We start from the raw sequence: 113103 nt of genomic DNA, 5'->3' as shown, positions 1-113103 counted from the left end.
CGGCGGACGCGGCCGGCGAATGAAACAGACTGCTGACGAATGATTTCAGCTCGGCAAGGCCGCTGGCCATGGGTCACCTCGTGTCTTGCCTGCTTGGACCCGCGAGATGAAAACCGGGGCAAGCTCAGGTCGTCGCCCCCATCGCTCTGGCCAGGGCCCTGCTCTCCGGAAGCCCCTCTCGCTGCCGCTGGGTGTCAGAGGATTCGTACAGCGCGTCGCAACCGCAGCGCGCCTTCCTGTACTGGAGGACGGCCTACTCGTTGCGGAATCGAATCCTCTGACACCTTCGAGAGAGAGTCTGTTCGAGACCCCGGGTCGAGCGACGTTGAGTTCATCACCAAGCCGGGCCGGATGTAGCGCCGAAGGCTAACAAGCCCGATGGCTACCTTCTCGGCTCATACCGCATGGCCACCGCCCCCGAGGCGAACTCCAGCCGGCTCACGAGCTTCAAGTCGATAAGCTTCGATAGCCCCGCGAATAACGTCGGCCCGTGGCCCACTAGCCTGGGATGCACCACGAACTCATACTCGTCGATCAATCCGAGCTCCGCCAACGCCAGCGGGAGCTTCACGCCTCCCACGAACAGTCCCTTCCCCGACTCCCTCTTGAGCTGTTGAACAGCCTTCCCCAGCTCCCCGCGCACGAGCTCCGCGTTCCAATCGACCCGGTCCAGGGTGCTCGACACGACGTACTTCTTTGCCGCGTCGATCGTCCGGGCGAAGGGTTCCGTCCAATCAGGCCTCGCTCCCGTCCGTGCCGGCGGCCGAAACGCTGCCTCCATCATTTCGTAAGTCACCCGGCCAAAGAGGAGGGCATCGGCCCGCTCGAGGTTCTCGACCGCGTGACGATGCAAGTCTTCGTCCGCGGGAATTGCACGATGATCGCAGCACCCGTCCAATGTGACGTTGATGGAATACCGAAGGGGTCGCATGACGTGAGAGTACCGCCGGTCGACCAGGAATGGTGTCAGACGATTCGTAAGAGGCGAGGTGTCGAATCGAATCCTTTGACACCTATCCCGGGGTGTGAGGTCGTTCGGCCGCGAGGGCGCAGTGATGCTCAGTACGCCCAGGACCCGAGCGCGTAACGGCGGGTGACCATCTGGTTGAGGGCCACCAGGACCACCACCACCAGGCCGCGGGTCCAGCGCGGGAGCCGCTCCAGCCGGTCCCCCGCGAAGAAGGCGAGCGGGAAGAGGACTCCGCCGAACCTGAACGCGTTGACGAACTCCCCCTGCAGCAGCATCACCAGCAGGGACAGGAGTGCGTAGAGTCCGAGGGGCCTTCGGACGCGCCAGATCGCGAGCGCCAGGAACAGCAGGACGAAGAAGAAGCCGTGGCGGAGGAGTGAGCCGAAGCCGGTGTTCTGCCACGGGTTGCCGAACCAGAGCGTCCTCACCGCGGACCAGACCGAGGTGGCATGCGACCAGCCCGACTGTGCGTGCATGGAAGCCAGCGGGTCTCCCGTCATGGCGGCCTGGAAGCCGAGCAGCCCCAGGAATCCACAGAAGGAGAGGCTCCCGACGAGGAGGAAGCGCTTGGCGCGGTCTGCGGTGCTCTCCGCCATTTCCATCACCAGCAGCGCCGACGCGAGAGCCACGAAGACGCCCTGATTGCGGGTCCACACGCAGAGCGCCGCCAGCAGTCCGGCGCTCCAGGCCCGCCCGTTCGCCGCCGCGAGGAGCGCGGCGGCGGAGAGCAGCAGGAAGACACTCTCGGTGTGCTCGGTGTGCAGGGTGTAGCTGGCGGGGGCGTAGAGCAGGAGGAACCAGCCCCAGTGGTTCCGGGGAACGAGGAGCTCCGTGCGTCCTCGCCAGCCCTGGGCCCACACCACCAGGGCGATGAACAGGAGCAGCGCCACCGTGGACAGGATGGCCCCCGCCACCTGGGGAGGAACTCCGCTCGGGCAGAGCGCGAGCGTGCTCCGCACCAGGGCCGGATAGAGGGGGAGGAACGCCCACAGGCCCCCCCCGTGTCCGGACGTCGCGATGGTGCTGTAGTGGGCCGAGTCCCACTGGTTGAGCATGTCCACGAGGGGAATCCCCTTGCGCGCGGACAGATACAACCAGATGGCGAGGTGGTGGCACAGCAGCACCAACAGCAGGCCCGCCGGGATGGAGAAGCGAGCCCAGAAGGAGCGCGCGCCCGGCGCCGCTCCGGCGGCGACACGGTCCGCAGGTTCCTTCTGGTGCGCGGAGAGGGGAGCGGAGTCACTTGAGCCGAGCATTCGTCACCGGGAGCAGGGAGGCGCGGGAAGATAGGTCCCAGGAATGGTGTCAGACGATTCGTAAGAGGCGAGGTGTCGAATCGAATCCTTTGACACCTATCCCGACACCTATCCCGGGTTCCAAGAACAGGAGAGGATTACACCTTGGCCCACCATCCCTCTCCCCTCGGGAGAGGGGCGGGGTGAGGGTATCTCGGGCTCCGGGTTGAGTCCGTGCGAGTGCGCCTCACGCGTCCCCACCATCCCCATCATGCCGCGTGAGGCGGTAGGCCATCCCATTTTGCACGGTGTCGATATACCAGCCCGCGCAGACGGGACACGGAGCATCGGGCGCGCGGCTGCCGCGGAGGAAATGGAGTCCGTGGGTAGCGCAATACGCGTTGCAGCCAGCGGGCGAGTAACCCAGCTCATACTCCGTGACAGCGGCCGACCCTGGCTCGACGAAATCCGGTAGCGACTTCACGAGCGCGGGCACATCCAGCCAGCCGCACCGCTCATGGAGCAACACCCACCCGGTCTTCTTGCTGTCGTTCACCCGGCTCATGGCCTCCGCGAGGGACAGCTTCCACTTCTCGCGAGTCCACTGAACGGCCCTGGCCAGGGAGCCCTCCTTGGGCCGGGCCCACACGTTGAACTCCGTTGGCTGTTCCGACATCTCGCCCTCCCCGCTACTCTCCAGGCGGCCAGTCTAACCGCCCCGCCCATCGTGCGATGCCACCCCTTTACGGCGGATGCACCTTGAGGCGGAGCCTGCTGCAAGAGGAGTCTTACCGATGCCGGTTGTACGCACAGCCTCGCTGCTCGCCCTGTTGATGAGTGGCACTTTGACCTCCATGGCCCAGGCCCAGCCCCGGGTCCCATCGCCGCCTGTTCCCTCGCCCGCGCCGCAGGTGAGTCCCCTGGATCGGACCATCCGAGTGGAGGGCACGGGTGAGGTGAAGGTCGCGCCGGACGAGGCCTTCATCGACCTGGCGGTGGAGACGCAGGCGCCCACCGCGAAGGCGGCGGCGGAGGAGAACGCGAAGAAGATGGACAAGGTCGTCGCCGCGCTGGTGCAGGCGGGGATTCCGCGCAAGGAAATCGAGACGCGCAACTTCGCGGTGTACCCCGAGTACCAGCCGCCGGTGAGGCCGGACGACGCGCCGAAGCTGAAGGGCTACCGGGTGAGCAACCAGGTAGAGGTGCACGTGCGCGAGCTGTCGCGAGTGGGGACGCTGCTGGACACGGCGTTGGGGGCGGGGGCGAACCGGGTGGACTCGCTGCGCTTCGGGCTGAGCAAGCCGGAGACGGTGCAGGGCGAGGCGCTGCGCAACGCGGTGGAGCGGGCGAGGCAATCGGCGCAGGTGCTGGCCTCGGCGCTGGGCGTGAAGCTGGGGCCGGTGCTGGATGCGAGCACGGTGACGGAGCCGCAGCGTCCCATGCCGTTCGCGGCGCGCTTCGAGATGGCCCGCGCGAGCTCGGCGGACGTGACGACCCCCATCCAGCCGGAGGAGCAGACGGTGTCGGCGCGGGTGACGCTCGTCTACGCCATCGAGTCCGGGCAGGGCCGGTAGGAACAGCGAGGGGAGAGCCCCGGGGAGCGAGCAGCCCTCCGGGGTCTCCAGTTCAAGCCCTAGCGAGGCAGATCTGCGTCGCGGCGGGCGGCGTTGAAGGTGCCGGCGATGTTGGGTGGCATCTCCGCGACGAGCTTCTCCGCCAGCCGCTCGGTGATCTGCGAGTGGATGGAGCCGAAGACGACATGGAGCACGAGGCGGACGTTCTCGGGCTCGATCTGCAGTCGCTCGGCGATGTCCAGGTAGAAGTCGTCCTTCTCGAACTTCTGCGCGGGGGCGCTCCGCTCCTTCCAGTTGCGCTCGAAGAGCCTGCGCAGGCTCTCGGGGAACTGTTCCCGCATCTCCTGCACCAACCCACCGGGGAGTCTTTCGCAGAGCGCGCTCATCACCGCGTCCGCCACCTCGGTCGGGGAGTACTCGGGGACCTCGCGGTTGATACGCGCGAGGAAGGACTCCATGCTCGTTCCTACTCCCTCACCAGACCAGGACTCCGTCTCCAGATTTTGCATCATGGCCATGGGTGTGTCCGCCTCCTTTCCCTGTCAGGTTGGAGACGTACAACCCGGCCGGCAGCAGGCAGGGGAAGGAGGCCCTGCCCGCCGGGGTCTCGGCTCCCGAACCGGAGGGGCCCGACTCAGGGAGCAGGCTTGGGGGCCGCCTTGCCGCTCCGAGGGCCCGCGTACAGGTCGATGACCTCGGTGAGGGCGCGCTGGCACACGGAGCAGAAGGGCGCTCGGTCCCGCGTGAACATCACGCAGTCCGCCTGGGGCCGGTAGTAGCCGCGGGCCTCGTACATGGCGCCCTCGAAGGCGCCCACCTTGCCGGCGTACTGCTGCTGGCCGAGGAACTTCTCCTCCCAGTCCCGCTGCGAGGTGAAGAGCGCATCCATCTCCGACTCGGGGCGGCGCTCGGCGCGGATGCGGCGGCGCTGCTTCTGCACCTCGCTCGCGTGCTTCTCGTACTCCTCCTTCTGCCACGGCGTGGGCAGCGGCGTGCTGGGGGCCACCAGGTCCTTCCACTTGAGCCGAGCCGGGTCATTCAGCGCGGTGACGTTCTTCTCCCACGGCTCCACGCGCTCCTCGGCGGGGGCGTAGGCCGTCTCCGAGGTGTAGTACTCGTCGGCGAGGCCGGCGAAGTGGTGGCCGAACTCGTGGACGAAGACGTAGGGGGACCAGAGGCTGTCGGCGGCCACGGTGCTGTAGAGACCGAAGATGCCGCCGCCGCCGTAGGTGTTGCCGTTGACGAGGATTTCGACGAACTCGTAGGGCGCGAAGGCGGCGATGTCGCGGAAGCGGCGGTTCTCGAAGGTGAGGACATAGCGCTCGCTGCCGAAGGCGTCATAGGTGGCGCCCACGGGCGAGTCGCGGTGGATGCCGGTGGAGGGGCGGGAGATGCCGGACTCGCGAGCGGCGGGCATCAACCCCCACACGTTGAAGTCCTGCTTGCGCTCCTTGAAGGGCGAGAAGCTGAAGAGGATGTCCACCAGCCGCCGCGCGTCCTTCTCGAACTTGGCGCGCTCCTTCTCCGTGTAGCCATCCCCGAGGATGAGGAAGTCCACCTTGTCCGCGGACGGGCCGCTCTCCACCAACTTCAGCAGCGGGCCGGGCGAGGCGGGGGCGGACGGGTCCACGAACATGTCCTTCGGGTCCACCGTGAAGCTCCACACCTCGCGCAGGGAGTTGTCCTTCGCGCGCTTCTTGAGCATCACCTGCACGGGCTTCTCCGGGGTGGGGAAGCGCAGGGACTCGTGGAAGGTGCGGTTCATCTCACGCGCCTCGGGAGTCGTCTCCCACTCGCCGTAGATGGAGGCGAAGCCGCGCGAGTACACGAGGCGGTTGGTGTCCCGGTCGCGCACCTCGAAGAGGTACTTGCCGAGGTTGGTCTCATCGACGCCGCGAGTGGGGCTGCCGGGCCAGGGCAGCGGCTCCACCACGAGCCGGTCGAGGCTGAAGCGCTCCTCGGTGGCGTTGCCGGTGTGGAAGTAGTCGACGCGGAAGGTGCGGGGGGCCGGAGCACTGGTGGTGCTCGCGGCCAGCAGCAGGGCCAGGAGTACGTTCATGCGCGGGAACGTACCAGAGGCGGTGTGCGCGAGAGCGGCTACGCGTCGTGAGGTGCGCGGGCGGAGTGCAGGGGCAGCTCCAGCGTGAAGGTGGCCCCGTGCCCTGCTCCCTCGCTTTGGACTGTCAGCGAGCCGCCCAGCTCCTGGGCCGCCAGCGCGCTGGAGTGCAGGCCAAAGCCGTGGCCACTCTGGCGCGTGGTGAAGCCGTACTGGAAGATGCGCGTGAGCAGCTCCGGTGCGATTCCCATCCCGCTGTCTCGCACCTCGAGGCGGATGCGGTCCGCGGCGGAGTGCTCCAACTTCACGGCCAGCCGCCGCTCCTCCGTCGGCACCCCATCCATGGCGTATTTGGCGTTGCTGAACAGGTTGACGAGGATCATCAGCACCTTGTGCTTGTCGGTGAGGATGGGGGGCAGCGGGGCCAGTTGTCGGTCCACCTTCACCTGATGGCGGGTGAGCCCGGCCGCGTTGATGCGCAGGGCGTCCTCCACCAACTCCGCCAGGCTGACCGGCTCTTGGAGCCGCGGCAGCCGGGCGTGGTTCTGTTGCACCTTGACGATGTCGCCGATGTGCTCGGTGTACCGGCCGATGTCACCGAGCAGCTCGAGGATTTCCCCGCGCTCGTCCAACAGGTTCTGCCCCAACCTGTCCAGGAAGGGCAGGACGTTCCGCCCGCGCTCGTCCTGGGTGACGAAGGTCGCGAGCTCACCCCGGTGCTCCTGGAGCATGTGGGCCACCCGGCCACGTGCTCGAGCCTCATTCCCCTCATGCGCTCCCGGGCGAGCTGGGCCGCGGTGTAGACGCTGTTGAGGACATTGCCCACGTTGTGCAGCACGTTGGTGGCGATCTCCGCCATGCCTGCTTGCCGTGCCGTATGCATGAGCTGCTGGTGGACATCCTTCAACTCCCGGGTGCGCTCATCGACACGTTGCTCCAGGCCCTCGTTGGACTGCCGCAGGGCCTCCTCGCGCTGCCGCACCTCCCGGACCATCTGGTCGAAGGACTGGGCCAACTGCCCCAGCTCGTCCTTGCGTGAGGTCTCCAGGGAGACTCCGAAGTCGCCGGCAGCCACCTGTCCCGTGGCCCGCGTGAAGGCCTGGAGCGGGCGGGAGATCTGATCCCTGAGCACCCAGAACATGATGAGCAGCTCCACCAGCAGCGACACGACGCCGAACACCAGCACATAGCGCGCGGCCTCGATGGCTTTCGAGGTCACCACGCTCTCGGGCAGCACCGTGACGAAGTTCCAGCCCGGGCCCTGCAGCCGCGCCACGGCGATGTACTCATCGTACTCGGGCAGCTCCACCACGGTTTGCCCGGGCTCGAGGCGCTTCACCGCCTCGAAGATGCTCCGCAGATGGGCCCGCTGCTCCGCGCTGGGTTGCCCGGGTTGCGAGCCCTCCGGCTGCCCGGTGGCCAGGATGTCGTAGCCGCCCGTTGCGCTGTCCAGCTTGATGTCCGGGTGGGCGACGAGCTGGCCATCATCGCGGAAGATGAGGTTGTGCGCGCCGGGCAGGTGGTCGATGAGGGTGCGCGACAGGAGATCGTCGACGAGCACGTCGTTGCCGAGCGTCGCGACATGCCGGCCGTCCTGGTCCAGCGGGGTGACGGCCGAGACCAGCCATTTCCCGGAGGTGTCGTCCTTGTAGCTGCTGGTCCAGGCCATCCTCCGCTGGGGATTCCCCTCGGGCTTGGAGATGGTGTGGTACTCGAAGGAGAGCAGCGGGTAGTCGGGTTCGACGTCCAGGGTCCAGTTGGGGACCTTCGGCCAGTAGAGCACGTTCACCCCCTCTGTCAGGTAGATGAAGGTGCTGGTGAGGCGGGTGCGGTAGGCCGGTCCGTATTGAGCGATGGCGTCATACGCGGCCAGGAGCCGGCGTTGGAAAGGGGTATCGACCTTCACGCCCGGGGCGATCCAGACGCCCGGCACCCGCGTTCCATCGAAGCCTTGGGGCCGCGTGCGAATCGTCCCATCGGGCCGATGCTCGAGCATGCTGTCGAAGCGAGTGGAGGGATCCTCCTGGCTTCCGGCCCGGAGCCGTTCATCGAAGGCCTGCTTGATGATGGAGTGGGTCTCCTCCGTGAGGACGAAGATGGCCTGCTCTCGCTCGCCGCGCTCTTCGACATGCCGCGCCAGGTGGTCCAGGCTCTCGGCGCGCATGGTGCGGAGGATGTGGAGGTAGCTGACGAGGGTGGTCAGGGCGATGACTACCCCGATGCGCCCCGCCATCTGGATGAGGGTCCGGCGCGCGAGGGTGGAACCGGAATGAGATGGAGTCGACATGAGGGGGATGCCAGGCGAAGAGCCTGCTCCTGACATCCACCAGCATCCCTCAAAGGACGGGTGTGCATTCAAGAGCGCCGAGCCGTGGAACGCCGGGAGGCGAGCCAGGTCGAGCGCCCTTCGAGTCGGCGTGGAGGCTTGCGCTCAGCAGGTCCAGGTGCAGGTGGTCCCGCCGTTGACCGCGTTGCAGCGGTCGGCGGAGATCGCATACGGGTTGCAGTAGTTCCAGGGTACGGTGCTGCCGCTCTTGGGCTGGCAGCACGTCACCGGGCAGTTGGCGTTGTTCCACTGGCACGCCCCGCCGCCCCACACCTGGTTGCAGCGCCCCGGAGAGTACGCCACCGAGTCGCAGAACGCCTCCGTGTACCCGGAGTTCGGGACGGCGGAACAACACTCGGGGTACATGGTCAGCGCGGCCGTGTCCGTCCCCACCGACTCCGTACCGGTGTCCGCCGGCTCGCCATCGACAGGGCCACAGCCCACCAGCACCAGCGTCAGCACTCCCGCCATCAGCGTCAGCTTCGTCATCTTGTCTCTCCGTGTGAGTCGATTTACCCGGAGAGCGTGGAATAGCCGGTGGGATGGGTCAAGCAGGAACTTCACTCCAGGTGTGGGTGGCCCGGGGACATCTCAGAACGTGCCCGAGAGCGTGGCGCCCGCGCCGTCCGGGCCCGCCATGACGCCCACCGACACCGGCGGAGGCGCCTCGTTGGGGGAGAGGAAGAAGAGCACGGTGCCCGTGGCGATCGCCGCGCCCGAGCCGATGAGCAGGCTCACCATGGTGTTCTGCTTCTTCGCCACGCTGCGCAGCAACTGTATGCCCCGGGCATCGGTGGCCTGGAGCTTCCCTCCGGTCAGGTGCCCGTTCTTCGGATTCGTCAGCTCCTCCCACTCCGGCTGCAGGGAGAGCCGCATGTATCCCGCGCCCGCAAGGGCCGCCACACCCGCGCCCAGCGTCACGTAGGAGACCACGCGCAGCGGCCGCACCGTGCCAGACTGCGCCGTCATTTCCGGAGTGAGCGCCGCCTGCTCCACGGAGGGCTGCTCCCAGGGCGGCTGATTGTCAGGCGTCGCGACCACGAGGCTGGGCTGCCCCTTGCCCGTGGTGACGAAGTCGACCAGCGCGGCGAGGGACTCGGCCGGGGCGTCGAGCCCTTGCGTCTTGAAGCCTCCCTCGCGCAGCTTCTGGCCGCCTTCCACGTTGAGCACCGTGGCGGCGAGCCACTTCGGTCCGCTGCTCGCCCCCTCGAGCTTCACCACGATGACCTCTTCCACGCCCAGGGTGCCTCCCAGGCGGACGGCGTGGGACAGCTCCGTCTCGTTCTCTCCATCCGACGCGAGGCACGGGAAGGGACTGGCCGAGATGGCGCCCTCGTAGGCCAGGTCCACCAGCACCGGCGTCTCCTGGCCCTGCACCTGCAACTGGCGCGGGAAGCTGAGCGCCTCGCCCTTCTTCACGGTCAAATCGTACGTGCCCGCGGGCACCTCCAGCACCAGCGGCGTCTGCCCCACGCTCCGGCCCTCGAGGAAGACCTCCGAGGGGGACTGGTTGGACTTCACCGAGAGCTTCACCTTCTTCGCTCGGGCCAGCTCGCGGCGCAGCTTGTCGAAGGCCTGGCGCGTGGAGGGCGTGTAGTAGTCCGGGTCCAGCGCGTACGTCGGCTCCAGCCGCAGCACGTTGCGGAAGGCGTCGTCGCTCTCCTTCACCTTGCCCAGCGAGCGCTGATTCATCGCCTGCAGCAGCTGCGTGTCCACGTACAGCTTCCAGCGGGCCTCGCCCGGCGGCAGCCGCCCCACCTGCCGCAGCACCTCGTCGATGGCCTGCGCCGCCTTGGCGTAGCGCGCCTCGTAGAACTGGCCTTGCGCGGCCTCGAGCTGACGCTTGATGTCCTCGAAGCTGCCGGAGGGTTGGGGAAACAGCCGCTCGGCGAAGTCAGGCGCGCTGAGGACGTTCTCCCCCGGGCGGGCCACCAGCTTGTCGTAGAGCGCTTTGGTCTGACCGCTGAGCTCCGCGTTCTTGCAGTCGCCGCTGGCGACCACCACACGGCGTGGGGCCGCCTCCACCGCGCCACCCAGCGCGAGCGCGAGCACCACCACCATCGAGGACGAGTTCTTGAAGAAGGTCATGATCGGGACGGGATTGCAGGGCCCGTTCCGCCGACTGTCGGGCATCCGACCTCGGAGATACCAGCCGCCACGCCATGCCCACAACACACCTGCCGTGCTTCAGAACGCAGTCATTCCGCACCCTTGGGCGGGCCTCCGGCTCCCTACCCATCACGGTGTCCCCCGGCCCCGCTCGACAGCCGCCTCCCCCCGGGTCTGCCCGAAGAGTCCCGATCATGGACGGTCCGTCCCCAGGCCTGGAGTTTTCCGGAGCCCTCGGCGAGCCAGCCACCCCGCCTGCCCACCAGGGGACCTGAACAGGCCCCCCGTGCGCCGCTATGCGTCATCTCCATCTTGGCAACGGGGATGTGACGGCTGGGACAAACGGAGGGTCAGAGTGAAACCCCGCACGTGTCCACCACTCGAAGGTGACAGCCGGTCATAGCCGCCATGACGAAACCATGACATGGCTCGGGGAGAGTGACGCCGCCATGAACATCGCCGTGATGGTCAATCTGCGCGCACGCCGGGGCTCCGAGAGGGTCGGCGGCATGGTGCAGCGCTTCTTCCCCCGGGCCCGGTTGGCCCTTACCCGCTCGCTGGAGGAAGCCCGGGCGTGGATCTCCGAGCAGCTCCGGCCCAACCCGCCCACGCTGCTGCTGGCCGGAGGCGGTGACGGCACCATCACCGGGCTGCTCAACGAGCTGCGCGAGCAGGGCCTGGCCCTGCCGGCCATCGGGGTACTGCCGCTGGGCACGGGCAATGCGTGGGCGCGCGTCACCGGGGCGCCGAAGCCCTCGGTGGCCCTGCGCCAGCTCGCCGCGTGTGGCGAGCGCCTGCCTCCCCTGCGCCCCTTCTCGCTGGTTCGGCTGGAGAACCGGGTGGCGCCCTTCGCGGGTACGGGCTGGGACTCGGAGACGCTGCAGGACTTCAAGGACCATCTCTCCACGTTCCCGGCCGGGCCCCTGCGCGAGGCGAACGCCGGCCTGCGCGGGTACATGTCTGCCTTGTTCACCCGCACCATCCCGCGGCAGCTGTTCGGCAAGGGCCAGCTGCGGGTGAAGGTGTACAACCTGGGTGCCCCGGCTCTCACCGTGGATGCACGCGGCACCGTGGTGCCCCTGCCTCACGGGGAGACGGGCGCGCTGCTCTACGACGGTCCCGCCGGAGTTGCTGGGGCGGCCACCACGACGGAGTGGGGCTTCGGCTTCAAGGCCTTCCCCTTTGCCCAGGCAGTGCCGCACCGCTTGTCCGTGCGCGTCTATGGCGCCGGCGTGGCGGAGGCGACGCGCAACATGTTCAAGCTGTGGCGCGGCCAGCACCCCATGCCCAAGATGCACGACTTCTTCGTCGAGCGCTTGCGCATGGACTTCGATCGCGATGTGCCCTTCCAGATGGGCGGCGACATCATGGGCATGCGCCGCTCGCTGGAGTTCGACCTCGCCGAGGAGTCCGTGCAGCTCGTGGACTGGCGGCAGCTCCAGCGCCTCGTGGCGTGAGGCGCTGAGCATGGAGGCAGAGCCATCCGGCGGAATCTGGGGCTTCCTCGACGCGGTGGACCAGGTGCTCAACAGCAACACCCTGCTGCTGCGCGTCCCGCTCGAGGTCGGTCCCGGGCCCATGGGTCTGGTGGAGGGTCTCGAGCGCTACTTCCGAAGCCCCTCGTTGCTCCTGACGAACGGAAGTCCGTAGAGGCGGGCCCTCGTCGAACTTCGTGGACACTCCACTACCTGCCCGACGCGGGCAGCCCGAGCACATAGGTGACGGTGGGTTTGCCGCGCCGCTTTATCTCGCCCACCTCCCAGGTGTAGCCCTCGCGGGCCATGGAGGCCGTCATGGCGCGTAGCTCTTCGGGGCGGTGCGCTCGGATGGCAGACACCAGCCCGTCCCAGAGGCTGGCGAGCGGCGCCACCGGCAGCACATAGGTGAGCAGCAGGCGCAGCGGCGTCAGCGGGCGGATGAGCGGAGTGAAGAGCCACACCATCAGCGGCACCGGCAGCATGCCGAGGATGCCGGCCGGCGTGCGACGCATGATTTCAAAGGCGGCGAAGGGGACGTTGCGCTCCTGCGCATCCGCGAGCACCTGCCGGGCCTGCTCGGGCCGGAAGTGGTGCAGGGCGTTGAAGAGGGTGCGCATGCCGCGCAGCTCCGGAGGCACCCGCGTGGCGTCCACGGGCCGCTCCAGGTAGTCGACGCCATGGGCGCGTGCCCGCTCGGCCGCGTTGGCGGTGGGGAACAGGTCGCTGAGCACCACGCGGGGCTTCAGCCCGTGCTCCGACTCCAGCAGCCGGCACAGCCGGGGGAGGGGGCCGCTGCCTCCCGAGCCCAGGTCCAGCAGCTCCTGGCTTCCCGAGGCGCGCAGACCCCGGGCGAGCACGTCCGTTGCGGCATCGAAAGCGCCCGTCTTCTCACTGACGGTGTGGAGGTAGTCCGTGCCCAGGTCTCTCAAGGTGCGCGGGTACCAGTCCTGATCGAGCAACTCGAAGAGGTGCAGGCGCGGGATGAGGGCGGTGGTGGAAGGCTCGTTCATGGGTCCAAGGTGCCACCCGGTCCGCCGTTCTGCACTGACCGCTGGCGCCAGAACGGCTTGCAGCGGGCGCCAGCCTCTCGCTAGCGTCCTGGCTGTCGATGGCGTCCTCCTCTTCTCCTGCCGCCCTCTCTTCCCGGCTGGTCCGGCAGGCGCTGAACATCGCGGCCGAGCACGGCGTACCTGTCGAGGCGCTCTGCCGCGAGGTGGGGCTGCACCCGGAGGAGCTCGACGACCCCGAGCTGCGCATTCCCTACACCGTGCTGGACACCGTCCTGGAGCGGGCGGTGGAGGTGACGGGGGACGACAACCTGGGCCTGCACATGGCGGGCAGGAGCGAGGTGGACCCGGATGACGCGGCCGGGCTCGTCATCCTCACGAGCGCGACGCTGAAGGACTCCATGGTGCGCGGGTGTCGTTACCAGCGCGTCTGGGGGGACGGGGAGCGCTTCAAGGTAGAGGACACGGAGCGCGGGGTGCGCATGCGCTTCACTCCCGTGGGACCGTGGCGGCCGGCGCATCGGCACATGGCCGAGGTCGCGCTCGTCCAGCTCGCCCTGGGAATGCGCGCCTTCACTGGGGTGGACGTGCGGCCGCTCCAGGTGCGCTTCGCCCATGCGGCGCCCGCGGACATCCGCGAGCACGAGGCCCTCTTCGCCTGCCCGCTCACCTTCGGAGCGCCCCACAACGACATCGAGTTCTCCCACGCGGACGCGGAGCTGCCCTTCGTCCACGCGGATGAGCTGCTGAACGCCATGTTCGAGAAGCAGGCGCAGCGGCTGATCTCGCGATTGCCCGTAACGGCGAGCCTCACCGAGCGGGTGCGGGAGCAGGTGAGGCGCACGCTGTCAGGAGGAGACTTCACCTTCGAGGCGGTGGCGAGGACGCTGCACCTGCCTCCGCGCACGCTGCAGCGGAAGCTGGCGGAGGAGGGGCAGAGCTACGCGGGCATTCTGGAGTCCGTACGGCGGGAGCTCTCGGAGAACTACCTGCGGCGGCGGATGTCCATCGCGGAGGTGTCATTCCTGCTGGGCTACGGAGAACCGGCCACCTTCCACCGCGCCTTCAAGCGCTGGTGGGGAATGAGCCCCGAGGCCTTCCGCCGTGCCAACTCCCCCTCGCCCTCCGGGAGAGGGTCGGGGTGAGGGTACCCGTCCCCGTTCTCCTCCCCTGTGCCTCCACTCGGGTGCCCGCTGCTTGACGGGGTGTCCATCCAACACTATGGGGTGAGGGGAACGGAACGAAAGGAATCCCCTGTGAGCTACACCTACGAGTACCCGCGCCCGGCGTTGACGGTGGACTGCGTGGTGTTCGGCCTGGATGAAGAGGACCTGAAGGTGTTGCTCATCAAACGGGGCGTGGAGCCCTTCCAGGGCCGGTGGGCGCTGCCCGGTGGCTTCGTCCGCATGGAGGAGTCGCTCGAGGACGCCGCGCGCCGCGAGCTCCAGGAGGAGGCCGGCATTCGCCCCAACCTGATGGAGCAGCTCTACACCTTCGGTGCTCCAGAGCGGGACCCGCGTGGCCGGGTGGTGAGCGTGGCGTACTTCGCCCTGGTGAAGCTGACGGACCACCGGGTGCAAGCCGCCACCGATGCCCGAGAGGCCGCCTGGTTCTCCGTCTATGACGTGCCCAAGCTGGCGTTCGACCACGCGGACATCCTCGCCACGGCCCACCAGCGGCTGAAGGGCAAGGTGCGCTACCAGCCCATTGGCTTCGAGCTGCTGCCGCCCAAGTTCACCCTCACCCAGCTCCAGCGCATGTACGAGAAAATCCTGGAGCGCGAGCTCGACAAGCGCAACTTCCGCAAGAAGCTGCTCGCCATGGACTTGCTCGAGGAGCTCGACGAGGTGGAGCAGGACGTCTCCCACCGCGCCGCGCGCCTCTACCGCTTCGATCACAAGAAGTACAAGCAGCTGGAGAAGGCCGGCTTCAACTTCGAGCTGTAGGCATCCTCCTCACCGGGGCGTGACTTGACTTCGTGTTTAGTGGACACTAACTTTGTGTCCGTAGAACACGTCGTCTGCCAGGCCACCTGGGAGAGGAGAGCCATGTTCTCGTTGCCCTTCGAGCTCGCCGCCGCCACCGTGCAGGGCCGGGAGCACGCCCGAGCCGGACGCAACAACCAGGACTCCTTCTGGGCGCGGGCGAGCGAGCACGGCCTGGCCGCCGTGGTCACGGATGGGTGTGGCAGTGGCGCCCAGAGTGAGCTGGGCGCGCAGCTTGGTGCCCGCCGGGTCGTGGAGGGAGCGCTCTCGCTGCTGGGCCTGCAGGTGCCCGTCGAATCGCCCGACTTCCTCCAGCGGCTGGGCGCGGACGTGCTTTGTTTCCTCCAGGCCATCTCCGGGGAGCTGGGCGAGCGGGCCATCGGTGAGGCCCTCCTCTTCACGGTCGTGGGCGCCGTCGTCACCCCGGAGCACACGCTCGTCTTCTCCGCGGGTGACGGGCTCTGGGCGCTCAATGGCGATGTGCATCGGCTCGGACCCTTTCCCAACAACGCGCCGCCCTACCTGGCCTACGGGCTGCTGAAGCCGGGCGCTGTCTCGCTCAAGGCCAACACGCTGCGGCCCACCGCCGAGGTGGACTCGCTGCTGCTCGGCACGGATGGAGTCTCGGACCTGGCGGGCCTCGCCGAGGCTCGGGTGCCCGAGCGCGAGGAGCCCGTGGGACCGCTCTCCCAGTTCTGGAGTGACGGCCGGTACTTCGCCAACCCGGATGCGCTGCGCCGCCGCCTCGCGCTCCTCAACCGCGAGTCCGTCCGTGCCGACTTCCCTGCTCGCCGCCTCGAGCGAGTGCCCGGACTGCTCTCCGATGACACCACCCTCGTCGTCCTGCGCCGCCGGCAGGGGAGGGCCTGAAGCCATGGACGTCTACCTCGAGGGAAAGAAGCTCCGGTTGAACCCGACGAAGGCGCTGGGCAAGGGCGGCGAGGCGGATGTCTTCGACCTGGGCGATGGGCGAGTCCTCAAGCTCTTCAAGCCTCCCGAGCACCCCGACTACGACAACCTCCCCCACGAGCAGACGGCTGCCCGCGCTCGCATCGCCGAGCACCAGCAGAAGCTTCCCGCCTTCCCGCGGCCGCTGCCCACGCGGGTGGTGTCGCCCGAGACGCTCGCCACGGACAGGAAGGGCAAGACGCTGCTCGGCTACGCCATGCGCAAGCTCGAGGGCGCCGAGCCCCTGCGTCGCTTCGGAGACCCGGCCTTCCGCCGCGCCGGTGTGCCGTCCTCCCGCGTCGCCGAACTCTTCCAAGGCCTGCACCGCACGCTCTCCGCGCTCCACGGCAGCGGCGTGGTGGTGGGCGACTTCAACGATCTCAACATCCTCGTCACCGGCAACGACGCCTGGCTCATCGACGCGGACAGCTTCCAGTTCGGGCCCTACCTCTCCACCGTCTTCACCGAGCGCTTCCTGGACCCGCTGCGACTGGGGGGCTCGACGCAGGGGTTGATGCCCTCGCGACCGGCGTCCCCGGACAGCGATTGGTATGCCTTCGCTGTTGCGTTGATGCAGAGCCTGCTGTGCGTGGGGCCTCATGGTGGCATCCACCGCCCGAAGCCTCCCGCGCCCAAGGCCACGCCCACCGCCCGCGTCCTCCAGCGGATTACGGTCTTCCACCCGGACGTGCAGTACCCCAAGCCCGCCACGCCCTTCGGCGTCCTCCCGGATGACCTGCTGCACTGTCTGCACCGGGTGTTCGTCGAGGACAGGCGGGGACCGTTTCCGCTGCCGCTGCTGGACTCGCTGCGCTTCACCGTCTGCGCCTCGTGCGGCGTGGAGCATGCGCGGGCCTCGTGTCCCACGTGTCGTCCGAGCGCGTCCCTGAACACCACGCCCGTCACCACGGCGCGAGGACAGGTGGTGGCCACGCGTCTCTTCACCACCGAGGGCGTCATCCTCCACGCCTGTGTCGAGGACGGGACGCTTCGCTGGCTCTTCCATGCGGACGGGGCGTACCGCCGTGAGGAGGGCTCGGCCGTGCTTCAGGGTGGGTTGGAACCCTCGCTGCACTGGGCGCTCCAGGGCGGCGTCACGCTGGTGGGAAAGGGCGGGGAGTACGTGGTGCTCGCTCCGGGCCAGCGACCCGAGCGGCTTGGCGTGGATGCGCCCGAGCAGCGCCCGGCCTTCGCGGCCAATGCGCGTCACCGCTACTGGGCACATGCGGGGGCGCTGTGGCGCGATGGGGATTTCGGTCCCGAGCGGCTGGGCGAGGTGCTCGATGGGCAGACACGCTTGTTCGTGGGGCCGCGCTTCGGGCTCGGTTTCCATCGCGCGGGGTCGCTGCGTGGCGCGTTCGTCTTCGACGCCGAGCGCCCGGGACTCCGGGATGGGCTGACGCTGCCATGGCCCTCGGGCCGGCTGGTGGACGCGGAGGCCGTGTTCGAAGGCGCGAATTGCTGGCTCTTTCTCGCCGAGGAGACGGGCGGCCGGACGGTGAACCACTGCGTGGTGGTGGGCGCGGATGGCACCGTGAAGGCCAGCGCGAAGGGCGAGGCGGGGGATGGCTCGTGGCTCGGCTCGGTGAGGGGCAGGTGTGCCTCGGGCGAGGCCCTGTTCGCTCCCACCGACGCGGGGCTCGTCCGCGTGGAGCTGCGTCAGGGACGGCTCGAGATGGTTCGCGAGTTCCCCGACACCGAGCCCTTCGTCGATGCCGACAGCCGCCTCTTCCTCACGAGGAATGGGCTCACCGTCGTCCGCCGCCAGGACATCACCGCGCTGCGGATGACCTGAGTCTCAGTCGCTGAATCCCGAGGCCCCGCGTGTGTCCCCTCTCCCTCTGGGAGAGGGCTAGGGTGAGGGTTGTCCCTTCCTGCGCACCGTGTGGACGACCCTCACCCCCCGCCCTCTCCCAGAGGGAGAGGGAGCATGCGTAACCCTGACACCTTGGCATACCCGGGGCCCACCCCGATTCGGGCCACCTCGCCTTGACATAGTGTTGTTCGGACACTATGTTTGTGTTGTTGGAACACGAAGGGGGATGCACATGAAGACCCAGTCGAAGCTGAAGGAGTTGCCGCTTCCGTCGTTCTACAAGCCCGCGAATGCCGCCGCTTTCGCCTACGGCCCCAACGCCATGGCCCTCCAGGCCGAGGCCCAGACCTGGCGCGGCGCCCACGGCCTCTCCGCTTCCGCCACTGACTCCTTCAACCTCCACCTGCTCCTCATCGACGTGCAGAAGGACTTCTGCTTCCCCGAGGGCTCGCTCTACGTCGCCGGCCGCTCCGGTCGCGGCGCCATCGATGACAGCCGCCGCATCTCCGAGTTCATCTACAAGAACCTCGGCGCCCTCACGAACGTCACCACCACGCTCGATACCCACTTCGCCTACCAGATCTTCTTCCCGTCCTTCTGGGTCGACCAGAATGACCAGCCTCTCACCGCCTACCGCGAAATCACTCGCGAGCAGATTGAACGCGGCCAGGTCCGCCCCAATCCCGCCATGGCCAGGTGGCTCTGCGGCGGCAACTACCCCTGGCTCCTCAAGCAGGTGAAGTACTACTGCGAGGAGCTGGAGCGCGCCGGGAAGTACACCCTCTACCTCTGGCCCCCTCACTGCCTCCTCGGTGGTGATGGTCACGCGATCGCCGGTGTCGTTCAGGAGGCCCGCCTGTTCCACTCCTTCGCTCGCGGCGCCCAGTCCTGGGCCGAGGTCAAGGGCGGTAATCCGCTGACGGAGAACTACTCCGTCCTTCGGCCCGAGGTCCTCTCCCGCCACGACGGCCAGCCGCTCGCCCAGCGCAATACCCAGTTCTTGAAGACGCTCCTCACCGCCGATGCTGTTGTCATCGCTGGCCAGGCCGCCAGCCACTGCGTCAAGAGCTCCATTGATGACCTGCTCGGGGAGATCCTCGCTCAGGATGCCGCGCTCGCTCGCAAGGTGTATCTGCTCACGGATTGTATGTCCTCTGTGACTGTCCCCGATGGCAAGGGTGGGTTCGCCGCGGACTTCACTCCCCAGGCCGATGCCGCACTCCAGCGCTTCGCGAATGCCGGCATGCACCTGGTGAAGTCCACGGACCCGCTCGCTTCGTGGCCGGACCTGCGGATCTCCTAGTCAGCACACGGTTCCTCGATACCCTCACCCCGACCCTCTCCCGATGGGAGAGGGAGTTGGGCTCTTATTCCCTCACCCCGACCCTCTCCCAGAGGGAGAGGGGACTTCTACGGAGGTTCAGATGAGCTCCCAGTCCAGCAATGGCAACAGCTCCAGCGCCAATGTCTCTCAGCTCTTTCAGGCCGCTCATGCCGAAGGTGTCCTCAGCCCCCAGGCCCTTCAGGCCCTCACCGTCGTAGACCTCGGGGCGCAGATCCAGGCCGGCCTCGGCATCAGCGTCGATGACGTCCAGGCCTCCGAGGTCGTCCTCGTCACCGTCATGCCCGATGACTCCGGCTCCATTCAGCACTCCGGTCATGCCCGCACCGTTTGTGACGGCCACAACCTCGTCCTCGATTCCCTCCTCTCCTCCCAGCAAAAGGACGGCATCCTCTTCCACACCCGCTACCTCAATGGCTTCGTCCTCAATCCCTACCGGCCCCTCGAGGACGTCGTCCGCATGCACTCCAAGAACTACGACCCCGACAAGGGCACTCCCCTCTATGACCAGGCCGTCGTTCTGCTCGGCACCGTGCTCGCCAAGGCCCAGGAGTTCACCCGCAATGGCGTCTCCGCCCGCACCGTCACCCTCCTCATCACCGATGGTGGCGACTGCCACTCGCAGTCCTCCCGCGCTCGCGACGTCGCCGCGCTCGTGAGTGACTTGCGTCGCGCCGAGAACCACATCGTCGCCGCCATGGGCATCGACGACGGCAGCACTGACTTCCGCAAGGTCTTCCGCGAGATGGGCATCGAGGACAAGTGGATCCTCACCCCAGGCCAGAGCGCTCAGGACATCCGCAAGGCCTTCCAGGTCTTCAGCCAGTCCGCCGTCCGCGTCAGCCAGGGCGCCGCCAGCTTCAGTCGCACCGCCCTCGGCGGCTTCGGCGCCTGACGCCCGGCCTGGCGCCCGTTCCTCCTGACGCTCGCGCTCCGACGGCTGCCCTCCGGGCGGGCATGGCGAACCGGCTTCTTCCGGACACATCTTCGTGTTGCTGAGAAGGGAGGGCGCGGGAGGACCGGCCCCTCTGTCTCTCCGGGAGGAATCGCGTGGACCTTCGCAGCCCTCGCCACGTCCCGCAGCGCGGCTGCCGCCCGGAGGCGTCATGAGCCTCAAGCGCATCATGACCGCGGCCATCGCGATGCTCGCGGCCCTCGCCCTGGCCGGCGCCGCCTCGCTCATCATCCTGACGACCTTCCTCCACCGCACCACCGAGAGCATGGGGAGCGCCGTGGAGGGCGTCCGTCTGGCCGAGGCGCTCCAGGTGGATCTGCTCATGCTGTACCGGATGTCGGACACTCTCCTGCGCATCCCCTCCGACTCGCCCCGCTCGGCCGAGACCATCGAGGCTTCCCTCCGCTCCCACCTTGCCGAGGCCCGGCGCAATGCCTGGTCGCCCCAGGAGCAGGCGCTCATCACCGAGGCCGAGCGCACCATCTCCGGCTATCTCCTCGCCCGGGAGCGCGTCGCGAACCAGCCTCCCGAGCAGGCGAGCCGGGAGCTCATCCCCCGCCTGGAGAGCGCGCTCGCCGCGTTGGATCAGCTCGTCGCGTTCAACGTCAACGAGGCCCGTGTCACCCAGGCCCGCGCGGACCGGTGGGATCAGCTCGCCAACATTGGCGGTGTCAGCGTGGCCGCGCTCATGGTGTTGGGCGGGGGCGCGCTGCTGTGGTGGATGCGCCGCTTCGTCTTCCGCCCTCTGCTCGACATGAGCCACGCCATGCGCCGCTTTGGTGCCGGCCGCAAGCGCACCCGCGCCCCTGAGTCCGGCCCCGCCGAGCTGCGCGACATGGCCCACACCTTCAACGAGATGGCCAACTCCCTGGCGCGCCAGCAGGAGGAGCAGCTCACCTTCCTCGCCGGGGTGGCGCATGATCTACGCAACCCCCTCTCCGCGCTGAAGATGTCCGCCGCCCTCGTCACCTCCGGTCGGCCCATCCCCGAGGAGCGCCTGCAGAAGACGATGGCCCTCGTGCGCCGTCAGGTGGCTCGCCTGGACAGGATGGTGGGAGATCTGCTCGACGCCACCCGCATCGAGGCCGGCCGCTTCGAGCTGAGCCTGGAGGAGCGCGACGCTCGCGAGCTGGCCGCCGCCGTGGTGGAGCTGTACCAGGCCGGAGGCTCCTCCCATGACTTGCGGCTCCATCTCCCCGAGGAGCCCGTCCTCTTGAGCGCCGACGCCACGCGCGTGGAGCAGGTGCTCCACAACCTGGTGAGCAATGCGCTGAAGTACTCGCAGACGGGAAGCCGCGTGGACGTCATCGTCGGCCGCGAGGGGAACGAGGCGGTGTTGAGCGTGGTGGACCGGGGCATTGGCATCTCCAACGAGGAGCTGCGCACCCTCTTCACGCCCTTCCGGCGCACGGGACGGGCCCGAGAGAAGGCACCGGGCGTGGGGCTCGGTCTGTCGGTGGCCCGGCGCATCGTGGAGGCGCACGGGGGCCGCATCGAGGTGGAGAGCCGCCCTGGAGTGGGCTCCACGTTCCGTGTCCGGCTGCCCCGCGCCCACCCCGCGGCGCATCCGGCCAGGCCCGAGGATGCCACCCCGAGCCCGGCCGACACCGTGCACTGATTAATGCGGGTGGTGGAAGGCGGCCTTCTTCACGCTCCACAGCACCCGGCCGTGCTCGCCCTCGTCGGCGACGAAGAAGAGCCGCGAGCCGGAGACCGTCAGGTTCGACGGGCGAGTAGGGCTCGCTGAAGGCGTCCGTGGAGGCGAGGACGAGCCACCGGCCGTCGGGGAGTTGGGCCGCTCCTTGCCGCGCATCGAGGCTCAAGCTGGGGCTCGCGAGTTGGATGGTGCTCTCGGGAGTGCCGCTACTCCGGTAGAGCGCGTGGCCCACCGAGAAGAGGAGGGTGTCACCCAGGGACACGAGCGCGGGAGGTGGGCCGACCAAGGGGAGCTCGGCGAGCATCTGGGTTCCCGCCGCGGTGCCGTCGCTCGTCCAGATTCCTCCAGAAAAGGGGTTGATGACGAACGTGTGCGAGCCCGCGGCGAAGATGTATGGCGTGCCATCCAGGGGCACCGGACTGACATTTTTCGTCCGGCCCGGTGCCGTACTTCGTCAACCGCGCGCGACGCGGCGCACCAGTTTTGTCATTTCCAATAGCGTGACAGGCAGGAGGCCCAGGGCGAAGGCCAGTCCCAGTTCGCGCGGATGCAGCGCTCCCAGTCCGAACAGCCCCCGCGCCGCCGGCAGCTCGTAGAGCACCACCTGAAGCCCTACCGAGAAGATGACGATGCCTAGCAGCAGCCGATTGGTGAGCGGCCCCACCTCCCAGAAGATTCGCGTGGCGCTGCGCGCGGCGAACGCTCTCAACAGCTCCGCGAACACCAGCGTGGAGAAGGCCAGCGCCCTCGCCCGGTCCACGTCATGGGCAGGGTCTGCCCAGATGAAGACTCCCAGCACCAGCAGCGCCTCCAATGTCCCCACCATCAGAATGTAGCGCCACTGCGCTGGGCCCAGCATCGGCTCGTCGGGACGCCGGGGCGGGCGCGCCAGCAGCTCCGAGCGCGCCGGGTCCATCACCAGCGCCAGCGCCGGCAGGCTGTCTGTCACCAGGTTGATCCACAAGAGCTGTAGCGGCACCAAGGGCATTGGCAGGCCCACCAGCGAGGCCGCCAGCATCAGCGTCAGCTCGCCCACGTTGCCCACCAGCAGGTACACCAGCGTCTTGCGGATGTTCTCGTAGATGGCACGGCCTTCGTGGATGGCCGTGATGATGGTGGCGAAGTTGTCATCGGTGAGCACCAGGTCCGCCGCCTCGCGCGTCACCTCCGTGCCCGTGCGCCCCATGGCGATACCGATATGCGCCTCACGCAGCGCTGGCGCGTCGTTCACCCCATCCCCTGTCATCGCCACCACCTCGCCCCGCTCCTTCCAGCTCCGGACGATGCGCAGCTTGTCCTCCGCCGTCACTCGCGCGTGGATGCGCTCCGCTGCGTCCTCCCCCGGCTGGAGGATTCCCAGCTCGCGTCCGATGGCTTGGGCCGTCTCCAGGCTGTCGCCGGTGATCATCACCGTGCGCACCCCCGCTGCGCGCGCCGCCGCCACCGCTTCCACCGCCTCGGGTCTGGGCGGGTCCGCCATGCCCACCAGTCCCAGCAGCTCCAGGTTCTCCTCCTCGGGCCCGTTGCCCTGTGCCACCGCGAGCACCCGCAGGCCCCGGCCCGCGAGCTCTCGCGCCGCTCGAGAGGCGCTCACCGTGTTCGTGTCCGCACGGCACCGCGGCAGCAACACCTCCAGCGCTCCCTTCACGTAGAGCGCTCCGTCCGCGCGCAGCACGGACATGCGCTTCGTCTCCGAGTCGAAGGGCCGCACCATCACGCGCGGGCGCTCGCGTTCAATCTCCTCGCGGCGGATGCCCCGGGCCAGTGCCGCGCGCAGCAGGGCCAGCTCCGTGGGGTCTCCCGTGCCCTCCTTCCCATCCGGCCCCAGCGAGGCCTCACAGCACGCCGCCGAGGCGAAGAGGATGGCATGGGAGTGGGTGCCCCAGACCTCGCGCACCTCCATGGTGCCCGTGGTGAGTGTGCCCGTCTTGTCCGTGCACACCACTGTCGTCGAGCCCAGCGTCTCCACCGCCTGCAGCCGGCGCACCAGCGCGTGTCTCGCCGCCATGCGTCGCACGCCCAGCGCCAGGGCGATGGTCACCACCGCGGGCAGGCCCTCGGGCACCGCCGCCACCGCCAGCGAGATGGCGGAGAGCAGCACCGTCATCCACCCCTGGCCGCGCCACAGGCCCAGTGCCGCCACCAGCACCACGACGGCCAGGCAGGCCAGGAGCAGCGTCCGCGTCACCTTCGCCAGCCGTTGCTCCAGCGGCGTCTCCGTGTCGCTCGTCGAGGCCAGCAGGTGGGCGATCTTCCCCAGCTCCGTGCGCATGCCGGTGGCCCTCACCTCGGCCAGTCCCGTGCCGCGCGTCACCGCCGTGCCCAGGAACACCGTGTCCGAGCGCTGTGCCAGCGGCGCGTCCGCGGCCACTGCTCGCGCGGCCTTGTCCACCGGCGCGCTCTCGCCCGTCAGCGCCGCCTCGTTGGTGGCCAGGGCGTGTGCCTCCAGCAGGTGCGCGTCCGCGGCCACGACATCGCCCGCTTCCAGCAGCAGCACGTCCCCAGGCACCACCTCCGCCGAGGGCAGTTGCACCGCGTAGCCGTCCCGCATCACCCGCGCCCGGGGCGCCGTCATCGAGCGCAGCGCCACCAAGGCCTGCTCGGCCTTGAACTCCTGTAGAAAGCCGATGAGCGCGTTGACCACCACGATGGCGCCGATGGCCAGCGCGTCCGCGTACTCCCCCAGCAGCGCCGACACCCCGCCCGCTCCCAGCAGCAGGGCAATCATCGGCGAGCGGAACTGCTCCAGTAGCACCGCCCACGGTGAGCGCGTCTGCTCGCGCTGAATCTCGTTTCGTCCGTGCTCGGCCAGACGCCGCGTGGCCTCGGCCTGGCTCAAGCCCAGGACGGTGTTGACGGGCCGTGGCGTGGAGGGGGGCGTGGGGCGGGACTGCTCCTGGGACACCGGGGTCTGCGGACCGTTCATCCCGGGGCGCCCCCCTGCTTCGTGGAGGCGAGTGCACGGACGAGCTCCGCCTCCGGGTCCTCGCGGGTGCGCACCTTCCGGGACACCTCGGGCACCACCATCACCGGCTTGGGGCAGGAGCGCAGCAGCTCGTCCGCCACGCTCCCCATCAGCGTGCGCGCGAGCGCTCCGCGTGCCCGAGTGCCTACGATGACCAGGTCCACGTCCTCGGCCCTGGCCGCCTTCGAGATGGCCTCTGCTGGCGCTCCGTGCAGCACCTCGACGCTGGTAGGTGGACCACTGCGGCCGGTGTGCTGGCGCAGCTCCTCCAGCAGCCCGCGCGCGTAGTCCTCACACGCCCGCTCGAAGGCAGCGAAGTCCTCCGTCTCGCCTTCGGCCACCGAGGGCGGCAACACGTGCACCATCTTCACCTGCGCACCCACGCGCCCGGCCAGGTCCAGCGCCACGCGCGTGGCCTCGCGCGCCACCTCGGTGCTGTCCACCGCCACCAGTATCCGCCGCATCTCACGTCCTCCGGGCTTGCTCATCTCACCACCACCACGGGCTTCGTGGCCGTGTGCACCACATGGCTGGCCACGCTGCCGAGCAGCAGCTGCGCCACCGCTCTCTGTCCCCGACTCCCCATCACCACCATCTGGATGTCCGGCGCCTCCGACCGGTCGTAGATGGTGAGCGCTGCCTCTCCCATTCCCACTTCCGTCTCTACCTCCACGCCGTATGCACGGGCCTTGTTCGCCAGGGACGCCAGCAACCGGCTGCTCTCGACTTGGAGTGTGCGCTGCAACTCGGCGAGCGCGCCCGGACCCCCCCCACCCACCGGGAGCACCACCCGTGGCATCGCATGCAGCAGGACGACTCCCTCCCCTAGCTTCGCTGCCAGAGAGGCGCCGAACTCCAGGGCGCGCAGGGACGGAGCAGAGCCATCGACTGCGATGAGAATGCGAGCCATACCCCGCTCCCTTCCATGTCCCGTGCCAGCCCTCTTCCGAGGGACGGGCCCGGCGCTCCGCGGGTAGGCGCGCAAGGACTGCGTGAGATGGCGCAAGCGTTGCGCGTTGCCCGCACCTTCCTCTCTTAAGGTGCACACCCGGCACTCGGACCGCTGGCGCTTGGAGGCTCGGGCCGAGGTGCTGGGCACCTGGCGCACAGGCAGGCGCCTGGTGCCTCGGAAGCAGCTGGAGGACCGATTCTCCTCTTGGAAACTGGGAATCGCCGGGTATCCATAGACCCGTTTTCGCCAGGGGTCTCCTCTGAGAGAGTGGGCGGTTCACCCCCCACAGGAGCAGAGAGAGAAATGAAGCACGAAGGTATGCCGCGTCTGCGTTGGCTTCCGTCCGCCGTGGCCCTGATGTCGCTGGTTGCGTGTGGTCCGGAGGCGGAGCTCTGTACCCAGGAGTCCTACGATGCGGCCGTTGGCGACGCCATCGAGGCCACCCAGGAGGAGGTGGTCACCAACCTCTGGGCGATCACCCCGTCCAACACTCGCCTGTCGTGGAACGCGGATCAGAGCGCGGTGCGCATGGTCGCGTGGACCACGTACACGGGCTACGCGCAGGGCGACAACACGCTGTCGCGGGAGATCTGGGTCACCGCAGTGCCGCAGCTCAAGGAGCTGTGCAAGACGGTGACGGATGACGCGGCCCGCATCGCGCGCGTCAACCAGTTCCTCGGCCTGCCTCCGGCCAACGAGTGGGACAACGGCCGGCAGTTCGTCGAGATGTGGGTGAAGCCGGGCGACATGTTCCGCCCCTGTCCGGATCCGGAGATCGATGACAGCTCGTGTGGCCTGGCATTCCCCGAGGGCGTGTCCAGCGAGCACAAGACGTGGATCTCCAACAACTACGCCTCGAGCTACGGCTTCTGGCAGAGCGCGCACTACCCGTGGACGGGCCTGGGCTACACCTATGACTGGTGCAGCCAGGACACCAAGCACGTGGGCGCCAGCGAGTTCGTCGTGCGTCCCGGCTCGATCGTCAACGTGACGGCCATCATCGACCGCAACACCTACTGCGCGCAGTAGGCCTGGCTCCTCCCCCGGGCATGCCAGCGAGGGTTGCTGGTATGTCCGCGGCGGAGGCGAGGGGTGACTGAACAGGTCACCTCTTTGTTGATTACTATAGAAGTAGGGGAGGGCCCATGCTACCTGTTGAGCAATGGAGCCCTTCATCTCCCATGAGGATGCTTCCCCTCGCTGGCGGGGGCGTGGTCTTCTGCCGCCGGAACCCATGACGGTCACGGTCAAGAAACCCGCGACGTACCAGGACCTCTGCGCCCTGCCGGAGACGGTGGTGGGGGAACTTGTCGATGGCGAGCTCGTTGCCTCGCCCCGGCCCGCCAGCCGCCATACGCTCGTGACCTCGGCACTGGGGGTCGAGATCGCCGGGCCCTTCCAACGCGGCCGAGGGGGCCCGGGGGACTGGTGGATCCTCGATGAGCCGGAGCTGCACTTCGGCGGCGATGTGCTCGTTCCGGATCTGGCCGGCTGGAAGCGCGCTCGGATGCCAGTGTATCCAGACGAGCCCTTCTTCACCCTTCCGCCAGATTGGGTCTGTGAAGTGCTCTCTCCGTCGACCTCGAGCTTCGACCGGATAAAGAAGATGCCGGTCTACATGCGCGAGCAGGTGGGCCACGTCTGGCTCATCGAGCCGGTGACCCGGGCGCTCGAGGTCTTCCGGCGCGAGGGGGACCGATGGGTGCTCGCGGGCAACTACGGCGGGGACCAGCGCATCCGCGCGGAGCCCTTCGAGGCCGTGGAGCTGGAGCTCGAAGCGCTCTGGCTTCCTTCCAGGTGATCGCCCGGTCTACTGGCCGCGCTTGCGCTCCTTATTGCTCCCTCCTGGAGCCGTGCTCGCCGGTGGCTCACTCAGCTTTCGGATGCGCGCGGCGTGCTCGAGCTGGAGATCCCGGCTGCGCCGCAGCATGTCCCGGATGAGCTCGAGCTCCTCCACGCTGTAGCGCTGCAGCATCGCGCGCCCTGCCTGGGCGATGGGTCCCCAGAGCTCCTCCACCTGCTCGCGCGCCTCTGGCGTCACCTCCACGAGCACCCGCCGCCGGTCCACCGTGTCGCGCACCCGGCGCACCTTGCTCGCCCGCTCCAGTCGATCCAACACCGTCGTCACGGCACTCGGCGACAGCCCCACCGCCTCCGCCAGCTCCCCCGCCGTCATCGGCCCTCGGAACAGCAGCAGCCCCATCCCCCGCAAATCGCTCCGGTTGACTCCCAGCCGCTCGGCCGCCGCCTCGTCCACCGCGTCCCTCGCGTCCTGCTCCTCCGTCACCGTCCGGCCTACCTCCTCGATCAGCGCCTTCTTTTCTTGGTTTGACATTCGAATCTTTCGAACTTAGAAATAAATGAACTTCGAAACACACGATACTCCAAGGACCTACGATGAGGACGAATCCAAGGGAAGCGTTGATCATCGGTTGTGGGATCGCCGGCCCGGTGGTCGCCATGGCACTGCAGCGAGCGGGGCTCTCCGCGACCCTCTACGAGGCGCGTGCGGAGCCGGCCCCCCACGTCGGGGCCTTCTTGAACCTGGCCCCGAATGGTCTCAACGCGCTGGGGGCGCTGGGCCTGGATGCCCAGGTGAAGGCGGCGGGGTTCGCCTGCACGGGCATGGTCTTCCGCAACAGCCGCGGCAAGCGCATCGGAGAGATGGACGGCGGCTCCGACGCGCAGCGCTATGGCACGGCAGGCATCATCATCAAGCGCGGGTTGCTGCATCAGGTGCTGCTCGAGGAGGCCGTCCGCCGGGGCATCCGGGTGGAGTTCGGCAAGAAGCTCGAGGGCCTCCAGGTGGATGCTGGGCGCTCGGTGACCGCCCGCTTCGAGGATGGCACCCAGGCCCGTGGGGAGCTGCTGCTCGGCTGCGATGGGCTTCACTCGCGCACCCGCCGGCTGCTGCTGCCCGACGCCCCCGCCCCCACGTACACGAAGATGGTGGGCTGCGGCGGCTTCCTCCCCAACACGCTCGGGCTGCCTCCTTCCAGCACGATGCACATGACCTTCGGCAAGCGGGCCTTCTTCGGCTACTTCGTGCCCACGGCCGGGGAGATCTTCTGGTTCAACAACCTCCCTCAGCCCGAGGAGCCCTCCCGAGGGGCGCTCTCCTCCCTGTCGGCTGAGGAGTGGCGGCGGAGGCTGCTCGAGGTGCACGCCGAGGATCCATCCCCCATTCCGGACATCCTCCGGGCGATGACGGGGGAGATCGGCCAGTACCCCATCCACGACATCCCTTTCCTGCCCACCTGGCACCAGGGCCCCGTCTGCCTGGTGGGGGATGCCGCGCACGCCACCTCACCCCATGCCGGACAGGGCGCGTCGCTGGCCATCGAGGATGCGCTGGTGCTCGCCCGCTGCCTGCGCGACGTGCCGGACGTCGCCCGCGCCTTCGCGGCGTACGAGGGGCTGCGCAAGGAACGGGTGGAGAAGCTGGTCCGGCAGGGCCGGCGCAACGGGGACATGAAGCCGGGTGCCAGCCCGCTGGCGGACTGGGTGAGAGACCTGTTGATGCCCTTCTTCCTCAAGCTCGGCACCCGCACCACGGATGGGACGTACTCCTACCGGATAGATTGGGAACAAAAGGTCGTGTTTTGATGGGAATTCTCGTTTTTCTGAGAAGGTGGGAGGGCGCCAGCGAGCGGTGTTTCCAGAGCCAGGAACATCCCGTGGCAAGGGCGGTGTAGACTTCCTCGGGCATTGAAGCCCCGCTCTGGCCCCATGCAGAAGAAGATCTCCGACGACCTCTCGACGACCGCCGTGCATACGCGCGGCCGGCAAGCGCTGGCGCCTGTCATCGTGCCAGCCCTGACCATCGTCTCCCACCCGCAGCCCCAGCGAATCGGCGAGCGGCGGCTGCTGAGCGAGATGGTCGCCGCCGCGGGCAGAACGGCCTCGCTCTCGCGCAATGCGCCAGACTTCTCCCGTCCCGGCGGCCTCCTGGCCCTGCCCCTGGGGGACCCCTTCATCAGCCGCAAGCCCGTGCAGTTCGAGCCCGGGGCCCGCGGCGGGGTGCGGCTGCTCGTGCCGGAGGATGGGACACAGGTGAAGGTGGCCGGGCAGTCCGTCGTGGGCTGCCGGGAGTTCTCCCCCGAGGAGCTGACCGCGGGCGTGCCGCTGGAGCTCTCCGAGCGCGTGGTGCTGCTGCTGCACCATGCGTCCTCCACGGAGCGCGGCCCGGGGGACCTGGGCATGGTGGGGCAGGGCGAGGGCGTGTGCCGGGTTCGCGAGGATGTCGCCCGCGTGGCGGACCTGAACGTGCCGGTGCTGATTCGCGGCGAGACGGGCTCGGGCAAGGAGCTGGTGGCCCGCGCCATCCACCAGCACAGCACGCGCCGGGACGGGCCCTTCGTCAGCGTCAACCTGGGCGCCCTCTCCAAGGAGCTGGTCTCCGCCGAGCTCTTCGGTGCTCGCAAGGGCGCGTATACGGGAGCCACCGGAGATCGCGACGGCTTCTTCCGCGCCGCGCATGGCGGCACGCTCTTCTTGGATGAGGTGGGCGAGGCCCCGCCCGAGGTGCAGGTGGCGCTGTTGCGCGTGCTCGAGACGGGCGAGGTGTTCCCGGTCGGTGGGAGCGCTCCGGTGCGCGTGGATGTGCGGCTCATCACCGCCACGGACGCCAACCTGGAGGATCGCATCCGCCAGGGACTCTTCAAGGCGCCGCTGCTGCACCGGCTGGCGGGCTTCGAGATTCAAGTGCCGCCGCTGCGCGAGCGCCGCGAGGACATCGGCCCGCTCTTCATGCACTTCGCTCGTCAGGAGCTGGAGACCACGGGCGAGGCCCAGCGGCTGACGTCCTCGGACCCCCGCGCCGAGCCGTGGCTGACCACGTCGCTGGCCGTTCGGCTGGTGCGCTACGCGTGGCCCGGCAACATCCGCCAGCTGCGCAATGTGGCTCGGCAGCTCGTCATCGGCAGCCGGGGCCTGTCTGGCCTGCGCGTCGATGCGCGGCTCGAGCAGGAGCTGGACTCCGCCGCCGCCCCTGTCCCCGGGCAGACCGTGTCCACCCGGGCCCCGGCCGACACCGCCACCGAGGAGCCGGATGGCGCCGACGACAAGGTCGCCCGCCGCAAGCCCTCGGACGTGGGCGAGCAGGAGCTGCTGGAGGCCCTGCGCGCCAGCTCGTGGGACCTCAAAGCGGCCGCGGACCGGCTGGGCATTCCCCGTTCCTCCGTCTACGTGCTCATCGACAAGAGCACCCTCATCCGCACCGCCAGGGACCTGAGCCCGGAGGAGATCTCTCGCTGCTTCCAGGAGTGTCAGGGCGACCTGGACCAGATGGTGCGGCGGCTCGAGGTCTCCAAGCGCGCCCTCCAGCGTCGCGTGCGCGAGCTGGGCCTCGGCGGTGACTGACGTGTCAGCGCCGGAGTTGACGTGTTCGTGACACGTCGGCCGGAGCTCTGGCGCGGCCGCGAGCTCTGTGCTCCCGAGGGAGCGGGTATGTCAGGCTCGCTGGTACGGGGCCTGCAATCTCCCGATGGCAACGCTCATCCAACGTCCCCATGTGGGATCCAAGGAGTCCAGTCGCATGGCCACTATCCACGTCATCATCACTGAAACCGACCTTCGCTACCCGGACGGCCAGACGATCCACCCGGGAGACACGGTGAAGTTCCAGGTGGATGGCACCATCGGCGATGTCACGGTGCAGCCCGACACGCCCTGCTGCTTCACCTCGTCGGCTTCCTTCACGCTCAACACGGACACCCTCGCGACGTCCGCGCATCAGGAGACCGTCGCGAACGTCCTCCCCGCCAAGTACCATTTCACGGCGGACGTCCCCGAGGAGGTCCGCAGGAAGTTCCCCAACTGGGAGGTGAAGCGGGGCGAGCTGGATGTGTCGACGGGTCCCAAGGAGGAAGAAGAGAAGCAGAAGGGCACGCGGCGTTAGGGCACGGGCGGACCGGTCACGGGCTGCCGCAACGCGGTGAGCCGGTGACGCCACGCGGGCCCGAGGTGGGGATTGCGGGCCAGCGCCTGTTCCAGTTCCTCGCGGGCCTGGTCGCGCCATGCTCGTTGTTGCTCGGCGCCTGCGGCGGTGCCGGCCATCGCCAGGAGCACGCTGGCGTGCAGGACCTGGGCACGGGCCCACTGGGGCCGGGCGGCCAGCACCTGCCCGGCCAGCTCGAGGGCTTGTTTCAGGACCGGGGCCGGGTCGGAGCCCCGGTGCTCCATCCATTCGGCCCGGTCGCGGTGGAAGTGGCCGGCGGCGAGCCGGTACTCCAGTTGCCGGGGGTCCAGCTCCAGCGCCTGTTGCCAGGCCTTGGCCGCCTGCTCGAAGTCCTCGTCCCGGGCCTTGTCCTGATGGGCCAGCCAGCGGGCCCGGACACCGAGCGTCTCCCCGAGGTAGCGCCACGCGTTACCCAGCCGGGGGTTGAGCTCGCGCGCCCGTGCCAGCGCCCCCTCGGCACTGCCGAGCTCCGACCGTGGATCTCCCCCCTGCTCCAGCACCCAGGTGGCCAGCAGCAGATGCGCCCGGGCCTGGTTGGCCCAGAGGTCGGCATCGCCGGGCAGCAGCTCGAGCGCCTTGCGATAGGACTCCAGGGCGGCACGCAAACCGGGGCCCGGGTCCTCCCGCCGCGCGAGCTGGAACAGGGCTCGCGTCACCCGCACCTCGCCGAAGTTGTTCCAGGCGAAGGACTGCTGGGGCGCCATGTTCCGGGCATGCTCGAAGGACTTCCAGGTCTCGGCGAGCAGGGGCTCGGGGTCGCCACCCTCCTCCCAGACTTGTTCCGCCTGCCACAGGAGCGCCGCGCCCAGGCTGTTGTGGAGCTGCGGCAGCTTGGAGTTGATGGCCAGTCCCTGGCGGTAGAGCGCCAGCGCCTTCTCCAGGTCCGGCCCATACTCCTCGCCGTGGTCCCTGCGATGGCGGGCGAGCAGCTCGGAGGCATAGGCCCCCTGGAAGCAGGCCACGGGATTGGAGGGGTTGAGGGTCAGCGCCCGCTCGAGCGCATCGCGGGCCCGCCCCAGGTCTCCCGCCTTGTCCGGGGCGTTCGGGGTCGAGGCCCGCTTGCGGTACACGCTGCCCAGGTTGATCCACGCATCCGACTGACGCTCATCCAGTTGGATGGCCGCGAGGTACGCGTCGATGGCCTTCCCTTGCTGGACGAGCGGCTCGCCTCCGTGCTCGCTCTCGTAATCGGCCCACACCCGGTGGCTCACTCCGAGGTTGATGAAGAAGTGGTAGTCGCGGGCCTCGGGGCGGACGCGCTCGAAGGACTCGAGGGCCAGACGCAGCTGCTCGCGCGGATCCTGTCCCTGCTGCTGCCGGTAGCGGGCCCACAGCCTGTAGGTGATGGCCATGTCCAGGGTGACGCCGTCCGAAGGCGCGAGCTCCTTGGCGGCGCGCGCGGCGGCGAGGGACTTCTCCAACAGGGACTCCACGCCGTCGCCGCCCTTCTGGAGGCGATGCTCGGCGAGCCGGCGGTGCAGGCGCGCCACGGCCAGGTGGGAGAGGGCGTGGTCGGGCGCGGCGGTGAGCGCGCGGGAGAGGGACTCCTGGCCACGCTCGTAGTGGGGCTGGACGTTGCCTTGGCCATACAGCTCCATGACGAGTGTGGAGATCTCCAGCAGGGCCAGGGAGTAGTGCACGACGGGAGCACTCTCGGCGGTGGCGATGGCGGAGGCATAGGCCTGACGGCCGGCGTCGAGGTCCGTTTGGGCGCCGGGGCGGTCTCCCTGGCTCCAGCGCTGGTTGGCCCGGGCCAGGAGGATGTCACCCCGGAGCAGTGGCCCCTCGTGGAACCAGGGCTGCGTGCCGCCCATGGCGTCCAGGTGGGCCAGCGCCTCTTCGTGATGGTCCTCGAAGAAGGCGAGGAGTGCCTTCACATATAAAGGAGGGGCGGGGACGTCGGGGCCCTCTGCCTGGCGGAGGTAGGCGAGAGCGGGGTCCCGGTAGCGCTGCTGGAGTTCGCGGCGGCGGGCCTCGCGCTGCTCGGGGCTGCGCCGCTCTACCTCCTGCAGCAGTTGCTCCTTGTAGAGATGGCCGAGCACCAGCGCGAGCGCCCAGGCCACGCGCGGCTCGCGGTAGCCGTGCGCCCAGGCGGACTCGAGCCGCTCACGCGCGCCCGCTCTGTCATCCAGCGCGAGCAGCCCGCGGCCCAGGGCGTACTGTCCTGGCCCCATGGCATGCGCGCCCGCCTGGCGCACCTCGGCCTCCAGCGCGTCCATCTCCGCGCGCAGGGCCTTCCGGTCCTCGCGCGTGTCGTGCAGCCGGGAGAGGGCGGAGTAGCGCGCCGCGGCTTCAATCCGCTCCACGCGCTCGGTGAAGCGGCGGGAGAGGCGCTCGCGCTCGGCCACCTCGCCACGGGCGACCACGGCCTGGCCGAGGGCCAGCAGCACCACCAGCAGCGCGGCGGAGCCCAGGGACAGGGCCACCCGGTGCTTGCGGGCGCGCTTGCGCAGCCGGTAGCCCAGGCCCTGACGCGCCAGCACGGGCTCTCCGCTGAGGAAGCGCTCCAGGTCCTCGGTGAGCGCGCGCGCCGAGTCGTAGCGGGCCGGGCGCTCCTTCTCCAGGCACTTGAGGACGATGGCTTCGAGGTCCGCGGGGATGTTCTTGTCCAGCGCGCGCGGGGGCCGGGCCTCCTCGGACTGGAGGCGGGTGATGACCTCGAGGGCATTGGCGCCGGTGAAGGGCGGCTTTCCGGTGAGCAGCGCGTAGAGCGAGGCGCCCAGGGCGTAGACGTCCACGCGCCGGTCGAGCTGGGAGACCTCGCCCCGGGCCTGCTCGGGCGCCATGTAGTGGGGCGTGCCGAGCACCGCGCCCGAGGCCGTGCCTTCCTCCTTCCAGTCGCGCGCCAGGCCGAAGTCCATGACGAAGGGCGACAGGCCTCCGTCCTGGGTGCGCTCCACGAGGATGTTGGCGGGCTTGATGTCGCGGTGGACGAGCCCGGCGCGGTGGGCCGCGTGTACGCCCTCGGCGGCCTGGCTCAGCAGCAATACCTTCTGCTCCAGCGTGAGCGAGGGCGCGAGCTGGCCCAGGGGCTGTCCGTCCACGTACCGCATGGCGATGAAGCCACGGCCCTGCACCTCGCCGACCTCGTACACCTCGCACACGCGCTCGTGGCGCACCCGGGCCTGGGCGCGGGCCTCGGCGAGGAAGCGGCGCGCGAGCTCGGGGTCATCCCCGCGCACGAACTTGAGCGCCACGTTGCGACGCAACAGTGGGTCATACGCGAGGAACACCAGGCCCATGCCGCCCTGGCCGAGGAAGCGCACGGGCTGGTAGCGGTCCCACCCAGGCACCGGGAAGGTTGGCTCGCGCGGCTCGCTGGAGGCGGGTCCGCTACCGGAGGAAGACGGCGCCTGGGGCGAGGAGTTGGCGGAACCGCGGGGAATGGGAGTCAGGGTGGCGGCTTCTTCGGGCTGGGCGCCACTCGGGGCGGAGTCCGCATGCCGGCCCGTGTTCTCTTGAGAGAGCTCCTCGCGCAGCATGAGCAGGGTGTCCTCGGAGAGCCGGCCTCGCTCTCTCAGCAGCTCGAGGGGGCCGCGCTCCAGACGGAGCGCTTCCTCTCGCAGGGCTTCTGCCTCCTCATGGGAGAGCAGTCCCTCGTCCAACACGAGGAGCAACTCCTCCTCGTACGCCTCGTGCCTTGCCCCTGTGGTGCTCACGCGGAGAGCATACCGGCAGGTGCCATCCTTACGGGAGTTCCGCACGCGGGTCCTTCTCCCTGAGCGAGCCTGTGGGAAGGGGCTCCGGGCAAGCGTGCGCCGGGTGGGGTGATGCCCGCCCCACGGTACCCGGTGGCCCGTGGGGTGGTGGTACCGCGGACTGCACCGGCGGGCCCGAGGGTGAAATGCCAGGGGGCCCGGCACTTCACTCACTCGGGCCCTGCCCCCGATTCCCAGGCCGGGGGCGGCCCGCCGGCGGGGCCTACTCGAGGACCACGAACTCCACGCGCCGGTTGTTGGCGCGGCCATCGGCCGTGGCGTTGGTGTCGATGGGCTTCTCCATGCCGAAGCCCTCCGACGTCAGCCGGTCCGGCGTGATGCCCTTCTGCACCAGGTACTCACGCACCCACCGGGCGCGGCGCTGCGACAGGTCCTTGTTGTAGCTGGCCTTGCCGGCGCTGTCGGTGTGCGCCTCGATGCGCAGCTTCTTGATGTCCGGGTTGGTCTCCAGCACGTCGGCCACCTGGTCGAGGATGGGCAGGGACTGGGCGAGCGCGTTGTCCTTGTCGGTGGCGAAGAACACCTTCTCCAGCGTGCGCAGCTTGCCCTTCTCGACCACCACCTTCGACGGAGCGGGAGGCGGCGGAGGCGGCGGAGGCGCCTCGACCATCACCACCACGTTGGCCATGGCCGAGCGGTCGGGGCTGCCCGCGACGCGGTAGGTGAACGTGTCGCGGCCGGAGAAGCCCTGCTTCGCCGTGTAGCGCAGCGCGCCCTCGGGCGTGGTCTCCACGATGCCGCCGCTGGAGGTCACTCCCACCTCGGTCACGCGCAGCAGCTCGCCGGGCTGGCCCTCGTCGTTCTGCAGGATGTTGAGCGTGATGGACTGGCCCGCGAGCACCCGGCCCGCGTCGTCATTCGCCACGAGCGCGGGAGGAGGAGGAGGCGGCGGCGGGGCGGTGACGATGGGCGCCGGAGGCGGCGGAGCCGGCTGCACCGGGCGTCGCAGCGAGTCCGACGGGGCGTAGCTGATGGCCGCGAGCGCCCGGAAGCGGGGCGTGCCGAAGCCGTTGGTGAGGCCCGGGCCCGCGCCCACCGTCATCTCCAGGTTCTTGTAGAAGCCCCAGCGCAGGGCCATCAGCAGCTCCAGCGGGCTCGTGGGGACGGAGGGGCTCATGAGCCCCACCTCGCCGGACAGGGTGGACAGCAGCGCGAGCTTCCAGCGCGGCACCAGGTCCACCTTGCCGCCGATGCCGTACGTCACCGAGGTGCCGAGGTGGAGGTTGAGGAAGCGCTGCGGGCGCCCGAAGTAGATGCCGGCGTTGGCCATGACGGCCGAGCCACGGGGGCCCCGCCACTCGCCCACGAGCGTGGGGTTGAAGGTGACGCTGCCGCCGCCCAGGTACGAGTCCTTCGGAGCGGTGGGGAACGTCACGGGCAGCGCCAGCGCGAGCCCGTAGTTCTCGGAGCGCAGCAGCGCCGTCTTCAGGTTGAGCCGCAGGTCGGAGAACGCCGTGGTGGCGAGTGCTCCCTGGAGATTGGGATCCACCATCCCCGCGCCGCTGGTGGTCTGGTAGACCATCATCGGTAGGGCCGCGCCGAGCTCGAACCGGTCGAACAGGGCCACGGAGCCGGCGAGCGTGAGGTACGTCTGTCCGCCGACGAGGATGCGCTGGAAGCTCGGGTTGTCGGTGGAGACGAGGCGCAGCGGATGGTGGGCGTAGTCGGCGAAGAGGCGGGCGCTGAAGGTGAGGTGCTCGGGGACGTGCGCGGACTGCACGCCGAGCAGGTCATCCCGGCCGGGCTGCGGCTGGAAGCGCTCCACGAGGAAGGAGCGGCTCAGGTCCTCCTGGGCCAGGGCGGCCGCGGGAGCGGAGACCGCGGCGGCGGCGGCGAGCACCGCGCCCGTCTTCCGGCGGCGGCGCAGGAACGCGGAGAGCGAGCCCAGCACCAGCGGCCACAGCGAGGCCGTACCGGCGGTGGTGGAGCAGCCGCTGCCCTGCACGAGCCACTTGGAGTGGTCACCCTCCGGCTTGCAGGTGCCGTTCAGGCAGAAGGAGTTCTCCGCGCACTGGTCATCGGAGGTGCAGGCGTCGAAGCAGGCCGTCTCCCCGCAGGCGTAGTCGCCGCAGCTCTGCGTCTGGAGGGTGCAGGCACCGGCGCCGTTGCAGGCACCGCCCGTGACGGCCACGCCCTCGGAGCAGCTCGCCGAGCCGCACTGCACGGAGGCCTCGGGGAAGGAGCAGGTGTCGCGCGTCGTGCCGTCGCAGACGCCGCCGCACTCGGAGCCATCGGAGCCGCAAGCCGGACGGTCACCCCTGGGAGCACCCGTCACCGCGCCGCAGGTGCCCACGCTGCCAGTCGTGTTGCAGGCCTCGCACTGGCCATCGCAGGAGGTATCGCAGCACACGCCATCGGTGCAGAAGCCGGTGGAGCAGTCGCTGTCGGTGGTGCACTCGCCGCCCCAGTCCGTGCCCGGACGCTTGGTGAAGGAGGCGACCAGGTCGTGGGCCTGGGTGACGTTCGTCAGGACGTAGGTGCCGCCCGAGACGGAGGACGTCACCTCCGAGTCATTGTCCGTGAGCGAGCCGAACGTGTAGCCCGGGGTCACCGTGACGGTGCAGGTGACGGGCTGGCCGTGCACGATGGGCGAGGGGCAGGAGACGGAGCCACCGGGCCCGTTGCTGCTGGTGGTGATGGGGTACGTGTTGACTGTGAAGAGGGCGGTGACGTTGGTCGCCTGGCTGACGGTGAGGGTGCAGGGGTTGGTGGTGCCGGTGCAGCCGCCGCTCCAGCCCGCGAAGGTGCTGCCCGGCTGGGCCGTGGCGGTGAGGCTCACCTGGGAGCCCTCGAGGAAGTCGGCGCTCGCCGAGTCGCAGCTCGGGCCGCAGTTGATGGCGGCGGGGCTGGTGACAATGGTGCCGCTGCCCGTGCTCGTGGGGTCCTTCTGGGCCGTCACGGTGTGCAGGGTGCCGACGCCGTTGACGTCGACGGCCGTGTTGTTGGTGTCATCCGGGTCCTGCATGCCCGCCGGGACGGAGACGGAGGCGCGGTTGGTGATGGAGTCGGAGCCGGAGCCGGGGATGACCTGCCCGGCCACGGTGTAGGTCAACTTGCCGCCCACCGGGAGGTCCGCGGTGGTGTGGATGTTGCCGGTGCCCGAGGCGGCCGGGCAGGTGGCGCCACCCGAGGCCACGCACGTCCAGGACACGCCGGTGAGCGCGGCCGGGATGTCATGGTCGATGGCGGCGCCGTTGGCGGCGTTGGGGCCGTGGTTGGAAACGTCGAGGGTGTAGCTGACGGGCCGGTCCCAGCCGACGGCGACGACACCATCGGAGATCGAGGCGGAGAGGTCGGCGTAGGAGACGTTGGTGGTGAGGGCCGTCTGGACGAGGGGCCCGATGAGCGGGGACACGCCCTTGCCGCCGACGTTGTAGTTGCCGTGGGCCACCTGGCCAGTGGCCGTGGGGTCGATGTGCACCTTCACGTCGAAGGTGGTGCTGGCGGTGGGGTTCATCGTGCCCAGGTCACACGTCACCGTGCGGGTGGCGCTGTTGTGCGTGCAGGTGACGCCGGGCGGCGTGTCGATGGAGACGAACGACGTCTGGTCGGGCAGGACGATGGTGACGGTGGTGTTGTCCACCGGGCCCTCGCCCGAGTTCTTGACGAGATAGGTGTACGTCAGGTCCGAGTCCGTGTTGGAGGACTTGGGAGCGCTGGCGGCGATGGAGAGGCCGGGGAGGAACGAGCCGAAGCCGTCCACGTACACATGGCCCCAGTGGGCACCCGGCGAGCAGCCCGCGGCGATGACCTCGAGCTCCACGGTGTCTCCGACGGAAAGATGCGCGTCACCGGGCGCGACGTCAACGGCCTGCCAGTCGGTGTACTGGATGTTGCCGCTGGTGGTCTTCCAGGGGACGCCGGGCTGGTTGGCGAAGTTGAAGGTGCTCCAGAGCACGGTGTTGCGCGTCACGTTGCGCAGGGTGATGTAGATGTATGGCTGCTGGTGCTGCTCGTGGTTGGGGTTCTGGAGCACCGGGGCGAGCGCGAACCGGACGTGCAACTTGCCGTCGGCCGGGTCCACATCGGAGGTGCCCAGCGTCGCCGACTGCACCAGGCGGTTGACGTTCTTCTGGTTACCCAGCTCGTTCACCACCGCGGCCCACTTGCCATACTTGGGCCAGCGCAGCGAATCGGCGGCGGTGAGTCCGGCGGGAATCTGGGTCTCCGGGCCGCCCGTGGCCTCCTTGGCGGCGGTGCGGTTCGTCCCGCCCGGATCGAAGTTGAGATCCGCGGTGCTGGTGGGCGGAATGGTGATGCCGGGGTTGAGGTGGGTGGTGACGGTCCAGCCGTTGAGCGTGCCCTCCTCGAAGTTGCCGTTGGTGAAGAGGGACTGGGTGCTGACGGCGGTCTCGGGCCGAGCGGACTCCTCGGAGGTGTCGCTGCGGGTGCAGCCCGAGGTCATGGCGACAAGCAGCGCGAGCGCCGTGCAAAGAGGCGTGAGGGTCACTCCGCGCCGAATCGTGCGGCGCGGGGACGGTGTGGACGACGGATTCATGGTTGCTCCTGAGGCTCCCCCCTGATGGCTTCGGGAGCCGACACCCGGCGGGGTGTGCCGAGGCCTAAAGCAGCAACCGTGCCTAGGGGCCGCTCAGGGGCCGTTCAGAGGGAGAGCCAGGAGAAACCGGTCCGGGAGGCCCGGGACGGGCGCCTTTTGACGCGTCAAAGGGGGGGCCGCCACCGGCGTTGACGCGTCAAGAACCGGGGGGAGCCATTCTCTTGAATGTTGGAAGCAGCCGGGCAGGGCCTCCGGTATTCGGCCCGAAGCACGGCGTGCCTTGCGTTCCACGCCGGCCCATGTCGACATGGCCCCGCCTTCGTGGCTCTGGTGCATCCGCCAGGATGGGAGGCCTCATGGGCGTCATCTACCTGATGGGCTGTATCATCGTGCTGCGCTTGGGGACGCGAATCCATTGCGCCACCGCGGCCGTGATCGTCCTGGTGGCCCTGGGGGTTCGCTTCCTGCCCGGGTTGATGGAGGAGTCTCCTCCGGAGCCGCCGCCCGGCGCCCCTCTCCAGAACACGGGCAGCGAGAGGCGCCCGGACGAGAACCAGGCACTCCTCATCGTGCTCGGCGCGCTCCTGCTCATCGGCGTCCTGTTCGCCGTTGTTTCGAAGGTGGACTGACGGGGGAGATTTCCCGGGGCCTCCAGGTGCCGCCTCTATGATGCGGCGGAACGTCACTCCCCAGAGGGATTTCCCCACATGCCCGCACCGCTCCGCCGTGCCCTCTCCGCCGCCACGCTGGCTGCCTTGCTGCTGCCCCTCGGGTGTTCCACCTCCCTCACCACCAAACGCGAGGATGAGAAGCGCATGAGCTCCTCCGACGACGTCTCCAGGTCCGCCCCCCGTTGGGGCATCGTCATCCACGGCGGCGCGGGCGTCATCAAGCGCGAGTCCCTCTCCTCCGAGCGCGAAGCCGCCGTCCGCGCTGTCCTCGCCGAGTCCCTTCAGGCCGGCCACGCCATCCTCGCCAAGGGCGGCTCCAGTCTGGATGCCGTCACCGCCGCCGTCCGCGTCATGGAAGACTCGCCCCTCTTCAACGCCGGCAAGGGCGCCGTCTTCACCCATGACGGCAAGAACGAGCTCGATGCCGCCATCATGAATGGGCGCACCCGCGAGGCCGGCTCCGTGGCGGGCCTGCACCACGTGAAGAACCCCATCGTGCTCGCGCGGGCCGTCATGGAGAAGTCCCCGCACGTGATGATGATCGGCGCGGGCGCCGAGGAGTTCGCGAAGCAGCAGGGCGTGGAGCTCGTCCCCGAGAGCTACTTCTATACAGAGGACCGCTGGCAGTCCCTGCAGCGCGCGCTCGAGGCCGAGAAGAAGCAGCAGGAGGCACCGCCCGAGCAGGGGCAGCCCCAGGGCCCCTCGACCTTCTGGGAGCACCCCGCCGGCCGCGAGCACAAGTTCGGCACCGTGGGCGCGGTGGCGCTGGACCAGTCCGGCAACCTCGCCGCGGGCACCTCCACCGGTGGCATGACGAACAAGCGCTTTGGCCGCGTGGGAGATGTCCCCGTCATCGGCGCCGGCACCTATGCCAACGAGCGCTGCGCTGTCTCCGCCACCGGCCATGGCGAGTACTTCATCCGCTACACCGTGGCCCGCGACATCTGCTCGCGCATGGAGTACCTGGACCTACCGCTGCTCGAGTCCGCCAACCAGGTTGTCATGGATGTCCTCGTGAAGGCCGGGGGGGAGGGCGGTGTCATTGCCATGGATGCCCAGGGTAACGTCGCCATGCCCTTCAACTCGTCGGGCATGTACCGCGGCTACATGGGGCCGGACGGTGTCGCCGCTGTCGCCATCTTCAAGGAGTGACAGATGAAGCAGCTCGAAGGCAAGGTCGCGCTGGTGACTGGAGCCAGCTCGGGAATCGGTCGTGCCACGGCCATCGCCATGGCTCGGGCCGGTGCGAAGCTCGTCGTCGCCAGCCGCGGCCACGAGGGCAACGCTGAGACGGTGGAGCTGATCCGCAAGGAAGGCGGCGAGGCCATCGCCATCCGCACGGACGTGACGAATGCCTCGGACATCGAGGCGCTCGTGCGCGGCACCGTCGAGCACTACGGCCGGTTGGATGTCGCCTTCAACAACGCGGGCACCACCGTCGCGCCGAAGGCTCTCCACGAGTTCGACGAGGCGGAGTGGGACCTCGTCCTGGACACCAACCTCCGGGCCGTCTGGCTGTGCATGAAGTACCAGGTGCGGCAGATGCTCGCGCAGGGCGGCGGTGCCATCGTCAACATGTCCTCCATGGCCGGGCTCATTGGCACCAAGGGACTCGGCGCCTACACCGCCAGCAAGCACGGCGTGCTCGGCCTCACGAAGACCGCGGCGCTCGAGTACGCGCAGCAGCGCATCCGCGTGAATGCGGTGTGCCCGGCTGTCATCCGCGGCACCGTGCTGGTGGAGAGCCTCTTCCGAGAGCACCCGGAAGTAGGCAAGGCGCTCGAGGCCACTCACCCCATCGGCCGCGCGGGCCAGCCGCAGGAGGTTGCCGAGGCTGTGGTGTGGCTGTGCTCCGATGCCGCCTCCTTCGTTACAGGCCACGCGCTCAACGTTGACGGCGGTACCTTCGCCGGCCGCTGAGTCCCAGACGCGCAGGGGGTGACATGGGTTCAACTCGGGGCCCGTGTACCCTCACCCTGTCCCTCTCCCGAGGGGAGAGGGGATGTTCACTGCGGGGCGGCTCACGGCGGGGAGGTTCAGGGCGAGGCTCCGAGGTTGTGCGCCTGCGTGAGCAGGGTGAGCACTTCCTCGTCGTCCACCTGGTGGAAGTCCTCGTACCAGGCGCTCACCGCCCCCAGCCTGTCCGGCTCCTGTACCGCGATCACCTCGTCTACCTCCTCGCGGCGCAGGGCCTCCGCCGTCTCCGCCGACGCCACCGGAACCGCCAGCACCAGCTTGTCCGGCCCCAGTGCTCGTACCGCTCGTGCCGCCGCTCGCGCCGTGCCTCCCGTCGCCAGTCCGTCATCGACCAGCAGCACCGTGCGCCCCCGCATGTCCGGCAGGGGCCGCTCGCTCCGGTACAGCCGCACCCGCCGCGCCAGCTCGCGCGCCTCTTGATTCGCCACCCCCAGCGCGTCCTCGTTCGTCAGGTCCGCGTATGCGAGCACCTCTGGGTTCACGTACAGCGCGCCGCCTTCTGCGAGGGCGCCCATTCCCAGCTCCGGCCGCCACGGCACTCCCAGCTTGCGCGCCACCAGCACCTCCAGTGGGACCCCCAACGCCGTCGCCACTTCGTAGCCAACCGGTACTCCGCCTCGCGGGAGCGCCAGCACCACCGGCGTCTCGTCCAGTGTCTCCCTCAATCGCTTCGCCAGCATCCGTCCCGCTTCTTCCCGGTTCCGGAATCGCATCCTCATCGTCCTCCCTCCTTGCGTTACCTCATGGCGCGTGCAACTCCTCCCGCAGCTCCGCGACCACCTGCTCTCTCTCCGCGAGCAGCCCGGGGCTCACCTCCACCGGGTACGGGGGCCGCACTGGCTCGAGCTGCCGCACCTCCAGGGGCAGGTGGCCCAACTCCTCCCGCGCGTGCGCGCGTATTTCCTCCAGTGTTGGCGAGGCGTCCTCCATGCGTCGGCCCACATGCATCACCTGTCGCAGCAGCGGCCGGCCCGGGAGCACCTCGCCATGGCGGGCGAGCACGTCCCGCCGCGCTACACCGTCCTCCTCCTCGCGGAACACCTGCTTGCGCCCGGGCAGCAGCACCTTGCCCGTCGACAGCTTGAGCCGCCCGTGGCCCGCGTACTCCACCAGCTTGTAGGCCATGTCTAGCGCGGGCACGTCCGCGGACACTCCCATGGCCGTGCCTACGCCGAAGGCGTCGATGGGCGCGTGGTGGGCCAGCAGCCGCGCCACCTCGTCCTCATCCAGCCCGCCGCTGGCGAAGATTTGAACGCGCTCCAGCCCCGCCGCGTCCAGCAGCCAGCGCGCCGAGTGCGCCAGCGACACCAGGTCTCCCGAGTCCAGCCGCACCGCGCGCACCTGGAAGTCCGGGCCGAGCTCCCGCGCCAGCTCCACCACCTTTCGCACGCCCTCCAGCGTGTCGTACGTGTCCACCAGCAGCGTCGTCTCGGGGAAGCGGCGGACGTAGGCGCGGAAGGCGGCGAGCTCGTCGCCGTGCGCCTGAACGTAGCTGTGCGCCATGGTGCCGGCCACCGGAAGGCCGTAGCGCTGGCCAGCCAGCAGGTTGGACGTGGCACTCACTCCGGCCACATGGGCCGCGCGCGCCACCTTGAGGCCCGCATCCACCCCGTGCATCCGCCGCACTCCGAAGTCCACCACCGGCCGCCCCTGGGCCGCCTCCACCACTCGCGCTGCCTTGGAGGCCGCCAGCGTCTGCAGGTGTACCTGGTTGATGAGGTACGTCTCCACGAGCTGCGCCTCGGGCAGGGGCGCCACCACTTCCAGCAGCGGCTCCTCGGCGAAGACGGGCGTGCCCTCGGGCACCGCATGCACGTCTCCGGTGAAGCGGAAGTGCTCCAGCCAGTCCAGCAGCCGTGGTGAGAAGCGCCTCAGCGATTCCAGCCAGGCGAGCTCCTCGGAGGAGAAGCGGAGTGTCTCCAGGTACGCGAGGGCATCCTCCAGACCGCACGCGAGCAGGAAGTTGCGGCGCGCGGGCAGCCTGCGGACGAAGAGGCTGAAGGCGGCCTCGTCGTGGAGCCCCTCGGTGAGGTAGGCGTCCACCATGGTGAGCTCATAGAGGTCCGTGAGGAGCGCCGACGCCATGGTTTCCTTTCTGGCATGTCCCGTCTGAGGACGTCCCACTTGAGCACCATGCCCCTCGCCCTCCGGGAGAGGAGCCCCCCGTCGGTCAAAGGGGGGGCAAGCCCCCCGGGGTGAGGGTGCCTGTCACCGTGCCCTCACACCGAGGCCGACGGTCCTCCGCCCTGGGCCGAGGAGAGGGCCCAGCGCTCCAGCTCGGGTTGAGGCATGAGGCCGCTGCGGCGTGCCACCTCGCGGCCTCCCGAGAAGACAATGAAGGTGGGAATGCCCCGCACGCCGAGCTGACTGGAGGGCTGCGGGTGCGCTTCGGTGTTCAGCTTGAGGACGAGCAGCCGGCCCGCCTGGGCGCGGCCCACCGCGTCGAGAATGGGGGCAGCGGCGCGGCACGGGGCGCACCAGGGGGCCCATAGGTCCAGGAGGACGGGCACGGGCGAGGCACGCACCGCCCGCCACAGCGCTTCCCCGTCCACCTCCTGGGGTTGGCCCGACACGTCGAGCGGATTCTGGCAACGGCCGCAGGTGGGCTGGCCAGGGGGACGGGGCTCTCGGACACGGTTGAAGGCGCCACAGGACGCGCAACGGAACATGGGGGACCTCCAGTCCTCTCCGGTGAAGGTAGCGATGCGGTGGGGCCAGGGCTGTCCGCTCGCGTGCTCCGAGGGCGGGCACGCAGGCTTTGCGGTGGCTTCCCCTGGGGGTGCAGCTTTTACCTGGGCCACACGGGCGCGAATTGTCCCGCTCCCGGGCGGCTCGGGTGGCTAGAGTGCCCGGCACAGGACGTGAACTGACGCGTCGATGACACCTGGGCCCGCGGGCCCGTGCGGGAGTTGCCATGACCATTCTTTGTGCCACCCACTTCTCGGACGCTGCGCAGCGAGCGGCCACGGCCGCGGCGGAGCTCGCGCGGAAGATGAACGAGCCCCTCTTCCTGGTGCACGTGCTGCCGGGCGACATCGCGCGGGCCTTCGGCCAGACGCTGCGGGAGACGGCGACGTCGGCGTTGGTGGATGAGGTGCGGCGTCTGGAGAAGCTGGGGGCGCGGGTGAGCCACCAGCTGCTGACGGGCGAGCCGGCCGAGGAGCTGGTGCGCTTTGCGGAGGAGAAGGGGGCCGGGCTGGTGGTGACGGCGGGACCCACGAGCGCCTCGCCCTTCCTGGGGGTGGGTGGCACGGTGGACCGGCTGGCCACGGCGTTGCCGGTGCCGCTGATCGTGGTGCGCGAGGCGGAGCCCTTCGAGGCGTGGGTGAACGGGACGCGCCCGCTGAAGGTGATGCTGGGGGTGGACCGCTCGCTGCCTTTCGAGGCGGCGCGTGACTGGCTGCAAGGCCTGCGGCGGTACGGCCCGGTGGAGGTGGTGGCCGGGCGCATCTACTGGCCGCACGAGGAATACCAGCGGACGGGGCTGGCGCAGCCGATGTCCTTCCAGGACGTGACGCCCGAGCTGAAGCGCGCGCTGGAGCAGGATGTGCGCTCGCTGGTGTCGCCGCTGGAGACGATGGGACAGGCGCCGGCGCGTCTGAGGCTGGAGCCGGGGGTGGGGCGCATCGCGGACCACCTGGTGGCGCTGGCGGCCGAGGAGAAGGTGGACGTGCTGGTGGTGGGAACGCACCAGCGGCGAGCCCTCGGCAAGCTATGGAGCGTGTCGCACCATGCGCTGCGGCTGGCGAAGATGTCGGTGGTGAGCGTGCCCGCGGCGGTGTTGGCGCGGGGCTCGGCGGCGGCGATTCCCACGCTGCGCTCGGTGCTGGTGGCCACGGACTTCTCGGAGGCTGCCAACCGGGCCATTCCGTATGCCTTCTCGCTGCTGCCCAATGGGGGCACGGTGTACGTGGTGACGGTGGGGGAGAACCCGCAGCAAGCCATTGAGCAGGAGCGGGACTTGCGGCAGCGGCTGCATCAGCTCCTGCCAAGGGACGCGGATTCGCAGGGGCGCAAGGTGCAGGTGGAGGTGCTGCCGGGCCCGGACGTGGCGACGGCGCTCCTCAAGGCCGCGGAGCGCCTGGCCGTGGATGTCATGTGCCTGGGCACGCACGGGCGCTCGGGGCTGAAGAAGACGGTGATGGGCTCGGTGGCCAAGGATGTGATGTCGCGCGCCGACCGGCCCGTGCTGGTGGTCCGTCCGCCCGAGGGGTGACGAGGCTGCATTCGCACTCCCTGTCAGCACCCGCCTCGCTCGTCCAGCACGTGGACTGCGTGTGGCGCCTGACGGGGAGTGCCGAGGACCGGCGGGTCCCCATCCTGCCGGACGTGGCGGGAGCGGGTGTGGTGCTTCAGCTCGGTGAGCCCGCGCGGCTCATCGAGGACGGGCGTGCGAGCCCCCTGCCGGAGCGGTTCGTGGTGGGCGGGCTGGGACGCGCGCTGCAACTGGAGCACTCGGGGACGGTGGGCTGACGTCTCCGCAGGTTGGCTGGTGTATGCGGCGTCGCGGTGAAGAGCGCCTCGCTTCAGGGCTTCTTCGGCTCTTCGGCATCAAGCTCCGCTTCGATGGCCGCCAGTTCGGTTTCTGCCTTGGCGACGCGGGCGTCGTGGGCAGCGGCGGCTTCCGGATCCATCAAGCGCCAGTAGGGGACGCTCCACCGCCAAGCTGACTGGACATGTGCTCGGGCAGGGCCCTGGAGGAGTTGCTGACTGTGCGTGGCATGCTGGAGGACGTGCCCGAGCACGGCGTGAACGGAGCCACTCGCGTCCAGGGTGTGCTGGATTGCCTGGTGGGCATCGGAGAGATGGGCGATGGCTCCCTCCAGATAATCCGTGAGCTTCGATTGCGCCAGGGAGAGCGACTCGCAGGCGAGCATCTCCTCGGGGAGCTCGAAGTCACATCGTTGGGCCGAGGCTGCATCTCCCCACTCGGGCACGTGCTCTGGAGGCAGGGTGAGCAGGCTCTGGGCAAGCTGCACGGCGCGTGGCGCATGGGCCTCTGCGTCGTGGTCCTCGAGGATGTAGAGCTCGTACAACTCACTCCAGAGCTGGGTGGCCTGCTCCTTGCGCCCCAGGTGGGTCTTCTGCTTCTGGAGGCGCGAGAGGAGCTCGTCCAGGTCGGCATCCAGCTCCCGGAGCTGGAACTTCAGCTCGTACCAGGGCTCTTCGTTGGGTAGATCCAGAAGCAGGGACTCGACAGGGCGCCGCGTGGACATATTCGTTCCTAGCCGCAGGGCAGCAATTCACCGGCCTGCTCCCCCATCTTCCTGGCTGCTTCAACGAGGCGGGCTTCGATGTCGGCGATCTGCTCGGGAGTACGAGCCGGGTGGTTCCTGGCTTTGCCAAGAGACGCCATGAGCTGACTGCGGCTGCGGCAGTTCTTGAGCTTCTGGTGGATGTTCCTCACGGCCGTCTTGATTTCACGCCACCAATGCCCGTGCGTCTGCTTGTTCGGGGGCTCGCCTGGTGGCACGCCACCCACTTGCTCCAACTCAAGGATGAGCGCCAGGTGGCGTGCGATGTGCACCAATTGGCTGTTGATAGCCTCTCCATCGATGGCCGTGGCCATGTTGGCGGAGTCTGTCGCGGAGTCGATGGCCCGGACGGCTCTGGCGGCTTCGTTACCGGGACCGCAGGACTCCAGGGAGGGGTACTTGCGGATGCAGCATTCGTAGGTGTTGCCACACTCAAGCAGCGGTTGCTGGGCGGCTGTCGGCAAGCTCCACAGGAGCACGGTCATCAGGAAGACGCGCAAGTGCATGGGACTCCTCCGGTGCGAAGAGGCACTACCGGAGAGCAGCATACAGGTCGCGCTTCCTCACATGGCGCCTGTTCATGTTCCTGCCGAGCGCGCTCACCGTTGGCGCGGCGGTGCGGTGGCGCCCGAGCTTGTTGCCCTGGCTGATGGGGGCACGGCCTGCTCGACGTGTCCGCAGGCTGGCTGGTGTACACGGCGTCGTGGTGAGGAAGTGGCTACCGCCAGCATACACCGGAGCCTCGCAGAGGCCTGTCTGTATGTTTAGCGAGGAATGAGATTGTAGTGAATTGAATAGGCCCTGAGCTTGTCCATGATGTAGGACGCCATGGAGGCAGCTTTGCAATGCGCTTCACTGAGGTGGTGGAATTCTAGATTCAGTGTGGCACCTGACCAATCGGTGATGGCATCGACGAAAAGATTTTGCTCTCCAGCATTTACTTCAAATTGTTCGGGCGAAACCTTGAAGCTTGGGAGATGCTCAGAAAGCAACGAGCAAATTGCTGTGTTGATTTTCTTGTGATGTTTTGACGACAAGGATTGAATTCCGGCATACGCCTCTTTTGTGGCGTTGAGGATTCTCCCTTTTCTCGTCGATGTGAACTCTGGAACCGTCTGGTCGAGGAGGAACCGGTAGAGATCTGTCGTCATGAGTGTTCGGCGCGCATTTCCTGCATCTTTTCTGGCGCCTTTTTCGACAGCAAGTTCACACAACTCGCCGTCATCATGATGCAAGCACGCATAAACGACAGAACTAGGCCCCATCGTAACCAGCCGGGCCTCGAAAAGCGATATCATATATCCCAAGTGATGGTTGGGATTCTTGTTGCGCTCTTGCCACCATTTCCCGGATTCTGAGCGCGGGGAATGGCCGAGCAGGGGTTCTGGTGCGAGGATTTGGTTTCCGGCGCGCCTGATGCGATTTGCTTCTCCGTTTACGTCGCCACTTGATGTGACGACGAATAGGAGGCGTGGCAGTCGGCGGGTAGCCTGAACATTGGAGATCCTGTCTGCGATTACTCCTCCAACCTTTCCGAGAAGTGCGCCTATCGTGTCTGATTCCGCACAGAGAGACTGAACTAGATCTGTCGTTATTCCAATGTCGTCGTAGGTCTTGCTGAAGCGTAGAAGGAGTCGCTCAAGGATCTTTGACCACTCTTCCTTTGGAGGGCCGTGGATGGCGATGTCGCTATCAGCCGGAATGAAGTTGCCGCCGCCGATTCGACTGGCGATATCTCTGATTTCGGCCTGCCAGCTCTTGTCTGTTGTGGGCCAGCAGAAGATGACGTCTGAGCGCTGCCGGAGCTGTTGGTTCAGACTGGCAAGTAGTTGCTTGAGTCCCACCTTGTCATCCGAAACCTCTCGTCCGTCGAAGAGTACAAGGATGGAACGCTTGCTATCCCGAGTAGGAAGGTTGCTTTGTAGCCAGGCGGGAACTGCACGCAAATCTATAGTCGGCGGCACGCTGACTACAGCTGTGAACAATTCCGGCATGTGAACCGCCGCCGAGTGCACAGCAGTAGTTTTTCCTATCCCACTGTCTCCGTGGAGCAGGGCAAGCAGTCCGCCATTCTGGATGCGTGCTTTTTCCCTCAGTTTGGTCAGACTCTTGAGGTCTGAATCAATTGGTACGATGAGGGGACGGATTTCGCCGGAGAAAGAGTTGTATAGCGATTCAAATCGATTTGGGATGGAGATGTTCGAAAGAGCCTCCGTCCTAACGCTTTCTGGAGCTTTGCTGTTAACCGCTACTCCAGTTTGCTGATAGGTCGAGGACGGTGCGTTGAGGCTGGGGGCGGTGGTTTGGGCCTTGAGCGGCTTCCTGACTGTGGTCTGCTTCTTGATCTTGAGTGGCTTCTTGCCCCTGGTCTGCTTCTTGGCCTTGAGCGGCTTCTTGTTCTTGATTTGTCGCTTGGCTCTAGCTTTTTGTGGGCTCATTATCTTGGGTATGGCCGGGATGCGTAGGCGTCTTTGCTGCGGCCAAAACTTGAGGAGAGCTTTTCAAACTGTAGTGTGAGCTGCAAGCTCCCTCTGGTGGTAACTGCGTGAGAAACTACCGCGCTACTTGGAGTCCCTCGTCTGCTGATGCCTATCCTGGCTCAGGGCCCGGCGATGTCCATGTACACCCGCCTGGCCTTCACCGAGTAGAAGCGGCCCTCGGGCAGCACGTACGCGGTGAGCCGTTGGCCGTAGACGCAGCCCGAGTCCAGGCCAATGGCATACGGGTACTGCTGCACGCCTCGCAGCGCGTCGTGGCCGAAGATGACGAGCTCCGGCCCCTTCCACAGGCTCGCCCACGGTGCTCCCGCGTCCACCTTCTTCGAGGGCTCTCCCTTCGGCGTGATGCTGCGCAGGTTGAGCATCAGCTCCGGCTCCTGCTCTTCCATCGGCACGCCAGGCACCAATCCCCCGTGCACCACGCGCACGTTCAGCTCGGGGACGTGCCGGTGCACGGGCAGCGACTCGAGGTACGCCCAGTCCTCGTCCTCCAGCGTGTCCAGCACCTGCTTGTGCTCGCGCTTGAGCTTCTTGCCCGCGGGCATCTTCCCCGCGTGCCAGCGCAGCACGTGCTCGTCGTGGTTGCCCCGCACCGCGAGCATCCCTTGCTCCCTCGCCCGGCGCACCACGCCCGCTGAGTCCGGGCCCTTCGCCACCAGGTCCCCCACCAGCACCACCCGGTCTCCCCGGCGGTAGCCGCACTCGCGCAGCAGCGCGTCCAGCTCCTCCGAGCAGCCGTGCACGTCGCCGATGAAGAGGGTCCGAGTCATCTGCCCGTGGGATTCAACTCTTGAGCGCGGCCTGACCTTCCGACGGCGGCTGTACCTTCCAGCGCCGGTGCAGCCACAGCCACTGGTCCGGGTAGCGCCGCACGTACTTCTCCAGCACCGCCGTCACCGCCGCCGTGTGCGCCGTGAGGGCGTCCTGCTTACCCAGGTCCTCGGGCGGAAGAATCGGCCCCTCCACCTCCAGCCGCAGCTTCTGCCCGCTCTCGTCCCGAATCCCCATCACCACGAACACCGGCGCTCCCGTGCGCTTCGCCACCACCGCCATCGCCGGTGTGGTGGAGGCGGGCCTGCCGAAGAAGGGCACGAACGCCGCTGCCTTCGCCGGCAGCGACTGATCCAACAGCATCAGCACCGTCTCGCCCAGCCGCACCGCCTCATTTGCCTCGGCGATGGCGCCCCTGGGGTAGATGAGCCCCGCGCCCGCGGCGATGCGGTTGTCCACGATGCGCATGTTGAGCGCGCCCTTCAGCGGGCGCACCAGGGCGTTGAGGGGAATGCCGCGCCGCAGCAGCATCTTTCCCGCGCGCTCCCAGTTGCCGAAGTGCGCCGTCACCAGCAGCGCGCCCTGGCCCTTCGCGATGTTCGCCTTGAGCGCCTCCCACGCCTCGCCCTTTATGTCCTCGGCCTCCCACCACGTCTCCACGTGCTCCTTCGTGTCGATGGACTCGAGCACCACGCGCGCCATGGTGATGTATGCCCCGAGCGCAATCTTCCGCCGCTCGGCATCGCTCATGTCTGGGTAGGCGTGCGTCAGGTTCTCCAGGGCCACGCGGAGGCGGATGCCCAGGGTGAACGCCAGCCGGCCCACGAAGCGGGCGAGCCCATCCCTCCAGGATGCGGGCAGCGCGCACACCCCATCCATCAGCCGGTTGGCGAGCCACCCTACGACCGGAGACGGACGCTGCCCCTGCACCTGGACGAGCCGTGCGGGCGGGAGCGGGGGAAGGGGCGGAGACTCGGGGGACGGAGCGGGGGCGGACACGGCGGCGCACTCCACCCGGAAGTGGGGTGGCAGGCAAGGGGGCTCCCACCGCCTGTCGCTACCCCGCCTGCCCGTCCTGGGCTAGACCGTGCGCCATGCCCAGAACGACCCGACGCGCCTCGTTCGCCCTCCTGGCCGCCCTGACGGCCTGTGGGGCCCGCCAGCCCGTTCCCACCCCGGACGCTGACCCCTCCTCCTCGCCGAGCCCCTCGGTGGAAGTCGTGGCCGCGCCCCGGCCCACGCCCGCCTCGCCGGACCTGCGCCTGCCCTCGCAGGTGCGCCCCACGGGCTACACCGTCGAGCTGACCATCGACCCGGCGGCCCCTGTCTTCCAGGGCGTGGTGGACATGGAGCTGGAGGTGAAGGAGGCCACTGACGCTCTCTGGCTCCACGGCCGTCACCTCACTGTGCGCGAGGCGACCCTCACGGTGGACGGCAAGTCCGAGCGCCTCACCCCGGTGAAGGGCAAGGGAGACTTCCTCGGCTTCGTCCCGGCGAGCACGCTGAAGCCCGGCGCCGCGCGCCTGCGCATCGTCTACGAGGGCCAGCTCTCCGAGCGTGAGACGTCTGGGGCCTTCCGAGCCCAGGACGAGGGCGCGTGGTACGCCTACACCCAGTTCGAGCCGATCGGCGCGCGGCGTGTCTTCCCGTGCTTCGACGAGCCGGGTTTCAAGGTGCCCTGGCAGCTCACCTTCCACGTGCCCGCGGGCAACGTGGCCGTCACCAACACGCCGCTGGTGAACGAGGAGCCGCGCGCCTCGGGCGGCACCACCTACCGCTTCGCCCGGACGCAGCCGGTGCCCAGCTACCTCATCGCCTTCGGCGTGGGCCCCTTCGACTTCCTCGAGGCGAAGCCCTCGGGGGAGAAGGCCGTGCGCACCCGCATCGTCACCCTCAAGGGGCGGAGCGCGGAGGGCGTCTATGCCGCGAAGGTGACGCCGGAGATTCTCGGCCACCTGGAGCGCTACTTCGGCACGCCCTACCCGTACGAGAAGCTGGACGTGCTGTCGGTGCCGCTGCTCGGCGGCGCCATGGAGCACCCGGGCCTGGTGACGTTCAACTCGGCCTCCATCCTGGCGAAGCCGGGGGAGGACTCGCTGAACCGGCAGCGCCGCTTCTACAACACGCAGACGCACGAGCTGGCGCACCAGTGGTTCGGCAACCTCGTCACCCTGGCGTGGTGGGACGACTTGTGGCTCAACGAGGCCTTCGCCACCTGGGCCACGCCGCGCATCATCGAGTCGGCCCAGCCCACGTGGGATGCCCCCATCGAGCGGGTGCGGAGCCGCGCGTACGCGCTGGGCGCCGACAGCCTGGTGACGGCGCGCCGCATCCGCCAGCCCATCGTGAGCGAGGACGACATCCACAACGCCTTCGACGGCATCACCTACGGCAAGGGCGCCGCGGTGCTGGCCATGGTGGAGGGCTGGCTGGGCCGGGACGTCTTCCAGCGCGGGGTGCAGCGCCACCTGCGCACCCATGCCCACGGCAACGCCACCGCGAAGGACTTCCTCGAGGCGCTCTCGGCCGAGGCGGGCCGGGACGTGTCCGGCGTGCTGGGCTCCTTCCTGGACCAGGGTGGTGCGCCGCTCGTTACCACGCGGCTGGACTGCTCGGGCAAGGTGCCGGTGGTGAGGCTCTCCCAGAGCCGCTTCCTGCCGCTGGGCTCGTCGGGAGACGCGAAGCAGGAGTGGAAGGTGCCCCTGTGCGTGCGCTACGGCTCGGGCAAGGTGTCCGGCCGCGCGTGCACCGTGCTGGAGGGCGAGTCGGCCGAGCTGCCCCTGCCCGAGGCCAAGGCGTGCCCCACCTGGGTACTGCCCAACGCGGACGGCGCCGGCTACTTCCGCACCGCGCTGGATACGCAGATGCTGGGCCGGCTGCTCTCCACCGAGAGCCGCCAGCTCTCGCGCGCCGAGCGCGTGGCCCTTATCGGTGACGTGCAGGCGCTGGTGAACGCCGGGGCGATGCCGGCCGCGGACGCACTTGGCCTGGTGCCGGGGCTGGCCGGGGAGAAGGACCGCCAGGTGTTCCAGGCGTCGCTGGAGCTGCTGAATATGCTCCGGCCCTCGCTGCTCTCCGAGTCGCGCCACGCGGACCGGGCGCGCTTCCTGCGCGACACCTATGGAGCGCGGGCCCGGGCGCTCGGCTTCACCCCGCGCGCCAACGAGGACGAGGACACCCGGCTGCTGCGTCCCATGTTGCTGGGCATCGCCGGTGAGGAGGGCGGAGACCCGCGGCTGGTGGGCGAGGCCCGGCAGCTCACGCGCAAGTGGCTGACGGACAGCAAGGCGATTGCTCCGGAGCTGGTGCGCACCACGCTGGCCATCGCCTCCGCCCATGGGGACGCCGCGCTGCACGGCGAGCTGATGAAGGCCATGCGCTCGGAGAAGGAGCGGCACAAGCGCGAGCAGCTCATCAACGCGCTGTCGGGCTTCAGCGACCCGGCGCTGGTGAGCGAGAACCTGAAGCTGCTGTTGGACTCCTCGGTGGACATGCGCGAGGTGGACGGCCTGCTCTTCGGGGCGAGCTGGGACGTGCGCACGCGGGACGTGGCCTACGCCTTCGTGAAGGAGAACTACGACGCGCTCGCCGGGCGGCTGCCGGAGGAGATGGTGGGGGCTCTGGCGTGGTCGGCCGGCTCCTACTGCGACCCGGTGCACCGCCAGGAGGCCGCCGCCTTCTTCACCCAGCGGCTGGAGCGCGCCCCCGGTGGAACCCGGATGCTCGCCCAGATGTTGGAAGGGATGGACCTGTGCATCGCCTTCAAGGCGGCGCAGGGCTCCAGCGTCGAGTCCTTCCTCTCCTCGCCGAGGACGGTGCCGGCCCGCACCGGCCGCTGAGCGCTGTTGTCCTCAGGACAGTCAGTGCTTTCCGGGCTTTGGGTGGAAAACACATTCTCCAGCCAGAGCCCGGTTGCCTTGACGGTCCAGGAGGGGGTGCCTAGCCTCTTCACCCGGAGTATCGATTTCCGGAGCAGCTCTCCCCTCGGAGGCGACGATGGCGCACGCGACGGACGACGGCCTGTCTCCCCTGGTGGTTCCCGAGTCGTCTCCCTCGGAGGAGCCGACTTCGGGAGACGGCCCGCAGCGGCCCAGCCTTCCACGAACTCCACCCCGAGTGTGGCCGCCGATCTCCCCGGCGGACATGGGGCGGGTGGTCCGGAAGTTGAAACTGACGGCCGAGCGCCTTCGGGAGCCGCTGCTGGAAGGGGCGGCGTAGGCGTCCGGAGCGCTACTTCTTCTTGGAGAGGAAGGCGTTGAAGGCCTCGCGGGCCTCGGCGGAGCCGAGCCGCTGGACGAAGAGGGCCCCCTCGCGCGAGAGGGCATCGTCCACGGTGGCGCGCAGGGGCTCGCGCAGCAGGCGCTTGGTGAGGCGCAGGGACTCCACGGGCTTGGCGGCGAGCGCGGCGGCGCGCTTCTGGACCACCTCGGCGAGGCTGGCCTCGGGCACCACCTGGTTGACGATGCCGGCGCGCAGGGCGGTGGCCGCGTCGAAGGGCTCGCCGAACATGAGCAACTCCGAGGCGAGCGCCAGGCCGGCCACGCGAGGCAGCAGCACGCTGGAGGCGCCCTCGGGGCTGAGGCCCAGGTTGACGAAGGGCATGCTGAAGGTGGCGCGCTCGGAGGCGACGACGTAGTCACAGTGCAGCAGCAGGGTGGTGCCGATGCCCACCGCCACGCCGTCCACGCCGGCCACCACGGGGCGAGAGTGGTGCGCGAGGGCGCGCAGGAAGCGGAAGACGGCGCTGTCCTCGCCGGAAGGCGGGTGCTCGAGGAAGTCCTTCAGATCATTGCCCGCGGTGAAGGCGCCGCCGGAGCCGGTGAGCACCACCACGCGCACCGCGTCATTGGTATCGGCCTCGACGAGGGCGCGGGCGGCCGCGTCGTACATCTCGCCGGTGAAGGCGTTCTTCTTCTGAGGCCGGTTGAAGGTGAGGGAGAGGACTCCGGCTTCCAGGTTCGTGAGCAGCGTGTCGGACATGGGTGGGAGATTAACCGGAGGACGGGGGAATGGCCCGGGGCTTGCTCAGCACCCCGGGTGGATGCCTTCCGGCCCTGCCAGAGTGTCTTCCTGTCTCCGAGTGGCCACGGTGGCCCTGCCGTCGTGGCAACCGGGGACGTGAGAAGGCCGGACACACCCGTGGCCTCGGGGCCACACCACGGTGCACGCCATGATGACCTTGCGCTCCAGAATGCTGTCCCTGCTTCGCCACCACGGGCTGCTGCCGGTGCTGCTCAGCAGCGCGGTGGCGGTGGTGATGCTCCACCTGCGGCTGGAGTGGAGCGGGAGGCGGAGCTTCATCTTCCTCGTGTGGAACCTGTTCCTGGCCTGGGTGCCATATGGGCTCGCGCTGTTGGCGAGTCTGCTGCAGGCGCGAGGGTGGGCGAGGTGGTGGAGCCTGCTGCCGCTGGGCGGGGCGTGGCTGTTGGCGTTCCCGAATGCGCCGTACCTGCTGACGGACTTCATCCACCTGAAGTCGAGGCCGGGAGTGCCCCTGTGGTTCGACGCGGCGATGTTGGCGAGCTTCGCGGCGACGGGGTGGCTGCTGGGGCTGTTGTCGCTGGAGGTGTGGAAGCGGCTGTTGGAGGAGCGGTGGGGGCGGTTGGCGGCGTGGAGCGGGGTGCTGGCTGCGTCGGTGCTGTGCGGCTATGGCATCTACCTGGGGCGCTTCGAGCGGTGGAACAGCTGGAACGTGCTGAACCGGCCACGTTCGCTGCTGGAGGCGGTGCTCGGACACATGAGCGAGCCGATGGAGTACCGGTGGCTGGTGGGGACGACGGCCGTGTTCGCCGGGCTGGTGCTGCTCTCGTATCTCGCTTTCGAGACCCTGATGCAGCGGCGCCGGACGGAGCGGGCCCGGGCGTGAGGGGCTCGCTACCCGACCCGGGAGGCTTCCGGTCGCGAGCGGCGCGAACTTGTCCAACTGTTGGACAACTTTATGAATCGTGCTCCCAGGAGATACTCCACTGGTGGAGACTCATCGCGAGCACTTTCGATCTCTGGGAGAAGACCATGAGCCAACTGGAAGCGACTGATTCAGAAGCTCGTGTGGAATGGCTTGCTCATCGTGAGCGCATCGTTTTGTCGGATGCGGATTTCGAGCGCGTACAGAAACTGCTGGAGAACCCGCCTGGTCCAACACTTGCCTTGAAGGCAGCTGTGGCAAGGAGGAACAACCGCAAGAACGACGTACCAGGCGCTCGTTGAGTTCTACCGTCCCCTCCGGTCGCGAGCGGCGCGAACTTGTCCAACTGTTGGACAACTTTCTGACTCGCGCGCCCGGGAGGTCTCCCGCGGTCAGCGCACGCGCACGTGGGAGGTGACGCGGCAGATGGCGTCGGCGAGCAACGGGGCGAGGCTCACCACCTCGTGTTTGAAGGGCAGCCCCTTGGGAGGCGCCACGCTATCGGTGGAGATGAGGCGGCGGATGGGCACCTTGCTCAGCCGCTCCACCGCGGGGCCCACCAGCAGCGCGTGCGTGGCCACCACGGTGATGTCATCGGCGCAGCCCTCCTTGAGAATCGTCTCCGCTGTCGCCGCGATGGTGCCCGCCGTGGAGATGAGGTCGTCCACGATGATGGGCCTCAATCCGCGCACCTCGCCCACCAGTCCCTGGACGCTCACCTCGGAGCCGCTCACCCGGCTCTTGTGGACGATGGCCAGCGGCAGCCCGAGCTGTCTCGCATACCGTTCCGCCAGCTTCACCGCGCCCAGGTCCGGGGACACCACCACCGCGCCCGGGCCCGCATAGGGGCGCGCGGCCTCGGCCAGCAGCGTGCCCGCATTGAGATGCTCCAGTGGCACGCTGAAGCACCCCTCCAGCGACGGCGTGTGGAGGTTCACCGCCATCAGCCTGTCGAAGTGCCCTCGCTCCAGCAGGTCTGCGATCAGCTTGCCGCCGAGCGCCTCGCTGGGGCTCGAGCGCCGGTCCTGCCGCGCGTAGCCGAAGTAAGGCAGCACCGCCATGAGCCGTGCCGCGCCCGCGCGCCAGCACGCGTCCGCCATCAGCAGCAGCTCCAGCAGGTTCTCCCCCACGGGGGGCACGGTGGGCTGGATGATGCACACGTTGCGCCCTCGGACGTCCTCGCCGAGCTCCACGTGCAGCTCGCCATCCGGGAAGCGCTCGAGCTTGCAGTCACCGAGAGGGCTTCCGAGCGCCCAGGCGAGTGCCTCGCCTAGGGGGCGGTTGGCGGTACCGCTGAAGACGGTCAGCTCCATGATCCCTCCGCGTCCCCTCTGGCCGGGCTGGCCGGGGCGGGTAGGGGCATCATCCCTCATTCCGGCTGGGCATGAACGTGGGATTCGCGCACCCGAGCCGAGAGGGCGGCCCGGCCCTCGGTGGAGCGTCGGGAGCCAATGGCGCGAGGCGTGCTTCTCCTAGAGGGGAGACCTTCGCCCCGGGGAGAGGACGCATGCGCTTTCGAGACAGGACGGACGCGGGCCAGCAGCTGGCGGACCTGCTGACGGAATATGGGGCCGAGTCCCCCCTGGTGCTGGGCCTGCCGCGAGGCGGCATTCCGGTGGCGCATGAGGTTGCTCGCAAGCTGGGGGCGCCGCTGGACGTGTGGGTGGTGCGCAAGGTGGGGGCGCCGGGGGAGCCGGAGCTGGGCTTGGGGGCGGTGGCCGAGGGCGGGGCGCTCTTCCTGGACCGGGAGATGATGCGCTCGCTGGGCTTCTCCGAGACGGAGGTGACGCAGACGGCCGAGCGGGAGGCTCAGGAGGTGGCGGCCCGCATTGCCCGGTTCCGGGGCGTGCATCCCGCGCCGGCGCTCGAGGGTCGCACGGTCATCCTGGTGGACGACGGCGTGGCCACGGGCGGCACGGTGCGTGCGGCCATCCGAGCGCTGAGGACGAAGCGTCCGCGGAAGATCGTCCTCGCCGTGCCGGTGGGGGCGGTGGAGTCCCTGGAATCGTTGCGCCCCGAGGTGGACGAGCTGGTCTGTGTGCACCCGGCCGAGTTCATGAGCTCGGTGGGCGAGTTCTACGACGACTTCCGGCAGACCTCGGACGAGGAGGTGCAGGGGGTGCTGGCGCGGGTGAGGAAGCAGCAGGGCCCCGAGGCGGCGATGAACGCCGGGGATGCGTGGTGGGTCTGAGCTTCAGAGGAGGAGTGACATGGCGGTGGAACGGGAAGTCGAGGTGCTGGCCGGAGGGGTGAGCCTCGGAGGGACGCTCGCGGTGCCGGAGGGGGCGCAGGGGCTGGTCATCTTCGCGCATGGCAGCGGGAGCAGCCGGCACAGTCCGCGCAACCGGTACGTGGCGTACACGCTGAGGGAGGCGGGGTTGGGGACGCTGCTGTTCGATCTGCTGACGGAGGACGAGGAGGCGGAGGACGAGCAGACGGCGGCGTTGCGCTTCGACATCGACTTCTTGGCGAAGCGGCTGGGGCAGGTGACGGATTGGGTGTTCGCGAATCCAGAGCTGAGCCAGTTGAGGGTGGGCTACTTCGGTTCGAGTACGGGGGCCGCGGCGGCACTGGTGGCGGCGGCGGAGCGGACGGAGGTGATCGGCGCGGTGGTCTCGAGGGGAGGGCGGGCGGACCTGGCAGGGGGAGCACTGAAACGGGTGATGGCGCCGACGCTGCTCATCGTGGGAGGGTCGGATGACATCGTGCTGGACTTGAACCAGCGGGCGCTGGAACGGCTGCATTCGCCGAAGGCGCTGGAGGTGATTCCGGGGGCGACGCACCTGTTCGTGGAGAGGGGGGCGCTGGAGCGGGTGGCGGCGCTGGCGGCGGGCTGGTTCACGCGCTTCCTCGGCTCGGCGCTGGAGCTCGAGCCAAGGCCCATCGCGCCCTGAGGCCGGATGCAGACGGAGCCACCCAGAGACCCCACTCCAGTGGGCGAGCCACTCGCGGGAGCACGCCCGCGGTGGGGCCACCTGCGCCACGGCTCGGACATTGGAGTGTGGGGCTGGGGTCGGACGCAGGAGGAGGCCTTCGAGCGAGCGGCGGTGGCGCTCTGTGCCGTCATCACGGAGCCCTCGAAAGTTCTCCCGAGGGAGTCAGTAGACGTGAGCTGTGAGGCGCCGGACACGGAGGTGCTCTTCACGGATTGGCTGAACGCGCTCATCTACGAGATGTCGGCGCGGCGGATGCTCTTCAGCCGATTCGAGGTGCACCTCACGGGGGGGCGCCTCGAGGGGCGGGCGTGGGGCGAGCCGGTGGAGGTGGAGCGGCACGAGCCGGCGGTGGAGGTGAAGGCGGCCACGCTGACGGGGCTGGCGGTGCGGAGGGAGGCGGACGGCGGTTGGTACGTGCAGTGCGTGGTCGACGTGTGACGCCGGCCCTGGCGAGGAGCGGTCATGGACCTGGGACGCGTGAGCAGGCATGGGGAAGCGGAGTGGTGGGTGGAGCCGTACGGGGCGATGCGAGTGCCCGCGGTGCTCTACGCCTCCGAGCCGTTGATGCGGGAGATGGACGAGAAGGTGTACGAGCAGGCATGCAACGTGGCGAGCCTGCCGGGCATCGTGAAGGCGTCGTATGCGATGCCGGACGCGCACTGGGGCTACGGCTTTCCCATTGGTGGGGTGGCGGCCTTCGACGAGGAGGAGGGCGTCATCTCAGCGGGAGGGGTGGGCTTCGACATCTCGTGTGGTGTGCGCCTGCTGGAGACGCCGCTGACGCGCGAGCAGGTGGAGCCCTTGAAGGAGGCGCTGGCGGACGCGCTCTACCACGAGGTGCCGGTGGGGATGGGGAGCACGGGCCGGGTGCACCTGGACGACGCACAGATGGACGCGATGCTGGCGGGGGGCGCGCGGTGGGCGGTGGAGCAGGGCTTTGGCACGTGGGGAGACCTGCCGCGCATCGAGGAGGGCGGGTGCATGGCGGGGGCCCGTCCCGAGTTCGTGTCGCGCCGGGCGAGGCAGCGGCAGGCGGACGAGATGGGGACGCTGGGTTCAGGCAACCACTACCTGGAAGTGCAGCACGTGGCGCACGTGGAGGACGCGCGGCTGGCGGAGGCGTACGGGTTGCGCGAGGGGCAGGTGGTGGTGAGCATCCATTGCGGCTCGCGGGGGCTGGGGCACCAGATAGGCACCGAGTACCTGCGGGAGATGCTGCTGGAGGCGGCGAGGCAGGGACTGAAGCTGCCGGAGCGGGAGCTGGCGTGCGCGCCCATCCGCTCGGAGGTGGGACGCGAGTACCTGGGCGCGATGCGGGCGGGCATCAACTGCGCGCTGGCGAACCGGCAGATCATCACCCACCTGGTGCGCCAGGTCTTCGCGCGGGTGGCGGGAGTCTCGGAGCTGGGGCTGCTCTTCGACGTGTCGCACAACACGTGCAAGCGGGAGGAGCACGAGGTGGACGGTAAGAGGCGCGGACTCTTCGTGCACCGGAAGGGAGCGACGCGGGCGTTCGGACCGGGACACCCGGAGCTGCCACCGGGGCTGCGCGAGGTGGGGCAGCCGGTGCTCATTGGCGGGAGCATGGGGACGGCGTCGTACGTGCTGGCGGGGACGGAGGAGAGCGAGACGAGGGCCTTCAGCTCCTCGGCGCATGGGGCGGGACGGAGCCACAGCCGGCACGACGCGCTCCGGCACTGGCGGGGACGGGACGTGGTGGAGTCACTGGCGAGGAGGGGAATCCTCATTCGGAGCCCATCCATGAGGGGCGTGGCCGAGGAGGCACCGGGGGCCTACAAGGACGTGGTCGAGGTGGTGGACGCAGCGGAGGTGGCGGGGCTGTCGCACAAGGTGGCGAGGCTCGAACCGCTCGCCTGCATCAAGGGTTGACGTTCCTCCCTCTCCCTCTGGGAGAGGGTCGGGGTGAGGGTCATCGAGATGGAGACGCGTACGGAGAGAGTCATCTTCCAGGGCGCGGGGGGCCGGAGGCTGGAGGCGCGCCTGGAGTTGCCGGCGAGGAGACCGGTGGCGTACGCGCTCTTCGCGCATTGCTTCACCTGCGGGGGCGACGTCTTTCCGGCGAGGGCCATCAGCCAGGCGCTGGCGGAGCATGGGCTGGCGGTGCTGCGCTTCGACTTCACGGAAGAGGGGGGAACCACCCCCACCACGCATGACTTCTCGGACGTGGAGGACGTGCTGGCGGCGGTGGCGCACCTGCGAACAACACGCGAGGCGCCGCGGTTGCTCATTGGCCACAGCTTGGGGGGAACGGCGGTGTTGCACGCGGCGGGCGAGGTGCCCGAGGCGAGGGCGGTGGCGACGATTGGAGCGCCCTATGAGCTGGGCGAGGTGCACGGACTGTTGGCGCCGGTGCTGAAGCAGGCGAGGGAGCGGGGCGAGGCGAGGGTGGAGCTGGGAGAGGGGGCGATGCGCATCTCCCGGAGCTTCCTGGACGCGCTGACCGAGTCTCCGATGGAGGAAGTGCTGCAGCGACTGGGCCGAGCGCTGCTGGTGCTGCACGCACCGGGAGACGGAGTCGTGGGGATGCGGAGTGCGCAGCGCATCTACGAGGCGGCGAGACAACCCAAGAGCCTGCTGGCGCTGGAGGGGGCGGACCACCTGTTGAGCCGACCAGAGGACGCGCGCTTCGCGGCGGCGGTGCTGGGGGCGTGGGCGGGGAGGTACGTCGGCTCTCGCGAGGTGGAGGCGCAGCGCGAGGCGGGGCCGGAGCTGTCACAGGGAATCGTGGAGGTGCACGAGGCGGGGGAGGGCTTCTTCGCGCAGGACATTCGGGTGGGGCGGCATCGGCTGAGGGCGGACGAGCCGACGGCGTACGGAGGAGAAGACACAGGCCCCTCACCGTACGGGCTGCTGGCGGCGGCACTGGGGGCGTGCACGGCGATGACGCTGCGTGTGTACGCGCGCAACAAGGGCTGGCCGTTGGAGCACGTGTCGGTGCGGTTGCGCCACTCGAAGGTGCACGCGGAGGACTGCCAGAACTGCGAGACGAAGGAGGGCAAGGTGGACCGGATCGACCGGACGGTGACGCTGGAGGGCCCGTTGAGTGCGGAGCAGCGGCAGCGGCTGGTGCAGATGGCGGACCGGTGTCCGGTGCATCGCACGATGGAATCGGAGATCGACGTGCAGACGTTCCTCGACGACGGAGCCACCAGCAACGCCACCCCCAGCAACACCACCCCCAGCAACACCACCCCCAGCAACACCAGCCCCAGTCCCCCCACGAGCGACAACAACCCCTCTCCCTCCGGGAGAGGGACGGGGTGAGGGGATCCGTCACCGTTCTGAAAACCCGGCTACACTGAGTGGCATATGCCCGCACCCACCCCGCCCCTGTGTTTCGTCTGGCTCGATCTGGAGATGACCGGATTGGATCCCGACGAATCGGCGATCATCGAGATTGGAGTCATCATCACGGGACCGGACCTGGTGCCGAAGGCGGAGATGGAGCGGGTCATCTGGCAGCCGGACGAAGTGCTGGGGCGGATGGAGCCGGTGGTTCGGGAGATGCACACGCGCAACGGGCTGTTGAAGAAGGTGCGCGACTCGCAGACGTCGCTGAGGGTCGCCGAGCGGGAAGTCACCGGGCTGGTGGCGCAGCACTGCGGGATAGGCGAGGGCATCCTCTGCGGAAACTCCATCCACACGGATCGCCGCTTCCTGGTGAAGTACATGCCGATGCTGGACCGGTACCTGCACTACCGGCAGGTGGACGTGACGAGCATCAAGGTGCTGGGGAACGCGTGGTTCCCGGACATGGTGCCGTTGAAGAAGACGGCGTCGGGGCACACGGCGTTGGCGGACCTGCGCGCGAGCATCACGGAGCTGACGCACTACCGCACGCACCTGTTCCGTGCGGCCACGGGGGGTTAGCCAGACCCTCACTCCGACCCTCTCCCAGCGGGAGAGGGAGCACCCCTCAGTGCCCCTTGTTCAGCTCGGCGGCCACGGTGTCCAACAGGTCATCGAGCTCGAAGGGCTTGGCCAGGAAGCGGCTGCCCTGCAGCTCGGACTTGGACACACGGCCGGCGCTCATGACCACCACGGGGGTGTTGCGCAGCTCGGGGTCCTCCTTGAGCCGGCGCAGCATCTCCTGGCCGTCCATCACCGGCATCATCAGGTCCAACAGGATGAGGTCCGGCCTGTCCTTTCGGACGTGGTCGAGCCCCTCGGCGCCGTTGGCGGCGGTGGTCACCTCGTACCCCTCCACGGAGAGGATGTCTGTGAGGGCCTCGAGGATGGCCACCTCGTCGTCCACGATGAGGAGCTTGCTCATGAGCGGCTCCGCTTCCGGGAGGGCATGCGCCGCACCGCCTTCTGGGGGCGGGAGCGCTTGGGCTTTGCTTTCAGCGGCCGGGCCTGTCCGGTGAGGATGGCCTCGGCGCTCTCGAAGTTCTCGGCCACGTCAATGCCCCGAGTCGAGATGGAGAATTCGCGCAGAGCGGCCTGGTAGCCACTTTCGCGCATCTTGAGAATGGACATCATCCGGTACAGCTGGGAGCGCAGCTCCACATACCGGAGGAAGAGGATGTTGTCGACGATGGCCTCGACGCCTTCCAGCCTCGCCTCCAACCGGGGGCCGAAAATCACCTGGGTCTGCTGGCTCATCAAGGTGGTGACCCCGCGCGAGCGCAGCACGTTGATGAGCGCGGTGAGGAAGCTCGCGGCCCGCTTGGGCTCGATGGGCTCCTGGAGGAGCGGCTCCAGGCCGTCGAGGAAGAGCCGCCGCACCCGGTGGCGCTCCACCAGGCTCAGCACCTCGTGCGCCAGCGCATCCGGCAGGGTCTCCACCGCCGCCCGCGCCTCCACCACCAGCCGGCCCGAGTCCACCCACGGCCGCAGCTCCAGGCCTACGCTGGAGGCCTTTGCCAGGAGCCGGGGCTTCGTCTCCGAGAAGCCGAAATAGAGGCCGGTCTCGCCCTGGCGCGCGCCACTCTCCAGGAAGTACAGCCCCAGCAACGTCTTGCCGCTGCCTGGTGCGCCGAGCAGCAGAGTGGACGAGTGCGGCACCACCCCGCCCAGCATCATCTCGTCCAGCTGTCGCAGGCCGAAGCCCTGCCGCCGCTCCAAGTCCAGCTCGTCTTGGGGCGGGTGGGGGTAGAGGCTCTCCAGGCGCGGGTAGACGGCAATCCCGTGCGCGTTGATTTCGAAGGTGTGCCGGCCGAGCAGCTGGGCCTCGCCGCGCAGCTTCAACACCTCCACGGTGCGCACCGCGCGGAGTCCCCGCAGTTGCTGCTCCAGCACCAGCACCCCATCCACCATGGCGAACTGGGGGTCCGCCGCGTTCTCCTGCCGGTTGGTGAGCACCAGCGTGGTGCAACCGGCCAGCGCGTTGTGCACCCCCAGGCCGTGGAGGAACTCGCGGAAGGCCAGCACCGAGCCGGCGCTCTCCTGCACGGCCAGCAGCCCGTCCACCACCAGCACCGTGGCCTCGTGCTCGCGCACCGAGCGGTAGAGCAGCCGCGCCAGCCCGTCGAGCCCCTCGGCCTTGAGCGTGGCGTAGCCGCTCACGTAGTGCAGCGACTGGCCGATGATGTCGCGCTGGAAGAACTCCATGCGGCGCAGGTGCGTCATCATCCGTCCGTGGGACTCGGACAGCATGGTGATGAAGACAGCCCGGCCCCCGTTGGCCACGTGGGAGAAGCAGAGTTGGTTGCCCAGGATGGTCTTCCCCGTCCCAGGGGCCCCGGTGACCATATAGGTGCCCCCGTGGAGCCACCCACCCCTGAGTAGGGCGTCCAGACCGGTGGACCCGGTCGACACCCGTCGAGCGGACTCCTCGGACTGCTCGGCTTCGTTCACGCTCCCCATCTCCTCTCGCCAACCAGACACTACTGACACCACTTACATCCTGAGGAGAATTCCGCTGCGAGTGTCTGAAGGTTCCCGAAGGTTCAGGGCTCTGTTGGTTTCTGGACGTTCGCAGGTGGAGCCTGGGTCTGGAGGCGCTCTCGCAGCAGGTGTTTCTGCACCTTGCCGAGCGCGTTGCGGGGCAGGGCCTCCACGAAGACGACGCGGCGGGGCTTCTTGAAGCTGGCGAGGCTGTCTTTGCAGAAGTCCGTCAGGGCCTGGGCCTCGGGCGCGGGAGAGCGGGGGACGACGACGGCCACCACCTGCTCGCCGAAGTCCGAGTCCGGCAGGCCGAGCACCGCCACCTCGGCGACGCCCGGGTGCGTGGCGAGCACCTCTTCCACCTCGCGCGGGTACACGTTGAAGCCGCCGCTGATGATGAGCTCGCGGGCACGGCCCGTAATGTGGAAGTAGCCGTCCCTGTCGCGCAGGCCGAGGTCGCCGGTGCGGAACCAGCCCTCGGGGTCGAAGGACTCGGCGGTGGCGTCCGGGCGCTGCCAGTAGCCGGCGAAGACGTGAGGGCCGCGCACCTCGATTTCCCCCGTCTCCCCATCGGGCAGCGGCTGGCGGGTGCGCACGTCCACCACGCGAGCCTCCTGGCCAGGGTAGGGCATGCCCACGGTGCCGGGGCGCCGCTCGCCCTCGTAGGGGTTGGTGGTGTTCATGATGGTCTCCGTCATCCCGTAGCGCTCGAGGATGCGCTGGCCGAACGTCTCCTCCACGTCGTGGAAGAGCTGGGGGCTGAGCGGGGCGGAGCCGGAGACGAGCAGCCGCAAGGAACGCGGGCGGGGGCTCGGGCCGGTGCGGCGGGCCTCCTCGACGAGCCGGCCGTACATGGTGGGCACGCCGAAGAACATGGTGAGCGAGCTGTCTTCCTGGAGGGCGGAGAGGACCTCGGGGGCGGCGAAGCGGCGGCGCAGGTCCACGCTGCCGCCGGAGTAGAGCGTGCCGTGCAGGCCCACCATGAGGCCGTGGGTGTGGAAGAGCGGGAGGGTGAGCAGCAGCCGGTCCTTCTCCGTCCAGCGCCAGGCCTCGGTGACGGCGCGCACGTTGGCGAGCAGGTTGCGGTGCAGCAGCATGGCGCCCTTGGAGCGGCCGGTGGTGCCGGAGGTGTAGCCGAGCACGGCGAGCTGCTCGCCCCCGGGCAGGGGGAGGGCAGCGGTGGGGTTGCCCTCGGCGAGGAGCGCGTCGAAGTCCACTGCGGGCCACGGCACGGGGGCGCTCAGCGGCCCGCCCGGAGACTCCTCGGTGACGAGCCACTCCAGCGCGGGGAGCTGGGCCTTCAGCGGGGCGAGCTCGGCAGCGCCCGCGGCTCCAGTGACGCAGGCGCGCGCTCCGGCGTCGGAGAGGATGTGGCCGAGCTCCACCTGGCGGTACTGGGTATTGACGAGGACGACGACGCCCCCGGCGTACTGGGTGCCCAGATAGGAGATGACGAAGGCGGGGCTGTTCTCGAGGAAGAGGGCCACGCGCTCTCCGGGCTTCAGTCCTCGGCGCTGAAGGGCACTGGCGAAAGCGGCGACATGGCCGGCGAGCTGTCCGGCGGTGAAGCGCTGCTGCTCGAAGTCCAGGATGGGCCGCTCGGGTGATTGGCGGGCGCGGGTGAGGAAGGTCTCGAGGAGGGAGGTCGCCATGGGCGCGGAAGCTACCCCCGAGGGGGGCATTCCGCACTAACCTGCGTGCGGCGCCGGGAGGACTCCGGCCCGTCCAACACACTGAGGGGAAACGCCGTGGGGATCGCCCGCATCCTGGGATTCATGCTCGTTGTCGCCGGTACCTTCTTCCTGGCGAGCGCGTACCGCGCCACCGGCTCGCTTTCGGAGCGCGCCATGGAAACGTTCACTGGGCGATACACCGAGCGCACCCAGCGTGAGCTGGCCATCGGTGCCGCGGGCGTGGTGGGGGGTGTGCTGCTCATCGCCTTCGGGGGAGGGAAGAAGCGCGGACGCCGGTAGCGCGCGGCTGTCGCATCTCCCGCCGCCCCCTTCCATTTTGGGCGTGGGCTACAAGGAGGAGACCTTGGTGACAGTGCTGTGTGCCACGACGGAAGCGGGCTGCTGATCCATGGAGCCCCTGTTGGAGGAGCGAGCGCGCCGCGTGCTGGAGGCTTGCCGGCGCGCGAGCGTGCGGCTGGCGCTGGCCGAGGCCAGCACGGGGGGCCTGGTGTCCGCGAGCCTGACGGACATTCCGGGGGCCTCGGCGGTGGTGGAGCGCGGCTTCATCCCCTACTCCAACGAGGCCAAGACGGAGCAGCTCGGCGTTCCGGTGGAGCTGATGGTGGCCCATGGGGCCGTCAGCAAGGAGGTGGCCCTCGCGCTGGCGCGTGGAGCGCTGGCCCGCTCGCATGCTGACCTGGCGCTCGCGGAGACGGGCATCGCGGGGCCCTCGGGTGGCTCGGAGAGCAAGCCCGTGGGGCTCGTCTACATCGCCGTGACACGTCGAGGAGGTGCACCCCTGTGTGAGCGTCACGTCTTCACAGGGGACCGAGCGGGGATCCGCCGAGCGGCGGCGGCGCGAGGATTGGAGCTGTTGCTCACCCTCCTGGAGAGAAGCTGACTGCCCGACATGCTGGGTGGGGGCGCAATGCTTCGAGAGAGGGGGGTGTTAGCCTCGTGTCCTCATTCATCTCCCCTCTTTCTGACGGTGTTCCTCTCTCACGGAAGGAGAGCGGCCATGCACAGGATTGACGTCGACAGAGAGCACTCCATCATCGAGCTCGTCCTGGATGGACTCATCCGCCCGGAGGAGATGGCGAGCTTCGTCGAGGAGCTGAAGTCCGCCACGCTGTCCCTGGCTGGGAAGGACATCAACATCAAGGCGGACATGCGCACCTTCCGCCCGTCGGCGCCGGAAGTGGCGGAGCTGCTGCGGGACGTGCAGCAGTTCGGCATCCAGCATGGCGTGAAGCGTGTGGCCGAGATGGTGGAGAACCCGCTGTCCGCGTTGCAGCTCAACCGGGTGGCGCGCGAGAGCGGGACGGACAAGATCCTCCGCCGCTTCGCTGACGACCAATCGGCGCGGCGCTGGCTCATCTACGGAGAAGAGGAAGTCCTCTCCGCCTAGCAATCCCCTCTCCCTCTGGGATAGGGCGAGGGGGGAGGGTCTTCTCTCGCTCGGGCGTCCGGGTCAGGGCACTTCCCGGGCGGTCCGCTCCGCCTTCCAGCGCTCGAAATGTTTCGGGGTGGGGAATCCCTTGAGCCGGTAGCGCTCGGGGTAGAGCCCCTCCTCGCGCACGAGCAGGTGGCCCACGTCCCGGACCACCTGCTCCCAGGGCACCACCGCCACCGGCGGCGCCTCGGGGCCGCGCTCCTCCTCCATGAAGATGATGGAGTCCGCGCGAGGCAGCAGCGTCTGGATGCCGTTCACCCAGAGGGTGTGGGTGCGGATTCGCCCGTCTTCGTCCTCGGCCACCAGGAGCGAGGCGGCGAAGAGCTCCACCCCCTTCTCGAGGTGCAGGGCGTTGAGCTGCTCGGTCTGGTCGGCGTAGTCGCGCACCTCGCTGCGCAGGGCGAGCCGGTGCAGGGCTGGCCACGAGGCGCTGGCGCGCGCGGGGAGGAAGGGCACCCAGCCGCTCGCGGTGCGGCGCAGCGCGCGCCCGTCCATCGGCCGGGGGGCCTCGAGCGCCTCCGCGGCCAGCTCGGCCACCTGCCGCAGCCCCTGCTCGTCCTGGGCGCCGGTGATGAGCAGCAAATCCCTGCCGGGCGCCAGCACCACCGGCTCGCCGCGCACCAGGCAGCGCTTCACCACCTCGTCCAGCAGCAGGCGCGAGGGCGAGTAGCTGTCACCCCAGGCGGCGGCGCACACGCCCGGGCCGATGGACACCAGGGGCTCGCGGCTGCGCGCCCGGAGGTTGGCCAGCGCGTGGGCGTAGGCCTCGTCGAACGAGACGCCCCAGCGCTCCAGGTCACCCGGGTGGATGTAGCGCATGGAGTCGGGGAGGTCCTGCACGAGTGACACCGCCAGCACCTCGCCCAGTGGGCGCCAGGCGGCCGACGGCGAGTCAGCGGTGCCTCGCACCTGCAGCATCTCGAAATAGGAGCGCGGCCGTATCACCGGCAGCAGCGCCGGGCGCGCCTGGGCATAGGCCTCGGGAGCGCTGGGGGGAGCCTGGTGGACGGAGATGATGCGCTCGAGCACCCGCGTCCTCTGTCCGGGCGGGGCGGCGCGGTAATCATCGTAGACGTTGGTGAGGAACAGCGTCAGTCCCTGCCCGCCATCCGCGCTGGGAGTCCAGATGAGGAAGCGCTCGGGGTCATAGTTCAGCGCGTCCCTGACTCCGGCGATGCGCAGGGCCTCCATGACCTTCTGGGCGAAGGCATCCGCCTCCTGGCGCGCGAGGTCCACGGTGCCAGCGTCCTCGCCACCGGGGGGCGCGGCGGCGGGCGCTGGGGTGGCGGGAGCTGCCGCGGTGGGTGGAGCTCCTGCTCGTGAGGGTTGCTCATCGCGCGTGCTGGCGTATGCGAGCCCGAGCACCAGCCCCGCGGCCAGCAGGCCCAGGAGGGCGCCTTTTCGATACCTGGTTCGTGTCATGTGTGGGGTCGTCTCGTCCCGTCAACGGGAGCCTGGGCAAGTCGGCTCTGAGCGGCCGCACCATAGCGCATTGGCGGGGCTCTCCACGTGGCGCTCACCCGGCTGGGGACCGGTCAGGCCCGTGGGGCCGCTCCTTTTCCGGGGAACGTCCGTGCCCCCTGCTCGTCGGCCGTGGTCAGGGGCTGGAGCGCCCGCCGATCCTTGGGCGAATAAGGCGGGATGTGTAGTCTCGAATCGAGCTCCTTGTGGATGGAGTCAACGCCAGGAGGCGCTGCATGTCACGCGGGTGGGCTGTGCTGCTCTGCATGTTTCTCGTGGGGTGTAGCGGGGCTGCCCAAAGCATCCGTCACGCCACGGGTCAGCAAGAGCGCTGCGTTTATGTCCCGCGCCGTGACGTTGCGTCGGGGGCACTGGATGAAGCGTTTCATGCAGCTCGCGCTGGCGTGGAAGTGGTGCCTGTGGCGGCAACGCTGGGGGTGGCTTCGCCAGCGGTGCCACTGACCCCACCCTCGTCACCTCCGTTGGAGGGGCTCTCTGGTGAGGGGTTGGGTAATGGCATACCACGCGGCGTGCTCCGGCTCGTGCCAGAAGGCGGCACGACCGCGGGAGAAGTAGGGGCCGGTGGTGCGGCGGGAGAGCTCGTCGTCACTGGAGGCGCGGTTGTTGCGGCGGCCGGTGGTGTGCTCTTGCTCTGCTTGACCGTCGAGGCGGCCGTGGATGGGTCGGAGACCCCGATCGAGATCGCGGACGAGTTCTACGGCACGCACTTCGGCGATGTGTCCGGGTGGGTCCAGGGTCAATACCCATCCAATGCACCCAACGGTGCGGCAACAGGGGCTTCCAGGGCGGCCCAAACGGGACCGACGTCCGCCCCGCTCGCTCCTCCTGGCGCATCGCCAAGAGCAGAGCCCGACAAGGACACCAAGAATAGGCGGGGGCGCCTATATGTGACCTGCAGGAAGCTCAACAAGACCACCCACCGCTACTACCTGGGGCGAACCAGCATGGTTGTCGATCTCACCAAGCCCCTCGACGAACAGGCGGCTCTGGCGGTCATTTTTCGAGACATGAGCCATCACATCGACGAGAACGATGAACCCAATGGGGCTGTGTTCGATTTCGCGAGGGTTGATCAATTCGATATCGGGGCCGCCATTGACTATGGCCGAAGATATGACGACGCCGCATATTGGCGGATTCGCGGAAGGGAGCAGCAGTTGATTGATTCCCATGGGGGCGCCCAGTCAGACACTGGAAAGCCCCATCGGACCGAGAACGTCGTGCGCGGTGTGGCGAAAGACAATCCGAGGGGCAGGCGGTTTCACGACGCGGCCACGGAGCGCTGGGGTCAACTTCATCCTTACACGGGATATTAGGAAATGAAGAAGGTGCGCATACATAGACCGGGGACCTTTCTGAGGATTCCCCTTGCCGACGGCACTTTCGGCTATGGGAGGGCGCTTACACGAGTGTTTGACGCTTTCTACGCATATAGGACCGAAAGCCCTGACTCGGACCTCGACCGGATCGCATCCAAGCCAATCCTCTTCAAGATTGCTGTCCGCCATTTGGAGCCGGGCTCGTGGGAGGTCATTGGACGGAGAATGCTCGAGGAGTCCCTGGCTCAACCGATTGTCCAATTCAGGCAGGACGTGGGGAACTTCCGTGACTGCACGATCTTCGACACAGTCGGCAATTCGAGAAGTGCCGAGCCCCAGGAGTGTGTCGGGCTCGAGGCCATGGCTGTTTGGGAACAGCACGGTGTCGAGAAACGCCTGCTCGACACCTTCATGGGGCTGCCCAATGACTCAGTGGAGCATCTGAAAGTACGCCTGCAATAGGAGGTCTCCGAACCCTGGCGCCCGACTCCATCAGCCGAGATTGGAAATGCCGCAAATGCCGAGTGCTCCCCAAGCGCCCGTAGGCGCGCAGGGCGGCGGGTGACCAGTAGTTCAGCCAGCCCAGGTCCTGTGGAATGCCGGGCGAGCGGATTCTCTCTGGGAGCTTGAGCACTGGTAGCTGGCGCGGCGCGGGCGCGCTCGCCCAGGCGGATGTGAGCAGGAGGCGTGTGGCCCAGGCGAGGTGATTCACGGCTTCGCGCTACCCTACCCGCCCACTTCCTGGAGGGCGGGCGGTCCCGCCCTCTCCTCTACTTCACGGGGCGAGCAGCTGGGGGATGGCGTCGCGCAGGTTGGGCAGCGGGCCGATCTGCTTCGTGTTGGACTCCTGGGGCGTGCCGGTGGCGCGCAGCAGCTCGCGCAGGGCGCGCGGCTCGAGGGGGCCCTTGCCGCTGGCGTTGGCGACGCCCTGGAGGTTGGCCACCGCGCCCACCACGATGGGGGCCGCGCTGGAGGTCCCGCTGAAGCTGTCCGTGTACCACCTGTCCTCGCCGGACCAGGTGCCGGAGAGGTCGCCGTAGCCCAGCGTCACGACGTTCTCGCCCCAGGCGTGCAGATCCACGCGGCTGCCGTGGTTGGTCCAGCACAGAGGGGCGCGAGTCCCGGCGGTGCCGGCGGCCACCATGATGGCGCCCGAGTCCCGCACCGAGCGATCAAAGGCGCCGCGGTACACCGGCGAGTCCAGATTCACGCTGCCGTTGCCGGCGGCCTCCACCACGTGCACGCCGCTGGCGGTGGCCTGGGCGATGGCGTCGAAGTTGGCCCGCCAGTACTCCAGCGGCACCTCCTCGCACTGGCTCGTGTTGCAGGTGCAGTCGCGGCCGATGCGCGGCCCCTTCGCCTGGAGCTGGATGAGCACGACGCCGCCCTTGCCCGCGGCCAGCGCCGCGCGGTTGATGGCACTCGCGATGCTCTGGCCGGCGATGCCCTCGTGGCCCACCTGCGCCCCGTGCGCGATGCCGGTGACGCCGAAGTCGTTGGCCTGGCCCACCATTACCCCCATCACCGCGGTGCCGTGGTTGCGCCAGCTCGAGTCGTTGAACTGGATGCCGCCCGTGTGGAAGAAGGCCGGCAGATCCTCGTGCGAGTTGTTCCAGGCGCCCTCGATGTCGACGATCTTCACGCCCGTGCCAGTGCCCCCCGACACCGTCCAGGCGTAGCGCGCGTCGATGCCGCTGGGAGCCGCGTTCAGGTAGCCCTGCCGGCCCTCATACGTCGCGGTGGTGGTCGACATGCGGTCGGCCGAGCTGATGTCGAACCGGGCCGGCTCGGTGGCCGCCTCGGCGTAGGCGATCTCCACGCTGTCGAGCGCGTTGAGCTTCATCACCAGGTCGTTCACGTCCGCGGCGATCGTTCCGGGCCGCAGCGGCACCTCGAAGTACAAATCCAGGTCCGCCATCTCCTTGCCGCTGCGCTCCTCGGCCAGACGCTTGCGCTCGGCCAGCGTGTACTCGTCCTGACGGAAGAGGCGAGTCGGCGGGCCCATGCGCGGGGCTTGGGCCAGCAGCCTCAGGGCGGCCAGGAGCTCCACCTGCACCTTCAGCTCGGAGAGTCCGCGGCGCGCCATTCGCATGCGCTCGGCCGGGTTGCGCTCGGTGCTCAGCATCTGCAGCAGGCCGCTCCGCAGACGTACCCGGGTGCCCTCGTGGAACTTCACCACCAGCCGCTGCACCGGCGTCTCCGGCTCGAGCTCGGGACTGGTGGGCTTCACGGTGGAGAGCCGCGGATCCAGCACCTTGACGCCGCTGGCCTGGGCGGAGGGCACCGCCAGCAGGCACAAGCCCATCATCAACGTGCGAGTCACGCGGTTCGTGAGAAACGAGGCCTTCATCTTCCGTCCTTCCAGGGGGGTGAAGGGGGACGTACGGCCATGACGGTGGGCTACGGGGTTGGGGGTGCCCGGAGCCTCCCCATCACCGTCATGCCGGTAGCCTGCCATGCCGATCTGCGCTCGTTCGGCTGGCTACCGGGGTTCTAGAATTTTTCGTTGAAGGCAGTATTAGCAGAATTTTTCCAGAAGGGAAACAGGACGGTGAAGTCTCGGTTTCCTTCCCTGGAAGATTTAGCCGTTCCTCATTCGCCCAGAAGGAGGGCTTCTAACCCCTCGTCTTCCGGGGGGTAGGCGATGGTGGGTTTGGTGTCGTCCGGATCAAACCCGTAGATGGAGTAGCCGGCGGGAACGGGTCCATCGTTGAGGCACAGCACAGCGCGGGGAGGGACACCCACACCGTCCCCATCCCTGTCCGGGTAGAGGACGCGCCAGAGGTAGAGGGCGGCATTGGCGTCGTCGCAGTCGTTGCCGGTGGCCTTGGTGGCGTAGCCGGAAGGAAGGGCGCTGCCGCTGCACAGCTGACCGGAGGAGGGGGTGGTGCGGCCATCGCCATCGGCATCCACGTGCTGGAAGGCGAGGTTCCGCCAGCGCAGCGCGTCGCTGGGAGCGCAGTCGGTGCTGCTGGAGGCGTAGCCGGTGGGGAGGGAGCCGTTGGTGCAGAAGGTGGAGGGGCTTCCGGCGCCTACGCCGTCCGCGTCCTCGTCGAGGTACGCCTGGAGGCTCTGGTTGAGGTCCGCACGGGTGTCGTCGCAGTCGGTGCCTTTGGGAGAGCTCGTGTAGCCCGGGGGCAGGGTGCCGTTGGTGCAGACGAAGCCGCTGGTCGCCACGGTGAAGGAATCCAGGTCCGCATCGCGGTACTGGAAGGCGAGCTCCGTCCAGCGCGAGGCGTCGCCGGGCTCGCAGTCGGTGCCCACGTGCGAGTAGCCCGCGGGCCGGGTCGTGCCCGCGCACAGCGTCACGCTGGAGCCGGCGCCCACCCCGTCGTTGTCCGTATCCGCGAAGACGTTCCAGGTGACGGACACAGCGGCATTGGTGTCGTCGCAGTCGCTAAAAGAGCCCGAGAACTGGAAGTAGCCCTTCGGGAGGGAGTTGCCAATGCACACCTGTCCCGACTCGGCCACGGTCGCGCCATCGCCATCCGCGTCGCGCCAGGAGTAGGACTCCATCCGCCAGCGCGTTCCATCCTCCGGGGCGCAGTCGCTCGAGAGCCGGGAGTAGCCGGGCTCCGGCAGCGAGCCCGCGCAATGTTGCTCGGCCGGACCGCTGCCCACGCTGTCCCGATCGGGATCGGGGTATTCGCTGATGAGCTGCCAGCGGTCGCCGCGGGTGTCGTCACAATCCGAGCGGGCCCCGGCGGTGAGCGAGTAGCCCGCGGGGAGCGTCGAGCCGGTGCAGAGGGTGCCCTCCTCGGGCACGGTGGCCCCATCGAGGTCCGCGTCCCGGAAGGAGTAGCTCAGCACCTGATGGAGCGAGGAATTCAGGGGCGCGCAGTCCTCCTGTGAGGTCTCGGAGGCGCCTGCGGGCAGCGTGTTGCCCGTGCAGGACTGGGAGGGCTCTCCGCCGGAGACGCCATCTCCGTCCTGATCCAGATAGAGGGTGCGCAGCTCCCAGACCTTCGGGTCCGAGTCATTGCAGTCCGTGCCCGCGGTCTGCGTGTAGCCCGTCAGGTCCGTGCCCACGCACGCGCTGGACGGTGTGCTCGAGGCCCTGCCATCCCGGTCCAGGTCCGCGTAGTAGAGGCCGGGCCCCTCCAACGTGCGCCAGCGCGTGGCGTCCTGGGGCGCGCAGTCGCCCGCCACGGTCGCGGCGTTCGCGGGCAGGTTGTCCCCGGTGCAGAACGCTTGCAGCGTGCCGGCACCGTACCCGTCCTTGTCGAAGTCGAAATAGGCCTCCACCCGCCGCCAGGCCAGGGGGGAGGCGTCGTCACAGTCCTCGCTGTCCGGGACTCCGTCGTTGTCCGAGTCCACGTTCGAGCCCGCGGCCTCCTCACATCCGAGCTGCACGCCCCCAAGCGCCAGCACCAGCGCCAGCCATATCCATCGCGTCATGTCTCTCCTCCGTTTGTCCGTGCCGGGTGGAGAGCGCTAGCGGCGCGTGAGCTTGCAGCCCTGGAGTGGCTGGGAATAGACGCTCGAGGGACCGCGCCGCACCTCGAAGAAGTACTGGCCCGGCTTGCTCATGGCGATCAGCGCCAGGCGCTCGCACGAGCGCACGCGCGCATCGTACGGCGTGCTGGTGTTGGTGGCCGAGGGGATGGCGATGGTCCGGGGGGCCGCCTCGCCCTGGATGATGCCGGTGACGTTGAGCTGGTAGACGCCCGAGAGGAGCTCGTAGCTGTCCACGGTCTCGAAGACGAAGGTCTCGATGGAGGAGGACTGCGCCGAGGCGATGGTCAGCGGAGACAGCGAGAGCAGCAGGGCGGTGGCGGATGCGAATGTCTTGAGCGTCATGAGTCGTGTTCCCCCCAATGGGTACGAGCGTGCTTCCTCGCACCGGCCTGGGAGGAAGCGGGGCGGTGCCTATACCGCGAATCCGAGCGCCACGGCGAGCAACCCACCGAGTCCTGCGTACAGCGGAATATTGCAGGCCAGGGTGATGCGGTTGATGCGGCGGAAGCGGGCCTGCTCCTCGTCGGCGAACCAGATGCCGTCTTCGCCGGTGGTGTGCCCCGCCACTGCATGGAAGAAGAGCGTGGCGTACATCACCTCGACGAAGAGGCTCACCAGCACCAGGGAGATCAACGACAGCGCCCACATGTCCATGCGCGAGAGAGGGCCCTCGCGGTGGAGCTGGTACCAGGAGAGGCCGCTGAGGACGAGGGCGATGCACAGCACGTCATGGCCGATGCCGTAGGGCGGCTTCCAGTTGTGGGAGACGTAGAGCATGTAGAGCTCGGCCACGCCGCGCACCCACATGAAGGCGCCGAAGCTGCCGAGCACCATCCGCAGCTCCGGGTGCACAGCGGAGTCGAGGGCGACGAGGGGGCAGAGGAGGAACCAGAGGAAGATGGCGTAGAAGAGCCAGGCGAGCTTGGGCGGGGAGATGCGGCCGCCGCGGGCTGCCTGGACGTTCTGCCTGCGCCAGAAGACGAAGCCGAGCAGCACGGACAGGCCCAGCAAGGCGAGGATGAAGACGCGGGTGTGCGGGGAGAGCATCAGGGCCGACGCGGGCTGGGGTAGAGGTCAGGGTAGCGCAGGAGGTACCAGTCGCGAAGCCGAGGCAGGTGGTGCAGGGACACCTGGGGATGGAGGTGGTGCACCACGTGGTAGCCCACGTTGAGCGGGGCGGTGAGCAGCTGGCCGATCCATCCGAGCCCATGGTCCGAAGTGCAGGCGAGTACGTCACGCAAGGTGCGCCCCTGCACCGTACGAGGCGTGTGCTCGGCGAGCAGACGCCATGCGCACAGCCCTGAGGTCAGCAGGAAGGGCAGGCCGTAGCCGAGGCCCACCACCGAGGGCCAGCGCAGGGCGGCACCGAGCACCGCGAGGTGGAAGAGAACCTGTCCAGCCTCAGCGCGGGCGCAGGCGAGCACCTCGGCGTCATGGGTGAGGGCCTTGCCCGAGCGGTCCTGGAGGAAGAGGCGAGCGTACGGGGTGCGCAGCGGAGGCAGGCGCCATGCGAGCAGTCCGAAGGGCCCGCGCAGCACCCAGAAGGGGAGGATGGGGCAGACGCGCAGCCACACGGCGAACTGGCGCCAGGGGCTGGCGGGAGGACGGCGGTACGGATCAGAGGGCAGGCCCGCGTCGCGGTGGTGGCGCAGGTGGTGGTAGCGCATGGCCTCCAGGGTCGTGGCGACGGGGAAGCCAGCGAGCAGCTCCAGCAGCCGGAGGCCGGGGCCTTTATGACGCCAGGGCAGGTGGATGGCGTCATGGAGGATGACGCCGAGCGCGTGCAGCCGGCCGGCGACGAGCAGCGCGAGCAGCGGAGCCACCTCGGGCACGAACACCATTCCGAACCAGCACAGGCAGATCCACGCCCATTGCGTGGCGGCGAGCCGCAGCAGTCCTGGCACGGTGGTGCGTTCGAGCAATTCCGGGGGAACGGGAGCGCGAGGAGGGAGGTGCCCGGAGTTTGCAAGGAGCGGTGCGCACGAGGAGGGGAGCATGAGAATCGTCGAGATGGTGGGCAGGCACCCGGGGGGACATGCAAGCCCCCCGCCCGTCCTGGACAGAGGAGCGGTGGCGGGGCACTCTCGGCGCGCGCTCGGAGGCGCATCCCATGAGAGCTGAGCAGGCAGCGGCACACCCGGGGCCGGTGGGCACCGCGGTGCACACGGCGCCCCTCGTCGAGCGTTGGGGCTGGGTATGGCCCCGGTGGAATGACCCGCGCATCCCCTTCGCGGCCATCCTCTCGCTCTACGGGGTGCTGGGTTTCTCCTTCTTCGGCTTCAACCGCAACCCGTGGCAGATGTTGGCCATCGTCGCGAGCGGCAGCGCGCTGGACGCGGGCCTGGGCTGGCTGTTGCGGCGCGAGAAGGTGGTGCCGCTCAGTGGCTACATCTCGTGCTGCTCGCTGGCGCTGCTGCTCAACTACTCGCACTCGAGCTGGCTGTTGCTACTGCCGGTGTGGCTCACCATCGGCTCCAAGTACGTGCTCACGTTCGAGGGCCGCCACGTCTTCAACCCGTCGATGTTCGGCGTGGCCACGTCGCTGCTCTTCACGCGCGAGCTCATCACCGCGGCGCCGGCCTACCAGTGGGCCAACGGAGAGGTAGCGCTCTCGGCCTTCATCGTCATGGCCGCGCTGGTGCTCTTCTTCTTCCGCGTGGGCCGCACCTGGCTGGTGTTGAGCTTCCTCGGCTTCTACGCGCTGCAGACGGCGCTGCGCGCGTACATCCTGCGCTACCACCTGCCGCCCGAAGTGCTCTTCCTCGGCACGCTGGGGGCGCCGGCCTTCTTCATCTTCACCTTCTACATGATCACCGACCCGGGCACGTCGCCGAAGGCGCCCCGGGCCCAGGTGCTCCTGGCGCTCGCCCTCACGCTGGTGGACCTGGTGTTCCACTTGAAGGAGAGCGTCTTTACTTTCTTCTACGCGGCCCTCACGTGCGCGACCGCGCGCTTCCTCTTCCTGCACGCACGTGCCCTGTGGCAGCGCGGGCCTCGCGCGTACTTCGCGGGAATCTTCTCTCCGGGGCCGCTCAAGCGACTGGGGGCGGTGGGAGGCCTCGGAGCCGCCCTGGCCGCGGGCTACTTCCTCATGGTGGCCCCCTCCGTGCAGTCTCGCCCGCTGCCCTTCCACATGGAGCGGTTGGAGGCCTCGCACACGGGGCTCGGCTCGACGATGGGGGACGTGCTGTTGAAGGTGGACCCGCGCGTGCTGCACGTGTCCAAGTGGGTGCTGAGCGTGGGCGACGCGGTGGCCGCCGGCGACTTCGATGGCGATGGGAAGGTGGACCTCTTCCTCACGAACCCGCTCAAGTCGGACGCATACCGTGCCGCGCTCTACCGCAACCTGGGCGGCCTGCGCTTCGAGCGCGTGAAGGTGCCTGCGTTGGAGCACATCGCCGCGAACTACACCACCGAGGGTGCCGCCGCTGGAGGCACCTTCGTGGACTACGACGGTGACGGGGACCAGGATCTGGCCGTGGCGGTGGCCTTCGGACCCTCGAAGCTGCTGCGCAACCTGCTGCGCGAGACGGGCACCGCCTCCTTCGAGGACGTCACCACGCGGGCCGGAGTGGGGGACCACTCGGTGAGCATGGCCGTGACGCTGCTCGACTTCGATAGGGACGGGCACCTGGACCTCTTCGTGGCCAACGCGCTCACCACGCACCTGCCGGACTACGCCACACCCACCCCGTTCAACTTCTTCCGGTTGCCGCCGCCCGAGTACCCCGAGGACCGGCGCATGCTGCGCTTCTTCCACAACGGCTGGCACAACGCCGACAACGGCGGCCTCAACGTGCTCTACCGCGCTCGGGGCGATGGCACCTTCGAGAAGCTGGACTCCGTGGCGCTGGGGCTGAGCGAGACGCGCTGGTCACTCGCCGTGAGCACGGTGGACCTGAACCAGGACGGGTGGACGGACCTCTACATCGCCAACGACTTTGGCCCGGATGAGCTCTACCTCAACGAGCAGGGCAAACACTTCCGCCGGGTGGTGGGGAAGCTGTTCGGAGAGATTGGCAAGGACACGTACAAGGGGATGAACTCCAGCGTGGCGGACTTCGACCGCAACGGGTGGCTGGATGTCTACGTGTCCAACGTGCACCACTCGCTCCAGGCCGAGGGCAGCCTGCTGTGGATGACATACCCGGGGAAGGAGCCGTTCGTCCCCGAGTTCAAGGACGAGGCGACGTTCCGCGGGGCGCTCAACGAGCGGCGTTTCGGTTGGGGCGCGGCGGCGGGGGACCTCGACAACGACGGGTGGCCGGACATCGTGCAGGCCAATGGCCACCTCGACGACAGGCTGGACCACCTCTACGACTCGGGCCGCAAGGACTACTGGTACGTCAACCACAAGCTGATGCAGTCCGGCCCCGAGGTGCACACGTACGCGGACAAGTGGGGCGACATCCGCGGGCGCACCATCTACCCGAATGAGCCGCGCCGCGCGTACCTGAACCTCGGCGACGAGAAGCCCGGCCACTTCGTGGACATGGCGAAGGAGCTGGGGCTGGACGAGCCGGACAACTCGCGCGGCGTGTTGCTCGCAGACCTGGACGACGACGGGGACCTGGACGCTGTCATCTCCAACCAGCATGGGCCCGCGTCCGTCTACCGAAACACCCTGCGTGACGGAGCGGGGAAGGACGCAGCGCACTTCGTGGGCCTCTCGCTGGTAGGGGACGGGCAACAGACGACCCGGAGCGCGGTTGGGACGCGTGTCGTCGTGTCCTACGAGGAGGGCGGCAAGCGCGTGGAGCAGGTGCGGGAGGTGGGGCTGATGGGCGGCCTCAGTGCCTCGGCGGATCCGCGCCTGCACTTCGGTCTCGGTAGCCACGCGGGCCCGGTGAAGGCCTCCATTCATTGGTACGGCGGTGAGGTGCAGACCGTGCAGCTCGACGCCGACCGGTACCACGTCGTCACGCAGCCCGCGGTCAGCGCGCGCCTGCGCGGCAGCAAATAGACAGGGAGCCCGATGTTCTCCGCCTTGAAGGGAGCCACCGTCGCGAGCGAGTTGCTCACCGAGCACCAGCGTGCACAGATGCTCGCGCTGATGCAGGTGTGCTACGCGGGCGTCAGCGCCGAGCGCTTCGCTCGGGACCTGGCTGACAAGCAGTATGTGATTCTCCTGTCCGCGAGGCGCTCGGGAGAGCTGGTGGGCTTCAGCACGCTGCGCGTCTCCGAGGAGCAGGTGGAGGGGCGGACGGTAGAGGTCGTCTTCTCGGGCGACACCGTCATCCACCCGGACTACTGGGGGCAGAAGGAGCTACAGGTGCGCTTCGGGCGCTTCATGCTCGCGCGCAAGCTGCGCCACCCCACACGCCCGCTGCTGTGGCTGTTGTTGAGTGCGGGCTACAAGACGTACCTGCTGGCGGTGAACCACTTCCCGCGCACCGTACCGCGCCACGATTGGGAGGCACCAACGGAGCGGGTGTCGTTCCTTCGCACGCTGGCCGGACGCTGGTTTGGCGAGCAGTACGACGGGACGAAGGGGACGGTGCGCTTCGCGGGAACGCACTACCGAGTGCGAGACGGGGTGGCGCCGATCGATCGGGAGGCAGCGGCCCATCCGCACATTGCATTCTTCGCGAGGAACAACCCGGCGCACATAGAGGGAGAGGAACTGGTGTGCCTGGCGGAGATCCGCGCGAGGGACCTGATGTGGGCGCTGACGGAGCTGACGATGAAGCAGCTGCGCCTATGGACGCGCCGGGGCCTGAAGCTGATCGGAGTGAGGGCATGATTTCCCCTCTCCCGCCGGGAGAGGGACGGGGTGAGGGTGCCTCGCCCCCCGGGTTGAATCCGAGTGAATCCCCTCTCCCTCTGGGAGAGGGTTAGGGTGAGGGTCTAGCGATGTCCGTGCTGTTGACCTCGCGTTGGATGTTGTCGGGGCTCATGGCGGCCCAGGCGCCCTCCGCACTGCTGTTCCACCGTGCGCTCGCCCGTCCCGAAGAGGCGCAGTCCGAGAGCCTGTCCCGGATCCTCCGAGCGACACGGGACACCACCCAGTCCTCGAGGGTCCCCGGCTTCTCCCGGATCCGCACGGCACGCGAGTTCCAGGATGCAGTCCCCATCTCCACGCCGGACTCGGTGCTGCCGGACATCGAGGCGCTCAAGGCGGGAGCGCCTCGAGTCCTCACCCAGGAACCGGTGAGTCGCTTCGAGCCTTCGGGAGGCTCCTCGGGGGCGTCCAAGTACGTGCCCGTGACTCGGGGACTGCTCGACGAGTTCCACCGTGCGCTCGCGCCGATGCTGTTCGACCTGCTGCACGCGCGCCCTGCTGTGCGCGAGGGCCCGAGCTACTGGTCCATCTCGCCCATCGGGCGCAAGCAGGGGAGGACGGTGGGGGGGATTCCAGTGGGGAGCGTGGAGGACTCGGCGTACTTCCCGCGCTTCCTGCAGCCGCTGCTCTCGCGTGTGTTTGCCGTGCCTGGCGCGGTGGCGCGGCTGCCCGATGTCGAGTCATGCCGGTATGTGACGCTGTGGTTCCTCGTGGCGTGTGAGGAGCTGGCGCTGCTGAGCGTGTGGAACCCGAGCTTCCTCACACTGCTCATGGATGCACTGGAGCGGCACGGGGAGCGGCTGGCCGAGGATCTGGAGCGCGGGGTGTGCAGGCCTCCTGTAGTCCCTCACCCCGACCCTCTCCCAGAGGGAGAGGGAGGAGTGGGGGGAGTGATTTCCCAGATGCGGTTCTCGCCCCGGCCCGAGCGGGCGCGTGTACTTCGCGAGGCCCTTCGCTCCGGACTCCAGGGGCGCATGCTCTGGCCCCGGCTCGCGCTGCTGAGCATGTGGACCGATGCCCAGGCCGCGCACTCCGTCGGCCCCGCGTGCCGCCGCTTCCAGGGCGTCGAGGTCCAGGGCAAGGGGCTGCTCGCCACCGAGGGCGTTGTCACGCTGCCCCTCTTCGGTGCTCCCGCTCCCGTGCTCGCCATCCGCAGCCACTTCTTCGAGTTCCTCGACCCCGAGCACCCCGAGTCACGCCCCCGGCTCGCGCATGAGCTCGAGGTGGGGCGCACCTACTCCGTGCTTCTGTCCACCTCTGGCGGCCTGTTGCGCTACCGCATCGGAGATCTCGTCCGTGTCGAGGGCTTCCACCACGCCACGCCCTGCCTGCGTTTCCTGGGCCGAGCCGATGCCGTGAGTGACCTCGTCGGCGAGAAGCTCGCCGCCACCCGTGTCTCCACCGTGCTCGACACTCTGCTGCCCACGGTATTCGGTGGCCAGCGTCCGCCCTTCGCCATGGTGGCTCCCGAGTGGGAGGCTCACGCGCCTCCGGCCTACCGGCTCTTCCTGGAGACAGAGGTGCCCGATGCGCGCCTTCACGAGGCTGCCCAAGCCCTGGAGCGCGCCCTGTGCGAGGGCTACCACTACCGCTATGCCCGCGAGCTCGGCCAGCTCGGGCCCGTGCGTGCCCTCCGCGTCACCGAGGGCTCCCGTCGCTACGAGGCCCGCTGCATCGCGCTCGGGCAGCGTGCGGGCGACATCAAGCCCACCGATCTTCATCGCCAGGCTGGCTGGACGGCCTGGTTCTCCGCGCAAGGACCGAAGCGCCCATGAGGAACCCGAACGACGCCCCGAGCCTCGCGCTCGTCACCACGCCTGCCGTGGACCTCGAGGCCGAGGCCGACCTCACTCGCTGCGGCGCCCTCAAGGACTTCTGGTACGTCGCCTGTCTCTCCACCGAGCTGCCCAAGGGCAAGCCGCTGGCGCGGACGATCTTCGGGACGAACCTCGTGCTTTTCCGGGACGAGCACGGCCGGCCCACCGCATTGCGCGACCGCTGCCTGCACCGCAACGCGCGCCTGTCCGCGGGAGACGTCTTCCACGGCCGCATTGGCTGCCCGTACCACGGCTGGACGTATGACGCGTCGGGCGCGGTGGTGGAGGTGCCCTCGCTCGGGCCGAGCCAGTGTGGCGAGGCGCTCGATGCCCAGGGCCATGCACGCGCGGGCCTCCAGGTGCGCCCGTGCGACCTCGGGAAGCTCCATCGCTTCGACACACTGGAGCAGGACGGGCTCGTCTACGTCTTCATGGGAGGAGACTCGAAGCGAGCCCTCCGCCCCTCCTTCCGCGTGCCGTACTGGGGCCAGCCCGGGTGGACCGTGTACTTCATGGTCACGCGCTTCCCCAACGGGGTGACGAACCTCGTGGAGAACTTCATGGACGTGCCGCACACCGTCTTCGTGCACAAGGGGTGGTTCCGCAACCCGGCGCGCAAGCGGGTGCCGGCCCGAGTGAAGCGCGCGGATGGCAGCGTGCTCGTCACCTACCAGCAGGAGCAGGACACGGTGACGGGGCTGGGCCGCATCTTCAACCCGAGTGGCCTGCCCATGGTCCATACGGATCACTACTTCATCCCCAACATCACCCGCGTGGACTACATGTGGGGCGAGCGCAGCGGCTTCGCCATCAACTCGCAGGTGACGCCCATCGGTCCCACGGACAGCCTCGTCTACACGGCCATCAGCTACCGGTTGCCGTATGACCTGCCGCGAGCGCTGGTGGCACGGGCCCTCATGCCGCTGGTGCGCTGGTACACCACGCAGGTCATCCGCCAGGACGTGGACATCATGCGGGTGCAGCGCGAGGGTCTGCTCAATGGTCCCGGGGGCGGAGTCTTCTCCGGCACCGAGGCGGACCTGCTCCACGCGGACATCGAGTCCTACCGCCGCTGGCTGCTAGCGGGCGGACACGGCGCGGGACCGGGCGACGAGGAGCGCGGCATCGTCTTCTGGATTTGAGCCCTGATACCGTAGGAGGCACCATGCAATGCCCACGCTGCGACAAGGTGATGACCCCCGTGCGCCCGGATGAGGTGGAGGCGCAGCAGTGCCCTCAGTGCGAGGGGCACTGGCTCGAAGGGGAGGACTTGCGGCGGCTGGAGTCGACCGTGAATGTTCGACTCTTCGAGTGGCGCAAGCTGCCGTCGGAGGAACTCCAGACGCGCGAGCTGGCCTGCCCCCGATGCGAGCCCCGCCAGGTCATGAAGAAGGTGCGGAGTGAGCGCGATCAGCACGTCTTGCTCGACGTGTGCGAGCGGTGCCACGGCGTGTGGCTCGATGGAGGCGAGCTGCGAGCCATTCAGGAGATGGGCTTCGTGGCCGCACTCACCGACGCGGTGCGTTTCATCACCCAGGACTGAGTCCATCTTGGGCATCATGGGGGCATGAACACCTTCCCTGCCCCTGCCTACGCGGCGCTCTGCCAGTGGACTCTCCGGGTGAGCGGAGTGCCGTTCGCCAATTCCGCGATCATCCTCCGCGCGGGTTGCGAGCCTTCCCGCTCGCGCGAGCTCCTCGCCGAGCTCGAACGGCTCCACGCGGAATTCCAGACGACTCCCAACCAGCTATGGGGCAGCAGCAGCAAGATCGCCGCGGCCTACAAGGCCCTCAAGATCCATGAGCTCTCGGGCTGGGAGCAGACCGAGCTCGAGGTCCAGGAGGGCATCGCATCCGGCCGCTACCGGGAGTGGTCGACCGCCGGACGCTCCCAGGTGCTCGATGGTCCGCGGGAGGACGAGCTCCTGCTCCTGGTGGTGCATGGCGGCATCGAGCTCGCGCGTCCCCTGCTCCTGCGTTACGCCGAGGTTCACTGGGGCACCATCCCCGCGCTCTGGGCCCGGTGGATCGCCACCGGTCAGATCGACGTGGCCGAGGCGCGGCGGCTCGCCGGGGAACCGTCGTCGCTGCCCAAGTCGCCCTCGACTGTCCACATCCGTCTCCCGCTCTTCTTCCTCGAACCCGAGCCAGCCCGGGCCCGCGAGGCCCTGGCGCATGGGGCGGCACCGAAGGACCGCGAGCCCGGTGACAAACCCGTGAAGACACTCCCCAAGCTGCTCGCCCAGCTCATCGCTTTCTGGGAGGGCAAGCTGTCCCGGGAGGTGCTGGAGAAGAGCTTCGCGGCCTGGTTCGCCTACTGCTACCACCCCGAGTCCCCGTCCAATCTCCCCGAGAAGATCGGTCCCGCCTTCCTGTATGGCCGCTACCTCGAGCCCCTGCCCGCGCATGTCCTGGTGGAGCGCATCAAGCAGCACCTGCCGATGTTCTCGGAGAAGCGGCGCAAGGCGCGTGCGCCTCGGGTCGCGGACGTCCGCGCGGTGATGGAGCCGCTGGAGGCGGCGATGGGCTTCCTCTCCAGGGGAGAGGGCTTGCGCATCTCGCCGGAGGGGTCCCCCGAGGTGGTGCTCGGACCTTGGGGGAGGGTATAGGTGCGGGGTCCGTGAACCCCTCCAGCCTCGCGTCCTCGCCCGCCGCGTCCCCGTCCGCCGCTGATCCGAGCGTGCGGCAGCGCCTGCTCTCCATCTTCGGCGGCTCGGTGGGCAACCTCATCGAGTGGTACGACTTCTACATCTACTCGGCCTTCTCGCTGTACTTCGCGAAGTCGTTCTTCCCCCACGACAACCCCGTGGTGGAGCAGCTCAACACGGCCGGAGTCTTCGCGCTCGGCTTCCTCATCCGCCCGGTGGGGGGCTGGGTGATGGGCCTCTACGCGGACCTGCGTGGCCGCCGTGCCGCACTGTCCCTGTCCGTCACGCTCATGTGCCTGGGCTCCTTCATCATCGCCCTGTGCCCCACGTATGAGCGCATCGGCGTGCTGGCGCCCATCGTGCTGATCCTCGCCCGACTGCTCCAGGGGCTCTCGCTCGGCGGCGAGTACGGCACCAGTGCCACCTATCTCAGTGAGGTCGCCACCTCCCGCCACCGCGGCTTCTACAGCTCCTTCCAGTACGTCACCCTCATCATGGGCCAACTGCTCGCGACGCTGACGCTGCTGGTGCTGCAGCGGCTGGTGCTCACCGGGCCGCAGCTCGAGGCGTGGGGTTGGCGCATCCCCTTCCTGTGTGGTGCCGCGCTCGCTGTCTTCGGTTTCTACATGCGCCGCAACATGGTGGAGACGGAGGCCTTCCAGGCCGAGGCGTCGAAGAAGACGGAGCGCCGGCCCATGCGCGAGCTGCTGCGCCACCCCCGGGAGCTTGCCCTCGTCATCGGGCTCACCATGGGCGGCACGCTCGCCTTCTACACGTACACCGTCTACATGCAGAAGTTCCTGGTGAACTCGGTGGGCCTGACGAGGGACCAGTCCACGCTCATCTCCGTCGCCTCCCTGTTCCTCTACATGCTGCTGCAGCCGGTGTTCGGCCTGCTCTCGGACAAGATCGGCCGAAGGCCCGTGCTGATGTGGTTCGGGGTGATGGGGACGCTGTGCACCGTGCCGCTGCTGACGGCGCTGACGCGGACCCGAGATGCCTTCACCGCCTTCCTGCTGGTGCTGGCGGCGCTCGTCATCATCTCTGGCTACACCTCCATCAACGCGGTGGTGAAGGCCGAGCTGTTCCCCGCTCGCGTCCGGGCCCTGGGTGTGGGTCTGCCCTATGCGCTCACCGTCTCCATCTTCGGCGGCACGGCCGAGTACGTGGGCACCTGGCTCAAGCTGGCCGGCCGTGAGACGTGGTTCTTCTGGTACGTGACGGGCTGCATCCTGTGCTCGCTGCTCGTCTACGCCTTCATGCGTGACACGCGGCAGCACCACCGCTTCGACTGACTCCGACGCGTCTCCGGCCCGCTGCTGCGTTCTTGATGTGGGGGAACGACGCCTGCTCCGGTGCTCGTCGTGCAACGGAGGTGGCAACTTCAGTCAGCCTGCCCTCACTGTGTTGGAGGACACACCAGACCGCAGCTCGCGGACCTGCTCGTCGAGGCGAAGGAGGTCCTGACGTCAACGCGAGCCTCGACTTCGTGCTGCGCATGGCCCACACCGAGCTCAAGCGCACCGCGACCCTGGAGAAGGACTACGACGGGGAACTGCCGGCCGTGTTGGCCTGCGAGAGCCGGCTCAGCCAGGTGTTCCTCAACCTGGTCATCAACGCCATCCAGGCCATGCAGCCCGGAGCGCCCCAACGCCACACCCTGCGCGTACGTACTCCACGCGAGAGCGGCTTCGTGCGTGTAGACGTGTCGGACTCCGGCCACGGGATTCCTCCCGAGGTGCTGCCGCGCATCTTCGATCCCTTCTTCACCACCAAGCCCGCGGGCTCCGGCACCGGGGTGGGGCTGTCCATCAGCCATTCGCTGGTACAGAAGATGGGCGGGGAGCTGCGGGTGCGCAGCGAGCAGGGTCTGGGCACCACCTTCTCTCTGCTGCTGCCCCTGGGCGAACGCGCCTCTGAGCCGCGCGCCGTGCTCGCCTCATGAGTCATGAATAACGGCGGCCCCGAGGCGTCCACACCCATGGCGCCACTGTAGGTGCGCCCAGTTTCACAAGAATTCCATCTTTTGTGGATCAAAATCTCCGTAACTGCTGTATTCTCGCGCTGGGTTTGGTGAAGGGTGTCCTGGGATGGAGCGGGATGGTGTGGGATAAGGTCGCTCAGCTCTAAATCCAAGCACCGGTGTGACGAGCCCACTCCGTGCCGAGGGGCACGAGCGCTCCTCTCGCAGCGGTGCTGCCGACGCCGATTGAGCCGTTTGCCGATTCAGAGGGGGTTGTATCAATGAGGAACAGACTTCTACTTGCTGTCATGACCTCGGTCATGGTCGCGGCCATGGGCTGCGGCACTACCGAGACCGAGTCGCAAGGCTCGTTGGCCACCACCACCCAGAAGCTGGAGCTGGGCGGCCCCGTGATTCTGGGAGGCGATGACCTCACGGATCACGGCTCGTACGCGAACGGGACCGTCCAGAATGGCTGGTTCTACATCCAGATGGCGCTGCAGAACCTGCATCCGAAGGTGACGCGGGCCAATGATGGGACCATCGCCGTGCTGGGCTCCTCGAGCTCCACGGCCGCCTCGGGTGATGCCGGTGCCGCCTACTACTACGCCGCCCCGCGCGCGGGCCTGACCCCTGTGTTCTACAACGGGTCCGCGGCCATCGACAGCTTCTTCATTGCGCTGGCGGCCGGCCAGAAGCAGCCCGCCATCCTGGTCATCACCGGCACGGGCGCCCTCAACAACCTCGACAGCCTCGAGGGCGGCGCGCTCCGCACCAACGCCCTGGCCATCGCCAACTTCGTGAACTCGGGCGGCGGTCTGCTGGCGCACGGCTCCGGGACCATCGCCTACGGCTGGCTCTCGACCCTCATCCCGGGCATCGTCGAGAGCACGGGCTGCGACGTCAACACGCTGGCGCTCACGCCTGCTGGCCAGTCCGCCTTCACGAACCTGACGAACAACCACATCCGCACGGGCCCGTGCCACAGCAACTTCTCCGGAAACATGGCCGGCCTGCAGGTGCTCGCCAAGGACGGTTCCAACCGGAACATCATCATCGGCGGTGCCGCCGTTCAGCTGCCCGGCGCCATCTCCCTGCTGCCCGCGACCGCCACCTACGTGGTCGCCGGTCCCGGCACGTCGCACTCGGTGACCGCGACGGTGCGTGACGGCCTGCTCCGGCCGGTGGTTGGCTCCACGGTGACCTTCACTGTTGTCTCCGGTCCCAACGCGGGTGCGACGGGCACGGCGGTGACGAGCAGCGCCGGTACGGCCTCCTTCTCCTATGTGTCCAATGGCGCGGTGGGCACGGACCTCATCACCGCGAGCTTCTCTGATGCGACCAACACCGTCCGGACCTCTCCCGCCGTCCAGGCCATCTGGGAGCGCCCGGTGGAGCCCGACACCGACGAGGATGGGGTCCCGGACTCCTCCGACAACTGCCCGACCATTCCCAACCCGGACCAGACGGACAGCGATGGTGACGGCCGCGGTGATGCCTGCGACGTGTGCGTGGCGGACCCGACCAACGACGGCAGCGACAACGACGGCGTGTGCGACGACGTCGACAACTGCCCGGGCGCGAGCAACCCGTACCAGACGGACACCGACGGCGACGGCATCGGCGATGCCTGCGACCGGTGCGTGGCGGACCCGACCAACGACGGCAGCGATGACGACGGCGTGTGCGACAACGTCGACAACTGCGTGGGCGTGGTCAACCCGGACCAGTCCGACCGTGACAACGACGGCATCGGCGATGCCTGCGACTCGACCAACGGCTGGACGCTGACGGGCAGCATGGCCCTGCCGCGCCTGCAGCACACCGCCAACCTGCTGGATGACGGCCGCGTGCTGGTGGCCGGTGGCTTCAACACCACCGCCGAGCTGTATGACCCCACCACGGGGACCTGGTCGCGCACGGGCAACACGCTCGCTTCGCACCGGGGCCACACGTCCACCAAGCTGCAGGACGGCCGGGTGATCATCGCGGGCGGCGGCGCGTGCGCCATCTCCGGCTCCACGGCGGAGATTTACGACCCGTCGCTGGGCAGGTGGAGGACGGCCGGCCATCTGAACCAGCAGCGCTTCCACCACACCGCGGTCCTTCTGCCCAACGGCAAGGTGCTGGTGGTGGGCGGTGGCACCAGTGAGTACGGTGGTGCGGTGCTGGCCTCGGCCGAGCTGTATGACCCGGCCACTGGCTCCTGGACGTACACCGGCAGCATGAACGCCGCGCGCCGCTACCACACGATCACCCTGCTGCCCGACGGCAAGGTGCTCGTCGCCGGTGGCAGCGACGCCGGTGAGAACCAGCTGGCCTCGGCCGAGCTGTATGACCCGGCCACCGGTACCTTCTCGTCCGTGGGCGCCATGAGCTTCGGCCGCCGTCACCACACGGCCACCCTGCTGCCCAACGGCCTGGTGCTGGTCGCGGGCGCTGACGGCTACGAGGTTGCCCTCTCCAGATCGGCTGAGCTGTACGACCCGGCCACGGGCACCTGGTCCGTCACCGGCAGCATGAAGACGCCGCGCCGGCTGCACACCGCCAACGTGCTGCCCAACGGCCAGGCGCTGATTGCCGGCGGTTACCACACGGCGGTCGGTATCCTCACCGCGTCCGAGCTGTATGACTCGGCCACCGGTACCTGGAGCGAGACCTACTTCATGAACGTGGACCGCTACGGCCACACCGGCACGCTGCTCGGTAACGGCACGGTGCTCGCCGTGGGTGGCGTCAGCAACCACGACCAGGCCTCCGCCGAGTACTACTAAGCGGTCCGCCATAGATGTTGTTCACTTTTTCCGCAGGCGGTTTCGGTAGCTCATGAAGCCGCTGCGGACAGCGGCGAGCAGTTCAGCGAGCGTGGGGTAGCTCCGACGGGGCATTTCGTAGGACTTCACCACGCCGAAGACGGGCTCCACCTCGTTGAGTTCCGGCGAGTACACCGGGAGAAAGAAGAGGCGCACGCCGCGCTTGCGCAGTTGCCTACGGCGTTGGCGGATGAAGCGGCTGGTGTGGATGTTGACGTTGTCCAGGACAACGGTGCATGGCCGCTTCCCCGTGGGTAGCAACAGCAGGAAGTCGAAGACATCCGCACTGGTGAGGGAGCGGCCCTTCACGGTGAAACGTAGGGCTCGCTGGCCGTCGCGAATGCCGTAGGCGGCCAGGGCGTTGGCGCGCCTGCCCTTGGTGGCCTCATAGGCAATGAGCTTGCGACTGCCTCGGAGCGTCCAGCTGTAGCCCGTCGGCTGCGTGGGTGCGAAGCCGCACTCATCGAGGAAGAAGAGGTCTAGCCTCCGGGCGCGGGCTTTTTTTGAGCGTGGTGAGCTTGCGGCGCGCCCGCTCCACCGCCTCGGGCTGCTGTAGATGCTCCAGGCTCGACTTGGTGCGGCGCCAGCCAGCGCCCAGTTCCGCCAGGTAGCGCTCCGTCTGCCGGGCACTCATTTGAATGCCCACCCCAGCCAATGCCTCAGCCAACTGGGATGATGTCCAGGTACGTGGCTCCGAGAGGAACTTCTCGAGCATGCCCACTACCATGGCGTGTCGCTCAACATCCGGCACTGGCCCCGGTAGCTTGTGCTCCAACGCATCCAGGCCCTCGTGGCTCCAGGCCTTGAGCACACGGCGCACAGTAGCCGCATGCACTCCCAGGTACTCCGCAATCCGTGGGGGCGACCAGCCCGAGGCGGACAGAAGAATCATCTCCACGCGGTCGCGCTCCCACGGAGTGGCCCAGGACGAGCGGCCCCGCTCTCGGAGCCGCTCCCTATCCTCTGGGCTCACATCTGCACGCAGCATCGCAGATGTGTACAACATCTATGGCGGACCGCTTAGTCCCGGCTGTACACCCGGCCCGGAGCTGTCTCCGGGCTGGGTCCGAGCTGAATGAAGGGCCCGGAATCCAGGGGAAACCCAGGAGACTCCGGGCCCTTCGCCGTTTCCAAGCCCTCGCGCGGGGCCTTCCCTCCGCCTCCCGGGCTGGGTTGCGGCATAGTCCTCCGGGAGTCGACCCGGGAGAGGATGATGCCGAGTGAGGACACCGGGGGGGACCGAAACAACGGAGCGGTAGCGCAGCAGGGGCGGGAGGCTTGGAGTCGTGCACTCTGGGCGCGGTTGGTGGAACGGCTGGATGCGTTCATCCCGGAAGCGCTTCGCCAGGGCGACTCCCTGGAGCTGAGCCGGGCCCGAATGGTGGTCGGGTTGTGCTTGTGCCTGACGGGGGGCTCCCTGGTGTTCCTTGGCCTCCTGCGGCTCACCCCGTACGCGTGGAGCATGGGGGTGATGAGCGGGCTGTGCGGTGGGGGCTTTCTGGGAGTGTTGGCGCTGCTGCGTTGGCGCGCCTCAACCCGTCTTCCAGCGCTGCTGCTGTGCTCCATGCTGTCGGGGGTCATCGCCTTCACCACCCTCCACATGGACATGCTGGCCATGGCCACGCATGCCGCGAGCGTGCTGGTCCCAGTCATGGCCGTCTACCTGCTGGGGTGGCGGATGGGCCTGGGCTTCTCCGTGCTCTCCATCCTGACGCCGCTCGTCTTCTACCCGTTGACCACCTCGCCCCCGGGCCTGAGTGCCATGGAGTGGTCGCTGAGCATCTTCACGGCCATCTTCGCCGTGTTCGGCTGGGCGGTGAGCTCCTTGTTCTTGTCCTTCCGGACGGAGGCGCACGCGACGCTCGAACAGACGCGCAAGACGCTGCTCGAGAACGAGGGCGAGCTGTCCAGCCTCATCGAGAGCACCGATGACGTCGTGTGTTCCCTGGATGTGGAGGGGCGGCTCATCACCGCCAACCAGTCGGCGAAGCACTACTTCCAGCGCATCTTCGGTGAGGAGATTTCACCCGGGGAGTTCATCTTCAGCGCGCTGCCTCCCGAGCGGCAGCTGCGCTGGAAGGAGCGGCTGGAGCGCGCCCGGGGCGGCAACCGTCTGAAGGAGGAAGTGAGCCTGCCGGCGTTCCAGGAGGGTCGCAAGCTGGTCGAGCTGGAGCTGACCGTCAGCCCGGTGCGGAGTGAGCAGGGCGAAGTGGTGAGGCTCACCGTGTTTGGGCGGGACGTCACGGAGCGCAAGGCGGCCGAGGCGCGGCTGAGTGAGTTGCACCGGGGATTGGTGGATGCCTCGCGCCAGGCGGGCATGGCAGAGGTGGCCACGGGGGTGCTGCACAACGTAGGCAACACGCTCAACAGCGTGAACGTGTCGGCGAGCCTCGTGGCCGAGCGCCTTCGCGGCCTGCGGGTGTCCAGTCTGGAGAAGGCCGTGCAGTTGCTGCGCGAGCACGAAGCGGATGCGGGCACCTTCCTCACCGAGGACCCGCGAGGCCGGCAGTTCCCGGCCTACCTCGAGGCACTCACCGCCCAGCTTGTGCAGGAGCGCGACGCTGTCCTGACGGAGCTACGGGCCCTGTGCGACGGGGTGGAGCACATCCGGGTCGTGGTGGGTATGCAGCAGCAGTACGCGCGCTTCTCCGGGGTGGTGGAGGAGGTGTCGCTGCCTGAGCTCATCGATGGTGCGCTGCGCTTGCAGACCGTCTCCTTCGGGCGGGCGGGCATCGAGGTTCGACGCGAGTACGCTGACGTGCCGTCGATCTGGGTGGATCGGCACAAGCTGCTTCAAATTCTGATCAACCTGCTGAGCAACGCGCGCCACGCGGTGAAGGAGGGTGGCCGCCAGGACGGATGTCTGACGCTGCGTGTGGTGCCGGGCGATGCGGGACGCGTGTGCATCATCGTGGCCGACAACGGGATGGGCATCGCGCCGGAACACCTGCCCCTCCTCTTCACCCACGGCTTCACCACGAAGAAGGACGGGCACGGCTTCGGGCTGCACACCAGCGCGCTGGCGGCGGAGGAGCTGGGCGGCTTGCTCTCCTGTGCGAGCGCCGGCCGCGGCCAGGGCGCCACCTTCTCCCTCGAGCTGCCCGTGCGCAAGGAGCGGCCTCGGGAGGAGGGGAGCACGGCGACACGGTGAGGCGACCTTGCATCTCCGAAGCATGAGATGCCGAACGCACGTCTTGTTTGCATGCTCGACCCGCCCGGTGGCTTGAGAGCAGACTCGGGACGGGAGCCTTCATGCCAGCCACGTCTCTTCCCGTGCACAACCCTCGCGCGCTCGCGCGGCGCATCGAGAACGCCCAGGCCGAGCAGATTGACCGGACGCCCATTCCCTCGCGGCAGGGGGTCCCCTCGCTCCGCGTCGCCGGTGGACGGGCTTTGTTTCTCGGGCCCCGCTCGCCGTACTCGGCCGCTGTCGGCGTGGGGCTCGATGGGATGGTGAGCCTGATGGACCTGGATCGCATTGAGGATCTGCTGGGGCAGGGTGGGGGCGCCGTCCGCATCGAGCTCAATCCGTTCAGTGAGCCCTCGCTCTCCGCGAAGCTGGGCGCTCGGGGCTACCGGGTGGAGCGCTTCCTCCAGGTCTGGTGTCGGCCGCCCTCGCCCGTGCCGCCGCCCGTTTCCGGTGTCGAGGTGCGGCCGGTGCGCCCGGGTGAGGAGCGGCGCTGGGCCGAGCTCTTCTTCCTCGCCTACTTGGGGCGGCCCGCCTCTTCCGAGCTGGAGCTGGCCGGTGGGATGGGCATCGTCCGCACGCGAGGCAACACCTGCTTCCTGGTGCTCCAGGAGGGAGAGCCCCGGGGCGTGGGCGTGGCCTCGGTGACGGACGGCGTGGCCCTGCTGTCCGCGGATGCTGTCGTGCCGCTGTTCCGGGGGCGGGGGCTTCAGCTCGCGCTCATCCACGCGCGGTTGGCCTGGGCCGCCGAGCAGGGGGCTGATGTGGTGACGGCCTCGACGGAGCCGGCGACGGCCTCTCAACGCAACTATGAGAAGGCGGGCTTCCGCTGCGTGTACCCGAAGCTCGTGATGGTGCGCCCGCCCGATGCCTCTTATTGAGCGGGCCGTTCCTCAGGCCAGGGCCATCTCGAAGCCAGTGCGCCCCGCCGGGAAGTGCTCCCGCGTGATGCTGGCTGGCGTCACCGCGTAGAGGTGGAAGTCCAGTCTCCGCTGGAAGAAGCCCTCCAGCGCCGGCGCGAGCGGATCCTCCTCACCCTGGTACAGCGAGAAGAAGTGGTAGCCCTTGCCATGGTGGTCCGCGTACACCTGCTCCACCAGTGCCCGCAGGATGGCCGGGTCCTCTCCCGCCACGCTTGTGTTGCACAGGTAGAAGTAGCGGAAGTCGTTGCCGGGGGCGGGCAGCCGCGGCGCTCGCAGCACCGTGGCCATCGCGTCGTAGCCCCACTTCACCCACCGCATCGAGCCCCGGTATGCCATTACCCGGTAGCGCTTCACTGCCTCCGGGTCCCACGCCGAGGTGCACCCCACCAGCTTCCCGCCTCCATCGAAGGCCAGATAGCAGCCCTCCACGCTCATCCCCGGCCAGCGCTCCAGCCGGTGCCGCAGCTCTCCCTGGTCGTACCGATAGCCGAAGGGCCGCGTGCGGTGGTCCGCGTCCAGCATCGCCTCCATGGCTGGGAGGTCTTCGGGCGTGGCTCTCCGCACGTGAAAGCGGCCCGGCTCTGGCTCGCGGCGGCGGGTGAAGTGCACCGACACCGCGGAGAAGCGGCGCAGCAGCGCGTAGTGCGGCTGGGCCTCGCGGCGCTTCTTGCGCTTCACCAGCGCTTGCAGCGCCGCCGCGTTGCTCGCCATCACCGACGTGAGGAACGCCTCCACGCCCAGCCGTTGGGCTGTCTCCTCCAGCACCGGACCGTAGAAGCGCGCCAGGCCCCGGCTCCGTCTCGCGGAGAAGCGCGTGCGGAGATCTCCCAGGTACCCCACGCGGCACGGACGGCCTTCCAGCCAGCCCTCTCTCACCAGGATGGCTCCCATTCCGTCCAGCCCGTTCTCCACCTCGTTCACCCAGAGCTCGGCGTCCCCTCGCTGCATGTCATACAGGCCGAAGAAGTCCGGCGAGCGCTGCGTGGCCAGCACCAGCTCGCCCTGCATGGGCACCGCGCCGAACAGCTCCAACAGTTGGGGGTTGTCTTCACGTTTCGCGCGGCGGAGGAGACTCATGCGGCACCCAGCGTACGCGAGCCGGGCTCACGGTGGGCGGGGACACGGTGGGCCTCGGTTGCCCGGGCAGCGGCCAGGGGCGCCTCACGGTGGCAACCCGGGACGTCCGATACCCTCACCCCCGCCCTCTCCCGGTGGGAGAGGGAGTCAGGGCTTCAGCAGACCATCGTGGATGGCTGTGTTCCGTGCGTCCTGCACGACTCCTTGGATGCGGCCCGAGTCCGGGAAGAGTTTTTCCGCCACCTCGCTCAACCGCAGCGCCTTCTCCAGGGACTCCTTCGTCCGCTCGTGTATCCAGGCGCGGAGCAGTCCCGCCCAGGCGTCCTCCAGCGTCTTCAGCGCTTTCGTCGCTCCCTCCTCGTACAGCGTCGTCGCTTCCTCGGGCGCGTTACGGATGGTGTCCAGGAAGTAGCCCAGCTCCACCACAGCGTTGGCTTCCCGCGCTGAAACCTGGACGGCCTGCTCCAAGAGTCTCTGGACTTCCACGAAGGCTGCTTCGGCCTCCACCCCGGGCTCGTCCGTCAATTGGAGGAGCCGGCCCAACTCCAGCAGCGCCGGAGTGAACGTGGGGCACTCCGCGAGAAGCTCGCGATACCGTTTCACCTGCTCCCGTCGAGACGCTTCCGCGCCTCCGCCCTTCCGGGCCTCGCGAAGCCTTTCGAGCAGCTCCTCGACGGTGGGATGCAAGAGCGTCTTCGTCATTGCACCTTCTCCATCAACCGCTCCTGCTGCTCGATGAGCTTCTCGGCCAGCTTCAGCTGCGCCTGGGTCGCCAGCGTGAAGTCCCTGCGCTCCAACAGCTGCTTGATTTGAAAGAGGGTGAGGTCACGCAGCTGCGAAGGAAAATCCGCCACACGTTGCAGCGTCGCCGGCACCTGCCCCAGCCTCGTGTTGAGCAGCGTGATGCGCTCCAGCATCTTCGCCGCCACCTGCTGGGAGATCAGTCCCGCCGCCGCCGACTCGGCGATCAGCGCCTGCGCCTCCGCGAACTGCCCCTGTGCGATCAGCGTCCAGATGCGCGCCGAGACCGTCCCGCCCTTGCTCCGCGTCTCCTCCTTGGATTCCTCCGCCCCGCACGCCCCTTCGTCTCCCCGGGCACACTCCACCCTCAGCCCGCTTCCGGGCTCCTCCCTCCGCGCTGCCTCTCCATGCCCACACCCAGCGGCGCACAGCAGCGCCCAGGTGCCTAGCAGGGCCTTCCAGGTACGCACATTCCACCCCGATTGGAGCAAAATACGGTTATTCCGGAGTTAGCCACGGGTGGATGTCGGGTGTCAAGTTGTAACCCATCACGTCGGGTGACGTCACGGGTGATTTCCCATCACCCGCCCTCTGCCGTCACCTCAGAAGGCGTAGCCGATGGAGAAGGAGAGCACTGGCAGGTGCACGTACCGCTCGAACGTCCTGTCCAACGCCCCCTCCGCCAGGCGCGAGAAGGCGGTGACCAGCAGTGGCTGATTCGGCTCGAACTGGGGCTCCACGCGGCTGTTGGAGTCCAGCGTGAACGCCGCTCCCAGCGCCGTGCGCCCCGTCCACCCCGCGCCCAACCCCCAGCGCCAGCCCACTTCCACGTCCAGCATGTGCAACACCGAGCGCACCCGGTACTCGCGGTCCAGCACCGTCTCGCCCTCGGGCGGCTCGAGCCCCGTCAGCGTCACCAGCACGTCCTCGGTATTCACCTCGCCGCCGAGCGACACCAGTCCGTAGCCCCCGTCTACGTACAGCCCCAACCTCGGGAACGGTCTCCAGCCCACGTGCGTCCGCCACACCAGCGAGTTCTTCAGCGAGCTCTCGATGAGGTCCGCCTCGTTGCGGCCGTACGCGCCCAGTTTCACCGCCACGTCGTTCACCACCGCCATGTACGCCGGCGGCAGGTAGCCCAGTGAGGTCGACAGACGCAGCCTCCACGGGGACTCGACTCCCAGGCGCCCGCCTACCGACAGCGGGAAGTCCGTGTTCGCTTCCACCGTGATGTCCCAGCCGTGGCCTTCCCGCTTCTCCTCGGCCTCCGCCTGTGTTCCCGCCAGCAGACCCGCGAGCAGCAGCAGCGCGCTCACTCCGCTCCGTGTCTTCATCGTCGGCCCCCCTCGACTCGCTCAGGCACGGTGGGCATGGCACGTGGGCTTCGCCATGCGGCCAGAGGGCACGCCAGGCGGCCGGGCAGGCGCTCGGGTGGGGCACGGGTTCAACCTGGGGTCCGGGTACCCTCACCCCGACCCTCTCCCGAGGGGAGAGGGGAAATGGGGCTCTAGGGAGTCTGCTGCTCTACGTAGGCCTTGAGCCCCTTGCTCCCCATGAGGGCGCGCCACCCCTCACGCAGCCGTGGGCTCGTGTTCTCGTCCACTCGCCCGAACACCGAGTCCTCCACCCGCACCACCGTCGCGCCTCCCTCTTCCTTCAACGTCAGTCGCGCCGTCGTCGTCGCCGGCCCTCCAAACGCTGGCGTCAGGTGTCCCGCAAGCTCCAGTACCGCCGGTGGCTCCACCACCAGCACCGTGTACCAGAGCGCTCCCGCCTCGTTGCCCCAGTCCTCGTACACCCGGCCTCCCGGGCGCGCCTCGATGACGAAGTCCTTCGGCGTCTGGCCTACGTAGAAGTCCCTCGGCCACCACCGGCCCGCTTCCTCGACCAGCGCCTTCCACACCCGTTCCCGTGGTGCCGCGATCGTCACCTCCACCTCCACCCTCGCGATTCCCACTCCGCTCGAGGCCTGCATCATGTCTCCTCCTCCTGGTCCGCGGTCTACCACCCCCGGCGCCAGTGCTCATGCATCGTGGTGCGTCCCTCCGCCGGCCTCCTTTGGCGCCGAGCACGGCAACTCGACGGTGAAGGTGGAGCCCCGCCCCGGAGCGCTCTCGACATGGATGCGGCCGCCCATGGCTTCCACCGCCTGATGCGTGATGAAGAGGCCCAGTCCCAGGCCGCCATAGTGCCGCTCCGACACGCCTCGCTCGAACCGGCCGAAGATGCGCGCGCGCACCTTCTCGTCCATGCCGATGCCCGCGTCTCGCACTGTCAGCCGGGCCCACCCCTCCTGCTCCTCCACTCGCAGCAGCACGGGCCCACCCGCGCCAAACTTGAGCGCGTTGGACAGTAGGTGGGTCACCACTTGCTCCAGCCGCAGCACGTCCCACTCGCCCGTCACCCGAGTGGGGGTCTCCATCTCTACCGCACAGCCTGCGCGCGCTGCCTGTGTCTCGAAGCCCACCGCCACGCCGCGCACGATGGTCGCGAGGTTCACCTCGCGCTCGCGGCGCAGGGGGAGCCGGCCGCGGGTGATGCGCGTGGTGTCCAGCAGGCTCTCTACCAGCGACGCCATCCGTCGCACCTGCCCGCGCGCCACCTCCACGTGCCCGCGCAGCCGCTCCACGTCCGGCGTCTCCGCCTCCAGCCCCTGCCACATCAACTGCAGGCGCAGGGCCAGTGGCGTCAGCGGTGTCCTCAGCTCATGGCTGGCCACCGACAGGAACTCGTCGCGCAGGCGCACCGCCTCGCGCAGTTCCACCACCAACCGCTCTCGCTCCGCTTCCACCCGCAGGCGCTGCTCCTCCAGCGCCTCCCGCTCTCGCTCCCGCAGCTCCGCCTGCTGGCGCCGCAGCGTCTCTCGCTCCCGGTGCAGCTCCACGAAGACCCGCACCTTGGCGCGCAGAATCTCCGGCTCCACCGGCTTGCGCAGCCAGTCCACCGCCCCGCTCGCGTACGCCAGGTTGTGCTCCTCGGGGGGCGCGCCCGTCAGGAAGATGAGCGGCACGTGGCTCTGCTCCGCATTCTCCCGCATCAGCCGCGCCGTCTCGAAGCCGTCCAGGCCCGGCATTCGCACGTCCATGAGCACGAGGGCGAAGTCCTCGTCCTCGATGCAGTGGAGCGCCTCTTCTCCCGAGCAGGCCTTCACCAGGTGCAGCGAGAAAGGCCCCAGATGGCGCTCCATGGCCAAGAGGTCGGCAGGTTGGTCATCCACCAGCAAGACACTGGTGCGCGGCGCATTCCCTGCTTGCACGGCTCCTCCCACGAACCTGGCTCTGCCGCCGTCTCACGAACGGGGCGCGAAACAGCAGAGATGTGTAACGCATCGCCTGAGGACGGGTGTCCTGGAAAATATACGGTCCTCCTTTCTCCGTCGGAGGGCTCGTCCGCTTAATCGTTGAGGGACCGGGCAACCGGGCGGTGCTCAGTGTAGGTCCGCCTGCGCGGGCGGAGGGGGCAGCCGCGTCTCGGGCCCGGCCAGCGGCAGCACGATGTGGAAGGTGGAACCCGAGCCCGGTGTGCTCTCCGCGTCCACTCCTCCACCCAGTGCCTCCACGAGCTGGCGCACGATGTACAGCCCCAGTCCAAAGCCACCGTACTGGCGTACTGGCACCGCGCGCTCGAACTTGCCGAAGATGCGCCCCAGGTCCTGGGGCGAGATGCCGATGCCATGGTCCGTCACCTCCAGCAGCGCCATGGCCCCGCTGGAGTGCACCTGCACTTCCACCGGCGCCCCCGCCCCGTATTTCAAGGCGTTGGACACCAGGTTGGTCACCACCTGCTCCAGCTTCGTTCGGTCCCACCGGCCCACGATCTGCTCGTCCGCGCGCAGCTCCAGGCTTGTGCACGTGCGCTGGGCTTCCTCCTGGAAGCGCTCCATCACCTCGCGCACCACCTGCACCAGGTCCACGTTGCTCAGCTCCAGCTGCAGCCGCCCCTCCGCCAGGCGCGATATGTCCAGCAACTCGTCCATCATCCTCGCCAGCTTGTGCGACTGCCGCTGCGCCTTCTCCAGCCGCTGGGCCGTCTCGGCGTCCTCGGGCCGTTCGCTCTGCTTCGCCCGCTTCAGCAGCGTGTGAAGCTGCAGGCTCAGCGAGGTGAGCGGCGTCTTCAGCTCGTGCGAGGCCACGCTCAGGAACTCGTCGCGCAGCCGCACCGCCCGCTCCGCCTCTGCCCGGGCCTCCTCTGCCTCCTCGAAGAGCTGTGCCCTCCAGCGCGCCTCGTGCTCTCGTTGGGTGACGTCCAAGGCCAGCCCGAGTGTGCCCGCCGGCTGCCCCTCGGCGTCGTGCAGCGGCACCCAGTGCGTCTCGTACATCAACCCGTTGCTCAGCAGTATCTTCGAGAAGAACTCCTCCCCCGCGAGCGCCTGCCGCACGGCCTGCAGCACGGTGGGCTCGGTGCGATAGAGGTCGAACACGGACATGCCCACCGACTGGCCGGGCTTGAGCCCCAGGGACTCCAGTGCGTGGCCCTCGGAGAGGGTGAGGAGGCCGTCGCGGTCCAGCGCGAAGAGCACCACGGGCGCCTGGGCGATGAGTGAATGGAGCCGGGCATCCGTCTCCTGGGGAGGGGTGGACTCCGTCGGCTTCCAGTCCGACAGGTCCAACGCGAAGGTCACCACGCGCCCCCCACCCAGGTTCGCCGAGCCCAGCAGTACCGGCATGCCGTTGTCGTTCTTGCGCAGCAGCGTGCCCTCGTGGGACTGGAAGACGCCATCCGCGCGCAGCCGCCGCAGGGTGCTCTCCGTCACGACGCGCTCGCGAGGGGGCGTCAGCAACGACCAGGTGAGGTGCTCCTCCCGCACGTCCTCTCGCGAGTAGCCCAGCATCCGCAGCAGGGTGGGGTTGGCCTCTAGGATGCGGCCATGGACGTCGCTGATGAATAGCCCCAGCAGGTCCGAGTCCCACAACGCGCGCAGGCCGTTGAGGCGGGTGTGCTCCGCCTCCATGTGGTGGAGCCGATCCAGGAAGCGTCCGAAGTGAAAGCCGAGCGTGGTGGCCAGGGTCATATCCGCCGCGCGGTCTTCCCGGGGCTCGCGGCTGAACAGCTCCATGACCCCCTGCACGTGGCGGCCACCCAGTACTGGCAGGAAGAGGGCCCCGTGCAGCCCATGCCTCGCCGCCGGTTCCATGCGCAGGAAGCGCACGTCCTGGGTCACGTCCTGGCTCCAGATGGGCTCCCGGCGCGCCCAGGCCTGCCCCGGCAGCCCCGTGGGAGGCGCAAAGGTGCTTTGCAGGGTGACGTGCACGAAGTCGCCCAGGCCGCCGTCCGCCGCCCACACGGTGAGGGGCACCAGCACGCCATCCCCTCGCTCCAGCCGCCAGTAGGTGCCCAGCACCCAGCCTTCCAGCTGCCCGCAGGCCCGGAGGACGGCATACGCGGCCTCCTCCTCGTCCAAGGCGGACGAGAACACCTGCGTCAAGGCTGCGTCCAGCACGTGTACACGCTGGCTCAGCCGCAGTTGCCGCTCGAGCTCCACCTGGGCCTCCAGCGAGCGCAGGGAGACGATGAGCAACCCCTCGTTCTCCCCCCCCGGCCAGGGGGAGAGTCGCACCTCCACCTCTCGCGGGCGGCCATCTCGCCGCAGGGCGCTCGTCCGAAAGGGCTGGCGAGCCATGGATGGGGGGGGCGGGTTTCCCCAGGACAGCTCCGGCAGCCCCCCGGGAAGCACCTTGGAGACGGGGCGTCCCAGCAGCTCCAGGCGGGACCAGCCCAGTAACTCCTTCAGCCCCGCGTTGGCATGGAGGACGCGGGCAGAGCGGTCCAGGGCCAGCATGGGGTCTCCCAGGGAGTCCAGGACGCGCCGCACGTCGATGTCCATGCCCGAGTGCCTCCCCGGTGTACCTCTGGTCCGGGTGACTGCCCTCGGGGGCGAAGCGGAGGACCTCGCCTCCCGGGATCCCGGTTCACCGGAAAAAGATAAGAACGGTCCGCTCCCCCGCCGGACCGACTCTTTCTTCTTATATAAGGGCGCCGGCATGGGCAGCGCTCGCTGCCCTGGTTGGAAAGGAAGGACACATCATGAGGAAGTTTCTGGTGGTGACGTTGATGCTCGCCGTGGCGGGCTGTCAGCAGCAGGGCTCCGGCGGGGGCAGTGGTGCCGCGGCCACTCCGCAGACGGATGATCAGAAGACCTTCTATGCGCTGGGCCTCACGCTGGGCCGGCAGATCCAGGTCTTCGACATGACTCCCGAGGAGCTGGAGTTCGTGAAGGCGGGCCTGACGGCGCAGGTGACGGGCAAGGAGCCCACGGTGGACATCCAGGCCTTCGGGCCGAAGCTGCCGGAGCTGGCGCGCACCCGCTCCACGGCCCGCGCGGAGAAGGAGAAGGAGAAGTCCAAGAGCTTCCTGGAGCAGGCGGCCAAGGAGGAGGGCGCGGTGCGCACCGAGTCCGGCCTCATCTACAAGTCGCTGACCGAGGGCTCCGGGGCGCAGCCGTCGGCCACGGACATCGTGAAGGTGAACTACCGGGGCACGCTGCCGGACGGCAAGGAGTTCGACAGCTCCTACAAGCGCAATGAGCCGGCCCAGTTCCCGCTCAACGGCGTCATCAAGTGCTGGACCGAGGGTGTGCAGAAGATGAAGGTGGGCGGCAAGGCCAAGCTGGTGTGCCCGTCCGACCTGGCCTACGGCGACCGCGGCACGCCGGGCATCCCCGGTGGCGCGGCGCTCGTGTTCGAGGTGGAGCTGCTCGACGTGCAGAAGAACGAGCCGCCCCCGATGCCGACGATGCCGGGCCAGCCCACGGCTCCGGGCCAGCCGGCGGAGCCGGGTGGTCAGCCGGCCAAGAAGTAACCCTCCCCAGGGCCGAGTGTTTCTCACGGGCCATCGGGTTGCCTCCCCTCACCGGGGCGGCACCGGATGGCCCGTCGTCTTTCTTGCACCGGGCTGGACAGGCTCTGGCGTGGGACGTGGGGTCGCGTTACGCCGGAGAGCGCTCCAGGGCACGCGTGTGACAGAGGCCCGGAGGAGAGGACACTCGGATGAGCCTGCGGATGATGCTGGGGTGTGCGGCGCTGGTGTTGCTGTCCCTGGGAGGCTGTGCGTCGAAGCAGGGCGCGGAGCAGGGCGCCCTGGAGGTGGATCGGCGCGAGGAGCTGGGCGGCCTGACGGAGAAGGAGTTCCAGGCGCTGCACGAGCTGAAGGCGGAAGCGGCGCCGCCCCGCAAGGGGCAGATGGTGGAGATTGCCGGTGCGAGGGCCTACCTGAGCCTGCCGGAGAAAGTGCACAAGCCCATCCCGGGAGTGATTGTCGTCCACGAGTGGTGGGGGCTCAACGAGCACATCATGCACTGGGCGGACCGGCTGGCGGCCCAGGGCTACGCGGCGCTAGCGGTGGACCTGTACGGCGGCAAGGTGGCCACCACGCCCGAGGAGGCGATGGCCGCCATGAAGACGGTGGACCCGAAGCGCTCGCGGGAGATCCTCCAGGCGGCGCACCAGTACCTGATGACGTCGTCGCGGGTGCAATCGACGCACACGGGGGTCATTGGCTGGTGCTTCGGAGGCGCGTGGGCGCTGCGCGCGGGCATGGCCATCCCGGAGCTGAATGCGGTGGTGATGTACTACGGGAAGCCGGTGCTCAACGTGGACGAGCTCAAGACCATCAAGGCTCCGGTGCTGGGCATCTTCGGCTCGAAGGACGAGTCGATTCCCAACGACGTGGTGGAGGAGTTCGACGAGGCGTTGTCGGACGCCGGGGTGGCGCACCGCATCCTGAAGTACGACGCGCCGCATGCCTTCGCGAACCCCTCGTCGCCGGGGCGCTACAACGCCGAGGCCGCGGCCGCCGCGTGGGAGCAAGCGAAGGCGTTCCTGGCCGAGCACCTGAAGCAGTGAGCCAGGTAGGCCTCGAACCGCATGGCTCAGTACGGCTTCTGTCCCACGTAGTTGCCCGGGGGCGCGTAGTCGCACACCCAGAGCTGCCACGTGGGGAACTGCGAGCCGAACGGGGAGTTCTTCGTGCAGATGGCCGTCGCGCACCCCACCTGCGTCGTGTTGCGCCACACCACCTGTGTGTAGTGGCCGCATACCTTGCCCGGCGCACACTTGTTCGTGGAGTACGTGTAGTCGGCCGACTCGGACATCCAGTCCGCCACCACCTGCGCGTTCGTCTTCGAGCCTGGAGGCGCGGCCGCGGCGAGGTTCTCCCCGTACTTGCCCCGGTTCTTGTTGTGCTCGAACTTGCACTGGTTGGCCCAGGCCTGTGCCACCTTCGCTGCCTCCGGGGACCAGGTGAGCGGGGGCAGCGCCGGGGACGGGGTGGGCTTCGCTTTTGACCGCGCCTCGTTGTGCGCGGCCACCATCTCGGTCGCGAGGGATGCGCTGGCGCTGGGGCTTGCCTTGGGTTTCGCGGCCGCTAGGCAGCTCAGGGAGAGGGCGAGTAGGGGAAATCTCGTATGGCGCATGAGGGCTCCTTTTCCAACACCCTCACCCTAGCCCTCTCCCTGAGGGAGCTTCGTCAGGCTTTCTTGGCCTTGGCGCTGTTGAACATCCAGTTGATGCCGAACTCGTCGGAAACCACGCCGAACAGAGCACCCCAGGGGGCGTCGATGAGCGGCTGGACGACCTTGCCGTTCGTTGCCAGCGCGTCGAAGCAGCGCCTGGCCTGATCAGGATCATCGAGTTGGAGGGCGACGCTCACGTTCCCGCTCTGTGAGGGCGCCTCATCATCCTTGGAGCCGTCGCTCATCAACAGCACCGCGTCGCCCACCTGCAGGGCCGCGTGCATGACCCGGTTCTTCATCGCCACGGGACAGCTCCCGTCGACGTCTCCGAACCGCTGCATCGTCTCGACCTTCGCGCCGAGAGCGCGCTGATAGAGAGCGATGGCCTGCTCGGTCCTGCCGTTGAGGAGGAAGTACGGGGTCACTGCTTTGATCGTCATGTCAGAGCCTTTCGGTTGAGAGAACGACGCCCCATGGGAGCGCCTCAACCGATAGACGGTCAACCCCGTCCGAAGTCATCGGTCCACAGTGCGATTTGTGTGACTCGCCCCCCCCTCCAGGCCTGCCCGTCCCTGCCGCGCGCTACGCCGCCAGAAACACGGCGTTCGCGACGCCCTCGTAGTCGATGATCCGGTCGCGCCGCATTCCGAGCCGCTCTGCCACGCGGAGTGACGGCGCGTTCTCCAAGCTGATGATGGCCACCACCGGAACGTCGGGGATGTGCTGACGGGCCAGCGCCAGCGCCACGCGGGCCGCTTCCGTCGCATACCCCGAGCCCCAACACTGGGGACTGAACCGGTAGGCGAGGTTGAGCACCCTCTGGCCTTCGAGCTCCTTGTGGCGCATGCCACTGAAGCCCACGATTGTCCCAGGCGCGTCGCGCCGCTCCACGGCCCAGTACCCCACGCCGTGACGCGCCCAATCTCCCAGCCATCGTTCCAGCCCAATCACCTTCCCAAGTTCTTCGAGGGCGTGGACGTCCATGGCTCTTCGACGGGCCGCTCCACTTTCCAAGTGGTCAGGAATGGGTCAGTCTTTCCGGGCTGTCCGCGTTTTCCCCCGATACGTAAGGAAAAACCCCCATGAAGAGCCCCTCGAGAGGGTCAGCGCTGTGTGCGTTGATCCTGACGGTCTTGAGCGCGCCCGCGCTCGCTGGCACGGCGACGGTCTACTACTACACGCCCTATAAGGCCTGGACGTCCGTCTACATCCACCACGACGCCAGTGGCACCTGGACGAGCGTGCCGGGTAACGCGATGAGCGCGGCCTGCACGAACTGGGTGACGAAGGTCATCACCACGGGCTCGGCCAGTACCTTCCAGGCGGTCTTCACCGACGGTCAGAACCGTTGGGACAACTTCAACAACCAGTCGGGCGCCAACTACGCCATCCCTACGGCGGGCACCCACCAGATCAAGAACGGCCAGCTGCTGGCCAACGCGGGCTCACCGTGTGTCGTCGACACCCAGGCGCCTACCGCACCCACCGGGCTGACCGCGGGCACGGTGACGTCCACGTCCATTGCCTTCTCGTGGACCGCCTCCACCGACAACGTGGGCGTGGCCCGTTACGACATCTACCGCGCGGGCGTGCTCATTGGCACGGCCACCAGCACGAGCTACACTGATACGGGACGCACCGCCTCCACGGCCTACAGCTACACCGTGAAGGCCGTGGACGCGGCAGGCAATGAGTCTGCTGCCAGCCCGGCCCTGTCCGTCACCACCCCCGCGGGCAACAAGGCCGAGGTCTATTACTACACGCGCACCCGCGCCTGGACCTCCGTCAACGTCCACTACGCGCCGACCGGCGGCTCCTGGACCACCGTGCCCGGCGTCGCCATGAACGAGACCGCCTGCACCGACTGGGCGAAGAAGACCGTGGACCTGGGCTCGGCTACCGGCATGAAGGTGGCGTTCAACAACGGCACCACCTGGGACAACAACAACGGCTCGGACTACTCCTTGGGCACGGGGCTGATCACCGTCAAGGATGGCGTCGTCACCGCCAACGCCTCCACTCCGTGCGTGACGCTGCCTCCGGACACCTCCGCTCCGTCCATTCCCTCGGGCGTCATCGCCACGGCCTCGGGGACGCAGATCAACCTCTCCTGGAGTGCCTCGACCGATGACCGCGGCGTCACGGGCTACGAGCTCGTGCGCACTGGGGGCACCCAGGGCACGAAGACCTGGACCACCTCGCTCACCAGCTACAGCGACACCAGCCTGACGGCTCGGACCGCCTACAGCTACACCGTGAAGGCCTTCGACGCGGCCGGTAATAAGTCCTCCGCCAGTGCGGCGGTATCGGCCACCACTGGCGATGAGCCGCCTCCGGCCGCCGCGGGCGAGCCCCTGGGTGGGGACATCCGCGAGGACTCCATCTATTTCGTGCTCACCGCGCGCTTCTACGACGGCGACTCGTCCAACAACCGCGGCGGCAGCCAGCACGTCAAGTCGGGCAACGCGGCCAACAACGACCCCATGTTCCGCGGCGACTTCAAGGGCCTCATCCAGAAGCTCGACTACATCAAGGCCCTGGGCTTCTCCGCCATCTGGATTACCCCGGTGGTGCTCAACCGCTCGGACTACGACTACCACGGCTATCACGCCTGGGATTTCAACAAGGTGGATCCGCGCCTGGAGTCCCCGGGCGCCACCTACCAGGAGCTCATCAACGCGGCTCACGCCAAGGGCATCAAGATCATCCAGGACGTGGTCTACAACCACTCCAGCCGCTGGGGCGCCAAGGGGCTGTGGAGCGCCAAGGTCTACGGCGTGCGCGACAGCCAGTGGAGCTGGTTCTACGACGCACCTGTCTCTGGCTTCACCTATGACGGACTCACCGTCGAGCCCACCAGCGGTAAGTCCTATTACAACGGGGACCTGTGGTCGACGTCCGAGCCCTCGGGCAACACGTGCCGCAACTGGGGCGTGCCCACGGGTGGCTACAGCGCCGAGGGTTACAAGATCTACAACTGCCAGTGGCCCAACCCCACCTCGGGCATGTTCCCCTCGCAGTACTTCCACCAGTGCTGGATTGGGAACTGGGAGGGTGAGGACTCACGCAGCTGCTGGATTCACGAGGACCTGGCGGATTTCAACACCGAGAGCACGCCGGTGCAGAACTTCCTGGTGGGCGTCTACAACAAGTACATCGACATGGGCGTGGACGGCTTCCGCATCGACACCGCGGTCCACATTCCGCGCGTCACCTGGAACCGACGCTTTCTGCCGGCGGCCCACCAGCACGCCGAGGCGAAGTTCGGCGCCAAGGGTCGGGACTTCTTCATGTTCGGCGAGGTGGGCTCGTTCGTGAATGACAAGTGGAACCGCGGCTCGCCCAACCACTCGGCGCAGTTCTTCACGTGGAAGGAGCGCGGGACCTATAGCGCGGATGACACCGCGGCCGCGCTCGAGCAGTACAACTACGAGCAGACCCAGGGCACGGCCAACCAGCCCACGTCCACCAATGCCTTCCTCCAGGGCAACCTGTACCACGCCCCAGACCACAGCCAGTTCTCCGGCATGAGCGTGATCGACATGCGCATGCACATGAACTTCGGCGAGGCCAGCAACGCGTACTGGAACGGCAAGGACTCGGACGACAGCTACAACGACGCCACCTACAACGTGGTGTACGTGGACTCGCACGACTACGGCCCCAACAAATCCAGCACCCGCTATGCCGGAGGCACCGACGCCTGGGCCGAGAACATGAGCCTGATGTGGACCTTCCGCGGCATTCCCACGCTGTATTACGGCTCGGAGATCGAGTTCCAGGCGGGCCAGCGGATCGACTGCGGCCCCACCTGCGCGCTGGCCACCACTGGCCGTGCCTACTACGGCGACAATCTCGAGGGCAGCGTCACGGCCTCCGACTTCGGTGTGGTGGGCAGCGCCTCCGGCAAGGTCTCGGAGACGCTCGGCAAGCCGCTGGCCAGACACCTGCAGCGGCTCAATCAGCTGCGCCGCAAGATTCCCGCGCTCCAGAAGGGGCAGTACTCGACCGAGGGCATCTCGGGAACCATGGCCTTCAAGCGGCGCTTCACCGATGCAGCCAAGGGCGTGGACAGCTTCGTGCTCGTCACCATCTCCGGCGGTGCCACCTTCAACGGTATCCCCAATGGGACCTACAAGGACGCCATCACCGGTGACGTGAAGACCGTGACCAACGGCTCGCTGACGGCCAGCGTCACCGGCAAGGGCAACATGCGCGTGTATGTGCTCGACCTGGCCGGCAACCCGGCTCCTGGCAAGGTGGGCGCGGATGGCCCGTATCTGAAGCCCTGACGCGCGGGCGCTCCAGGAATCCGCGGGCTCCTTCTCCGCGGGTTCCTGGGACTCGGAAGACGTCTTTAATCCCTTTCAGATAGGTCCGCGGCCATTTCCCCTCGCCCCCCGGGAGAGGGAGCATTCGTTCCCTCTGAAGGGGATCAGCCTTCTTGAGACAACCACTTTCCGGTCAGCGAGGTCGGGTGCTTCAGAAGGCCGGTGGGGGGCCCTTCGAAGACGATGCGGCCGCCGTCGTGGCCGGCACCTGGCCCCATGTCGATGATCCAGTCGGCGCGGCGGATGACCCGAGGGTGGTGCTCGATGACGATGACCGACGTGCCCGTGTCGACGAGGCGATCGATCATCGTCACCAGCCGGTCGATGTCCTTCAAATGCAGTCCGGTCGTCGGCTCGTCGAGGATCGCCAGAGGCGCCGGCTCGTGCAGGCTGCGCGCGAGCTTCATGCGCTGGCGCTCACCGCCGGACAGCGTGTTCAACGGCTGGCCGAGCCGCACGTAGCCGAGGCCGACGTCGACGAGGGACTGAAGCGGTCCGTGGATGACGGGCTCGACGAAGAACGCGGCGGCTTCCTCGACGGAGAAGTCGAAGACGTCGCCGATGGAGCGGCCACGCACCTTGTGCTTCAAGACGGCGTCGGTGAAGCGTCGGCCGCCGCAGGCCTCGCAGGGCATGGGAACGGGGTCGAGGTGGGCGATGTCGGTGTAGACGACACCCAGGCCCTGGCATTCGGGGCAGGCGCCCTTGGAGTTCGCCGAGAACAAGGACTCCGAGACCTTGTTCGTCGTCGCGAACAGCTTGCGGACGGCGTCGAGGATCCCCGTCCACGTCGCGAGGTTCGAGCGGCTGGAGCCGCGGGCCAGGCTCTGGTCGATGACCACGACGTCATTGATGCGCTGCGGAAGCGTCTGACGGATGAGCGAGCTCTTGCCCGAGCCAGCGACGCCGGTGACGACGACGAAGACGCCCTTGGGAATGCGCACGCTCAGGTTCTTCAGATTGTGCAGGTTCACATCGCGGAGCTCGATCCACCCGGCGGGCGTCCGCGTCTGCGTCTTCGTCACCGGCTTCTGCGTCAGTGCCTGCCCCGTCACCGACGACGACTTCTTCAGTCCTTCGACATCACCTTCATAGACGACGCGACCGCCGTTCGCGCCGGCGCCGGGGCCAATGTCGACGATGTGGTCGGCGATGGCGATGACCGCCGGCTTGTGCTCGACGACGAGCACCGTGTTTCCCTTGTCGCGCAGCTGCACGAGCAGGGTGTTGAGGCGGTGCAGGTCGGCGGGGTGCAGGCCGATGCTCGGCTCGTCGAAGATGTAGGTCAGATCCGTGAGGCTCGAACCGAGCGCTCGCACCATCTTCACCCGCTGCGACTCGCCTCCCGAGAGCGTGCTGCTCTCGCGATCGAGCGAGAGGTAGCCGAGGCCAATGTCGGCGAGGGACTGCAGGCGCCGGGCGAGGGCTTCCCGCACCGGCGCGGTGGCGGCGTTGTCGAAGCCGCTCTTCTTCCGGCTGATCAGCTCCAGCAGCTCGTCGACCGGCAAGGTGGTGGCCTCGGCGATGTTGATGGCGTGGCCAGCGCCGTCGTCGACGCGGCAGGCGAGGGCCGCGGCGTTCAGGCGGGTGCCACCGCAATCGGCGCAGGGCTCGCGGGTGAGGATGGGCTCGAGCGCATTCCTGATGTTTGCCTGCAGGTCGTCGAGGTTCTTCGCCAGATAGAGGCGGCGAATCTTGGGGACCAACCCTTCATAGGTGGAGCCCATCATCTTGGTGCCCACCTTGATCTTGACCTTGCACTCCGGCTCGTGGAGCAGCTTGTGCCGCTCGTCGGCGGAGTAGTCGGCGATCTTCTTCTTGAGGTCGAAGAAGCCCGAGCCGCTGATGATGTTGTAGAACCAGGAGTCGACGGCGAACCCGGGGAACAACAAGGCGCCTTCTTCGAGGCTCTTGCTCTCGTCGACCAGTCCCTTCAGGTCAATGGACGAGACGACGCCGATGCCGTCGCAGCTCGTGCACAGGCCCTGGGGATCATTGAACGACAGTGCGCTCGGGCGGGACACGGCTGGTTTGCCGAGGCGCGAGAACAACAGCCGCAACAGCGCCGCGGTGTCGCTGACGGTACCGACGGTGGAGCGGCTGTTGCCGCCAATCCGTGACTGGTCGACGATGATCGCCGCCGAGAGGTTCTCGAGGGCGTCGACGTCGGGTTGAGGCTGCCGCGGCAGGAAGGTCTGCACGAAGGTCGGCAGCGTCTCGTTGAGCAGCCGCTGCGATTCAGCGGCGAGGGTGTCGAAGACAAGCGACGACTTGCCCGAACCCGACACGCCAGTGAACACGGTGATCTTCTTCTTCGGCAGGTCGAGCGAGATATTCTGGAGGTTGTTGACCCGTGCGCCACGCACATGGATGGTGTCGGTTGAATTCGCCGACGGCGTCAACGCCGCCGCTTCCGCTTTATTCGCCTTGGCCATTGCTCGCTCCTCGTTGCTGCCGGACCGTCTACCATACGCCATACACCGTCAGCGGCCTTGATTCCCGCTGCCTCCATGCCAGGTGATTGGCGCCATGTCTCCTCCACCTTCGAGCTCCACCGTCTCTGCTGTGGACTTGCGCTTCACACTCAAGCTCCCCGAGTGGGCTGCCGCCGAGCTCAACCTGCTACCACCCGTGCTGCCCACGCTGACGGAGCGCATGGCCGCGGTCATCCGTTTCTCCCGCCTGAACTTCCAGTCGCAGACCGGCGGACCGTTTGCCGCCGGCGTCTTCGAGCGTGATACGGGCCGGCTGGTCGTCATCGGCGTCAACCGAGTCATGGCCTCTGGCTGCTCGTCCGCACATGCGGAGATCATGGCGCTGTCGCTGGCCCAGAAGCGCCTGGGCTCCTATGACCTGGGAGGCACAGGTCTCCCCGCACACCAACTCGTGGTCAACTGGCGCCCATGCGCCATGTGTTATGGCGCGGTCCTCTGGTCAGGTGTTCGCTCCCTGGTCATCGCTGGCGAGGGGCCCGAGCTGGAGCAGATCACTGGCTTTGATGAGGGCCCGGTGCACCCGCAATGGCGCGACGAGCTGGCGCGGAGAGGCGTCGAGGTGCACCAGGACGTCCTGCGGGAGGAGGCGCTCGCGGCTTACAGGGAGTTCGCTGCCAGCCGGCAGTTCGTCTACAACGCCCGGCTGGGCAAATAGGCCACCTCGTGGACATAGTCGTGTTGCGCATGCTCCCTCTCCCTCTGGGAGAGGGCGGGGGGTGAGGGTAGTCCCCTGCGTGTCTCTCGCTGCAGCGACGTCATACAGACGGAAAACCCTCACCCTAGCCCTCTCCCAGGGGGAGAGGGGACATCCACGGCGCCTGCGGACCAGGTCCAAAGACTTCGTGGACACGCTATCTGGTGCGTCTCTGCTCAGCGCGGGGTGGGGGGAAGACGATGGGCTCCAACTGGTACATCGTGTACCGGTCGAGCATGAGCTGCGGCTCTCCGGGCTGGAGCAGGGGCAGCTCGAGGGCGTGTAGCCCGGGGTTGTCCGGGTTGTACCGCACGCGCACATCCTGGGCTCCCACGAGCTCCTGGAGGGTCTGGTCCTGCCGCCGCGCCGCGGACAGGAGGGCCCG

At 68.4% G+C, this 113103-nt stretch carries 103 protein-coding genes (2 of these 103 running past the window's edge); 49 read left to right on the top strand and 54 right to left on the bottom strand.

What is annotated here, in order from left to right:
- From OV287_RS51215 to OV287_RS51200, 4 genes are all read right to left on the bottom strand, one after another.
- Positions 1–70, bottom strand: partial view of an alpha/beta hydrolase family protein gene (locus OV287_RS51215; protein WP_267541405.1) — the start only. 923 nt of this gene lie to the left of the window's left edge; 70 of the gene's 993 nt are visible here — the first part of the coding sequence; its start codon is at positions 68–70; its stop codon lies off the left edge, out of view.
- Positions 71–382: 312 nt separating this feature from the next.
- Entirely contained in the window at positions 383–853 is a 471-nt protein-coding gene (locus tag OV287_RS51210) for a dihydrofolate reductase family protein (protein ID WP_373371891.1), read from the bottom strand.
- A 206-nt stretch (positions 854–1059) separates the two neighbouring features.
- Positions 1060–2226 (bottom strand): hypothetical protein, encoded by a 1167-nt coding sequence (locus tag OV287_RS51205; RefSeq protein WP_267541403.1) that lies wholly within the window; start codon positions 2224–2226, stop codon positions 1060–1062.
- A 226-nt stretch (positions 2227–2452) separates the two neighbouring features.
- Positions 2453–2881, bottom strand: a complete 429-nt coding sequence (locus OV287_RS51200) for a hypothetical protein (RefSeq protein WP_267541402.1) — start codon at positions 2879–2881, stop codon at positions 2453–2455.
- A gap of 118 nt (positions 2882–2999) precedes the next feature.
- On the opposite strand from OV287_RS51200, the gene OV287_RS51195 reads away from it, so the two are divergent.
- Positions 3000–3779, top strand: coding sequence for an SIMPL domain-containing protein (locus tag OV287_RS51195; protein WP_267541401.1), 780 nt, complete (start codon positions 3000–3002; stop codon positions 3777–3779).
- A gap of 59 nt (positions 3780–3838) precedes the next feature.
- On the opposite strand, the gene OV287_RS51190 is transcribed toward OV287_RS51195, so the two are convergent.
- The 6 genes from OV287_RS51190 to OV287_RS51170 form a co-directional block, all read right to left on the bottom strand.
- The gene (locus OV287_RS51190) at positions 3839–4297 is read right to left on the bottom strand and encodes a DUF2267 domain-containing protein (protein ID WP_267541400.1); all 459 of its coding nucleotides are present in this window, start codon (positions 4295–4297) and stop codon (positions 3839–3841) included.
- Between the two features lie 116 nt (positions 4298–4413).
- A complete protein-coding gene (locus OV287_RS51185) occupies positions 4414–5838 on the bottom strand; it encodes an IgA Peptidase M64 (protein ID WP_267541399.1) in 1425 nt (474 codons plus the stop codon).
- Positions 5839–5876: 38 nt separating this feature from the next.
- Positions 5877–6329 carry a sensor histidine kinase gene (locus OV287_RS56295; protein WP_308809805.1) on the bottom strand — a complete coding sequence of 151 codons (453 nt, stop codon included), beginning with the start codon at positions 6327–6329 and terminating at the stop codon, positions 5877–5879.
- Entirely contained in the window at positions 6278–8122 is a 1845-nt protein-coding gene (locus tag OV287_RS51180) for a HAMP domain-containing protein (protein ID WP_308809804.1), read from the bottom strand. Before OV287_RS51180 ends, OV287_RS56295 begins: the two co-directional genes overlap by 52 nt.
- 144 nt (positions 8123–8266) lie before the next feature.
- Complete coding sequence (locus OV287_RS51175) at positions 8267–8650, bottom strand: hypothetical protein (RefSeq protein ID WP_267541398.1); 384 nt, start codon at positions 8648–8650, stop codon at positions 8267–8269.
- Between the two features lie 102 nt (positions 8651–8752).
- Positions 8753–10249, bottom strand: coding sequence for a PEGA domain-containing protein (locus tag OV287_RS51170; protein WP_267541397.1), 1497 nt, complete (start codon positions 10247–10249; stop codon positions 8753–8755).
- 470 nt (positions 10250–10719) lie between these two features.
- Between OV287_RS51170 and OV287_RS51165 the strand changes: the two genes are divergently transcribed.
- Together OV287_RS51165 and OV287_RS51160 are read left to right on the top strand one after the other, a co-directional pair.
- Positions 10720–11727: a diacylglycerol/lipid kinase family protein gene (locus OV287_RS51165; RefSeq protein ID WP_267541396.1), complete on the top strand. Its 1008-nt coding sequence runs from the start codon at positions 10720–10722 to the stop codon at positions 11725–11727.
- A 10-nt stretch (positions 11728–11737) separates the two neighbouring features.
- A complete protein-coding gene (locus OV287_RS51160) occupies positions 11738–11920 on the top strand; it encodes a hypothetical protein (protein ID WP_267541395.1) in 183 nt (60 codons plus the stop codon).
- Positions 11921–11954: 34 nt separating this feature from the next.
- Here OV287_RS51160 and OV287_RS51155 read toward each other — a convergent pair whose 3' ends face one another.
- Positions 11955–12758, bottom strand: coding sequence for a class I SAM-dependent methyltransferase (locus OV287_RS51155; protein WP_267541394.1), 804 nt, complete (start codon positions 12756–12758; stop codon positions 11955–11957).
- A 98-nt stretch (positions 12759–12856) separates the two neighbouring features.
- Here OV287_RS51155 and OV287_RS51150 point away from each other — a divergent pair, with 98 nt between their 5' ends.
- From OV287_RS51150 to OV287_RS51120, 7 genes are all read left to right on the top strand, one after another.
- The gene (locus OV287_RS51150) at positions 12857–13900 is read left to right on the top strand and encodes an AraC family transcriptional regulator (protein ID WP_267541393.1); all 1044 of its coding nucleotides are present in this window, start codon (positions 12857–12859) and stop codon (positions 13898–13900) included.
- Positions 13901–14011: 111 nt separating this feature from the next.
- A complete protein-coding gene (locus OV287_RS51145) occupies positions 14012–14701 on the top strand; it encodes an NUDIX hydrolase (RefSeq protein WP_267541392.1) in 690 nt (229 codons plus the stop codon).
- Positions 14702–14803: 102 nt separating this feature from the next.
- Positions 14804–15610 (top strand): protein phosphatase 2C domain-containing protein, encoded by an 807-nt coding sequence (locus OV287_RS51140; RefSeq protein ID WP_267541391.1) that lies wholly within the window; start codon positions 14804–14806, stop codon positions 15608–15610.
- Between the two features lie 4 nt (positions 15611–15614).
- Positions 15615–17483 (top strand): hypothetical protein, encoded by a 1869-nt coding sequence (locus OV287_RS51135; RefSeq protein ID WP_267541390.1) that lies wholly within the window; start codon positions 15615–15617, stop codon positions 17481–17483.
- 253 nt (positions 17484–17736) lie between these two features.
- Entirely contained in the window at positions 17737–18807 is a 1071-nt protein-coding gene (locus tag OV287_RS51130) for a cysteine hydrolase family protein (RefSeq protein WP_267541389.1), read from the top strand.
- Positions 18808–18928: 121 nt separating this feature from the next.
- Positions 18929–19741, top strand: coding sequence for a hypothetical protein (locus OV287_RS51125; protein WP_267541388.1), 813 nt, complete (start codon positions 18929–18931; stop codon positions 19739–19741).
- Positions 19742–19952: 211 nt separating this feature from the next.
- Entirely contained in the window at positions 19953–21419 is a 1467-nt protein-coding gene (locus OV287_RS51120) for a HAMP domain-containing sensor histidine kinase (RefSeq protein WP_267541387.1), read from the top strand.
- Here the strand turns inward: OV287_RS51120 and OV287_RS51115 are convergent, their stop codons facing one another.
- From OV287_RS51115 to OV287_RS51100, 4 genes are all read right to left on the bottom strand, one after another.
- Complete coding sequence (locus OV287_RS51115; protein ID WP_267541386.1) at positions 21420–21614, bottom strand: hypothetical protein; 195 nt, start codon at positions 21612–21614, stop codon at positions 21420–21422.
- A 298-nt stretch (positions 21615–21912) separates the two neighbouring features.
- Positions 21913–24384, bottom strand: coding sequence for a cation-translocating P-type ATPase (locus OV287_RS51110; RefSeq protein ID WP_267541385.1), 2472 nt, complete (start codon positions 24382–24384; stop codon positions 21913–21915).
- Positions 24381–24911, bottom strand: coding sequence for a universal stress protein (locus OV287_RS51105; protein ID WP_267541384.1), 531 nt, complete (start codon positions 24909–24911; stop codon positions 24381–24383). Before OV287_RS51105 ends, OV287_RS51110 begins: the two co-directional genes overlap by 4 nt.
- A complete protein-coding gene (locus tag OV287_RS51100; protein ID WP_267541383.1) occupies positions 24908–25333 on the bottom strand; it encodes a universal stress protein in 426 nt (141 codons plus the stop codon). Before OV287_RS51100 ends, OV287_RS51105 begins: the two co-directional genes overlap by 4 nt.
- A 345-nt stretch (positions 25334–25678) precedes the next feature.
- On the opposite strand from OV287_RS51100, the gene OV287_RS51095 reads away from it, so the two are divergent.
- Both OV287_RS51095 and OV287_RS51090 read left to right on the top strand, forming a co-directional pair.
- Entirely contained in the window at positions 25679–26404 is a 726-nt protein-coding gene (locus OV287_RS51095) for a hypothetical protein (RefSeq protein ID WP_267541382.1), read from the top strand.
- 205 nt (positions 26405–26609) lie between these two features.
- Complete coding sequence (locus OV287_RS51090; protein ID WP_267541381.1) at positions 26610–27176, top strand: Uma2 family endonuclease; 567 nt, start codon at positions 26610–26612, stop codon at positions 27174–27176.
- A 9-nt stretch (positions 27177–27185) separates the two neighbouring features.
- Here the strand turns inward: OV287_RS51090 and OV287_RS51085 are convergent, their stop codons facing one another.
- Positions 27186–27710 (bottom strand): MarR family winged helix-turn-helix transcriptional regulator, encoded by a 525-nt coding sequence (locus OV287_RS51085; protein WP_267541380.1) that lies wholly within the window; start codon positions 27708–27710, stop codon positions 27186–27188.
- Between the two features lie 62 nt (positions 27711–27772).
- Here OV287_RS51085 and OV287_RS51080 point away from each other — a divergent pair, with 62 nt between their 5' ends.
- The 3 genes from OV287_RS51080 (at position 27773) to OV287_RS51070 (ending at position 31274) form a co-directional block, all read left to right on the top strand.
- Positions 27773–28981, top strand: a complete 1209-nt coding sequence (locus tag OV287_RS51080) for an FAD-dependent oxidoreductase (RefSeq protein ID WP_267541379.1) — start codon at positions 27773–27775, stop codon at positions 28979–28981.
- Between the two features lie 123 nt (positions 28982–29104).
- Positions 29105–30736: a sigma 54-interacting transcriptional regulator gene (locus OV287_RS51075; RefSeq protein ID WP_267541378.1), complete on the top strand. Its 1632-nt coding sequence runs from the start codon at positions 29105–29107 to the stop codon at positions 30734–30736.
- A 175-nt stretch (positions 30737–30911) separates the two neighbouring features.
- Complete coding sequence (locus OV287_RS51070; protein ID WP_267541377.1) at positions 30912–31274, top strand: hypothetical protein; 363 nt, start codon at positions 30912–30914, stop codon at positions 31272–31274.
- Here the strand turns inward: OV287_RS51070 and OV287_RS51065 are convergent.
- Positions 31271–35038: a protein kinase domain-containing protein gene (locus tag OV287_RS51065; protein WP_373371890.1), complete on the bottom strand. Its 3768-nt coding sequence runs from the start codon at positions 35036–35038 to the stop codon at positions 31271–31273. The two genes, OV287_RS51070 and OV287_RS51065, sit on opposite strands and share 4 nt — an antisense overlap.
- A gap of 217 nt (positions 35039–35255) precedes the next feature.
- On the bottom strand, positions 35256–39551 hold the full coding sequence (locus OV287_RS51060; protein WP_267541376.1) for an OmpA family protein: 4296 nt from the start codon (positions 39549–39551) through the stop codon (positions 35256–35258).
- Between the two features lie 356 nt (positions 39552–39907).
- Between OV287_RS51060 and OV287_RS51055 the strand changes: the two genes are divergently transcribed.
- From OV287_RS51055 to OV287_RS51045, 3 genes are all read left to right on the top strand, one after another.
- Positions 39908–40180 carry a hypothetical protein gene (locus OV287_RS51055; RefSeq protein ID WP_267541375.1) on the top strand — a complete coding sequence of 91 codons (273 nt, stop codon included), beginning with the start codon at positions 39908–39910 and terminating at the stop codon, positions 40178–40180.
- A 78-nt stretch (positions 40181–40258) separates the two neighbouring features.
- Positions 40259–41374, top strand: a complete 1116-nt coding sequence (locus OV287_RS51050; RefSeq protein WP_267541374.1) for an isoaspartyl peptidase/L-asparaginase family protein — start codon at positions 40259–40261, stop codon at positions 41372–41374.
- 3 nt (positions 41375–41377) lie between these two features.
- The gene (locus OV287_RS51045) at positions 41378–42142 is read left to right on the top strand and encodes an SDR family oxidoreductase (RefSeq protein ID WP_267541373.1); all 765 of its coding nucleotides are present in this window, start codon (positions 41378–41380) and stop codon (positions 42140–42142) included.
- Between the two features lie 116 nt (positions 42143–42258).
- Here the strand turns inward: OV287_RS51045 and OV287_RS51040 are convergent, their stop codons facing one another.
- The 3 genes from OV287_RS51040 to OV287_RS51030 all read right to left on the bottom strand — a co-directional run bounded on the left by OV287_RS51040 (position 42259) and on the right by OV287_RS51030 (position 44868).
- On the bottom strand, positions 42259–42918 hold the full coding sequence (locus tag OV287_RS51040; protein WP_267541372.1) for a phosphoribosyltransferase: 660 nt from the start codon (positions 42916–42918) through the stop codon (positions 42259–42261).
- 22 nt (positions 42919–42940) lie between these two features.
- A complete protein-coding gene (locus OV287_RS51035) occupies positions 42941–44284 on the bottom strand; it encodes a nicotinate phosphoribosyltransferase (protein ID WP_267541371.1) in 1344 nt (447 codons plus the stop codon).
- Between the two features lie 134 nt (positions 44285–44418).
- Positions 44419–44868, bottom strand: a complete 450-nt coding sequence (locus OV287_RS51030; protein WP_267541370.1) for a thioredoxin family protein — start codon at positions 44866–44868, stop codon at positions 44419–44421.
- A gap of 245 nt (positions 44869–45113) precedes the next feature.
- Here OV287_RS51030 and OV287_RS51025 point away from each other — a divergent pair, with 245 nt between their 5' ends.
- Positions 45114–46415 carry a universal stress protein gene (locus OV287_RS51025; RefSeq protein ID WP_267541369.1) on the top strand — a complete coding sequence of 434 codons (1302 nt, stop codon included), beginning with the start codon at positions 45114–45116 and terminating at the stop codon, positions 46413–46415.
- Positions 46412–46672: a hypothetical protein gene (locus OV287_RS51020; protein WP_267541368.1), complete on the top strand. Its 261-nt coding sequence runs from the start codon at positions 46412–46414 to the stop codon at positions 46670–46672. The genes OV287_RS51025 and OV287_RS51020 overlap by 4 nt, the downstream gene beginning before the upstream one ends.
- 53 nt (positions 46673–46725) lie before the next feature.
- Here the strand turns inward: OV287_RS51020 and OV287_RS51015 are convergent, their stop codons facing one another.
- The 5 genes from OV287_RS51015 to OV287_RS50995 form a co-directional block, all read right to left on the bottom strand.
- The gene (locus OV287_RS51015) at positions 46726–47415 is read right to left on the bottom strand and encodes a hypothetical protein (protein WP_267541367.1); all 690 of its coding nucleotides are present in this window, start codon (positions 47413–47415) and stop codon (positions 46726–46728) included.
- A gap of 8 nt (positions 47416–47423) precedes the next feature.
- Positions 47424–47960 (bottom strand): hypothetical protein, encoded by a 537-nt coding sequence (locus OV287_RS51010; RefSeq protein ID WP_267541366.1) that lies wholly within the window; start codon positions 47958–47960, stop codon positions 47424–47426.
- Positions 47961–48218: 258 nt separating this feature from the next.
- Positions 48219–49892 carry a P-loop NTPase family protein gene (locus OV287_RS51005; RefSeq protein ID WP_267541365.1) on the bottom strand — a complete coding sequence of 558 codons (1674 nt, stop codon included), beginning with the start codon at positions 49890–49892 and terminating at the stop codon, positions 48219–48221.
- 161 nt (positions 49893–50053) lie between these two features.
- The gene (locus OV287_RS51000) at positions 50054–50722 is read right to left on the bottom strand and encodes a metallophosphoesterase (RefSeq protein WP_267541364.1); all 669 of its coding nucleotides are present in this window, start codon (positions 50720–50722) and stop codon (positions 50054–50056) included.
- 13 nt (positions 50723–50735) lie between these two features.
- A complete protein-coding gene (locus OV287_RS50995) occupies positions 50736–51722 on the bottom strand; it encodes a lysophospholipid acyltransferase family protein (RefSeq protein WP_267541363.1) in 987 nt (328 codons plus the stop codon).
- Positions 51723–51817: 95 nt separating this feature from the next.
- On the opposite strand from OV287_RS50995, the gene OV287_RS50990 reads away from it, so the two are divergent.
- Both OV287_RS50990 and OV287_RS50985 read left to right on the top strand, forming a co-directional pair.
- Positions 51818–54562 carry a M1 family metallopeptidase gene (locus tag OV287_RS50990; RefSeq protein WP_267541362.1) on the top strand — a complete coding sequence of 915 codons (2745 nt, stop codon included), beginning with the start codon at positions 51818–51820 and terminating at the stop codon, positions 54560–54562.
- A gap of 157 nt (positions 54563–54719) precedes the next feature.
- On the top strand, positions 54720–54941 hold the full coding sequence (locus OV287_RS50985; protein WP_267541361.1) for a hypothetical protein: 222 nt from the start codon (positions 54720–54722) through the stop codon (positions 54939–54941).
- Positions 54942–54953: 12 nt separating this feature from the next.
- On the opposite strand, the gene OV287_RS50980 is transcribed toward OV287_RS50985, so the two are convergent.
- On the bottom strand, positions 54954–55703 hold the full coding sequence (locus OV287_RS50980) for an enoyl-CoA hydratase (protein ID WP_267541360.1): 750 nt from the start codon (positions 55701–55703) through the stop codon (positions 54954–54956).
- A 190-nt stretch (positions 55704–55893) separates the two neighbouring features.
- On the opposite strand from OV287_RS50980, the gene OV287_RS50975 reads away from it, so the two are divergent.
- Positions 55894–56589, top strand: a complete 696-nt coding sequence (locus OV287_RS50975) for a DUF1361 domain-containing protein (protein ID WP_267541359.1) — start codon at positions 55894–55896, stop codon at positions 56587–56589.
- Positions 56590–56735: 146 nt separating this feature from the next.
- On the top strand, positions 56736–56930 hold the full coding sequence (locus OV287_RS50970; protein WP_267541358.1) for a type II toxin -antitoxin system TacA 1-like antitoxin: 195 nt from the start codon (positions 56736–56738) through the stop codon (positions 56928–56930).
- Positions 56931–57020: 90 nt separating this feature from the next.
- Here the strand turns inward: OV287_RS50970 and OV287_RS50965 are convergent, their stop codons facing one another.
- Positions 57021–57941 carry a ribose-phosphate diphosphokinase gene (locus OV287_RS50965; protein ID WP_267541357.1) on the bottom strand — a complete coding sequence of 307 codons (921 nt, stop codon included), beginning with the start codon at positions 57939–57941 and terminating at the stop codon, positions 57021–57023.
- A 194-nt stretch (positions 57942–58135) separates the two neighbouring features.
- Between OV287_RS50965 and OV287_RS50960 the strand changes: the two genes are divergently transcribed.
- The 6 genes from OV287_RS50960 to orn are packed head-to-tail and all read left to right on the top strand — an operon-like array spanning position 58136 to position 63455.
- Positions 58136–58819: a phosphoribosyltransferase gene (locus OV287_RS50960; protein WP_267541356.1), complete on the top strand. Its 684-nt coding sequence runs from the start codon at positions 58136–58138 to the stop codon at positions 58817–58819.
- Positions 58820–58838: 19 nt separating this feature from the next.
- Complete coding sequence (locus OV287_RS50955) at positions 58839–59522, top strand: dienelactone hydrolase family protein (protein ID WP_267541355.1); 684 nt, start codon at positions 58839–58841, stop codon at positions 59520–59522.
- 6 nt (positions 59523–59528) lie between these two features.
- Positions 59529–60002: an archease gene (locus OV287_RS50950; RefSeq protein ID WP_267541354.1), complete on the top strand. Its 474-nt coding sequence runs from the start codon at positions 59529–59531 to the stop codon at positions 60000–60002.
- A 24-nt stretch (positions 60003–60026) separates the two neighbouring features.
- Positions 60027–61454: an RtcB family protein gene (locus OV287_RS50945; protein WP_267541353.1), complete on the top strand. Its 1428-nt coding sequence runs from the start codon at positions 60027–60029 to the stop codon at positions 61452–61454.
- 33 nt (positions 61455–61487) lie between these two features.
- The gene (locus OV287_RS50940; RefSeq protein ID WP_267541352.1) at positions 61488–62849 is read left to right on the top strand and encodes a bifunctional alpha/beta hydrolase/OsmC family protein; all 1362 of its coding nucleotides are present in this window, start codon (positions 61488–61490) and stop codon (positions 62847–62849) included.
- A 45-nt stretch (positions 62850–62894) separates the two neighbouring features.
- Entirely contained in the window at positions 62895–63455 is a 561-nt protein-coding gene (gene orn, locus OV287_RS50935) for an oligoribonuclease (protein WP_267541351.1), read from the top strand.
- A 46-nt stretch (positions 63456–63501) separates the two neighbouring features.
- Here orn and OV287_RS50930 read toward each other — a convergent pair whose 3' ends face one another.
- The 3 genes from OV287_RS50930 to OV287_RS50920 form a co-directional block, all read right to left on the bottom strand.
- Entirely contained in the window at positions 63502–63858 is a 357-nt protein-coding gene (locus tag OV287_RS50930) for a response regulator (protein WP_267541350.1), read from the bottom strand.
- On the bottom strand, positions 63855–65393 hold the full coding sequence (locus tag OV287_RS50925) for an ATPase domain-containing protein (protein WP_267542582.1): 1539 nt from the start codon (positions 65391–65393) through the stop codon (positions 63855–63857). Before OV287_RS50925 ends, OV287_RS50930 begins: the two co-directional genes overlap by 4 nt.
- Before the next feature lie 83 nt (positions 65394–65476).
- Positions 65477–67066: an AMP-binding protein gene (locus tag OV287_RS50920; RefSeq protein WP_267541349.1), complete on the bottom strand. Its 1590-nt coding sequence runs from the start codon at positions 67064–67066 to the stop codon at positions 65477–65479.
- Positions 67067–67162: 96 nt separating this feature from the next.
- Between OV287_RS50920 and OV287_RS50915 the strand changes: the two genes are divergently transcribed.
- The 3 genes from OV287_RS50915 to OV287_RS50905 all read left to right on the top strand — a co-directional run bounded on the left by OV287_RS50915 (position 67163) and on the right by OV287_RS50905 (position 68495).
- The gene (locus OV287_RS50915) at positions 67163–67387 is read left to right on the top strand and encodes a DUF3185 family protein (protein ID WP_267541348.1); all 225 of its coding nucleotides are present in this window, start codon (positions 67163–67165) and stop codon (positions 67385–67387) included.
- 109 nt (positions 67388–67496) lie between these two features.
- Entirely contained in the window at positions 67497–67988 is a 492-nt protein-coding gene (locus OV287_RS50910; protein ID WP_267541347.1) for a CinA family protein, read from the top strand.
- A gap of 117 nt (positions 67989–68105) precedes the next feature.
- On the top strand, positions 68106–68495 hold the full coding sequence (locus OV287_RS50905; protein WP_267541346.1) for an STAS/SEC14 domain-containing protein: 390 nt from the start codon (positions 68106–68108) through the stop codon (positions 68493–68495).
- Positions 68496–68558: 63 nt separating this feature from the next.
- Here OV287_RS50905 and OV287_RS50900 read toward each other — a convergent pair whose 3' ends face one another.
- From OV287_RS50900 to OV287_RS50890, 3 genes are all read right to left on the bottom strand, one after another.
- A complete protein-coding gene (locus tag OV287_RS50900; protein WP_267541345.1) occupies positions 68559–69962 on the bottom strand; it encodes a DUF1444 domain-containing protein in 1404 nt (467 codons plus the stop codon).
- Between the two features lie 512 nt (positions 69963–70474).
- Positions 70475–70762: a hypothetical protein gene (locus OV287_RS50895; RefSeq protein ID WP_267541344.1), complete on the bottom strand. Its 288-nt coding sequence runs from the start codon at positions 70760–70762 to the stop codon at positions 70475–70477.
- Between the two features lie 141 nt (positions 70763–70903).
- Positions 70904–71194, bottom strand: a complete 291-nt coding sequence (locus OV287_RS50890; RefSeq protein WP_267541343.1) for a hypothetical protein — start codon at positions 71192–71194, stop codon at positions 70904–70906.
- A 147-nt stretch (positions 71195–71341) separates the two neighbouring features.
- Here OV287_RS50890 and OV287_RS50885 point away from each other — a divergent pair, with 147 nt between their 5' ends.
- Positions 71342–71803, top strand: coding sequence for an immunity 26/phosphotriesterase HocA family protein (locus OV287_RS50885; protein WP_267541342.1), 462 nt, complete (start codon positions 71342–71344; stop codon positions 71801–71803).
- Here OV287_RS50885 and OV287_RS56660 read toward each other — a convergent pair.
- The 6 genes from OV287_RS56660 to OV287_RS50855 form a co-directional block, all read right to left on the bottom strand.
- Complete coding sequence (locus OV287_RS56660) at positions 71751–72053, bottom strand: DUF5953 family protein (RefSeq protein ID WP_373371889.1); 303 nt, start codon at positions 72051–72053, stop codon at positions 71751–71753. The genes OV287_RS50885 and OV287_RS56660 overlap by 53 nt on opposite strands.
- 63 nt (positions 72054–72116) lie before the next feature.
- Entirely contained in the window at positions 72117–73691 is a 1575-nt protein-coding gene (locus OV287_RS50875) for a S8 family peptidase (RefSeq protein ID WP_267541341.1), read from the bottom strand.
- A 242-nt stretch (positions 73692–73933) separates the two neighbouring features.
- A complete protein-coding gene (locus tag OV287_RS50870; protein ID WP_267541340.1) occupies positions 73934–75739 on the bottom strand; it encodes a hypothetical protein in 1806 nt (601 codons plus the stop codon).
- 36 nt (positions 75740–75775) lie between these two features.
- Positions 75776–76141, bottom strand: a complete 366-nt coding sequence (locus OV287_RS50865; protein WP_267541339.1) for a hypothetical protein — start codon at positions 76139–76141, stop codon at positions 75776–75778.
- 69 nt (positions 76142–76210) lie between these two features.
- The gene (locus OV287_RS50860) at positions 76211–76846 is read right to left on the bottom strand and encodes a hypothetical protein (protein WP_267541338.1); all 636 of its coding nucleotides are present in this window, start codon (positions 76844–76846) and stop codon (positions 76211–76213) included.
- Positions 76846–77703 (bottom strand): fatty acid desaturase family protein, encoded by an 858-nt coding sequence (locus OV287_RS50855; protein ID WP_267541337.1) that lies wholly within the window; start codon positions 77701–77703, stop codon positions 76846–76848. Before OV287_RS50855 ends, OV287_RS50860 begins: the two co-directional genes overlap by 1 nt.
- Before the next feature lie 206 nt (positions 77704–77909).
- Between OV287_RS50855 and OV287_RS50850 the strand changes: the two genes are divergently transcribed.
- The 9 genes from OV287_RS50850 to OV287_RS50810 all read left to right on the top strand — a co-directional run bounded on the left by OV287_RS50850 (position 77910) and on the right by OV287_RS50810 (position 90782).
- Complete coding sequence (locus OV287_RS50850; protein ID WP_267541336.1) at positions 77910–80762, top strand: CRTAC1 family protein; 2853 nt, start codon at positions 77910–77912, stop codon at positions 80760–80762.
- 12 nt (positions 80763–80774) lie between these two features.
- Complete coding sequence (locus OV287_RS50845) at positions 80775–81542, top strand: hypothetical protein (RefSeq protein ID WP_267541335.1); 768 nt, start codon at positions 80775–80777, stop codon at positions 81540–81542.
- A gap of 110 nt (positions 81543–81652) precedes the next feature.
- Positions 81653–83356: a GH3 auxin-responsive promoter family protein gene (locus tag OV287_RS50840; protein ID WP_267541334.1), complete on the top strand. Its 1704-nt coding sequence runs from the start codon at positions 81653–81655 to the stop codon at positions 83354–83356.
- Positions 83353–84540 carry a Rieske 2Fe-2S domain-containing protein gene (locus OV287_RS50835; protein WP_267541333.1) on the top strand — a complete coding sequence of 396 codons (1188 nt, stop codon included), beginning with the start codon at positions 83353–83355 and terminating at the stop codon, positions 84538–84540. Before OV287_RS50840 ends, OV287_RS50835 begins: the two co-directional genes overlap by 4 nt.
- A 23-nt stretch (positions 84541–84563) precedes the next feature.
- Positions 84564–84941 (top strand): zf-TFIIB domain-containing protein, encoded by a 378-nt coding sequence (locus OV287_RS50830; protein WP_267541332.1) that lies wholly within the window; start codon positions 84564–84566, stop codon positions 84939–84941.
- A 24-nt stretch (positions 84942–84965) separates the two neighbouring features.
- Complete coding sequence (locus tag OV287_RS50825) at positions 84966–86006, top strand: hypothetical protein (protein WP_267541331.1); 1041 nt, start codon at positions 84966–84968, stop codon at positions 86004–86006.
- Positions 86007–86017: 11 nt separating this feature from the next.
- Positions 86018–87340 (top strand): MFS transporter, encoded by a 1323-nt coding sequence (locus OV287_RS50820; RefSeq protein ID WP_267541330.1) that lies wholly within the window; start codon positions 86018–86020, stop codon positions 87338–87340.
- A gap of 203 nt (positions 87341–87543) precedes the next feature.
- On the top strand, positions 87544–87990 hold the full coding sequence (locus OV287_RS50815; protein WP_267541329.1) for a sensor histidine kinase: 447 nt from the start codon (positions 87544–87546) through the stop codon (positions 87988–87990).
- Positions 87991–88289: 299 nt separating this feature from the next.
- Complete coding sequence (locus OV287_RS50810; RefSeq protein ID WP_267541328.1) at positions 88290–90782, top strand: Kelch repeat-containing protein; 2493 nt, start codon at positions 88290–88292, stop codon at positions 90780–90782.
- 21 nt (positions 90783–90803) lie between these two features.
- Here the strand turns inward: OV287_RS50810 and OV287_RS50805 are convergent, their stop codons facing one another.
- Both OV287_RS50805 and OV287_RS50800 read right to left on the bottom strand, forming a co-directional pair.
- Positions 90804–91379, bottom strand: coding sequence for a transposase (locus OV287_RS50805; RefSeq protein WP_267542271.1), 576 nt, complete (start codon positions 91377–91379; stop codon positions 90804–90806).
- Entirely contained in the window at positions 91282–91719 is a 438-nt protein-coding gene (locus OV287_RS50800; RefSeq protein ID WP_267533035.1) for a helix-turn-helix domain-containing protein, read from the bottom strand. Before OV287_RS50800 ends, OV287_RS50805 begins: the two co-directional genes overlap by 98 nt.
- A gap of 312 nt (positions 91720–92031) precedes the next feature.
- Here OV287_RS50800 and OV287_RS50795 point away from each other — a divergent pair, with 312 nt between their 5' ends.
- Positions 92032–93972 carry an ATP-binding protein gene (locus tag OV287_RS50795; protein WP_267541327.1) on the top strand — a complete coding sequence of 647 codons (1941 nt, stop codon included), beginning with the start codon at positions 92032–92034 and terminating at the stop codon, positions 93970–93972.
- Between the two features lie 101 nt (positions 93973–94073).
- The gene (locus tag OV287_RS50790) at positions 94074–94889 is read left to right on the top strand and encodes a GNAT family N-acetyltransferase (protein ID WP_267541326.1); all 816 of its coding nucleotides are present in this window, start codon (positions 94074–94076) and stop codon (positions 94887–94889) included.
- A 12-nt stretch (positions 94890–94901) separates the two neighbouring features.
- On the opposite strand, the gene OV287_RS50785 is transcribed toward OV287_RS50790, so the two are convergent.
- The 7 genes from OV287_RS50785 to OV287_RS50755 form a co-directional block, all read right to left on the bottom strand.
- Positions 94902–96008, bottom strand: a complete 1107-nt coding sequence (locus OV287_RS50785; protein ID WP_267541325.1) for a hypothetical protein — start codon at positions 96006–96008, stop codon at positions 94902–94904.
- A 147-nt stretch (positions 96009–96155) separates the two neighbouring features.
- Complete coding sequence (locus tag OV287_RS50780; protein WP_267541324.1) at positions 96156–96710, bottom strand: hypothetical protein; 555 nt, start codon at positions 96708–96710, stop codon at positions 96156–96158.
- A complete protein-coding gene (locus OV287_RS50775) occupies positions 96707–97219 on the bottom strand; it encodes a hypothetical protein (RefSeq protein ID WP_267541323.1) in 513 nt (170 codons plus the stop codon). Before OV287_RS50775 ends, OV287_RS50780 begins: the two co-directional genes overlap by 4 nt.
- Before the next feature lie 132 nt (positions 97220–97351).
- On the bottom strand, positions 97352–98083 hold the full coding sequence (locus tag OV287_RS50770; protein ID WP_267541322.1) for a hypothetical protein: 732 nt from the start codon (positions 98081–98083) through the stop codon (positions 97352–97354).
- Positions 98084–98256: 173 nt separating this feature from the next.
- Positions 98257–98727 carry an SRPBCC family protein gene (locus OV287_RS50765; RefSeq protein WP_267541321.1) on the bottom strand — a complete coding sequence of 157 codons (471 nt, stop codon included), beginning with the start codon at positions 98725–98727 and terminating at the stop codon, positions 98257–98259.
- Positions 98728–98772: 45 nt separating this feature from the next.
- The gene (locus tag OV287_RS50760; RefSeq protein ID WP_267541320.1) at positions 98773–100005 is read right to left on the bottom strand and encodes a hybrid sensor histidine kinase/response regulator; all 1233 of its coding nucleotides are present in this window, start codon (positions 100003–100005) and stop codon (positions 98773–98775) included.
- Positions 100006–100176: 171 nt separating this feature from the next.
- Complete coding sequence (locus tag OV287_RS50755) at positions 100177–102573, bottom strand: ATP-binding protein (RefSeq protein ID WP_267541319.1); 2397 nt, start codon at positions 102571–102573, stop codon at positions 100177–100179.
- 200 nt (positions 102574–102773) lie between these two features.
- Here OV287_RS50755 and OV287_RS50750 point away from each other — a divergent pair, with 200 nt between their 5' ends.
- Together OV287_RS50750 and OV287_RS50745 are read left to right on the top strand one after the other, a co-directional pair.
- Positions 102774–103547, top strand: a complete 774-nt coding sequence (locus OV287_RS50750; RefSeq protein ID WP_267541318.1) for an FKBP-type peptidyl-prolyl cis-trans isomerase — start codon at positions 102774–102776, stop codon at positions 103545–103547.
- A gap of 188 nt (positions 103548–103735) precedes the next feature.
- A complete protein-coding gene (locus OV287_RS50745; protein WP_267541317.1) occupies positions 103736–104590 on the top strand; it encodes a dienelactone hydrolase family protein in 855 nt (284 codons plus the stop codon).
- 26 nt (positions 104591–104616) lie between these two features.
- On the opposite strand, the gene OV287_RS50740 is transcribed toward OV287_RS50745, so the two are convergent.
- From OV287_RS50740 to OV287_RS50730, 3 genes are all read right to left on the bottom strand, one after another.
- Positions 104617–105159 (bottom strand): CAP domain-containing protein, encoded by a 543-nt coding sequence (locus tag OV287_RS50740; protein ID WP_267541316.1) that lies wholly within the window; start codon positions 105157–105159, stop codon positions 104617–104619.
- 53 nt (positions 105160–105212) lie between these two features.
- Positions 105213–105638: a VOC family protein gene (locus OV287_RS50735; RefSeq protein ID WP_267541315.1), complete on the bottom strand. Its 426-nt coding sequence runs from the start codon at positions 105636–105638 to the stop codon at positions 105213–105215.
- A 142-nt stretch (positions 105639–105780) separates the two neighbouring features.
- Entirely contained in the window at positions 105781–106182 is a 402-nt protein-coding gene (locus OV287_RS50730) for a GNAT family N-acetyltransferase (RefSeq protein ID WP_267541314.1), read from the bottom strand.
- A 98-nt stretch (positions 106183–106280) separates the two neighbouring features.
- On the opposite strand from OV287_RS50730, the gene OV287_RS50725 reads away from it, so the two are divergent.
- Entirely contained in the window at positions 106281–109490 is a 3210-nt protein-coding gene (locus tag OV287_RS50725) for a carbohydrate binding domain-containing protein (protein WP_267541313.1), read from the top strand.
- Positions 109491–109633: 143 nt separating this feature from the next.
- Here OV287_RS50725 and OV287_RS50720 read toward each other — a convergent pair whose 3' ends face one another.
- A complete protein-coding gene (locus OV287_RS50720) occupies positions 109634–111964 on the bottom strand; it encodes an ATP-binding cassette domain-containing protein (protein ID WP_267541312.1) in 2331 nt (776 codons plus the stop codon).
- Between the two features lie 94 nt (positions 111965–112058).
- Between OV287_RS50720 and OV287_RS50715 the strand changes: the two genes are divergently transcribed.
- Positions 112059–112679 (top strand): nucleoside deaminase, encoded by a 621-nt coding sequence (locus tag OV287_RS50715; protein ID WP_267541311.1) that lies wholly within the window; start codon positions 112059–112061, stop codon positions 112677–112679.
- Between the two features lie 196 nt (positions 112680–112875).
- Here the strand turns inward: OV287_RS50715 and OV287_RS50710 are convergent, their stop codons facing one another.
- Positions 112876–113103, bottom strand: partial view of a hypothetical protein gene (locus tag OV287_RS50710; RefSeq protein ID WP_267541310.1) — the 3' end only. Its footprint extends 699 nt past the window's final position; only the last 228 of its 927 coding nucleotides appear in the window; the start codon falls outside the window, past its right edge; the stop codon is at positions 112876–112878.

It is taken from the genome of Archangium lansingense (assembly GCF_026626635.1).
Lineage (GTDB): Bacteria > Myxococcota > Myxococcia > Myxococcales > Myxococcaceae > Archangium > Archangium lansingense.
This window is presented reverse-complemented; position numbering and strand designations above follow the sequence as displayed.

Bases quoted from the DNA above. Each gene is read 5' to 3' on its own strand.
- OV287_RS51205 (WP_267541403.1), bottom strand. From the start codon at position 2,226: ATGCTCGGCTCAAGTGACTCCGCTCCCCTCTCCGCGCACCAGAAGGAA.
- OV287_RS51200 (WP_267541402.1), bottom strand. From the start codon at position 2,881: ATGTCGGAACAGCCAACGGAGTTCAACGTGTGGGCCCGGCCCAAGGAG.
- OV287_RS51195 (WP_267541401.1), top strand. From the start codon at position 3,000: ATGCCGGTTGTACGCACAGCCTCGCTGCTCGCCCTGTTGATGAGTGGC.
- OV287_RS51190 (WP_267541400.1), bottom strand. From the start codon at position 4,297: ATGGCCATGATGCAAAATCTGGAGACGGAGTCCTGGTCTGGTGAGGGA.
- OV287_RS51185 (WP_267541399.1), bottom strand. From the start codon at position 5,838: ATGAACGTACTCCTGGCCCTGCTGCTGGCCGCGAGCACCACCAGTGCT.
- OV287_RS51180 (WP_308809804.1), bottom strand. From the start codon at position 8,122: ATGTCGACTCCATCTCATTCCGGTTCCACCCTCGCGCGCCGGACCCTC.
- OV287_RS51175 (WP_267541398.1), bottom strand. From the start codon at position 8,650: ATGACGAAGCTGACGCTGATGGCGGGAGTGCTGACGCTGGTGCTGGTG.
- OV287_RS51170 (WP_267541397.1), bottom strand. From the start codon at position 10,249: ATGACCTTCTTCAAGAACTCGTCCTCGATGGTGGTGGTGCTCGCGCTC.
- OV287_RS51165 (WP_267541396.1), top strand. From the start codon at position 10,720: ATGAACATCGCCGTGATGGTCAATCTGCGCGCACGCCGGGGCTCCGAG.
- OV287_RS51160 (WP_267541395.1), top strand. From the start codon at position 11,738: ATGGAGGCAGAGCCATCCGGCGGAATCTGGGGCTTCCTCGACGCGGTG.
- OV287_RS51155 (WP_267541394.1), bottom strand. From the start codon at position 12,758: ATGAACGAGCCTTCCACCACCGCCCTCATCCCGCGCCTGCACCTCTTC.
- OV287_RS51150 (WP_267541393.1), top strand. From the start codon at position 12,857: ATGGCGTCCTCCTCTTCTCCTGCCGCCCTCTCTTCCCGGCTGGTCCGG.
- OV287_RS51140 (WP_267541391.1), top strand. From the start codon at position 14,804: ATGTTCTCGTTGCCCTTCGAGCTCGCCGCCGCCACCGTGCAGGGCCGG.
- OV287_RS51135 (WP_267541390.1), top strand. From the start codon at position 15,615: ATGGACGTCTACCTCGAGGGAAAGAAGCTCCGGTTGAACCCGACGAAG.
- OV287_RS51130 (WP_267541389.1), top strand. From the start codon at position 17,737: ATGAAGACCCAGTCGAAGCTGAAGGAGTTGCCGCTTCCGTCGTTCTAC.
- OV287_RS51125 (WP_267541388.1), top strand. From the start codon at position 18,929: ATGAGCTCCCAGTCCAGCAATGGCAACAGCTCCAGCGCCAATGTCTCT.
- OV287_RS51120 (WP_267541387.1), top strand. From the start codon at position 19,953: ATGAGCCTCAAGCGCATCATGACCGCGGCCATCGCGATGCTCGCGGCC.
- OV287_RS51115 (WP_267541386.1), bottom strand. From the start codon at position 21,614: ATGCGCGGCAAGGAGCGGCCCAACTCCCCGACGGCCGGTGGCTCGTCC.
- OV287_RS51110 (WP_267541385.1), bottom strand. From the start codon at position 24,384: ATGAACGGTCCGCAGACCCCGGTGTCCCAGGAGCAGTCCCGCCCCACG.
- OV287_RS51105 (WP_267541384.1), bottom strand. From the start codon at position 24,911: ATGAGCAAGCCCGGAGGACGTGAGATGCGGCGGATACTGGTGGCGGTG.
- OV287_RS51100 (WP_267541383.1), bottom strand. From the start codon at position 25,333: ATGGCTCGCATTCTCATCGCAGTCGATGGCTCTGCTCCGTCCCTGCGC.
- OV287_RS51095 (WP_267541382.1), top strand. From the start codon at position 25,679: ATGAAGCACGAAGGTATGCCGCGTCTGCGTTGGCTTCCGTCCGCCGTG.
- OV287_RS51090 (WP_267541381.1), top strand. From the start codon at position 26,610: ATGACGGTCACGGTCAAGAAACCCGCGACGTACCAGGACCTCTGCGCC.
- OV287_RS51085 (WP_267541380.1), bottom strand. From the start codon at position 27,710: ATGTCAAACCAAGAAAAGAAGGCGCTGATCGAGGAGGTAGGCCGGACG.
- OV287_RS51080 (WP_267541379.1), top strand. From the start codon at position 27,773: ATGAGGACGAATCCAAGGGAAGCGTTGATCATCGGTTGTGGGATCGCC.
- OV287_RS51075 (WP_267541378.1), top strand. From the start codon at position 29,105: ATGCAGAAGAAGATCTCCGACGACCTCTCGACGACCGCCGTGCATACG.
- OV287_RS51070 (WP_267541377.1), top strand. From the start codon at position 30,912: ATGGCCACTATCCACGTCATCATCACTGAAACCGACCTTCGCTACCCG.
- OV287_RS51060 (WP_267541376.1), bottom strand. From the start codon at position 39,551: ATGAATCCGTCGTCCACACCGTCCCCGCGCCGCACGATTCGGCGCGGA.
- OV287_RS51055 (WP_267541375.1), top strand. From the start codon at position 39,908: ATGGGCGTCATCTACCTGATGGGCTGTATCATCGTGCTGCGCTTGGGG.
- OV287_RS51050 (WP_267541374.1), top strand. From the start codon at position 40,259: ATGCCCGCACCGCTCCGCCGTGCCCTCTCCGCCGCCACGCTGGCTGCC.
- OV287_RS51045 (WP_267541373.1), top strand. From the start codon at position 41,378: ATGAAGCAGCTCGAAGGCAAGGTCGCGCTGGTGACTGGAGCCAGCTCG.
- OV287_RS51040 (WP_267541372.1), bottom strand. From the start codon at position 42,918: ATGAGGATGCGATTCCGGAACCGGGAAGAAGCGGGACGGATGCTGGCG.
- OV287_RS51035 (WP_267541371.1), bottom strand. From the start codon at position 44,284: ATGGCGTCGGCGCTCCTCACGGACCTCTATGAGCTCACCATGGTGGAC.
- OV287_RS51030 (WP_267541370.1), bottom strand. From the start codon at position 44,868: ATGTTCCGTTGCGCGTCCTGTGGCGCCTTCAACCGTGTCCGAGAGCCC.
- OV287_RS51025 (WP_267541369.1), top strand. From the start codon at position 45,114: ATGACCATTCTTTGTGCCACCCACTTCTCGGACGCTGCGCAGCGAGCG.
- OV287_RS51015 (WP_267541367.1), bottom strand. From the start codon at position 47,415: ATGTCCACGCGGCGCCCTGTCGAGTCCCTGCTTCTGGATCTACCCAAC.
- OV287_RS51010 (WP_267541366.1), bottom strand. From the start codon at position 47,960: ATGCACTTGCGCGTCTTCCTGATGACCGTGCTCCTGTGGAGCTTGCCG.
- OV287_RS51005 (WP_267541365.1), bottom strand. From the start codon at position 49,892: ATGAGCCCACAAAAAGCTAGAGCCAAGCGACAAATCAAGAACAAGAAG.
- OV287_RS51000 (WP_267541364.1), bottom strand. From the start codon at position 50,722: ATGACTCGGACCCTCTTCATCGGCGACGTGCACGGCTGCTCGGAGGAG.
- OV287_RS50990 (WP_267541362.1), top strand. From the start codon at position 51,818: ATGCCCAGAACGACCCGACGCGCCTCGTTCGCCCTCCTGGCCGCCCTG.
- OV287_RS50985 (WP_267541361.1), top strand. From the start codon at position 54,720: ATGGCGCACGCGACGGACGACGGCCTGTCTCCCCTGGTGGTTCCCGAG.
- OV287_RS50980 (WP_267541360.1), bottom strand. From the start codon at position 55,703: ATGTCCGACACGCTGCTCACGAACCTGGAAGCCGGAGTCCTCTCCCTC.
- OV287_RS50975 (WP_267541359.1), top strand. From the start codon at position 55,894: ATGATGACCTTGCGCTCCAGAATGCTGTCCCTGCTTCGCCACCACGGG.
- OV287_RS50970 (WP_267541358.1), top strand. From the start codon at position 56,736: ATGAGCCAACTGGAAGCGACTGATTCAGAAGCTCGTGTGGAATGGCTT.
- OV287_RS50965 (WP_267541357.1), bottom strand. From the start codon at position 57,941: ATGGAGCTGACCGTCTTCAGCGGTACCGCCAACCGCCCCCTAGGCGAG.
- OV287_RS50960 (WP_267541356.1), top strand. From the start codon at position 58,136: ATGCGCTTTCGAGACAGGACGGACGCGGGCCAGCAGCTGGCGGACCTG.
- OV287_RS50955 (WP_267541355.1), top strand. From the start codon at position 58,839: ATGGCGGTGGAACGGGAAGTCGAGGTGCTGGCCGGAGGGGTGAGCCTC.
- OV287_RS50950 (WP_267541354.1), top strand. From the start codon at position 59,529: ATGCAGACGGAGCCACCCAGAGACCCCACTCCAGTGGGCGAGCCACTC.
- OV287_RS50945 (WP_267541353.1), top strand. From the start codon at position 60,027: ATGGACCTGGGACGCGTGAGCAGGCATGGGGAAGCGGAGTGGTGGGTG.
- orn (WP_267541351.1), top strand. From the start codon at position 62,895: ATGCCCGCACCCACCCCGCCCCTGTGTTTCGTCTGGCTCGATCTGGAG.
- OV287_RS50930 (WP_267541350.1), bottom strand. From the start codon at position 63,858: ATGAGCAAGCTCCTCATCGTGGACGACGAGGTGGCCATCCTCGAGGCC.
- OV287_RS50925 (WP_267542582.1), bottom strand. From the start codon at position 65,393: ATGGGGAGCGTGAACGAAGCCGAGCAGTCCGAGGAGTCCGCTCGACGG.
- OV287_RS50920 (WP_267541349.1), bottom strand. From the start codon at position 67,066: ATGGCGACCTCCCTCCTCGAGACCTTCCTCACCCGCGCCCGCCAATCA.
- OV287_RS50910 (WP_267541347.1), top strand. From the start codon at position 67,497: ATGGAGCCCCTGTTGGAGGAGCGAGCGCGCCGCGTGCTGGAGGCTTGC.
- OV287_RS50905 (WP_267541346.1), top strand. From the start codon at position 68,106: ATGCACAGGATTGACGTCGACAGAGAGCACTCCATCATCGAGCTCGTC.
- OV287_RS50900 (WP_267541345.1), bottom strand. From the start codon at position 69,962: ATGACACGAACCAGGTATCGAAAAGGCGCCCTCCTGGGCCTGCTGGCC.
- OV287_RS50890 (WP_267541343.1), bottom strand. From the start codon at position 71,194: ATGGGAATCAATCAACTGCTGCTCCCTTCCGCGAATCCGCCAATATGC.
- OV287_RS50885 (WP_267541342.1), top strand. From the start codon at position 71,342: ATGAAGAAGGTGCGCATACATAGACCGGGGACCTTTCTGAGGATTCCC.
- OV287_RS50875 (WP_267541341.1), bottom strand. From the start codon at position 73,691: ATGAAGGCCTCGTTTCTCACGAACCGCGTGACTCGCACGTTGATGATG.
- OV287_RS50870 (WP_267541340.1), bottom strand. From the start codon at position 75,739: ATGACGCGATGGATATGGCTGGCGCTGGTGCTGGCGCTTGGGGGCGTG.
- OV287_RS50865 (WP_267541339.1), bottom strand. From the start codon at position 76,141: ATGACGCTCAAGACATTCGCATCCGCCACCGCCCTGCTGCTCTCGCTG.
- OV287_RS50860 (WP_267541338.1), bottom strand. From the start codon at position 76,846: ATGCTCTCCCCGCACACCCGCGTCTTCATCCTCGCCTTGCTGGGCCTG.
- OV287_RS50850 (WP_267541336.1), top strand. From the start codon at position 77,910: ATGAGAGCTGAGCAGGCAGCGGCACACCCGGGGCCGGTGGGCACCGCG.
- OV287_RS50845 (WP_267541335.1), top strand. From the start codon at position 80,775: ATGTTCTCCGCCTTGAAGGGAGCCACCGTCGCGAGCGAGTTGCTCACC.
- OV287_RS50840 (WP_267541334.1), top strand. From the start codon at position 81,653: ATGTCCGTGCTGTTGACCTCGCGTTGGATGTTGTCGGGGCTCATGGCG.
- OV287_RS50835 (WP_267541333.1), top strand. From the start codon at position 83,353: ATGAGGAACCCGAACGACGCCCCGAGCCTCGCGCTCGTCACCACGCCT.
- OV287_RS50830 (WP_267541332.1), top strand. From the start codon at position 84,564: ATGCAATGCCCACGCTGCGACAAGGTGATGACCCCCGTGCGCCCGGAT.
- OV287_RS50825 (WP_267541331.1), top strand. From the start codon at position 84,966: ATGAACACCTTCCCTGCCCCTGCCTACGCGGCGCTCTGCCAGTGGACT.
- OV287_RS50815 (WP_267541329.1), top strand. From the start codon at position 87,544: ATGGCCCACACCGAGCTCAAGCGCACCGCGACCCTGGAGAAGGACTAC.
- OV287_RS50810 (WP_267541328.1), top strand. From the start codon at position 88,290: ATGAGGAACAGACTTCTACTTGCTGTCATGACCTCGGTCATGGTCGCG.
- OV287_RS50795 (WP_267541327.1), top strand. From the start codon at position 92,032: ATGATGCCGAGTGAGGACACCGGGGGGGACCGAAACAACGGAGCGGTA.
- OV287_RS50790 (WP_267541326.1), top strand. From the start codon at position 94,074: ATGCCAGCCACGTCTCTTCCCGTGCACAACCCTCGCGCGCTCGCGCGG.
- OV287_RS50785 (WP_267541325.1), bottom strand. From the start codon at position 96,008: ATGAGTCTCCTCCGCCGCGCGAAACGTGAAGACAACCCCCAACTGTTG.
- OV287_RS50780 (WP_267541324.1), bottom strand. From the start codon at position 96,710: ATGACGAAGACGCTCTTGCATCCCACCGTCGAGGAGCTGCTCGAAAGG.
- OV287_RS50770 (WP_267541322.1), bottom strand. From the start codon at position 98,083: ATGAAGACACGGAGCGGAGTGAGCGCGCTGCTGCTGCTCGCGGGTCTG.
- OV287_RS50765 (WP_267541321.1), bottom strand. From the start codon at position 98,727: ATGATGCAGGCCTCGAGCGGAGTGGGAATCGCGAGGGTGGAGGTGGAG.
- OV287_RS50755 (WP_267541319.1), bottom strand. From the start codon at position 102,573: ATGGACATCGACGTGCGGCGCGTCCTGGACTCCCTGGGAGACCCCATG.
- OV287_RS50750 (WP_267541318.1), top strand. From the start codon at position 102,774: ATGAGGAAGTTTCTGGTGGTGACGTTGATGCTCGCCGTGGCGGGCTGT.
- OV287_RS50745 (WP_267541317.1), top strand. From the start codon at position 103,736: ATGAGCCTGCGGATGATGCTGGGGTGTGCGGCGCTGGTGTTGCTGTCC.
- OV287_RS50740 (WP_267541316.1), bottom strand. From the start codon at position 105,159: ATGCGCCATACGAGATTTCCCCTACTCGCCCTCTCCCTGAGCTGCCTA.
- OV287_RS50735 (WP_267541315.1), bottom strand. From the start codon at position 105,638: ATGACGATCAAAGCAGTGACCCCGTACTTCCTCCTCAACGGCAGGACC.
- OV287_RS50730 (WP_267541314.1), bottom strand. From the start codon at position 106,182: ATGGACGTCCACGCCCTCGAAGAACTTGGGAAGGTGATTGGGCTGGAA.
- OV287_RS50725 (WP_267541313.1), top strand. From the start codon at position 106,281: ATGAAGAGCCCCTCGAGAGGGTCAGCGCTGTGTGCGTTGATCCTGACG.
- OV287_RS50720 (WP_267541312.1), bottom strand. From the start codon at position 111,964: ATGGCCAAGGCGAATAAAGCGGAAGCGGCGGCGTTGACGCCGTCGGCG.
- OV287_RS50715 (WP_267541311.1), top strand. From the start codon at position 112,059: ATGTCTCCTCCACCTTCGAGCTCCACCGTCTCTGCTGTGGACTTGCGC.